The following is a 115,343-nucleotide window of genomic DNA, read 5'->3' on the forward strand; positions in this document are numbered from 1 at the left end:
TCAGTAAGTGAAGTTCTTATTTGGGCAGCCAAACAAAATTTTTCTTCTTTTCAAAAGCAAAGTTTTTCTAAACCAAAATTAGAAGATCTAGTTAAAAACTATAATATAATTGAAGTAAAAGGAATCCAACATCCGGCGCTTTTAGATTATTTAAAAAGTAGAAAAGTTGGAAATCAAACCGAATTTTTACAAGAGATTCATTATCGGATGAACAATAAAAGATTTTTCGGAATTGGTTTCAAAAACAATTCAAACGGTTACGAAATTCGTAATAAATATTCAAAAATCTGTCTGGGTAAAAAAGACATCAGTAGCATAGAAAACGGTTCAGATTCAATTCGGGTTTTCGAAGGTTTTTTCGACTTTCTTTCCTTTAAAAATGTAGAAAGCTATTTAGAAAAAAGACCATCCGACTATATCATTTTGAATTCGGTAGCAATGATTTCTAAGATTAAAAATTCATTCGGAAACTATGAAAATATTGAGCTGTATTTTGACAATGATGAAGCCGGAAACAGAGCCGTTGAAATGATTAAAAATGAAAACCAAAACGCAGAAGACTGCCGGGTTCTGTACTCATATTTTAAAGATCTGAATGACTGGCTGATTCACAAAAATCCATCCAATGAAAAACACGCTAGATACATGATAAGATGAATGGAAAATAATACAGGTAAAATACGGTGGGTAATTAGTGCAAAAAGTACCCAAAGTTTACAATAAGCCTAGCCGCTGATTGTAAAATTGGATTTTTTGATTTCTTCCTATCGTCATAAATGGTTATTAATCAATACAAAATTAGCACAATGGAAAAAGACTTTTTAGAAGAGTTTATAATTAACGTTACCAAAGAAAATGATGCAAGAATTGCTCGGGAAGAAAGAAAGAAACACTTTCAGGAATTGGGCAGAAAAGGAGGTTTGAAGAAAAAAGAATCATTCCATCTCAATAAAGTTATTTCATTTCGGGTGACGGAATCTGAATATGAGGATAATCTGAAAAAGGCAATTAAATATAAGCTCAAGTTATCAACCTACGCAAGAATGGTTTATTTAGAAAAAGAACTTAAGATCAATGAATTTCAAGCTGATGAAATTTTATTACAATACGGAAATTATTTCAAAAAAATAACTAATCTTTTACGAAATCGGGAATGGAATGTTTTTGAGAATAAAAAAGAAATTCTTTTAAACATCGAAACTACAATTGATCTAATCCAGCAATACTTGTACTCAAAAGTGAAACAAAGAAATACTGATGAATAATTCTGCGACTACGAGAGCAATCACAAAAATTGCTTTGGAATATAATGGTAATGATAAAGGAACAGCAGAGATGGTGGCTTCGAATTATCTTTTGAGTGAAACAGCAGAAGGACAATTTCATGAAATGAAGACAGTGGCTGAGCGAAATTCTAAGGTAAAGAAATGGGCACTGACCGGTTATATTTCTCAACCAGACGAAATTGGTAGAGAATTAAGTGATGAAGAACTCAGAAAAATTGCAATAGAAGCGCTTACAAAAGTAGGCGTAACAAGAAAAAATCAATATCGGCTGGATATACATAACAGTACAAAACATAAGCATATTCATTTTGTCGTCAACAGAATTGATATTTCGGGAAAGTGTACTGTAAAATCTCATAATATTGGAAAAAGATTTGGAGAAGCTGTAAGAGAAGTTTGTAATGAGAAAGGTTTATTAACCGATATAGAGATTGGGATTCAGAAAAAAGCTCATATGCTGGAAAATTTGATTGAGGCTATTAGGTCAAAAGATAACTTTGCCGATATCATCTCTAAAATGAAACAAAAAGGTTTTGAAGTTCAATTATCTTCAAATGCAAAGGACAGAATTTCGGGAATGCGCATTATGATGACAAAGGATATAAACCATGAAACCCTTCGTCAATACAAAGCTGGCTATAAATTATCCGAAATATCAGGTCAGCTAAAAATTTCTGAGATAAAAAATATATTTGAATTAAAACAAGCTGTTAAAGAGGCACAAAAATATGCTGGTAATCTAAACTGTTTTCGGGAAAATCTTCAAAAAGCAGGGTACACAGTGAAAATTCAATACAAAGGAGAATTTAAAGCCGGTCAAAGAAATGAGATTCAGGATTTATGGATAAATAAAATTGATAATAATCAACAAAAAAACGGATTTTTTTTCAGGAAAAATATAGGGTTTTCTTTGTCTGCAATAGATTCTAATCTTGCTGATTGGGTAAGATCAATAAATCAAAGCAATACAATTTATGATGCAGGTAATCATTTGAATTTAACAGCAAATGAAAGCATGATAGAAATTGCAAATAAATTATTAGATAATCTTCTTAACCCGACTTATGTTTCTCGTGCCGATGAAGAATTTTGGAAAAAGAAGCGAAAATTAAAACGGTAATTAACAAAATATGGAAAATGAGAATAAAGGCTCACACAGTAACGGAATGGAACTGTTAGAAAAGGTAATCAAATCAAATTTAGACAATATAGAACAGAATGTTAAACTAAGATTTGAAATTGACGATCTCAAGACATCGTTGAATGAAGTGCAATTCGGATTGAAAGATAGCAATTTGATATCTGATGAAATCTTAACCTCTTTTAAATTAGAAAATATCAAAAGAAAGGAATTTCTTAACAGTATACCCGTTAAAATAGAAACAGTTCTATCGCAAGAAACGATTGATTATTATGAAGGTTTTCATGAGAAAATAAAAATCATTAAAAGCAGGGATTGTAATTTTAATTTTTGCAGTTTTAATGATGATTGTCTCTGTTAATTTTGCTAATAATTTTTACAGGGAAAGTATTAAATCTAAAAGTGAGATTCGGGAGGAAATAATGAAAGAAATAGCTGATAAAGGACAAAACATCTATGATGAAAATGAGATTAAGATCTTAAATGAAAATACAAGTGTCATGCAAAAATGGATGAAAAAATATCCAAAAGAAGCAGAGAAGTTTCAACGGTTCAAAGATGGTTATGATGCAAGGGAAGACACTATGCCGTAAATTGAATTAGTTGAAATATCCAATACTTTATCTTAAAAATAACTGTCAGATTAAGTATTGACTACTTCAAAATAACAAAGCCACCTATTTGGTGGCTTTGAGGTTTACGTAACTAAGTTTTGTCAATAATATTTGTTTCTATATTATTATTCCTCAACTAACTCTAAGAATAGACTTTGTAAATCTTCGTTTAATTTTTTAGTACTATTCTCTGTTGTTAATAAAAACTCATCATTAATACCATCTGCATAAGTTGATCCATCCAATATCCCTAATGTATGCGATAATGTATTAATTTCAACGATCTTCAGGAAATTTAAAAATACTTCTTTTTGTTCCTTAGAGAAATCTATATATATTGGAATTATAGCTTTCCATACTGGATCTGTAGCCTGCGTTGTTGTTTCTAACAGGTTTTTGTACAAACTTAAATTTTCTTCAATAATATCTCTATTAAAGATTTCAACTAATTTTTCTGATGTAATGCTCATGATACTTTTCTTAAATAATCTGCTAACAAATCTTCGACATTCTCATCTTCAATATCATAATATGTATCATCCAATTTTCTAAATGATTCATTTAAAATATCCTCATTGAAAAGCCTTTTGAGAGTCTTATTTAATAACTGTTTGCGAAATTCATCATCACTAATTGTATCGTCTTTGACAAGATTAAAGGCTTTTTCCAATAGATTTGATTTCTTAAATGCTCCTATTTCAATTAAGGCATCAATGGTCTCTTTTGCAAATTGTCCATATCCATTTACAAAGTATTGGTCAAATCCTCCATTAAATATTTGGTTTTCTAAAATCACTGTCAAATAGGTTGTTTGCAAATGTAAAGGTAGATTAACAATATAACTATACCAATATGGTATATCACTTACAAACCATTCATCTTTAATACCTTTAGTTGATTGTAAATAGAATTTTTCTATTAGTTTCTTTTTGTTCATCGTAATACGCTTTAAATTAACTCTTTAAATGATTTATCAAATAATCAACAAGTAATTGTTCTAAATCTTCATCAAGATTATCGTATTCATCATCCAATTTTTCTAATAAATGCCAAAGTTCATCATCGAAATCAGTAATTTTATCCAATTTTCTATTGAAAATTTTTGTTCTAAACTCATCTATGCTATATTTTTCACTATTGACGACTTCTACCGCTTTCTCTAATATTTTAGATGCTTGATAAGCTTTGATAAGCTTTAAATATTCAATAGTTAAATAGGCAAATTGTCCATATGAATTAAAAAAATATTGATGCAAACCTCCATTAAAAACCTGTTGATGAAAAATGAGTATTGTATAAGTAACCTGTAAATTCTGGGGTAAATTAATAACATAATTATACCACAAATCCTTATCATTTAGTATCTTACTATTTAACCCTTTTACTGAATCTGCATAATATTTGCTTGTTATTTCTTCGTTTTTCATATTTATATTCTATTTTTTTGTTTTATAAATGCTCTTTCGTACATTGACTAATTCAATTGAATTCATACAATAAATTTTTGGATATACAGAAGTTTGATGTAGAAAAACTAATAATAAAAAGGCTGTCCAGAATTCTGTACAGCCTCTCTTTAAAATTATTGTATTTTGTCTAATTCCTCTTCAATATCTCTCTTAAACTCCTCAAGGTTTACAACAAATCCTGATTTTCCATTAATTAGGAAATACATTTACAAGATAATTTTCTGAAGCAATAATTTCAAATAAATCATTGTACAAATATTCCAAATTAAGCTTTAATGGTTTGCAATCTAGCCACCCTTCTTCCAAATTTGAAAGTATAAAGTCCTTTGTTGTCCAAAATGATATAAAATTTTTAATTAGAGATACAATTTTATACTAGTGAAATGCATAATAACTTTAGTTAAAAAAACATCAATCAATCTCATCTTTTATTATTTTAACATTATCATTTTCCATTAAAAATCTATATCCAAATGGTAGAGCCAGATATTTCAAAATATCAGGTCTTGCAAAAGCAACATGATAATAGTGGACAGTCGTTAGAGATTCAATATTATCATCATAATCGTCAGTAATTAACCACCATCCAGACATATGTTCAGGGGAATCGTAGCGTATTCCTTCAACATCTTTACCTTCATAAACGCCTTTTGAGATTACAATCTGTTGGTTGAAGTTAGGAAATAATGGAATTAGCTTATACTGAAAACATATTTCTGATTGATTTTTTATAATAGAAATTGCTACATCGCACCCTTCATTTAGATTCTCACCATTATTATTAATTTCATATAAATTATAATATTTTGAATCGTTAATTTTAAATTGTAAATACCAAGAATAATAGCCTATGCTTTGATTATCTAAAATCGTAGGTTTATTATCAACAATATAATCAATTAGATATTTAATTACTTCAATGTATTCTAACTCTTCAAAGTAACCTATAATTACTCTAATTTCTCTTTCAATAATTGATACCAATCCTTCTGTGTGGATATAAACACTATCAGATTTAATGGCAACATTTCTATATACTATCATTTATTTAAATTTGTTTAAGGTATTTGACCATTTCTCTTCATTCCTGAAATAATTCCTCCTTGGCTTGCACTACAATATTTACAATGTGGATAGAGGATTTGCAAAGAACCATCAGGAGCAATAGCATTGGGTGGTTGATGATCTAAAATGAAATTACCTGATTTGGTTCCAGCTTTCTTTTGACCACAAGTATGACAACCAAGTGTCCCACCTTGTTCATTAATAATTTTTCTTTCTTCAGAAGAGTAAAACAATACTAACACTTTTTCATGAACATTTGATAAAGCATAATCTCTGTTTTCATCAATAATTGTCTACAGTTTATCAAAATCGTATTTTTATAAAATACTGATATCTTTTAAATGGTTCTAACTTTAAGATATTTTTTTTTAAGATTCATTGTTTAATGTAATTTAGAGATTAGTGCATTTTTAAAATGCACTAATCTAAATTTATCTTAATAGGGAAGAGTCGAAACATCTTCATTAATCGGTTTTCCATCCGCATCAAATAGAGTATATAAACGCATCAATTCAGCTGATAACATCTCTTGAAAAGACTCCCATTGAGTTTTAGAAGTTGCATCATCTGGTGAACCGCAATGAACAATATTTGTATCTTTATCTATATATAGTAGTGAACCATCCCATTGATACCCACCAATAAAAAAATAACTTTCTTTTGCGTTTGTAGGTCTTTCGTATATATTTGGAGTAATAATAGAAAACGGTTGCCTTGAATTTGCTTTTGGATCTCTAGTCAATTGCCTTCTCAACCCATCTAAACTTAGTGTTGATGACAAAAAATTACCCCCGTTACTATAATTCGTAAGAAAATCTTTGTAATCTTTCGGAATACTTGTACCTAATTCTTTTTCAAGTACAACAATTTCTTCTTCTTGAATCTTTGGATATATAATATTTAACCAAGCTTTTGGTCCATTAAATGGCGCCCTCCCTATCATCATAGCTCCATCACTCGAGCTTTCCAATCCTAAATTTGAAAATTTATATATAAGCTCATTAATTTTATTGTACATAACTAATTTAACAGTATTTTAATATGGAAGTGTTGATTGATCCTCATCTATTTCTCTTCCTTTTTCATCAAAGAAAGTATACAAACGTTTTAATTCGGAAACTAACATTTCTTCGAAGGATTTCCACTGAACCTTTGATTTAGCATCATATCTTTCACAACAGTGCACTATATCAGTATCTTTATCTATATACAAACGTGAGCCATCCCACTGATAGCTTCCTATAAAAAAATAACTATCTTTTGCGTTACTGGGGCGTTCATATAAATTTGCCGAAATTGGAGAAAAAGGCTGTCTGGAATTTACCTTAGGATCACGAGTCAGTTCTCTTCTGAATCCGTATAAACTTAATGTTGCAGTTAAAACCATCAAACCATTACTAAACTTGTTCAAAAACTTCTTATACTCTTGAGGTATTTCTGTATTTAATTGCTCTTCAAGGCTTTCTATTTCTTTATTTTCTAGTGTTGGAAAAATTTCATTGATCCAAGCATCACTACCAAGATGCGGTGCTTTACCAATTAAAATTGCACCATCACTTGAGTTTCCTATACCCAAATTTTGAAATTTATAAATGAGTTCTCTTATTTCTTTGTACATAAAATTAGTTTTTAAGAGTACTTAGAGATTATCCAGTTTTTTTTTATATTTATGAGCCTGTTTAAATTTATAGTCTATTTTTATAATTAATTCAGCCCCTTTAGCTTAAAAACTTAATAAAAATCAATTTATTGATTTCTTAATTATAATTCAGTTTAACTAGCTTAAATTTTTAATGTTAAATTTATGTGTAAACAGAGTTTATTCTAATTTAGAAACTAAAGAAAAAGCTATAAACTTTTATTTAGAAATTTTTAAACAGGCTCTATAAATTAAGATTTTTCAAAAACAGCATTAATTCTATATGCATCTGAAGCTAATAATTTAATTCTATTCTTGTTCGTGGCTTCTTCACTTTGGCTCAAGACTATTTCTGCCGATTTAAACCAAACATCAGGTATATTATCAATTTGTTTTTCTAACGTAAACCTAAAATCAAAATCACTTAAACGATGATCTCTATTTTTAATCAAATCAATTACATTAGTTGCTAATTCATATAAAATAGAGACATCCGAACTTTCATATATATCTTTTATTAATTCTGGTGTAATAAATTTAATTTCAGCTTCTTGTATCGCATCAATAAATTTTGAATGTGTATTTGGCGAATATATATTCCACCAAATATCTTTTACCCCAGGTTCGTAATCAACCCCTAGAAATCTATTTTTATCATTTTCATTGAGAAGAAAGCCTATCCTATTAAAAGATTCTTGCGGAATATCTCCCCAAATACAAGACCAACAGGTTGTTTTTGATAGGTAAAGACTAGCAGTAAAAATATCCTTTTCATACCTTGAAGTTTCAAGACCAAGGGTAAGAAATAGATTAGGATTAATCTTTTTCACAAATAATGCTGTAGCCCCTAAAAAACTATCTTTAAAATATATATAATCTTGTTCTTTTAAGCTGTTTTCAAATTCAGTTATTAATTTCCTTTTTAAACTCATTTTATCTTCTTTTTGGTCCTATATATGTTGATGAACCAGGTAAATATTTAGGATCTTTTGGATCATAAAGGATTGTTTCAGAACGTTCACCATTATTATTTAATAAATTTTCTCTTCTTTTAGCAGATTTTATTCCTGATTTAGTATTGGGTTTAATAATTATATTTGTTCCATCTGGTCTAACGCCATCTTTTCTTACAACCTTACCATTTCGTAGAACTTTTGTTACTTCCGTACGTGCCCCTTCAGTCCTTAATACTTTCTGAATTTGACGATGTGCTTCTTGCCCAACTTTAGCAGACGACTGTAATTTAGAAATTTGAGATTTAATTTCCTCCACACCCCTTAAAGCTGGAGCTTTTCCTCCCTGAGACATCAACATTCCTTCGGGTCCTCCGGCAGCAGCTAGCGCAATGGTTCCTAAGTCGAATGCTCCGTTTACAGCTTTCTCCTTAAGACTTTCTTTAGGAACTCCTGTAACAAGTGTTAAAGAACCATCGGTATCAACTATATACTTATTCCTCACCTTATCTCCGGAAACTAAATTATAGGCTCTTCCATAATTATTTGCGACAGCAGCACGAACACTGTTTATACCACCGGCAATCATTTCTCCAAACTCCCACGGATCGTCTGGTAAGCTTACTTCATTTACTTTTTTAGCTTCCAGTCCTTCCAGCTCTCTTGCATCAATAACCCTGTTTTCAGAAAAATTGTAATGTGACTGGTAAACATATTTCTCACTTAATGGATCGACATTAAAGAATCTGCCGACATCCGGCATATAGTTTCTCCATTTGTAAGCATAAAATCCGGTTTCCTGCAACTCCTGCCCCTGCATTTTGAAGTTTTTGTAAGATCCTCCTCCAAAATATGCATTCCCAGTTTTCAGGTGATTCATCCCGAATGGGTAGTAATCATTGCTATCTACAATCTCAAGAACTCCTGCGCTGTTTCTTGCGTAAGAAAGCCTTACATTTCCCTGTAAATCTTTATACTGGTAAATATATTGATTTTTTACATAATCATAAAATCCTTCTGCTGTCGGGAAGAATTGTAAGTCGGGAGTCTTTATGGTAAGCAGTGTACTGGTACCTGTAGGATCAACCAAGCTAAAAGCCTGCGGCTCAAAAGCTCTTGAAGCCATCATCATTTCCGTACTTCCGCCACCGCCTGTATTTCCGCCTGTTGTACTGAAATACTGGAAACCGTCCAGATAATCTGTTGTTTCCTTAGTGATAGTCGTTCCTGTAATTCCTACCGAAGTTTTCGTAGTTTCTTTTCTTACCTTGCTTCCATCTGCACTATATTTTGTGGCAATGTCGGTGGTTAGCTGTCCCAGATTAATCGTTAACGAGTTAGGTAGATTCAGATAATTATAACCGATGGCTGTAATGCTTTTATCGATCATATTTTTCATGTTTCCGTTCACATCATACCCAATGGTATTTCCCGCTGTTCCTTCATATCCGGTAGAGTTTCCGCTGATGTCTTTAATTTTGGTTGCCCTGTTTCCGGTGTAGTCGTAGGTAAGGTTATCAATTACCGTCGCCGTACTGCTTCCGTTTTCCATCACCGAAGTCCTGTAAAGGCTGGAAATATTCCCATTCAGGTCATACACCAGAGATTCCATATTTTCCTTGCTGTAAGGATTCTGCGGATTCTGGTAAAACCCAGCCGTTAACCTGTCTAACCTGTCATACGCGTACCCGTATCTTTTCGGTGTTGTTGATGGATTTGCACCAATAGATTCTACGGCTCTCCAGTCTACTTCGGCAATATTTCCGTTGTATTTCGGAACTACATTTTTCCCGGGGAACTGTGAAGAATCCGGATTCTGGATTCCCTCACGATTGGTATATTTTATTTTGTAGGAAAATAATTTTCCGCCAAGATCGGCAGCTGCCATCTGGTTCTTATTGATATCGGTAAGCCAGCCACGGATATTGTAATTATAATCAATACTCTGTAGAGGCGCAGAACCCGAAGTAGAGCCTAATTTCTTATTTACAATCTGCGAGAGGTCATTATAGGTATTTTCCGCAAGCAGTTCTTCCGGATTGCTGTCTACCTGATGAAAATGTTTCAGAAGCCTGTTCTGGTCATCATATACAAATCTTTCCATAACCGCTACTCCGGTTTCGCCCTGCTTTCTGAGGTGGAAGGTATTTGTTTTTAATGGAACACCTGTAAAATCCAGTTCTGTCTCCGTGTTGGTATATCCTCCGAGATGGTTGGTGCTTTTGGTGGCGATAACCCTGCCAAAAGAATCGTAATAGCTGTAGGTTTTCGTCCAGTTGTTGTCTTCAATATTTTTCACATAAGAAGCCGTGAGAACTCCGTTGGTAGAAGCATCATTATTGGCATCCAGTGTCTGGGGCAGGGTATACTGTCCTAAAATAGTCTGAGGAACAGGAGGAGCTTCAGGCGGGTAAGTATCATAATAATTAACCGAAAGCAGGGTCATGCTTCCCGTTGGGAAAGCCTGTTTGCTGTAATACACATCCAGTCCCTGCAAATTGAAAGATGTAGTCGTTCTTTTTTCGTTATTATACGCATTCGCCGTCATATTGTTCAATGCGCTTTGCATTGCCTGCCTTGTAGCGGTGTTGGAGAAGAAACCGGTATAAACCACTCTTCCGGATTCATCATATTTGGTGAAAAGCCAGCCTTTGCTTCCGAAATTATTGGTGGTTGTTCTTAAAATACCATCCTGAGCCAAGATGACCCTATCTTGCTTATCATAAACTAAAAATTCCCATTCTCTGCCCGGTAATCTTTTCTCCACGAGCCTATCTTTTCCGTCATAACGATATTGGTAGCAGAGTTCGTTTAAAATCGCATCCGTAATGAGGTTATTATTATCTTCGATCTGTTTTACCGCCTTCGGTGTGATGATGAAAGCCTGCTGGTTATACTCATTAAAAACATAATAGGTATCGATGTTTTGCGAACCGTCGTTCTTACGGATCAAAACTATCTGTCCTCTTCCGTTCTGAAACTGAATAACAGAATTCCCGTCTTCATCGGTTACCGTATTTTTATACAGTGTTCCTGCCGGATAAAATCCCGAATTGGCAGAAGAAAGCGATACTGAAGAAACCGTATTGGAAATACCACTCACCGTATTGGTTGAAGTGTTTGTTACAAAAGCTTTAACTTCGTTTCCGGTATTGGTTTCATATTTATATTTCTTTGTTTTTCCCGAACTCATTTTCCATTCCTCTCCCGGATTCGCTTCCTGCAATACCCTGTCTAAAGGGGAGTTTTCAATTTCCTTCTCCGTAAAAGCATTGGAAACGCCGTAATAGGAATTGGCAGCGGTTTCATCGTTAATCCCGGTGTGGATAGAAGAGTTCTGGGTGGTGGCAGGAACGGGCAATATGTTTTTTGCCTGTCTTCCGAAGCCGTCATACGTTACCGGCATGACCAGATCTTTTCCGGTAGCAGTGGCTTTTACATTAATAATCTGTTTGGGTCTTCCCAGACCATCAAAATAGGTAATGGTTTCCGATTTTTTTGTACAATCCTGATTCAGACAGCCTATAGACTGTACATAATTTTCATTGGATTGTGCAAAAGACATCCCTGCGAGCAATATGCCTAACAAGGATAATCCTTTTAAGATTAAATATTTTTTCATTTCTGTGATTATTGTTTGTAATGATAATTATTCTTTTTGAGCGTCTTTATAAGTTCAGCTCCTGAAGCATTTTTCCCTTTGATATTTCCTTCCTTCAGCCTTCCTGCTGCATCATATACATATATTTCCCTGATACCTGAAACGGGCGTAATGCTGGTTACCCCGATCAGCGGATCATATGTATAGGTTGTTATTTTCTTTCCTGAAAGAGCCGATAATTTTCTGAAATCATTCAGCGCATTTAAAAGAAGACCTTCCTTGTTTGGATCAGAAGCATCATCATTGGAAGCAGAAACAATGGCGTTGGTTGAAACGGTAGCCGTAAGCTGGTCATAGGTGATTCCTTCAATAGTGGCGATTGCTTCGGTCTGATTATAACCCCATATAATAGTTACAGGAGTTCCATCTTTTTCGGTATACTGAACGATATTTCCCTTATCATCATATTTATCATAGGTTACATCCGTGGACATCGTGTTATTCAGTTTATCATACGACTTCTCAGACAATGGCAATACCAGATTTCCGGTCTGTGGTGTAGAAAGAGCTGTCGGATACACCGTTTCTGTTTTGCCCAAAGTTTTGGTAACCCCGCCAACGGTTTGGATCGTCGTGGTTTCCAATGGAATGCCGATCATGTTTTTAGAGATCATCAGCTGGTTGTTTTTTTCGTGGGCGTAGGAGTAAGTGGTATTTTGAATAATCCCTTCCGGGGTACTGTTTTTAGATCCAATGATATTAATAACAGGACTTAAAGAGAGGTCTTGCGTAAATGTATTTGTTGTTTTTGATACAAGAGCAGAACTTCCAACATAATCAGTACGTTCCACTTCATAATTTTGAACATCAGCTGATTCTCCGAAAAAGATTTCTGGAGAAATGGAGTAAACAAATTGTTGAGGACCGTTACTAGGATTTATTAATAAATTTTTTCTGATTTCTAAATTCGCTCCAAAAAAAGCAACTTCAGGGTTGAGACCCGATGTATTGAATCCAAAATTATTATTTTTCCGCGTATCAAAATTATATTTGTTTTTTACCTGCTGCAGAAGATTGCTGTTATTATCAAAAATTTTCTTGCCAAGTAATAATCCATTTTTCCAGCTATTGTAAATATCAGGAAGATCTGTTTGAATAAATGAATAATTACCTTCAAAAGTATTTGAAAATTCATATTCTATACTTCCTTTTCCATTCTGCGTTTCTTTTACATAGGTATATCCCACAATATTGTCCGCTCCGAAGAAGTTTTTTACATTTCCGTTATTGCTTATCTGGTAGTAAAAGTAAGGAAAGACAGGAGGATTGTAGATGTTAGAGTTATTGGATAAGAAGTCCAGATTAAAGATAATCTTTTTTAAATATTGCACAGGACTTTCCAATATCCCTGAACTGATTGTTGTATTTGTTAACGGATCATTTTTCTCATATTTATAATCAATTTTCTTAATCAGGTTATTATTCTCATCCCTGTCCTCTATAGATGCAATACGAAGTCCGCCGACTTTTGCCTCTTCAATAGAAGTATTTTTCTTATCATAGGTATAGGTAACTGCAAAAGAACAGCTGCAATCTCCTAGTCTGTTAAGCTTTAATGTAATAGGCATGCCCGGCATGTTAGGAAGAGTCTTGGTAGTATGGTAAGATGTTGACAATGGGGATTCGGGACTATTGTATGTTGCGGTACCCGTGCAGGAATTTTCTGTTATCACATCATGATCCTGAGGGACGTTATTAAGGCATGTATTTCCATAGGTTAATTTAAACTTTAAATTACTGAAATTATATACAGGATCATTAGCAGGAGGTAAATTAACTGTTGTCTGCATGTATCCTAATGGTGAAACAGATGGATTATTTTCGTAAATAAAAATGTCTTCCTGCCTGTTTTCTATTTCCTCCCTAACTGTTTGGATGGAGTTATTTTGATAAGTAAATGTCTTTTTCCCTCCGGTTGGGTATTTTATGGATTTTAAAACTCCTATTTTAGCATATTCGTTAGAATTTTTGTCTCTTCCATACGGATAGTTATAGGTCTTTGTCCCGTCTATATTGATTAAAACATTTTCAGGCAAAGCGTTTCCGGAAGAAAGATCATCGCTTTTAAGACTGTTTGGCAGATTTCTGATATTACTCTCATTCAACAAAGAATTGATATATCCCCAGTGGTCATCTGACGAACTTCCTCTGATTGGAAACGGAATCGTTTCGTCATATTCAAATGCATACGAATTAGCCTGTAATACATTTTGAACCCCGGTCAGCTTTAATCTGTATTTTTCAGGAATTTCATCAGGATAATTAGAAACAAAATAAGAATAATCAAACTGATATTTCTCAATATCTCTTCCCGCTTTGTTTTTAATATTAATTTCTCTTAATGCAATTCCGTTAACAATATCTTTCCTATAGAGTGCTCCGCCAATAGAATATCCCGCATCGTCATTATAGATAAAATTAACCTCTCCCTCCGGAAATTTAATTTTGGTAATAAGCTTATCAATATGATTTGTAGTATATATTTCCTTTTTATAAGGTGGAACTTCTACCTGTGGGACAGCGCCGCTTGCTGAAGCCTGTATATATGTTTTAAAATAATCCGATTCAACAATATTCTGTTCTGAATAATTGTAGTTTTTATTGTATTCAAAATTTACTTCCTGCCCATCAGTATTAACTATTTTTATCACATAATAGCTGTTAATTCCAGAGGAAGGCAATCCGTCAGGAGAGTTTGTCAGGGTTGCAGAAAAACTTTTGAAATAATATTGCACCCCTTTATCATCAGTGATCAGGAAATTTGAAGCATCAAGTTTCTGAATTTTATTCCTGTCATTTGGAATAGGAATCCCCATATTATTTTTAATAATAAATGATCCGCTGAAATCAGCCAGTGAATATTTATAAATGTCAGGTTTACTGTCTATTCTTCCATCTAAAATTCCCTGAATCAAATCATTATTCTGAAGTGTACTTTCAGGTGTATAACCCGTATAATTACTAATGTTTAATGTGCTTATATTTTGTAATTCACTAAAATTTTTAAAGTATATCGGAAAATTATCATCTTCCAGACCTTTCACACTTTTAAATATGTTCCCCGGAATATTCAGACTCCATCCAAGCCCGATTGTTCCTGCTTGTTCATTGAGTTTTATTCCCCCTGTATTATAGGAAATATTTATAGGAATGTTGACACTGCCAAGTCCTATTGAATAAATAGGCAAAGAGACATTTGCTTTACCTCTGTATAAATCCATAGGAATATCAGCAACTTTACTCAACTGATATGCATTCGCAGAAACGGGAGGCAAAATATTTGTGTTTCTTTGAGGTGTTGCAGTATACTGCCCATAAATAAAATGGCTATTAATAATCGCTAATAGCGCGATACTAACTTTTATTCTCTTCATTTGTCTTATTTTTTAATCAATTTGGCATTCGCCGTTTTATCATTAGTCTTCACCACCACCAGATACGCCCCCTGAATCAAAGGCTGGGTATTGATCTTGGTGATCTTGTTTTTCGTTTTTACCGTTTCAAGCTTTCTTCCGCCCATATCGTATACCGCGATCTCAGCTTCAAATGCTCCTTCTCTCAAGCCCTCAAACCCAAGCTCCACATATACATAATCCGTTACCGGGTTCGGGTAGATCTTAATATCCTGTTTTTCGATCAGCTGGTCAACCTGTCTGTCGCCCAGCTTCACGATCTTCCAGTTTTCTTTTCCCAGTTCCTCTGCGCTTGTTCCTGCGAGTATGATTGATCCGTCACGGTTCAGCTTAATATCAGATAACCGTTCCTCTTTTTTTCGGGATTCTCCCTTTACGTGCTTTCTCCACTGCTCATTTCCGTTCTGGTCGAGATACAGCATCCAGAAAGTCTCGTCATCATTTTCAATCCTTCCTTCCGCCTGTGTGTAACCGCCCAATAGAATTCCTTTAGACTTCCCATCTCCATCTTCCTGCTTCCCGGCAATAACGCTCATCCCCATCAGAACATCCCTGTTTTTGAAGTTATAAGATTTCTGCCACTGCTCATTTCCGTTTAAATCAATAGCCACCAACCATAAATCGGTTCCTTTTTCAATACCAACGGACTTATTTCCCGATCTTTCCGATCTGGATTCCCCACCGATCAGGTAGCCTGTTGAAGTCAGTGCCAGTGTTCTTAGATGATCGTCGCCTTTTCCTCCGAAATTCTTTTCCCATTCCACTTTTCCGTCTTTCGAAAGTTTCACGATCCAGTAATCGCCTTCGCCAAAATTGTTGCTTGTTTTTGGCTGATAGTTGATGGTTTTACTACTTCCAGCCTCTGCCTTCCCGCTTCCTGCCAAAGCCCCGCTTCTGGAATAGATCCCTAATAAGGCACCTCCATCTTTAGTGGGAATCATTTTTTCCACTTCGTCTACCCCTTTGCCTCCAAATACCAATTGGGATAATTCCTTCCCGTTTTTATCTAACCGTACCACCAGAACATCTTTCGAGCCGTAGCCTTTCGGTGAGTTCTGCACATTGCCAACGACAAAGAACCCCATATCGGTGGTCTGGATCACCGCCCGCGCTTCTTCATCCGCGGCACTGCCTATGGTTTTCTGCCATAGTTCATCGCCAAATTCGTTGATGCGGATCAGCCAGAAATCCGATCCGCCTTTGGAATCGTCTTTTTTATCCAGTCCTTTTCCGCTATAGGAAATTCCGGCAAGAAGAAATCCTCCTTCCTGAGTGTTAACCGTTGCTGAAAGAAAATCATGGTTTTTCCCTGAGAAATATTTTTCCCAGACCTCTTCGCCCTGCTGGTTCAGCTTAACCAGATGGAAATCGTAGCCGTTGTTCTGCTGCGAGGAGGCAGAAGGCAGACCGGAGGTTGTAGGAGAGCTGCCGCCTGTGATCTTTTGGCTGTTACCCCGAATGCTGCTTCCGGTAATTAAATACTGCTGATCGATGGTCGTGGTGACCTGTGAGAGAAAGTCCTGCGTAGAAGACCGGATGTCTTTCTGCCAGACTACTTCCTGAGCGGAAGAAAAACCACCCAAGAGTACGCATAGTAGAAATGCGCCTACATAATTTTTTTTCATTGTAAATATCAAATTTTAAGTTACTAATATATTTTTAATTGTGAGTTGTTCGCAATCCGTAAAAACCCCATATTTTGAGTATGGATTTAGCCAAATTATTCTAGCTTGATCGATTGTTTATTTCCATTTTGCTTGTTTTAAATATTATTTTTTTGTTCCTGGCAGCAAAAATAAATTCGCAGAACGACAGAAGGTGTCGTATTTTATTGAAATGTATTTCAACTGCAAAAAAATCTTTAGGTGTAATAATAAAGAAAGGCGCAGAGTTGAAGCCAATCAGTAACAGAGGCACTCGGATGCCCTACAACCAGATGTGACTTACAACCCGCGCCATATAGATGCACGGGCGTAAGCCTATCATTTTCAGGTTGTATAGAAGATTCCGAGTTTTCTGTTACCTTAATGATAGAAACTTACGCTTGTTTCGTTAAAATTATGTTTCAAATGTAAGTAATATTTCTTAAAATGAAATCACCGTATTTTTACGGTAATTTTTGGTTTTAAGTTTAGCCAAACCAATAAAAGTCAAAATAATATTTAAAATTTATATTTGTGATAGTAATATTACTTAAATCTAAAATCAAGCTAGTGATTTGGAAAAAATAAATGGCTTTTTAATATTTTTTTATTATAAAATTCTGCGAAATTAGGCATAATTACTCCTTAAATTGACCTCTAGAATTTCAAAAATGATTTCATAATAAAAAAAGAAGTTTTGAAGATCAAACTTATAATAGTACAATATCCGTATATTTTATAGGAAAACTATTCTCAGTGTAGGTTCTAAGAATATTTTGAGAATAAGAAATTAAAAATAATATTTTTATGCTAACTGATTTTTTATTTGGCAATAAAGAATAATAGTAAATTATATGAAATTAACTATTTTTGTACATAACTTCCGATAATATAAATTATATAGAAGTAAATAAATGACACCAGAACAAAAAGCAAGAGAAATTATCAATCGTATGCTTAATGAATCTGGGTGGGAAATTGTCAAAAGAGACCATTACTCACCCAATATTTCTGCTGTGGCAATCGAAGAAGGGATTTTAAAAGGAAGTCTTGAAGCCGATTATCTTCTATTTATTAATGGTAAAGCTATAGGTATTCTTGAAGCAAAAAAAGAAGAATGTCGGCTATCTAATATTGTGATGAAGCAAGCTGAAATATATACTAAAAGGTTGCCTGCTTGGTGTTCTTACTGGTATCAGCCGTTGCCCATCATTTATTTATCAAACGGTAAGGAAATATTATTTAGAAATATTAATAATCTTGATGAAGATTATCTGACAGTCCCTCGTATCCATTCGCCAAAAGAGATTGTAAAAATGCTTGGAATTGAAGATGAGTATGCAGGTCTGCCTTCACTCCAAAAAAAGGGACTAAGAGACTGTCAATATGAAGCAATTACTGAATTGGAATCAAGTTTCAGATTAGGTCAAGCCCGTGCGTTAATGGTACTTGCAACAGGGGCAGGAAAAACTTTTACGGCTTGTATGGCTGCTTACAGACTACTTTCTTATACGCCGATTAAGAGGGTTTTGTTTCTTGTTGACAGAAACAATTTAGGCAGACAGGCAGAAGGAGAATTTGGCACATTCCGGCTTACAGAAACAGGAGAACCATTTAATACGATTTTTACAACAGAGCGATTAAAATCTGCTAAAATCCCCAAAGATGCAAATGTCGTTATTTCAACCATTCAAAGACTTTTTGCGCTACTTGCAGGGCAGGAATTAAATGATAACGATGATGATGAATCATATAATGAAGATGGAAAAGAAATACAAATAGGTGCAAACTTAAATCTTCCTCCTGACTTTTTTGATTTAATCATTATTGATGAATGCCACCGTTCAATTTATGGAAATTGGCGACAAGTTTTGGAATATTTTAAATCAGCAAAGATGGTTGGTCTTACCGCTACACCAGCTCCCGAAACAAAAGCGTTTTTCAATAGCAATATCATTGTAAATTATACCCTTGAAAAATCTATTGCTGATGGAATCAATGTTGATTATCGTGTGTTCCGTATTAAAACTCAAGCTACAGAAAATGGAGGGGCTGTAAAAGAAGGAGAAAATATAACTCAGATAACAAAATATTCCGGTAAAGTAGAAGATATAAGAACTTCAGAAGAAAAAACATATACTTCTACAGAGCTCAATCGTAGTATTGTTAATCCTTCGCAAATTAAACTTATTTTAGAAACTTATCGTGATTCTATATATGATGAGCTGTATCCTGATAGAGAGCCTCAATTAGAGTATATTCCTAAAACTCTGATTTTTGCTTTGAATGATGCTCACGCAACCAATATAGTCCGAATTGCGAAAGATATATTTCCTAACCAATCTGAAAATTTTATACAAAAAATCACCTATTCTGCAGGAGACAGCAATCAGTTGATAAGAAGTTTTAGAAATGACAAAGATTTCCGAATTGCTGTTACCGTGACATTGGTAGCGACAGGAACGGATGTGAAACCGTTGGAAGTTGTTATGTTTATGCGGGATGTAGAATCGGATGCACTTTATACACAGATGAAAGGTCGTGGTGTAAGAACCATAGGAGACGAACAACTTCGCAATGTAACTCCCAACGCAGTCAGTAAAGACCTTTTCTTTTTGGTAGATGCAGTCGGAGTAACAGAACACGAAATGCAGGTTACTCGTCCTGGTGCAGATATACCGCCGCCCAATATGTCTTTAAGAATATTATTAGAGCGTATTACGCACGGAGATTTGTCGGATGATAATTTAAGACTCTTGGCAAGTCGTTTATCACGAATCAATATTAAATCAGATGATAAACAACGCCAAAAATTCACAGATTTAGCAAGAATCGAGATGAAAGATTTGGCAGTACAAATATTTAATGCTTTAGAAGAAGGAATATTAGAGCCTTTTATTGAGGTTAATAATCCTAATCTTACTCGAAAAGGTCTTGTTAGTCCTCTTACGCATAATCCGAAAGCAAGACAATATCTGTTAGAATTGAATGCAGGATTTATATCCATTTTGCAACCAGGAGAAGATAATTTAATTGAAAAAGGATTTTCAATTGAAGAAGCTCAGAAGACCACCCAGGCATTTGAAGATTATGTTAATTCTCATAAAGACGAGATTGAAGCTTTACGTATCATTTACAATAATACCAATGAGCCGATTACTTATAAAATGTTGAAGGAGCTACGAGAAAAACTAATTCACACTAGCAACAAATTTAATCCTATTCTACTATGGAATACCTATTCCGTCTTAGACCCAGCTCACGTTGTCTCATTTCGTTCGAAAGATGAAAAAGATGCGCTAACGAATATTATTCAATTGGTGCGTTTTGCTTTTAAACAAAGCCCGGATTTACGTTCTTTATCATCAATGGCTGCAAGTCGCTTTGAGCTTTGGTGCGGGCAAAACCAACGACCATTGACGGACACTCAAAAAGAGATTATCCGTAATGTTGTCAATTATATTGTAGCCAATGGAAGTTGCAATATGAACGATATTAAAGAGGAAGATAAGCCTTTAGTTGCTCAAATGGTAAGAGATTTTGGTACTGCAGATTCTGTAAATACTGCAATCATCTCACTTTCACAATTCATACTAAAAGCTGCTTAAAATAAAATTATTAATGGCAAAAAAAACAGTTGCGACCGAGCAGTCGCTTACGAAAAAAGTCTGGAATTTAGCTACCATTCTTTCATCACAAGGTGTTGGCTTCACCGATTATATTACACAGTTAACTTATCTTTTATTTCTTAAGATGGACAACGAAAATGTTGAAATTTTCGGAGAGGAATCTGCTATTCCAGATGGTTACCGCTGGAATGATTTAACTGAACTGGATGGACTTGATTTAATCGACCATTACGAGAAAACCTTAAAATTATTGAGTCAGGAAGACAACCTGATAGGAACAATTTATACAAAAGCCCAAAATAAAATTGATAAACCAGTATATCTCAAAAAAGTCATAACACTTATTGATGAAGAGAATTGGTTGTCGATGGATGGAGATGTTAAAGGTGCGATTTATGAAAGTATTCTTGAGAAAAACGGACAAGACAAGAAAAGTGGTGCTGGGCAATACTTTACTCCACGACCACTAATTAATACAATGGTTGAAGTTACTCGTCCGCAAATTGGAGAAACGGTCTGCGATCCTGCTTGTGGTACTGGTGGTTTTCTTCTTGCTGCTTACGATTATATGAAAGAGCAGTCGCAAGATAAAGAAAAACGGGCTTTCCTGAGGGATAAAGCATTGCACGGAAACGACAATACACCTCTTGTTGTTACCCTCGCTTCAATGAATTTATATCTGCACGGAATTGGCACGGAACGAAGTCCGATAGAATGCTGTGATTCATTAGAAAAAGAACCGGATACATTAGTAGATGTAGTACTTGCTAATCCTCCATTCGGGAATAGACCTGCTGGTTCTACAGATATTGCTGCTATGCGAACCGATTTGTATGTTTCCACGAGCAATAACCAGCTGAATTTTATGCAACAAATTATGCTGATGCTCAAAAATGGCGGAAGAGCAGCAGTGGTATTGCCGGATAACGTATTGTTTGAAGGCGGCGCAGGGGAAACGATTCGAAAAAAATTACTTACTGAATTTAATCTTCATACCATTCTTCGCTTACCTACAGGTATTTTTTATGCCAATGGTGTCAAAGCAAATGTATTGTTTTTTTCAAAAGGGAATAAAACCAATGAAACGTGGTATTACGATTACCGCACCAATGTAAAACATACATTGGCAACCAATCCTATGCGCCGTCAGCATTTAGATGATTTTATAAAATGCTACAATGCTGAAAATATTAATAGAAGAATAGAAACTTATTCCAAAGAAAATCCATCCGGTCGCTGGCGGAAATTTACTTCAGCAGAATTATTAGTAAGAGACAAAACCAGCCTAGATATAACTTGGATTAAAACAGGAGAAGATACTGTAGATATGTCGCTTGCCGAATTGTTGTTACAAATTGAAGAGAAAAGTTCCAATATATCAAGAGCGGTAACTTCATTAAAAGAAATAATCGGCAAAATAGAGGAATAATGGATACGAAGAAATTAAGACAAAAAATCCTCGATTTAGCGATACGTGGAAAATTAGTTCCTCAGGACCCAAATGATGAACCTGCTTCTGTACTTATTGAAAAAATACGCGCAGAAAAAGAACAGTTAATCAAAGAAAAAAAGATTAAGCGAGATAAGAACGAATCATACATTTACTGTTCCGATAAATCATATTACGAGAAGTTCGCAGACGGAACCGTGAAATGCATTGATGACCATATACCGTTTGAGATACCGGAGAGTTGGGAGTGGTGTAGGTTGGGAAGTGTAGTTTCTTTAATTTCTGGACAAGATTTTCCACCAGATAAATACAATTCTAATGAAGACGGAATACCTTATATAATTGGTGCAAGCAATATTTTTGACGGTAAATTACAAATCAATCGTTGGACTACAACCCCAAGTGTTTTTGCAGGTAAAGGTGATTTACTGTTAGTATGTAAAGGTGCAGGTGTGGGAAAAATGTGTTTATGTGATTTACCAAAAGCACATATTGCAAGGCAAATTCAATCTATTAGAGTATATAATAATCACATAAGCATAGAATATATTAAACAAGTTCTTGATTGTAGGATCGAAGATATAACATCTAAAGCAAATGGTCTAATACCTGGATTAAATAGAGAATTAATTCTTAATTTTTTTATACCAATTCCTCCTGTCGATGAACAAAAAAAAATAAATCAAAATATTATATCGTCTTTTGAGTTGATTAATAGTATCAACAGAAATAAACTTGATTTGTCTAAAATCATTAATCAAGCCAAATCAAAAATCCTAGACCTTGCCATCCGTGGCAAACTCGTCCCGCAAGACCCAAACGATGAGCCAGCTTCCGTACTGCTTGAGCGTATAAAAGCAGAGCATCCTGAAAGCAAAAAGAAGGCTAAATACACAAGGGATAACTCACATTATCCCTTTGAGATCCCAAAATCTTGGGAATGGTCAACCATTGGAGAGATATCACAACATAACACAGGTAAAACTCTGCATAAAGGTCGGAATTCTGGTACTCCATATCAATACATTACTACTTCAAATCTTTATTGGGATTCTTTTGTATTAGACAATCTGAAAGAAATGCCTTTTGAAGAGAGAGAGTTAGATAAATTTTCTGCGATTAAAGGAGATCTCTTAATTTGCGAAGGTGGAGATGGTGGACGTTCTGCTATATGGACTGAAGAGTACGCTATTTGTTTTCAAAATCATATTCATAGAGTTAGACCATTTTGTGATATAAAATCAAAGTATATCTATTTTTTTATGCTTTATTCTTCATTAAAAGGAAGTATTAATGATTACAAAAAAGGAATAGGAATTCAAAGCCTATCAAGTAGCTCATTAGCTTCTATTAGGTTGTCATTACCTCCAATAGAAGAACAAAAACGAATCGTTAAAAAAATTGAAGACATTTTCGCTTCACTTAATGAAATAGCAAATTCAATTAAAGCGTAAGCCTAAAAACTTACGCCTTAAATTTTATTGTTACCAATTCACAATTTTGTCAACAATGGCTTGTTGTTCACTTGCGGTACGGCGAAGATAAATTCTGGTCGTTTCTATGCTTTCGTGTCCCATAAGGTCAGCAAGCAGTGCTATGTCATTAAATCTATCTAAAAAGTTTTTGGCAAATCGATGGCGAAAAGAATGTGGATATACTACATTTACATTCAAACCATATTTTGAAGCAAAATGTTTCAACTGTTGAGATATTCCACGGGTTGTAATTCTTTCTCCAAAACGATTGAGAAATATATATCCGGATTTTATACTTTTTGTTTCTAACCATTTGATAGCTTCTGCACGAAGATTTTTAGGTATATATAAACGTCGGATTTTCCCTCCTTTTGTGTACATATCAAGATGTCCTATTTGAACGTGTTCTGCTTTTATCTGCAACAATTCACTGACCCGAGCTCCGGTTGCAGTTAAAAACCAAACAACAAAATACCACTCAATGTTTCCATCAGCTTTTAACTTTGTTTTGAAAAACTTGTAATCTGCATCACTAATGACGTTTTCGAGAAAATTTTTCTGTTGAACCTTAACAAATTTGAGCTTCAACCTATCTTTTTTGATAAATTCTAAATACTTGTTCATTGCTTGCAAACGCAGATTCACTGTTTGTGGTTTAAAATGTTCGATTAGAAATCCTTTGTAAGCCAAAAGGTTTTCTTTGTTTACTGCCCCATATTGGGTAAGAAAGTGATTTACCGTCCATACGTACGACGTAATTGTGTTTTCTGCCAAGTCATTTTTACTTAGTGATTTTTTAAAGTCTGTTACCATTATTCTATTAATTTTTTAAAATAAGACAACAAATTTATCTTGGCTATCTCACATTATCAGAACTTGCCTCAAGGATGGACAGAATGCACATTAGAAAGTATCGGCTCTTGGTCTTCTGGAGCAACTCCAAATCGCTCAAATAAAATGTATTATAAAAACGGAACGATTAGTTGGTTGAAAACTGGCGACCTAAATGATAGCTATATTGATTATATACCAGAGAAGATAACCGACTTAGCCCTTAAAGAATGCTCAGTTAGGTTAAATCCAAAAAATAGCGTATTGATTGCAATGTATGGCGCAACTATTGGGAAGATTGGTATTCTAAATATACCAGCTGCTACAAATCAAGCTTGTTGTACCTGCATGACATATTCAGGTATTTATAATAAATTTCTTTTTTATCTTTTGATGGCTAAGAAGAAAATTTTGCAAATGAAGGCAGAAGGCGGGGCACAACCCAATATTTCAAAGGAGAAAATTACTAATTTTCCTATTCTATTACCTCCAAGTCAAGAACAAATTCGAATAGTCCAAGCCATTGAAAACTTATTTCAACGATTAGATAACATAGCAGCAGAATTATAATTCTGCTGCTATGTTATCTAGTACCTCAAAAAGTTGATCAATCTTTGAAACAATTTCATTCTGTTCTTTTAAAGAACAGATAGGAACATAGGTATTACGAATATTTTCTAAATGTAAATTTGGAACACCTATACCTTTAAGGTTTGCTTTGAATTGTTCTTGAACAAATAAAGATGACATAATATGTCGCAAATAGTATGGGTTGATTTTATTTTGGAAAGTACGAAGTAATGCCAAACTCACATATATGTCAAAAATATAATCACAATCAACAACTGCTGAAAAACCTGTTGTCCCATTTTTAGCAAGTAGGATATCGCCTTTCTGAGGAGCCAATCGTGCATATAATTGTTTGTGAAGAAACTCTGGAATGTACATTACATTTTCCCAATCAATTTTACCTGAGGTTACATTTTTTGATGATAGAAAAATATAACCTTCATCAGAATACGTTGGTGTTTGATGTGTCCCATCTGTTATGATGGAACAAATATCTACTAACTTGCACCAACTCCAATTTTCAGGTATCTCAAAGGGCAAGTTCTGATAATGTGAGTTATCCCTTGTGTATTTAGCCTTCTTTTTGCTTTCAGGATGCTCCGATTTTATGCGTTCAAGCAGTACGGAAGCTGGCTCATCGTTTGGATCCTGAGGAACAAGTTTGCCACGAATGGCAAGGTCGAGGATTTTGGATTTTGTTTTTTGTATATAAGAAGATAAATGACTCTCATCATTCACAATGCCATCAACAATCAAAAATAATTTTGATATACTTGAGAGAATTTTAGATATTTCTTCTAGGGGTGGAAGTGCAATAAGATAATCTCCTATAATATCTTTTCCGACACGTTGCTGTCCTACGGCTCCAGAAAAATTTGAATTAATTCTCTATTTAATCTTCAATTTGCACCATTTGCTTTAGATGTTATATCTTATCCCATTTGAAATAAAGTTTTCCGTCTTTGATACGTATAAGGCATATTCTGAAATAATAGGAAAAATAATGGGGCGAAATATGTGTAATTCTGTAGTTCCTGCACCATAATTATTATACAAGTTTTTAAATACTACAGATTTTCTATTTTCAAAACAAGGTGTAATTTTAGCTATACCCAGATCATTGTTTTGAAAATGTGTAAATCCTAATCTTATGTCTCTCCATTGTCGTCTATCAAATTTAACTTCATTTGCATATCCATCCTTTATATAGGCCATAGGAACAAAAGAAACTTCAACATCTTCTTCTATTGTGTTTTTGGGATTAATTTGGAAAAGATTTCTCCATCTACACCACTCCCAACTCTCCGGTATCTCAAACGGTATATGGTCATCAATGCATTTCACGGTTCCGTCTGCGAACTTCTCGTAATATGATTTATGGATTGTAATCTTAAAATATAAGTAATTGATTTAGAGGAATTTAATATTGTTTCACTTTTTAATAATTAAAAATATTTAAATGCTGGATAATTATATAAATATCATTATAGCAAAAAATATTAAATTTATAAAGTGACTTAAAAAGTAATCAAATGTTACAATACTTAGTACGTACTCTTTTATGTACTTCTTTTGTACACCTTAATCTTTATAATACCTTCTAAATAAAGTTGTTTCTACTTTCTGCATCGGCAAGTAGTTTCGCAAACTAAAATTAATCAAAATAAATCATGTAATATCATTGATTATTAGGGTGTTATAATATAACATAGCAGTGGCAATTGCATGTAGTTTGATCTATTTTGTCATTATTTATCCCTCAAAGTTGTAATATTTTATTTTTTGTAACGTGCCGGGAAAACTTTTATTCTATAACAAAGGGTATCGAGGTTCAGTATTTATTCCTTTTAATTACCAATAACATCGATTAGACTTGATTATTGCTTTAAATTATTGGCTTTGTTATAAATTTCGCTGTTACTCTCCTTAAGGAAATTTAAATAAGTAGTTTACTCTTATATATATTATTGTTCAGAATTTTAAAAACTTTTTATGGTCTGTCAAAGCAATTTTATCAAGCTTACTTTATCCAGAGGGTGAATTTATTTGAAGATAACCCTGATCTCTGAAACGAAGACGTGATCTTCGTAAAAAAATTATAGTATCCGTCATGATAAATCCTTAAGTTTATGATGATAAATTACATGACACATGACTGTAAAAATCAAATTTAAAAAATCTGAGATTTTGGCAAACATCCTGTTAAACCTTGCCGGGCTTTGTATAGGCGGTATTATTATATTTCATAACAATACTTTAATATCCGGAAAGAATTTGATTATTAAAATCATTGTATTTGCAGGAATCACGGCACTTATTTTTAATCTCTGGATATACGTTCATCGTTATGTAAAAAGTTTAAACAATGTATCTGCATTTGAAATTGATGAGCTTGGAATCTACAATAATATATCCAAGCATACCTTTATAAACTGGAATGAAATCTCATGTTGTAGAATGAAAACAGTTCAAATGTCAAGTGGGAGACATTCTAAAATCCTGATCCATACTTACAATCCGTCACTTTCCATGACCATCAATACTGACTTATTGGATATTGATAAGAATAAATTACTGGATATCCTTAATCAAAAAAATGACCTCAATAAATCATTTTATTCTTAACATCAATTTCAAATGAGAAATCCCTGATTACATTGAAAGCCCTTTGCCATATTTTACCTGCTTTTATATTGAGCTGTTTCCTAAGCTGCAAGGAAGATCATGCTCAAAATCTTAGGAGCAGAACAAGTTTTCCGGAAATTAAGGAAATCAGAGTAAATCAGGGCCAGATATTTCTCACCTTTTTAGATTCTCTGGTGAAACTTTCTGACACAGCATTTAATGAAACAGGTATTAAGTCTGTAAATAAGAAATATGTAAATCAATTGCCGTTGGTAATGTATGATCCGATCAGAGAGGAAAACAGGCAGGATATCATCATGCAGTATTACAAAAATAATGAGACATCTTCTGAAGTGGAATCGGGAATTGTAATACTCATTCCCCCAAAAATTACAGATTCTTTGGTAATTGCAGATTTTACACATTATTTTGGGGATCTTACAGATGAAAAACCCCTTATAGGAATTACGGAACAGCCTCTTCCCGTACGTATAAAGATTTCTTCAGACAGAGAAATTAAGTTAACCTTTAAAAATAATGCCAACAGAGACGGGGCAGGCGTTACCAGGGTTGAGATCTTAAATTACCGATAATTAATTCTGAATTATGGAAGATCTACACCATATTAAAAATGTTTCTTATTAACGTTCTGTTTATTTGCAATTATCAGGGCATTGTCGATAATTTTTTTCAGACTCCCATACTGATCAATATGAGAAATATGCAGTTCTAAAAATGGCATCTCCATATTGTACATTTTATAATCTTTCATGTAAATTTTCATCCGCTCTGAGCTGTATTTGCCTATATGGCGATAGAATTCAAAATACTGAATATGACGAAAGTAAATAAATCCGAATTCAGCTGTCCATATTCCATTTTTAGAAATTCTCAACGCCAGTTTCCTCTTTTTTAAACTGTTATATAAGAAGGATAAACTTATAATCATGATAAAGATTCCATAAAATATATAGGCATTAAATATAAAATAGAGAGCAAGCAAAAAAAGTAAAGATCCAAGAACAGCTAAACCAACGGGCTTGCTTGTATAAAAATCATGATGAAATTCTTCCTGGTAAATTGCTAATTTCTTTGAAATTTTGCCTTCGTAATTACGTCTGAAAACCATATATTTTTTATTTTTTATCATTTCTTTATTTTTTAAGTGCTGATAGGGATACTGATCATTCACTACAGATTATGATGCAGACGTTTTTAGGAAGTCAAGCTTGTTATGCTTAAAGTCTTTATTTTCAGGTGTTTTACCTGTGCAATGACAGAATCTCTCTTTACTTTTTTCAGACTGATGTATGTCGATTCATTTTTATTGATAAGCAACCCCTCAATTCGGTTTCGTTTTTCTCTAAATGTAGGGAGTCGGGTTAAAGTATATTCATAGGTGAAAAAATACTTTTGGCTAAAACAAAACAGTGGAATTAAAACAGTTCCGATAAGTGTAATTTTTCTGATCATTTTACATGGATATTTAATTTAAAAAGATACAAACTTAGAAGAAAACATGCTGTCAAAATTTCTCATTCATTTCAAAACGCAGTTCAGGCATCTAATCTATAAGCTGAGCCATTGGAAATCATTTAAGCTATTAAACAACCGTTGGATAGTATGAATGAAAAAGAATAAGATCACCTTTCTGAATGATAATTAATATATGGTTTTAATAAACAATATATATAATGATCGGCCTGATAGCGAATTACAAAAAAATCCAGGATTTTTGAGGCTGATACATTAAATTTCAGTGGGATTATAATGTTTCGGTAAGCTGCTGCTTGAGCTTATTCTTTTCGTCTGAGAAAAATCAGATCAAGGTGCATGAAGAGGGGAAATTTATTTGCTATTTTATGTAACTATACTGCCATTAAAATTGTCATTAAAAGAATAAACCATTAAATAATTTGTCTGAATAAGCCAATAGAAGGGTATCGTTGTTCTTGAACGTAGCCCTTCAAAAGAAAAGTTTGATGCAGTGAACTTTTCCATTGTATTATCTCACAAAGCAAAGAGGAATTGGTATGATGTTGCAAAAATAGATCAGATAATGGTAAATAAAATATCAATAACTTTATGACTGCAGGAAATAGCTTGTCGCACACTGAAACCTTAAATTAAAATGAAATCAATTTTTAAATTAACTTTAATCATCTTAACGGCAACTTTATTTGGCAACAACGTTTTTGCCCAATCCGATCATAAGGTAACGGGAAAATCAACAATTGACAGCCTGATCGGGAATAAAATGAAAACAACAGGCATCGTCGGTCTGTCAGCCTCCATCATTGTCGATAAGAAAGTGGTCTGGACAAACGGTTACGGGTATGCAGACCGGGAAAACCATATACCTTTTACGCCGTCAACGGTTATGAATATTGCTTCAATAAGTAAAACCTTTACCGGATTCTGCATCATGAAGGCGGTGGAACAGGGAAGAGTTTCACTTGATGAAGATATCAACCGCTATCTGCCCTTTAAGGTGGTGAATCCCAATTTTCCGGATGAAAAAATAACCCTGAGACAACTGGCTACCCATACTTCAAGCTTGGCAGACAGATATCCGTTCTACACAGACAGCACGTATTATAAACCCGGGCATAAAGCAGAGCCATTGGGCGAATTTCTGAGAAACTACTTTGTACCTGGCGGTAAACATTACTCCATGGACAATTTTTTAAAGGTGAAGCCGGGAACGCATCGTGATTATTCTAACATCGCCTCCGGTCTGGCAGGATATATCGTCGAACTAAGAACCGGCATGAAACTAAATAATTATGCAAAAAAGTATATTTTCAACCCATTAAACATGGAAAATACCGGCTGGGCGCTGAGTGAGGTTGATGTGAGGAAGCATGCTAAATTATATGAGAAAAAAGAGGGGAGTATCGTCCAAATTCCTTTATATGAAGGAATAACGTATCCTGACGGTGGTGTGAGGACCTCTGTCCGGGAACTGTCTAAATTTTTTATAACCTTGTTAAACGACGGCTCCTATGGAAAGAAGAGGATTCTGAAAAAGGAATTGGCGGAAGAAATGCTCCGGTTTCAATACACGGAAAAGAATAAACCGGATAATGTCAATATCAGTAAGCTCAACTCCGGAATTTTTTGGGCGACCAAACTGGGCGGAACAAGAATTGGGCACAACGGTTCGGATCCCGGCGTCAGAACGTTTATGCTTTCGGATGTAAATAAAGAAGTAGGGGTGATTGTATTTTTCAATACCTCTTTAGAGGAAAAGGATGAAGATCAGTTTTTTGAAATATATGAAGCGCTTTATAAATACGGATTAGAATTAAAGAAAAACTCCAATTAAAATATTTGCAATCCGTATTTGAAGGTTACCTTACTGTGCATGAGGATAAATAGAATACCTTAAGTGCTGGTCCTATTGCTCCACCCATTCCCGGAAAGCAGCCGTAGTGTTCTGGCTGGTTTTAAGATAAATTTTATGTCCTGTTACCTTTACCGCCAGTATATTTTTGTTGTAACGCTGTATACTTTCAATACAGATCTTCTGAACAATTTCACTTCGGTTGATCCGGAAAAAATCTTTCGGTTTTAGCTGACTTTCCAATTCCTTCAGCGTAGATACTGATAAAAGATGTCTTTTTCCTGTTTTATCGTGGGCGAAAACTGTACCTTCCTCAGCCTCAAAAAATGCAATATTTACGGTTTCCAGAAAATAGATCCCCTGAATGCTGCTGATGCTGAAGCGTTTTTTATATGGTTCGCCGGATAAATTCTGTCTGATCAGCTCTGCCAGGTCATCCAGTGAAGTCTGTTCTTTGGGACGGGATTTCGTAAGCAGGAGATACTTATCCCAGGCTTTCCGGAAATGTTCTTTGGAAAAGGGTTTCAGCAAATAAGCAATTCCGTTGCTGTCGAAGGCATCCATCCAGAACTGGTCATAGGCGGTGGTAAAAATGATGGGACAGCTCACGGGAACCTCGTTATATATTTCAAAGGCATTTCCGTCCAGCAGCTCGATATCTGAGAAAATGAGGTCAGGCTGATGAGCTTTCAGAAATGTTATGGCAGACTGCACGGTATCTAATTCCGCGATAATTTCCGTATCGAGATTCAATCCGTCAATAAACCGTTTCAGTTTTTTCCTCGCCGGAATTTCATCTTCTATAATGACGATCTTTATCATATGCTAAGTGAATGGATTATGGGAATTCGTATAGAGAACCTATCGGCTGAACGGTTGACTTCGAGAGGCTTCTGCGTCAAAATCCGGTACTGTTCCTCCAGGTTTTTCAGCGCCCGGCCCGATACCGGTTTGGCATTCCTTTTTAAACGGATATTGTTAAAGGCCTGAATAGATTCATCAATTCGGATGGTGATTTCCACAGGATCGTCTTCCGTACCCAGATTGTGCTGTATTGCATTTTCGATCAGGAGCTGCAGGGTCAAAGGAACAATAAAACCATTGCTGTCTTTTACATCAAGGTTGAGCCGATAGGCTTTTCCGTAACGGTATTGGAACAGGTTAAAATACTGCCTGGCAAAAGCGGCTTCTTCATTCAGGCTTACCAGTTCTTTTTCGGAAACCTTTAAGACATAGCGATAGATTTCTGCAAATTCGTTCAGGAAGTCAGATGCTTTTTCTTTATCCTCTTCAATAAACTGATCCAGGATATTAAGGTTATTAAAAAGGAAATGCGGGTTCAGCTGGTTCTTTAACTGGTTAATTTTGCTTTTGGCCAGTGCATCATTATAAATCATCAACTTTTCATACTGTTTCCTGCTGTGATGATGATAATAATACGCAAGGAAAAAACCTCCGTAAATTATACCGTCCAGCAAATCAGAAAACAGCGAATAAGTAAAAGCGTCCTTGTTGAAATTTCTTTCTACAGTATCGAAAATAAGAGCCAACAGCAAGCCTATGATTTTCATGGATATCATATATGTCAGGAGGGATGCTATAAATATTTTCAGCAGTATCATGGTGTTTAATACGTTCGAAACCTGCCATTTTTTAATGAAGTAAAGAATTACCCAAAACAGGAGACCTGCATTCAGCAGTGTAGCGAGAGCAGCTTCCGGCGTAAAAATGTAAGCATCGATTTCCCTCCGGACTATCATGCGGATGTATATCGACTGTACATAAGCAAAGACCAGAATAAACAACAGAAAATATCTGTTTTGATATGCTTTTTTGAGAATACTAATCATTTTTTCAAGACTACAATTTACAAAAAATAGCCCTGTGTATTTGCAGGACCATTTTCAATTTTATCTCTTCTCAGGAAATGAGGCTACAACTTTACCGCTGTCATCATAAAAATCCAGTTTTGCCTGATTGTTTTTATCGACGTAGAACATGGCTTTCGGCGCTCCTTTATCATCAAACAGGAAAAGTCCGTTGTTCAGGCTTCTCGATTTTCCCAGCATTACGCGGGGAACTCCTCCGATCAGGCCTTTGGCCTCATACTCCTGGTACTTGCGCTTTGCTGCTGAAGGATTTTTTTTGCCGATCTCCTCCAGTTCTTTCATGATTTCCATGGTTTTTACCTGAGATTCCTTGGCCGGACGGTCATTGAAAGCCAGCGTGCTGCCGACAAACCGGTCGTCTCCTTTCCCGACATCCTGAGTCAGCAATTGCATCACCTGGTCGCCGTCGTATTGGTCATACGTCAGCGAAAGTCCTGATTCGTGGCCGTTTTTTGTTTTCTTTCCATCATAGATAAAACCTCCGCACTCGATGCCCTCTTCATTAAAGAACAGCATGCCCGAGCGTTTTTTCCGGTCTTCATTTACAGGAAGCCCGTTGATTTTACTTTTGCCGTTCGGGAACCGGTCCACATTGGTAATGACCATTTTTACAGTGCCGTCTTTCTCTACAATATTGATCCTTTCCACATCAATTTCACTGAATTTCTGATGTCCGTCCGGTGTAAAGGCTGACGAGAAAATAAAGATTATCCCAAATGCAGACAGGGCTGCAAAAGTTCTTAAAAATACCAGTTCTCTATTCATTGTCTTTTGATTTTAAAGTTTAATGAAGCAAAGGTATTTTGCGAATAAGGTTCCGGGAAGAACAAATCTTTAAACTCGGGAATAATTCAAACGAATGCAGGAAAATAACAGTTTACTATTTTCTGCAGCTAAGCCATTTTAAGTCCACCCGCTTTCAGCATCAACTGGTGAAGATCTGTATTTTTGATGAAGGGTGAAAGGAATTCTCTTCCGGGACCATAGGCAGTAACTTCCACATAATCTCCCGAATGGTCCATGCTGATCCAGCCGACATTATTGTGTTTCTGCTGGATTTCCGAATACGCTTTATAAGGTAACTTTTTGTAGTTATACAATCCGGATTCCTGTTTCTCCAGTCCCATATAAAAGTTGAGGAGATGCTTGCCTTCTTCATCAGTCAGCCGGATCTTATTGGTCTCATAAATCCAGTCTTTGATCTGTTGCAGATTAAAATCGGGCTTAACGGCATTCAAAATATACTCATTAGAATATGTATAGTTGGAAATGCTGTTGAACCTGGCAGTGGCATCGGCTCCGTAGATCGTTCCCGGATTGGCATTGCCGTGATCGGTGGTAATGATAACAAGGGTTTTCTGATCTTTTTCGGCGAAATCGATCGCCACTTTCACCGCTTCATCAAACGCCAGCTGATCGTGGATGATGGCTGCAACATCATTGGCGTGGGCAGCCCAATCTACTTTGCCGCCTTCGATCTGTAGCACAAACCCTTCAGGATGATCTTTCATCTGGTTGATGGCTGTTTTAGCCATATCCGCAAGGGCAGGGCTGTTCTGCAAATCGGGGAGATTCTTCCGGTCAATTGTATAAGGCAATGCGCCCGTAGTGAAAACACCTAAAATCTTGCCGGATTTTTTGACATTTTTTAAATCATTCTTCGTTTTAAGGATCTGATAGCCTTTCTGCCGGTAAGCTTCATACACATCTTTGCGATCCGATCTTTTATCGGGATTAAAAAATTCATCGCCTCCGCCCATCAGTACGTCCAGTCCGAGCTGGTGATACATTTCTGCAATTTCGGGCTCAGCGTTTCTGCTGTCGGAGTTGACACAGAAACCCGCCGGGGTAGCATGGGTAATGGTTACCGTTGTTACACAGCCTGCTTTTTTTCCTGATTTCTTAAACTTCTGCCATATCGGGACATAGCGTTCTCCGTCTGCACCGACGTTGAGAACCCCGTTCTTAACCCGCACCCCGCCGCCGAAGGCAGAGCTCGCAGCGGCTGAATCCGTTACGATCGAACTGGCAGAGGCCGTATCCATTAAGGCACGGCTTACCTGTCCTGTATGATAAAGATCCATCCAGTGGCTGGTTGTACCGAGGATATTCCTGGAATAAAGATCCGCCATCGTTAAGGTTCCCAGGCTCATCCCGTCACTCACCATAAAGATGATGTTTTTAGCTTTTTTTGGATCTGAAGAAACCATTACCGGATTTCCGGCAAAAAGATCGGCAGGGCTTACAGCGAGAGCTCCGGTTAAAAGTGTAGAACCTTTTAAAAATGTACGTCTGTCCATAGCGAAATCATATTCGGTAAAGGTATAATGAATATATTTTTATCGAAACAATGTTGCGTTAATTAATTGTGAATTTTAAGCCTAAATATTTTGTGGGAAAGGATCTTTAAAATATCTTTTTTCTTGCACCCATTTCGATTCAAATCTATTGACGAGACAGGCCTCCAAATCTTTTTGTATTTGGTCTTGGTTGAGGTTTTGTCCTATAAAAACCAGTTCATTGATCCGGTCTCCCCAGTCTTTATCCCATCTTTCTTCAATGAAATCCTGATTTTCCAGGAATGCGGAATACTGCACCCGGTAATGAAGCGGCATACTGGACCACCATACGCCGGCTTTTTCCAACCGGAACGAACCGCCGGCCTGTGAAAAGTTGAGTGCGTCGTCCGGCCTGGAGGCCAGCCAGAATAACCCTTTCGCCCTTAATGCTCCCTGAGGATAATGGGCATTGAGATATTCCCACAGCCGTAGCGGGTGAAAAGGCCTGCGGTCCCTGAACACAAATGAGCCGATCCCATATTCTTCAGTCTCCGGAGTATGACTGTCAGCCGCCAATTCTTTCTGCCATCCCGCGGAATGCTGCGCTTTCTCAAAATCAAATAATCTGGTATTTACAAGTTCACCGGGATTCACTTTGCTGAATTCCGACTGAATAATCTTTGCTTCGGGATTCAGCTTTTTTAACGCTGCTTTCAGAAATCCTACGGTGTCGGCATCAACGAGGTCGGTCTTATTGAGGATGATGACGTTGGCAAACTCGATCTGATCGATCAGAAGATTGACTATTGTTCTTTGATCCCCTTTTATATCGGTTAATTCCCGGTCGGTAAGCAATTCATTCGTTCCGAAATCCTTTTCAAAATTATAACAGTCTACTACCGTAACCATGGTGTCGATATAGCTGAACCTTGATAAATCGATCCCGCTTTCTTCATCAATATAGGAAAACGTCTGTGCAACGGGAACCGGTTCGCTGATCCCGCTGCTTTCGATGAGCAGATAATCAAAACGTTTTTCATTTGCCAGGCGTTCCACCTCAACCATCAGATCTTCTCTCAGCGTACAGCAGATACAGCCGTTGCTCATCTCCACAAGCTTCTCTTCGGTTCTGGATAATGTGTTTTCATTGGCTACGAGTCTTGCATCGACGTTCACTTCACTCATATCATTGACGATCAAAGCTACTTTTAGCCCTTCTTTATTATGAAGAATATGGTTAAGCAGTGTGGTTTTTCCGGCCCCTAAAAAGCCGCTCAGAACGGTTACGGGTAGTTTGTGGTTCATAATGTTGGGATTAATGTTTATGGTTATTGAAGTTGATAAGGTGCGCGGCAATCAGACCCGCCGCACCGAAGTAAATAAGCGGTAAGTGGATTTCAAAAATCATATCCGAAAAAACGGAAATTGAGATCAGCATGATGGACAGGGCAAATAATACTTTCAGCCATTGGTTAGCCGTTTTTTTTGAGATCCGGTAAACCACAACAGCACCAATCAGCAGGAATGCCAGATCTACGAACGGATTATGCGAAATTCCCAGGGGAACAATCAGTAATAACGGAAATACAACACAGTGAATCAAACAAAGTACAGCGGCTGATATTCCGACAGCATCTAAAATTTTTGATTTCATAAAATACAATTTAAGTTCTTAGGATAACTCTGCTGCAAAAGTAGAAATAACATTTTATTAATGCAACTTAATTGCATTAATAAATAAAACAAATCAGAATCCCGATGGATTTAAATTGATTCCCAATACCATATCTGGCATATTATTAGATTGTGAATTTAAATCTTTAGGAGTTGTAGTTGATTCATACAATTCATTTAGATGAAGGATGACATCAACTATAAATAAATCATATGAAACACAACATTTTTAAATGGACGCTTGCCATGAGCACTTTAGTCCTGACTTTTTCATGCTCCAAGAAGAGCGATGCCAAAGAATCCCAAAACATGACTACCGGTGATTCAGCAAAAACAACCGCGATCAAGCCTACGGGCACGGCGCCGGAATGGGGTAAAACCATGAAGCCTGAAATGCTCGCGGTTATCGAAAAACTGGGCAGTTACGGAGATAAACCTATTGAAACCCTGACGGCTCAGGAGGCCCGTAAAAATCACACACCTACTGATGCGGTGATGGATTTGGTAAAAGAGAACAACATTACCGTTCCGGCACCCAAAGTAGATACTACCGGTACCAATATTGACGTAACCGGCGGAAAAATTCATCTGCGGATGTACACTCCGAAAACAGGAAACGGACCTTTTCCGGTGATTGTTTATTACCACGGTGGTGGATTTGTAATTGCTGATCTTGACGTTTACAATGCGTCTGCACAAGGGTTAGCAGAACAAACCGGAGCTATCGTCGTTTCTGTTGCTTATCGTCAGGCACCGGAACATAAATTCCCGACCGCTCACAACGATGCTTTTGCCGCTTACGAGTGGGTGGTGAAAAATGCAGCCGGCTTCAAGGGTGATCCTAAGAAAATCGCGGTTGCCGGAGAAAGTGCCGGAGGGAATTTGGCCGCTAATGTTTCTATCATGGCCCGTGATAAAAAGATCATGCTGCCATTGCATCAGATTTTAGTGTATCCGATCGCGCAATCAGATATGAACACCGAGTCTTACGTAAAATATGCCAATGCAAAACCTTTGAATAAAGCAATGATGGCATGGTTTACAAAAAATTACGTAAATAGCATGGATGAAGCAAAAGATCCCAGAATTTCTCTGGTGAATGCCAATCTTAAAGGCCTGCTGCCTCCGACAACGATTATTACTGCAGAAATCGACCCGCTGAATCAGGACGGAAAAATGCTTGCTGAAAAGCTTTCCGCTGCCGGTGTTACAGTAGACAGTAAAGACTATACGGGGGTGACCCACGAATTTTTCGGGATGGCGATCATCGTTCCTGAAGCTAAGCAGGCACAGGCCTATGCCGTTGAAAAATTAAAAGCCGCTTTTAAATAGAAATATAATTCATAGCTTTTTAATCTCCCGTAAGGTACATCTTTCGGGAGATTTATTTTGCATAAAACTGTACCGGATTTTTGATGAAAAATTACAAAAAAAAAATTTCCATTTCTCATAGCCTATACTTGTTTTGAGTTTAATTACTCATTTGTTTATGATAAAATACAATAGTTTGATTCGTTTTGAAATTCAATCAGGAGAGGTGTATTATGATAATTTACTTGATTCTTTTGTATTTTATTGGTCAGTAAACAGATTATTCAGACTAAAATTTTGCCGTTAAACTGTTTAATAAAAATAATCGGATCCCACCCAACATACGCTGGTTTAACAAAAATAAGTCAGCATTCATCAATATTATTTAATTAATTTGAAACCAAATTATTTTTTAAATATTTATGTTTATTGTTGTTTTTTTTAATATAATATGCGTAATTTTATTGCTGTTCTAATGCCTTTGTAGATATAAATCTACAGGATAATTTATTGTTTTAATAATATAGTATCTAAATTTGTAAATATATTTTAACAATAAAAATCTTTTTTATTCCTACTTGTTTTTCATATGTAATGCAAATAAATATTCAATGGAATTTTTCTCAATTAGTTTTGAAGAGTTCCATAGGATTGTAAGATTTAAATATGGTAAAGGTAATGCTGAAGTAAGAGAAAAAATGAAGCGGAAACTTTTACATTTTATAAAATTACTCCTTTAATCAGGGATTCCCAGGTAGGAATTACTTTGTTTTTGGATGGCTGTGCAGTTTTATAGATGGGAAATGTGATGAATAACCTTTGAAAATCATGTCAATATGTAATGGAAAGATTTGTTGTACCATATAATCGGGGAAAATTTTATTTTTATCAAAGGGCTTGGCAATCTCAGTTTAAACACAATGAAGGCATTGTTATAAATAAGAGGTTTGAGCATTTGAAATATCCGGAAATAGAGGTAAACCGAAGCACTTTAAAATTAGATAAAAACACAATGATAACAAATTTTAAAAAAATACATATCGGAAAAATGATCCGGCGCCGCGTGTGGGAAAAAGAAATGGAATCATCACGTATCTGCCGGTTATTCGGCTGTACGGAAGAAGAAATCATGGAAATGTACGAAGCAGAAAACCTTTATCCAGATGTCATCATGAAATGGTGTAAGCTTCTGGACTATGATTTTTTCAGAATCTACACCCAGCATCTTATCCTGTATGCTCCTATGGTGAGGGAGAAATATGGAAAACCTAACGGCAGCCCTTCGGTTCCATGTTTTAGGAAGAATATCTACACCCGGGAAATCATCGATTTTATTCTGGATCTTCTTGAAAAGGAAAAGAAAACGAAACAACAGATTATGGATGAATACAATATTCCGAAAACCACGCTGTATAAATGGATACAGAAATATAACAATTGAAATTATAAGAATAAAGGGTAAAATCCGCAATTGTACAGAACACTATAATTACATCAATATACACCAAATCACATCATTTATTTTTTTATTGACTATTACTTATGAGCCGCCCAAATTATAAAAAGATTTATACGGATATTATTACCATGAAGTATCCCGACAAGATGGAGGACTGTCGCAGTATACTTTCCAAATCTACCCTGAGCACGATGGATATTATTAATCTACAAAAGACGCTTTTCGGTTCGGAGAATATTTCTGCCGGCCAGCTCAACCAACTTCACAAATCATATGACCGGCCTACGATTTTAAGTATTCTGAAATATCAGAAAGAGCACAGGCTGAACAATAGCCAGGTAGCTGAACATTTCGATCTGAGCAGGAACACTGTGGCCAAATGGAAAAAAATGTTTGACAAAGACGAAAGATCCGAACTCTAGAATCAATAGGATGGTTCACAATATGAAGTCTTTGCCTGAATCTTCAACGGTGTACTCTTTCTAATTTAGTTTTCTCACTACTTAAAAATTACTTTTCAGATTTTATTGTGCTGACACTATGGGTCAATAGCTTTCAATAAGAGTCTTATACCGGTCATATGCTACATTTCCCATTTTTTCTCTAATATAGTCCGTCTCAGTGATGTTTCTTTTCTTCTGAATGAACCGGATAAATGAAAACGTCTTTTGGCATTCTTCAAAGCCTTTCAGCTGCATCGTATTTCTTGCATGATCATCCGTCATTTCATTCAGCCATTCTTCGTAGTGGTCCGTTGAAACATTTAATTGAAGATCATAATACAGGTAAACAGCATTACTGTAAGAAATCCGTAGGGTATGGTATTCTTTATTTTCTTCAGAAAGATATTTTATAAAAAATTCCTGTTGTGTATGGTGTAAAGGGTGTTTTGGATTGATCATGGTAGTTTAGTTTTTACTTGTTTATTATGTATTTGATTTATTTCTTACTTCATGAGTAAAGTTTTGCGAAAATATTGATTCTATAAATGAAAACTGACTAATATTAATAGATAAAATTATATACCGTAATTATTTAATTCTAATAGATAAAACGACACAAATGATCATTTAACTCTAATATTATGATATGCTTTTTCACATTAAAATATAAGAAGACTCGATTGTGGAATCTATCTTTGTAAATAGTACGATTAATTTAGGGTCGGATCATTAAAAGAGCAACTTTGTTCTATGTTTTAAAAAGGATTAAAAATTTGCTGATTTTTCACTTCTTCTCCGGTGGATAACAAATGATAAACTCCTAGTAGCCATACATTATTCATGCCGAATGTCGTTTTTAGATCCAGATCCCTAATATTTCAATAAAATATCATGAAACTTATTATTTAATTTGAAATCATAATACAGTAAAATTAGTGTAGATTTATCGTAAACTTTAATCAGGAAATGATACAGCTGCCGAAGGGACAATTTTACGGTGAAACCAATTTTAAAAGAAACGTGAATTCGCTAACGCTTACGGATACCGTCTATATCCATGATTTTGTAGACTGGCACTATCATGAGACGCCTTATTTTACTTTTCTGTTAGAGGGTGGTCTGATCGAAGGCTATAAAAAGGACAGGAAGAATTTCACGGCAGGGAATATTTTATTCCATAACTGGGATGAGTGCCATTATAACCATAAGCCTACTAAAACCGCCAGGGGATTTCATCTTGAAATAGAACCGGAATTTTTAAAAAATTATAAGGTCTCTCTACTTAACCGTCAGGGAAATCACACGCTGCAGAATCCATTGCTGACGATTTTATTTTACCGGTTGTTAACCGAAAGTAAATCCAAAGACCCGCTGAGCGAAATGGTTATTGAATCTTCGGTACTCGAAATTGTATCGGTTTTAAATAATGAAACGGTGCTTGACGAAAAGCATATACCGCGATGGGTAAACCAGGTAAAGGAAATCCTGCATGAAAATGACAGTGCTGCATTAAATCTCAAAGAGATTGCCAATATTCTGACCATTCACCCAGTTCATTTGTCCAGGAGTTTCAAAAAATACTTTCACTGTACTTTGGGAGAATATATAAGGAGAATAAAAATCGAGAAGGCAGCACTCGGTGTCCTCAACAGCGATCAGTCGTTGACTGCCATTGCCCATGAATGCGGGTTTGCCGACCAAAGTCATTTTATCAAAATGTTTAAAAACTATCTGCGGATGAATCCGTCTCTTTTTAAGAAAATACAAAAAGCTAAATGTTAATCTGATCCTATTTTTTCTGAAAGGTTTACAGGAACTTTGTCCGGTCTATAAATTAATTTCTTGTGAAAAATATAATCCTGATTGCCTGCTTATCGTTTATCTCTATTCTGAATGCGCACAGCCGAAATCTTTCATTAAAACAGGATTCGGATAGCCTGTATGCTGCAAATGTTGGAAAGATTCTGTTTCTTCCGTCTTTTAAAAATCTCAATCAGATCACAAAGAATGATGTTATAAGCCGGTATACTTTTACTCCCAAAAGTGATCTTTCTTTTATTGCATTTTTTGAGAAGCCGCTTACAGCGTACACTTCCTCGCTAAGTCTTGATGTAAAAAGGGATTCTCTGTTTAAGATCTCAAATTATCAGTTTGCTGTATGGGTGGACGATAAAGAAATATACCGAAGCAATCTTCTACCAGGAGCACCTCAGCGGAAGGTACAGGATACGGCACTGATTCTTAACAGGCCGTTGATTGACAATAAAAACGGGCAGGGTTCCTGGAGCGAATCCTTCTGGAACCGGTTTATGAATAACGGCGGGGAAAATGCACTGCAGGACGGCCTTCATCATCTGCGTCTGGAAATCCGTCCGTATGTAAACAGGCAGAATCAGATAAAAACCGGTCCGGTGATGGCAAGCGGCGAACTGATCTTACAGGTATCCCGGCATCCTGTAATCGATATCCGTCACATTGCATTGAATGCGCCCAAGCCTTACGACGGATTCCCGGTGTCTTCAAAAAAGTTTGACACAGCAAAAATAAAACAGCTGAAAGGGCTGATCGATGAGGGAATATTCAAACGGATCAACAGTATTGTGGTTATTAACGGAGGGAAACTTCAGATTGAAGAATATTTTAACGGCGAAGACCGAAATACCCTCCATGATCCCAGATCAGTTGGAAAATCTTTTGTTTCTACCCTGATGGGAATAGCTATCGGGAACAAAATCATTGAAAACGAAGATCAGAAGCTCAGCACTTTTTACGATTTTAAAAACAATCAGTATGCTAATGACAAGGGTGAGGCGACAATTAAAGAACTTTTAACGATGTCCTCCGGATTTAACGGCAACGACGATGATCCTGAATCTCCCGGAAATGAGGAAAAAATGTATCCGATAAATAACTGGACGGAATTTGTACTGAACCTGCCATACGATCCTGCTTTAAAGAACAGATGGCATTATTTTACGGCTGGTACGGTCCTGCTCGGTGATCTCCTGAACCGGTCAGTTCCCGGAGGATTGGAAAAGTTTGCAGATGAAAAACTCTTCAGTTCGTTAAATATTAAAAATTACCGCTGGGAATATACCCCGCAACAGGTTCCCAACACGGCCGGCGGAATCCGGATGAACGCGCTGGATTTTGCAAAATACGGGCAGCTCTACAAAAACAACGGCCTTTGGAATAAAAAACGGATCATTCCCGAATCCTGGGTTAAAAAAACGCTGACCCGGCAGGTAATGATTCCGGAGAGAAAAGAGGAATACTACAGCTACCTTTTCTGGAATAAAAAATTTAACGCAAAGGGTAGGGGAGTGGAAGCTTTTTACTGTGCAGGAAACGGAGGCAATTATATCATCATCCTTAAAGATCTTCCTGTTGTCGTGGTTATCACAGCAAGCGCATACGGCCAGACCTATGCCCATACCCAGGTTACAGAAATCATAGAAAACTATATTCTCCCAGCTATTCTTTAATAGAAAAGTTTTCAAACTATGGCATCGCAGAATCAACACAAATAAGAAATTCATTCTATCATTCTGCGATATTTTACCTTGAGGAAATTTAACTTGCAGTGCTTATTTTATTGATCCTTTCACAGTGTTTGATAAGTTTCTATTAGATTTAAATTCACGAATAAATACAATAGCAAAATTAAAAATAACATTGGATTAAAATACACCTGTTAAAACATGTGCTCTAAGCAAAGTAGAGAATAAGTAATCACCTTAAAACACAAAAATAAAATTTTCTTTTTTTCACTATTATTTCTTTAAATATCTTTTATCAGGGAGGAACTGAAACTTTCCTTCGCAGAGTACTTTTGATATTGGGAAATGTTAGGAAATTTTAACAAATTATATTAAAAATGAAAGGAGAAAAGACTATAATACTCTACTGACGGGGAAATTTTCACTGCTGTAACCCATTGAAAATATAAATTTTATAAAAATATTTTTTTCCAATATGATTATAATCATATCTGTTATTTTTTTATATATTTGTTAAAACATAATCACATTAATTAAAAAAAATTAAATGAAAAAAGTTCTATTGTTTCCATTATTGGGATGTATTTTCATCGTAAAGTCCCAAGTAGGGATAAATACAAATACGCCCTCAAGTACACTGGATTTCGGAGGATCATTGGAAGGAAACTACCGTGAAATCACTGCCAATACTTCTTTATCCGCGACAGATTACCATGTATCATTTGGAGGAACTTCCGCAACGACCTTAAATTTACCTCAAATGTCTACTGCAGACGGCTCTGCATCGGATTTCCGGGGCCGGAAATATTTCGTAAAGAACAACAGCTCTGCTTCCAATCTTACGTTAGCGGCTGCTTCCGGTCAGACTATACGGATCGGGGGAAATAATGCAACTAACAATTCGTATATTTTATCTCCCGGTGTACTGGGTATCTTTACCGCCAATGCGACCAACGGCTGGGATCTTGATCTTGCGGTAAATACCATTCCCGATACAAGCTGGAAGATTACAGACAATGCTTTCAACGGTACCTTAAATTCAGCACAGGCGATCGCCGGTAATAATTATCAGGTTATCACGGGAAGCAGTGTAACGGTTACTGTACCCGGCGGGTATAACGAATCTATTGTTACACTCAATTTTGACGGGTGGGGCCATACTTTCTATTCAGGAGTATCGATGGGTTCACTGAGATTTCAGATCGCTCAGAGCGGTACCTCTTCCAATGTGTATACTTCAACCACAATGACTTCCTGGACAGCACCGGTTAATTCAGGGGGCTATTACAGATTTACTTTTCCGGCAGCCTATTCTATTTCTAATTTAGTTCCGGGGACATATACTTTCAATTTGCAGGTTATTAGAGAAGGCGAAGTAGGGGCCGCACCAAATGAAGTTGTTGTTTGGGGAATCCAGAGCAGAGCGGAAGTATACAGTAAGAATTAATTCATATTATCCAATAGAGTCAATTGCATACATGAACTGAATTACAAATCCAATTATTAAAATATATCTAAATGAGAAAAAAAATACTTTTATTGCCAATTTTAGGGATTATTTGCACAGCCAATGCGCAAGTCGGAATAAATACCAATACCCCTTCAAGCACACTTGATTTCAGAGGGTCTTTGGAGGGAAATTATCGTGAAGTTACCGCTGATGCTACTTTATCGGCTACAGATTACCATGTATCGTTTGCAGGAACTGCCACAGCAACCCTGGGCTTACCTCAGATGTCTACGGCAGATGGCTCTTCATCGGATTTCCGGGGCCGGAAATATTTTGTAAAGAACAACAGTTCTACCTCCAATCTTACTTTAGCGGCTGCTTCCGGACAGACCATGCGGATCGGAGGAAGTAATACGGCCAACAATACCTATATTTTATCTCCCGGCGTACTGGGAATCTTTACCGCCAATGCAACCAACGGCTGGGATCTTGATCTGGCGGTAAATACCATTCCGGATACAAGCTGGAAGATTACCAACAACGCTTTTAACGGCACTCTCAATTCAGTACAAGCTATATCTACCGGCAATACGTATCAGACAGTGGATGGGACCAGCTTAACGGTTACTGTTCCTACAGGGTATAATCAATCCATTGTCATGCTTAATTTTAACGGATGGGGAGATGTTGATCCGGGAGGCGTATCGATGGGGTCGCTGAGATTTCAGATTGCTCAGACCGGAACAGCCACCGCAACGTATACCTCTACTACAATGACATCATGGTCGTTTCCTGTGACCGGAGCAAGGACAAGATATACTTTTCCTGCGGCTTACTCTATTTCTAATTTAGCCCCGGGAACGTATACCTTCAATTTGCAGGTTGTAAGAGAAGGGGAAACGGGCACCGCTCCCAACGCAGTGAATGTGTGGGGCGTTCAGAGTACAGCGAAGGTGTATAATAGAAATTAAGGTAAGTTTCAGTTTTGTAGTGTATGTTTATACGAAAAGCAGAACAGTATATTGAGGCCGTTTAACCAATCGTTGAAACGGCCTTTTTATTATATTTAATTATGATAATCGAATAAATATTCAGTTCCGATAAACGGAAAGACTTTGTGAGATCGTCATCATCTCTCATTTGTAATATGCCCTATTTAAATTTAAATGGAAGAATTTGCTTTCATCCCGGAAATAATCCGTTTTCTGTGGGTAATTCCCCATTCTGCTATGGTGTTGGTAAGCTGTTTTAGCGTTTCTCCGTATTCCGTGATCTGATATTCTACAGCGACAGGAGCGGTATTTAAAACAGTACGCGTAATCAGCTCGTTTATTTCGAGGTCTTTCAGTTCACGGCTCAGCATTTTGCCGGAAATACCTTTCACATCTCTCAGAAGTTCGGAATAGCGCATGGGCTGATAACATAAACATGCAATAATGGACATTTTCCATTTTCCGTTTAAAATTTCCATCGTATCGTGAATGGCCAGTAATTTCTGGCTGCAGTCTTTTATTAAATCAAATTCTTGTTTCATCGTATTTCACTTGGTTACTCTAATGTCACTATAACTTTTTGTCACCAGGTTACAAAAGTACACATTGAAACTTTAACTTTGCCAATTCAATAGGTAAATAATCAAAAAATGGAATTAATCAAGAATCTAAACTGGCGTTATGCCGTTAAGAAATACACGGATGAACTGGTAAGTGAAGAGAAAATAGACCGTATTATCGAAGCGGTTAACCTCACTGCTTCATCATGTGGAATACAGCCTTATCGGATTTATGTAATATCAAATCCGGAGATCAGGGAAAAGTTGGGAGAAGGATCCTTCAATACACAGATACGATCTTCTTCCCACCTGTTGGTTTTTGCAGGATTCAATGAGATCACCGCGGATTATATCGCAGATTATATTGCAATGGTTGAGCAGGAGCGAAATTTGGAAAAAGGGTCTTTAAACATGCTGAGAGACACGATCACAGAATATTTTTCACCGCAGAGCAGAGAGCAGAATATCATTTGGTCGGATAAACAAGCGTACATCGGCCTGGGCACTGCCCTGATCGCCGCTGCAGAGCTTAAAGTGGACGCCACCCCTATGGAAGGCTTTGATCCGAAATTATTCGATGAAGTTCTAGGGCTGTCTGAAAAGAATCTGCATGCTTCCGTAATTGTTTCTTTAGGCTACAGGGATATTGCTAACGATTATCTTGCGATGGCACCGAAAGTCCGCCTGCCGATTGATGAATTTTCTACGAGAATAAATTAGAAGATCAGACATAAGCTCTTTGCTTAACTTGTTGTTAGATAGAAATAAAAAAGATACGGATCTTAGATCCGTATCTTTTTAGCATTTAATAAATAAGACCATAATCACAATGGTGTCTTTCCAAAAAATTATTTCTTTTTTTTAAAACCGATCTTCCTTTGGAATAGATTTATCGAGCCTGATTAGATATGGACTTTTCAAAAGAAGCAGGATTGAAACTTTTCTATCATTGTTTATTCTGATATCCCAGTTATCAGGAAAGAAAACTCATAACGGAGTCTCTTTCTCGGCATGCTTTCAATGTAGGTTCCGTTTTACTTAAAACTTTAAAGCAATACTGGCCAGATATCGTATCGGAGCTTGTGGTGTCAATCTTATCGACCATGCTCTTTCGCTGGTGATATTGTCAATCTTCAGACCAAGCCTGTATTTCGGACGGTCGTAGAAAATGCTGGCATCAAACATTTTGTATGAAGGGATAATTACTTTTGCCGTCTGGGTATTCGTCTGGTAGGACATGCTTCCGATATTTCCTCCGAAACCAGCCGCAAGACCACTTAATTTTCCTTTTACAAATGCATAGCTTACCCAGAAGTTGTACATATTCTGAGGTCCTGAAGCGGCAGGGCGCAGGTTTAAAACCGAAGCATCGGCTTCCGTAAACTTACTGTCGTTGTATGCATAACCTACAATAATACTAAGGCCCGCCACAGGATTGGCTGTGATGTCCACTTCAACCCCTTTGCTGTACTGCGAACCGTCCTGGATTGAGAAATTGGCATCATCAGGATCCGTTCTCAGAACATGGTCTACATTGATGTCATAGTAACTTACCGTTCCGACAAGCCTGTGACTGAACAGGTCTGCTTTAGCCCCGAACTCCAGTTGATTTCCTCTCTGAGGAACAAAATTATTTCCGTTCTTGTCAACACCGCTGATGTTGAAGAATCCGTTCATATAATTCCCGAAAAGCGATACCTTATCCTTTACGATTTCATAAACCAGTCCTGATTTGTGAGACAACGCTGTCTGTGTATATGGCCCGGCCTGTAGCCCGCTGACACTGAGCCCACCGGTGGTCTGGCCTGTCAGGATGTTGTAAACCCCGTTGTAATGGAAGTTATCGACTCTCAAGCTTCCCATTACTTTCAAACGGTCGGTAATATCGAATACATCGGAAATGTAGGCTGCATAGGTGTTATCGCTGCTTTTTTCTTTTCGCGGTGTGCCGGTATTGGTAAGGTTATCCAGCATATCCCGTGTCACTCTGTACGTGCTTGGCGTATTCACAAAATCAACTACCGGTGCGTTGACGGTGGTTCTGTCGAAACTGTTGAAATTGTTGTAATAATCCAGGCCGAAAACCATTCTGTTTCTGAATTTTCCGATATAAAAATCCCCGATAAAATTCTGCTGAAGATTTGTTGCAATAAAATTGGTATTTCCTACAATCACACTTGGCTGTAAAGTAGTATCCGAACGTCCGTTCAGAGCGGTAATGTAGCCATTGATGGTTGATTTCGCTCTTGAAAATATGGTTTGAGAAGTCCAGTCGGATGAGATCTTATAATTCAGTTGCCCGAAAATGTTCATCATTTGGGTAGAATAGGTGATGTCATCTCCCAGAAACGTTCTGTTGTAAGGAAAATTCATGTCGGCAATAGACTTGATTTTATTGCTTTTCGTATAAGGATTAAACCGTACGACCGAAGTTCCTTTGGCAAGCCCGAATTCAACATCCAATAATAAAGATAACCGGTCGTTGATCTGATAGGAGAAGCTTGGGGCAAGTGCTAAACTGTTTGTAAAACCCGTATCCTGGAAGCTTTTTTCGAATGTTGTCGCTCCGTTCAGCCTGAACAAAGCCGTTTTGTCTGCATTGATCGGGGTATTGGCATCAAAAGTAAGCCGGTTGAAATTCCAGCTTCCTCCCGTATAGCTTACCTCGCCTCCTTTCCCGTTATACGGTTTTTTGGTAACCCTGTTGTATAACCCGCCATAGCTGCTTGAAACCTGGGTTCCGAAAAGGGTAGTGGAAGGACCTTTAATCGCTTCGATTCTTTCTAAATTGGTATTATCTAAAAATGAAAATGCAGCTCCGGCAACCCCGTTTCTTGCATTGGGCTCGGTATCGAAACCGCGGGAACGGAATGTTACCCTTCCCTGGTTGGCAATCATCGGAATTCCGGCTCCGGGAATATTTTTCGAAACACTTCCCAAGTCCACTGCCATCTGCTGAGTGATCAGCTCTTTGGGAACCTTATTGTAGACCTGTGGGTTTTCAAGATACTTTATCGGCAGTTTTGCAACGTACGGACTTTCTTTTCTTGTGATCTTTGGCGTGCTCCCGACGATTCTTACCTCCTGTAAAACCTGAATATTTTCTTTGGAAAGCTGATAATTAACCGGGGTATCTTCATCCTGCTTTACTTCCACGGGAATCTGTTGCTCCTTAAGACCGAGCATCTGGATTTTAACGGTGTAACTGCCCGGGGCGATCTGTGAAAATTTGAAATTACCGTGAATATCGGTAGTGGTTATTTTATCCTGCCCCAGCAATGAAACCGAAACAAGCTCGACGGGTTCGTTATCGATAGAGGTAATGGTTCCCGAGATAGAACCGGTATTGGTCTGTGCAATAAAAAGGGAAAAGCACAAAACAGAAAGTAAAAAGAATAAACGTTTCAGCATGATTTATAATTATAGGCTCCTTCTTCTGCATGATCAGGAAGGAGAGATGAGACTTCGCTAAGATTCCGGGAATATTTTGTGACGGTAATTATCCTTAAGTAGAATTGTAATTTTTGTTGGATTTAATAATTACCTTTTTCATTAAACTTATTTAGACCAAATATTAATAAGGTGCAAATGTAATTAAAAAACTATTTTAATGATCAATATTTTTGAAAAAACGGAAATAAAATTTCAGAGATAAAAAACGGTGAGCCTTAACTTTAAAGAAGGAAATGCTTTCTGAAATATTTTTTCTATCATTGACTAAAGTTGAGCAGGTAAGGAAAGCGGGTATTGGAGCGGGTATTTGATTGATTACCTTATCCGCGATGAATAATAATCTGTTCCGAGGCTTAGATTTTTAGCTTACTGCTGTTTCTGGATGTTCATTCCTAAAAAAGAAAAATACGGCTGACGTTACTGTGAAAATAGATAAATCCTCAAAGATACTTGGATCATTATAAGGTAAAACGGTGAAGCGTCTTCACAATTATGTTTTTTTGGTACCAGTCATTATAGACCAGCTCCAGCGATGCTGCCTGCATTTCGCCAAAGTCGGTTTCCCGGTACTTTTGCAGTGCGGCTGCAAATTTATCGGCAGATTTTAGTGCTTTCCTGAAGCGGATTGAAGTAAGGTGAGCAGTGGAAAGTTTATATCTCAAATCGATGCTCTGCTGGAGATTAGTAAAGCCAAAATTCTTTCTTATCCGGTCTCTCAACGTTTCAAGACCGTTATCCACTGGAAATCCCTGGATCATTATCGCTTCCTGAGTGGCTGTTATCCCATGAAAATGTAGCCTCATCTCCGGAATGTCCTTCATACTTTCCGAAATCACCTGTACATAATCCGGTATGGATACGTCCTCAAGATTAAAACCGTCGTAACAGGAAATTATAGAGAGCGCTGTGATATGCAGATCCGCAGCAGGCTGGTAATACTGTTCTTCATCAATGCTTTTCATTTCCTGCTGAAACCGGCTGATTTTATCTTTAATTTCATCATTCGGCCTTATCAGCAGGGTCAGTCCGCGACGGTTGTCTCCTGGATGATCAATCATCTGGTCCGGCAGGAGATCGCCCCTGCCGATTTTACCGATCGATTGGTGAAACAGACGATCATACAGCTGTGATAACGCATTATGCTTGTTCATGGAGAAATGACAGTCTTTGTTTACCCTTACAAATGTACGTTCTTATTGTTTTCAAGGGAAAAAATTCAAGGAATATTTACAAAGGCAGCATAGACAAAGATTTATGAATTTTGATTCCGGCTGATCCAATTTGTCATTCTAAAAATATTTAAACTTCTATAAATTTATTTTTCAAAATTAAATTGTGCGATCATCGTTTTAATTAAATAAATTGCCGATGTTAAAACAGCGGCTAACGTTTATACTAAATTTAAAAGAGACAGCCTTTGCTGGATTTTTAAAATAACAACAATAAAATAAATTAGAAATACTTCCTGACCTCCTATGAAATCGGCAAAAATTATTCTCTTATCCGTTGTTATGCTTCTTCCGTTTATGGCTTTCCGGTCTGTTTCCAAAACTGTCATCCGGGATGATTTTAAAAAGTTTTATGATCAATATGGCGTTGAAGGATCATTTATCATGTACGATCAAAAGAATGACCGATATACCATTTACAATCAGGAGCAGATGAATACCCCGTTTACCCCGGCTTCTACATTTAAAATAGGGAATTCTCTGGTCGCACTGGAAACCGGAGTTGTAAAAGATGAAAATGTTGTCTTCAAATGGGACGGAGAAAAGCGGCCGCTTGACGTGTGGAATAAAGATACGGACATGAAAGATGCCTTCAAAAACTCAACCGTCTGGTATTATCAGGAGCTGGCGAGACGTATCGGTGAAGACCGGATGAAAAAATGGCTGAAAAAAGCCCGTTACGGCAATGCTGACATTACGGGAGGGATTGATGCTTTCTGGCTGTCGGGAAATCTCCGGATTACACCGCGTGAACAGATTGATTTCCTGCGCAGGCTCCATGATAACCAGCTTCCTTTTTCAGAACGTTCGATGAATATCGTAAAAGAGATCATGATCGTAAGCGATACACTGAACACAGTAACCCGGGCAAAACCCGGTGCCGGAAAACAGGGACAGCAATATGTGGGTTGGTATGTATGATATATCACCACCCCCGACAATGTATATTATTTTTCCAATTGTATCCAGACTGTCGAAAAAAGCAGGATTTCGGAAAAGCTAGGTTTGAAATACTGAATAATATTCTTGATGAATTGAAAGTCTGTAAAAAGAAATAATAATTCCGATTAATACGCTGACATGCTGTTTTTTGCCCTAAACTGAGTGGGCGACAGATGCATCTGTTTTTTGAAAAATGAACTGAAGTGGGAAGGTCCTTCAAATCCAAGACTGTAAGCAATCTCTGAAATGGACCAGGAGCTGTGCCGGAGCATAATTTTGGACTCTTTTAAGATTCTTTCGCTGATCAGTTGTGAAGTTGTTTTAAACAGGGTCTCCTTTACCGATTTGTTCAGGTGATTAACGTGTACAGACATTTGGTCGGCAAAATCCGATGCAGACCGCAGCCTGATTCCTTCAATCGTATTTCTTATAGGGAACTGTTTTTCCAGCAGTTCCATAAATAATGAGGCAATTCTGCCGGGAGCATTTGCCTTTTCTGCCAAGATATGGGTAGAAGGCCTCAGCTTTAAAGCGGTAAAGATAAGCTGAAAGATGAGGTTTTTCAGTACATCATGCTTAAAACTGAAGTCTGAGGAAAGTTCTTGCTGCATTTGCAGGAATATACCTTCGAGCAGTACTTTCTCATCTTTGTTCAATTCAAAAACAGGATAGCCTTCTAGCTGGAAGAACGGGTATTTTTTGATGTTGCCGGAGCCTTCGGTATAGGATTCTGTAAAAATACAGCTGTATCCCGTCTGTTGATCGGAAAGGGTTTCCCAGTTATAAGGAATAAAAGGGTTGGCAAAAAGAAGCCCGTGTTCCTTTATCTCAAAGCTTTTGTCGGCATAATGTATTTTGCTTTGGCCGGAGACAAGGCAGATCTTGAAATAATTCTTTCGCCCGAAAGCAACAACATCAGGGTTTTCCGAAAGATTCCGCTTTCCGATAGGCATTACATTGAAATGCTCTTTCTCATCCAGCAGATCGGAAGTTTTCAGATAAGGGTGTCTGGCATAAAATTCTTCAAGGGTTTCAGGCATTGTCATGGAAAAATCTTTCAAGAGATCATCTAAATTTTTAAGCATAACAAATGTACTATAAATGAATGGTATACGCTAAATGATAAGAAAAAAACAGCTATCATCCATAAGGATCATAGCTGTTTTCAAATTAATTATTTACAAAATTGCTCAAAGGTGCATTAATAGCTTCCATAGCAACAAGCGGATTCCAGAAGTCGACATATTTTAAAATTTTGCCTTCGTCATCGGTCGTCACCACCGAGATGTAGCGCTGATTGTAAGGTTTCCCCGTATGTACCGCTTTACCCTGGCTCGAAAATTCGGCGATAACCAGGTTCGGATTCTCGGTAGCATGGAAATAGAGGTTTTCAAACACCACTTTAAAATGTTTCGGGAAATTCTGCATGTATTCAAAAAGCGCTGTCTTTCCTTCGATCATTTTAGGAAAATCTGCCGGGCCGTAAGGAAATTCTAGAATACCGTTTTCTGTAAAGAGGTCAACCCATTTTTCAATCTGTCCGGATGAAAGAAGTTCCAGGTGGTCTTTAAATGTTTTTTGAGCTGCATTTCGGATTCTTTCAATTGTACTCATAATTTTAAAAATGATTTAATGTTTACTTTAATATTCAATACAAAAGTATTCATGCAGACAGCCTCAGCAGTATAAAAAATCAAACGGTATTTGTCAAAAATCAATCAATCGGTAAACGATAGAATAGTGATTACTTTAAATAAAATAAGGTTAGATGGTGGCAAGATTAAATAGGGCTTGTCAAAAACTTTGAATCTTGCAATATTTTTAAATTATTCCTATTTATCAAAGAGGAGTTATCTATGATACGTTTGCAATTTTGATTGAGGTAAAATCCTTCAGGATTATTCCCGTCTTTTTAATAATATATTCGTAATGACCCATCATTAAAGCAATTTTATATGCCGATCTGCAATTTTATGGTACGCTTTTCAACAAAGTAGGGGCGTGATCTATTTCCTATTTTTGTATTTTCGTGAATTGAAATTAACAGTGAGAATGAAGGACCAAGTACCACCCTTGAATTTTGAACAGATGATCGGCGTACTTTCTTTTATCAACACCGCTACGGCAGTGCATGTTGGTGAAGATGCCAGGATTGAATTTGCAAATCAGGCCATGCTAACCGTTTGGGGCCGCGGGCCGGAAGTAATCGGAAAAAGTCTGGAAGAGGCTATGCCCGAGCTTTCCGGACAGCCTTTTATCGAAATGTTTGCAAAGGTATGGCGGGAAGGCATTACCATTTCGGGAAGCGATACTCCTGCTGAAATTCTTGTTAACGGAGTACTGGATACCTATTATTTTGATTTTGAATACCGCGCCGTAAAGGATGAAAGCGGCCGGGTAATCGCCATACTGCATACCGCGACCGATGTTACGGAGCGTTACCTCAACAGGCGCGAACTGCAGGAGGCCGGCGAGAATAAAGCATTGCTTTTGCGCGAGCAATCACTCAACGAGCAGCTTGCCGTCGTAAATGAAGAATTAAGTGCAACCAATGAGGAGCTTCATACAAGCCGGGAAGAGCTTTCCCGGATGAATGTCGAGCTGGAAGTGATGGTGGAAGACCGTGTAAAGGCCCTGATCGAAAGTGAAGAGCGTTTCAGGTCTATGGCCGATAACACCGATGTACTGATCGCCGTACGCGACGAGACCGGGCAGCTGATTTATTTTAATAAAGCGTGGTCACAACTCACCGGAAGGACGGCAGAGCAACTACTCAGCAAAGGATGGTATGATCTGCTTCATCCCGCTGACAAAGAGCAATTCATCCATACCCACCAGCAGGCCTTTGCTCAGAGGATTTCCTACAGCGCCGAAATGCGGATGCTTGGATCCGACGGGTCTTATCATTGGCTGCTGAAAAAGGGGACCCCGAGATTTCTTTCCGACGGAAACTTTGCCGGATACATTAGCTCCTGTGTAGACATTACCCAGCAAAAACTAAGTGAGCAGCAGCTGAAGTCTATCAATGAAGAGTTAGCGGCTTCCAATGAAGAGCTGGCTGCTCTTAATGAGGAACTTGCAGCGACCAATGAAGAACTGGCAGAATCCAATGATGAGCTGTTGTTGAGTGAAGCACGTTTCCGAAACCTGATCAGACAGGCGCCGGTTGCGATATGCGTGATCCGTGCCGAAGATCTTATCGTTACGGAGGTTAACGACGGATATTTAAAATTGGTGGGAAAATCCCGGGAGCAGCTGGAAAAGCGTTTCATCTGGGAAGGAGTGGCCGAAGCAGCCGAAGCATATTCACCGGTGATGCATCAGGTGATTACTTCCGGAACCGCCTTTCACGGAATAGAGCACGAGCTCATTTTGAACCGCAATGGCAGGGATGAAATCATGTTTATCGATTTTGTTTACGAACCGGTAACCGATTTGAAGGGGACTGTTACTTCCATCATGGTCGTAGGCAACGACGTGACCGATAAAGTGATGGCAAGAAGACAGATCGAAGATATCGAGGAACGTAACCGTCTGGCCATTGAGGCAGCGGAGATCGGAACTTATGAACTGAATTACGAAAGCCATTTGGTCATCGGTTCCAAACGTTTTGATCAGATCTTCGGTATTACCAGCCCGGCTTCAAGAGCGGAAATCCTTGCTACTTATCACCCTTTGGACGCCCATCTTAGCGATCAGGCGCACAGTATCGCCCGAAAAACCGGAAAGCTTTTTTATGAAACCCGTATTCTGAACGCAGACGGTTCTGTAAAATGGATCCGCCTACAGGGAAATGTTCATTACGACAGCGAAGGCAACCTGAAAAAGCTGTTGGGAACCGTGATGGACATTACCGCTTTGAAACAGCTTCAGCAACAGAAAGACGATTTTATTTCCATTGCCAGCCACGAGCTTAAAACACCGCTTACCAGCCTGAAAGCCTCTTTACAGCTTTTGGATCGGATGAAAGCAAGCCCGACGCCTTTGCTGCCGCGGTTAATTGAGCAGTGCAACAGAAGTATGGACCGGATTTCTGAGCTTGTTGAAGAACTGCTTAATGTTACCCGAATCAATGAAGGCAAGGTTATTTTAAACAAAAAAACGTTTAATCTGGCTCATATGGTAGACGAGTGCTGTGCCCATGTTCTGCAGTTAGGAACCCATGATCTGGTGGTAGAAGGAGAAAGAAATCTGGAAATCACAGCAGATGAGAACCGGATACAGCAGGTGGTTACAAACTTCATTAATAATGCCATCAAATACGCGCCTCAAAGCAAACAGATATTCCTAAAGATCGAACATGCTGCTGATTCCGTGAAGGTTTCCGTCCGGGATACCGGTCCGGGCATTCCGGCTGATAAGCTGCCACACCTGTTTGAACGTTATTACAGGGTAGATCCGAGAGGCATACAGGTTTCAGGACTGGGGTTAGGACTGTACATCAGTGCGGATATTATTGAGCGTCATGGCGGCAAGATCGGTGTGGAAAGTACGGAAGGTGTGGGAAGCACATTCTGGTTTACGTTGCCTGATCAGGCTGAACACGCTAAATAGCCGTTTTAGTATTTCAAAAACTTTAAATATAGAAATTTAAAAAAGGAGATGGCTTATTAAATTATAAGCCTATCCGCCGTAGTAAATGGAAGTTTCTGAAGATTTCTGTCAGAGGACGGAATATGTATTTATTTAAATTTATGCATTTAAAGCGAAACCTCAGCCGATTTAAAACATTTGAAGCAAAAAAAAGAGAAATCATTTCGGCAGCTGAAGGAAAAAGGTGCTTCCTTTTCCTCTGCCCTCGCTTTCCGCCCAGACCCTTCCGTTGTGCATTTCTGCCAGTATTTTAACCGAATACAGACCAAATCCGTGCGAACGTTCATTGGCGGTGGGTACAGAGGAAAGATTGGAAAATTTTGTAAACAGGAGATCGATTTCGGATCGAAGAATTCCCTGTCCTTTATCTTTTACACTGAAAATCACTGAATCTCCATACTCTCTGCATGCCACACTGATCTCTGAACCGGAAGGTGAATATTTCGATGCATTGCTTACGTAATTGGTCAGGATATCGATCAACCGGTGCCGGTCAGCTTTAATGCTGCTAATTGTAGAAACATCAACAGTAATATGCTGCTGCTTATTGCTCAGGATCTGTCCCAGATTCGTGCATATCTCATGTATAACTTCCTTAGGGTTGATGGAGGTGATCTCAAGCTCAATATATTTTTCTTCCGATGCCGCACTGCTCAGCATTTTGCTCAGGTTCTGTTCGGTAGATCTCGTATTCTCTACAATGGTATTGGCAAGCCGGTAGATGAGGTCTCCTTCCGTAGTTTTTCTCTGGATCTGCTGTGCCGAGATCACAATAGAGGTAAGCGGATTGAGAATGTTGTGAACCATGTGGTGCAAACGGTCATTCGCTATTTTGGCGATCCTGCGTTTTGCTTTCATCGATTCCAGTTTATCCAGAACCACATCGGCAAGTTTTTGCAGTACGGAACGCTGTAATTCGGACACTTCTTCCCTCGGTTTGCTGTCGATAACGCAGACCGTTCCGATATTGTATCCGTCTTCAGTCCTTATCGGGGCACTGGCGTAGAAGCGGATGCCTCCATCACATGAAATATAAGGATTCTGCCTGAGATCATCATAGAGATGGGTATCGTTAATGATTGATAATTCATTCTCATGGATGGCAATTGAGCAGAGGCTGTCTTCACGCAGCACCTGGTTGGTGGGGAAACTGCTCAGATTCGATTTAAAGAAAACCCTGTCGGAATCCACAAAGTTCACAAAAGCTCCCGGTGCATCAAAAAGTTCTGCGGCAATGGAAGTAATATTGTCAAACGTTCCGTCGGTGCTTGTATCTACAATACAATACTGATGAAGCCTTTCAATCCTTTCCTGTTCATTTTCGGGAATAAGCGATGGTTTTGAAAAGTATTTTTTCATTATTTATGGATTTCTTCAAAAGTATTAAATTTTATAATATAATTCAGAGATAAAATAAAATAATTTGTACCATGAAGGGATTATTAGAAGTCTTGTAACAATGATAAAGGATTATCAGTAAATTATCATGATTCTTATTAACAGTAGAAGGCTGAACGATTGATCTTTCAGGGATTCAATGAAAGCAGGCCACTATTTGCAAAACATCAATAGGATCCGCCAAAATATTAAGAGGAGGGATGGCAACCATGATGGCTCTGTCAACTTTTAAGTAGCTGAATTATAAATCCTGTATTAGTAAAAAAATCTAAAATATAATGATCCGGGCGATTTATTTAATTAAATAGAAAGCACGGATCATTTACGATTTATTTAAAAGCAGTTTATAAGAACCGCTAGAATAAGGCATTCAGAACTTTTCTGCTCTGTTCCATTCCCACACCGAAAACCACATGGGAGCCGAATTCCCAGACCCACCAAGAAGCGGGCATTTCAGAAACTTTTGCCTGCAGGCCAAGCATCGGCACGGTAGAACCGTGGGTCAATGCCCAGACCGCCACTCCTGCCGCAACACCTTCTCCCATTTTAAAACGTCTGTTTCTGCTCACTAGAAGCACATAGCTGATACCGATCACTGTGCCTAACGCATAATGAATAATTTTCATACTTAGCAATGTATCATCTTCCGATAGTACTTTATGGGTCGTATTGTAATAAACCTCTTTAGACAAAACGGCAGGAGGCATATTCTGCGGATGACCTGTAACATCTGCACCCCGTAAGCGCAGCTGATAAGGTTCCGGCGGAAACAGTTTTTCACCCAGCTTCTGCAATGGCGGTTCGGCAATCGATTTAATGAGAGAGGCAATAAGGCCTACGGCAATTCCTTTTAAAATATTTTGCGTTAAAGTATTCATAAGCTGAAAATATAATGATGATATTGGTGTTTAAATTATTGTTGTGATTTACTGCTCGTGATGCAGAATGACGTATTTCCAAGGATCCATCGTCAGGATCATAGTTTCCGGAACTTTCTGCTGATCTCCGGTAAAAAGGTTGGTATAGATTCCCGTATCGAAAGAAGTATCGAACTGTACGGTTACCGGCTTGTTGCTGAGGTTCATAAAGGCAAGCACTTTATCCCCTTCTTTTTCCCGTACAAAAGAAATGACCTGATCCATCCTGTCATTCACGATTCTTACCATTTCGCCGCCATACTTGCCATTCCAAAGCGCCTTGTTTTTATGTTTAAGACTGAAAAGAGTAGTGTACAGCGCTTCGTTTTCAGAATACTTCCAGTCGATAGGGTCTTTTTCAAAAAATTCCAGGGAGCGGTCCAGGCCTGCTTCCTGACCACTGTAAACAAGCGGCATTCCATCCATCATTACTGTGAAAACCGTCGCGATATTCAGCGCATCTCTGAAATTAGTATACTGATCGCCCTCCCAGGAATTTTTATCATGGTTGTCGATAAAGTTCAGGCGGATTCCTTCTTTCGGAAAAATAGATACATGCTCGGCAATATAGGCTTCCGTAAGGATTTTTACACTTCTTTCATTCAGGGCGAGCTGATGGAGGATATTCCATAAGGTCCAGTTGTAGGTAGCGTCGAATGCTTTCCGGTGGAGTTCACGGTCCTCAGCTTCGGCAAGCATAAAAACCGGTTTGATGGCGTCGAGCTCTTCCCTTGCATTTTCCCAGAAATCGATTGGGACAAAGCTGGCAATATCACAGCGGTATCCGTCGATATCATATTCCCGGATCCAGAATTTCAGGGCCTCCGTCATGTATTTACGCAATTCGGAATGGCTGTAGTCCAGTTCGATAATATCGTCATAATCTCTCCATCGTGTTGACTGAAAAGTATCTTTCCTTGATTTACGGTACCATTCGGGATGATCTTCGACTATCGTGTTGTCCCAACTTGTATGGTTGGCTACCCAATCGATGATTACATACATCCCCGCTTCATGGATCGCCTGTATGAGGTTTCGGAAATCTTCTTCGGTGCCGAATTCAGGATTAATTCCGAAATAATCCTTTACAGAATAATAACTCCCGAGGTATCCTTTCCGGTGAAGCTTACCGATAGGATGCACCGGCATCAGCCAGATAATATCGATTCCCATCTTTTTCAGTCTCGGAAGTTCTCTTTCAACAGCTCTGAATGAACCCTCCTCTGAAAACTGCCGGATATTAAGTTCATAAACTGTTGCATTCTTTGCCCATTCGGGAAGGATAATTTCTACATACTGTTCCGGCTGGTACCGGGAGTCGGTGTGCTGTTCCATAATTATATTGATAAAGAAGCTTGTGTGATATCATATTTGAAAGAAATAAACGTACCATAGTGAAAGGCCTGGCTGTTTAATTCTCTAAATCATAATCATTTCAAAGTTTATTTTTGGTAAAAACTAAAGATGGGGTATATAAATATTCTCCATTTTTACACTAAGGTTTAATTTTTGTAAATGATAAAGAGCGGCATTTTGCCGCTTGACATCAAAATCACTAAAAAATAATATATGATACCAAAAAAAATACATTATTGCTGGTTTGGAGGCCACGCAAAACACGAGCTTGCAGAACACTGTATCGAATCCTGGAAGAAGATCCATCCCGATTATGAACTGGTTGAATGGAACGAGAGCAATGCGCCCCTGGAAGATAACAATTATGTAAAAGAAGCATTCGAACAGAAAAAATGGGCTTTCGTATCAGATTATGTAAGATCCAAAGTAATGTTTGAGCACGGCGGAATTTATATGGATACCGATATGGAGCTGAAACTTCCGCTGGATGAATTTCTTAATGAAAAGGCGGTTTGCGGTTTTGAAGTTAAAGGTGTTCCTTATTCTGCATTCTGGATGGCTGAACCGAAGCATAAGCTTGCAGAGGATTTCGTAGCTTATTATGATGCTCAGGACGGCTTCGAGGAACGGATCAATACCGATATCTTTTCCGAAATGCTTGAGAAGGAGTATGGAGCAGACCGTTACAGCGATACCATCCAGAAACTGAAGCATGACGTAACGCTTTACCCGTCCGTTTATTTCTCACAGGATCTGCCGAAAAATTATGTGAGCCATCATTTCAACGGTTCCTGGTTCGGGGGTGACGAAGAAAATACGCACAAAAAAATGGTAAATACTTACGGGCTTCTGGAACGGCTGATCAATCAGCCGGATGCGGCAAAATCCATAGAGAGTATCATCAATAAACATAAAATTATTGATATCAATAAAGTACTTGACCTCTTCCCTGAAGAAAGCATCCGTGAATATCTTGAAGCGGCTGAAACCAATGATGCGGGAACACAGCAGTACGGAAGTATCTAAATTAACAATTAAATACTTAAATTAAAAAAAACTCCGGAGCAGAAAGCTTCGGAGTTTTGTATATAAGGACTTCCTGTTAAATAGTTATCAGTTCACATCATAATAATATCTGTAACCACAGAAATATTTTTCGGCGATTCCAGAGCTGACAGTTCCTGCCTAAATTCATTCAATGCTTCGAGGCTTTCATTGTGGATTTCCCGTTCGAGGTTTTCCGGATCCGGGATGTCCCACAACCCGCTGTGATGCCAGATCCCGGGAAAATCCCAGTCAGGACGGTCAAGAATCGGGTAAATGCAGCAGCCGTATAAGGGAATCCCATTTTTGATCATGGAGATACATTCCTCGCCAATCATTTTCAGCCAGGTATATCGTTTGTCTTCCGGGATGCTGGTTTCAGCAATAATAATGGGTCTTCCGTAGCGGATATAAACCTCATCAACCAAGGTGTTCAGACTTTTCCATAAAGGATTAGGCGGATCTGCATCCCATCACGGAATAGACTGTTGATCATGGATCGTCCACTGATTGTTGGAATAAAAATTCACCCCGATCATATCCAGGTATTCCGGTTTTCCCCGAAGTTCAGGACATAGGACTCCGGTTAATATATCCAGTACCTGAAACTGCTCCTGATGTTTTTGATGGGCTTTCAGTACTAAAACAGGATCCGAAAGATCTGCAGCCGAAATATGAATCAGCGGTTCTGTCGGTAAAATCTGTACGGTAGGGTCCACGGCTTTCATCATTTCAATTCCTTCAATATAAGCTTTCATCAGCATATACTTTACTTCCCAACCCTGTCCTACAGTATACGGACTCGTTCCTTTCACTTCTCCGCCCAGCCAGGACAGGAAGCTCACTTCATTAATTGGGGTCACGATAAGTGCACCGTCCGGAACCAGACTCCGGTATTTAATTACAAAAGCACGGCACAGATGGGCAAAACGTCTGGCAAACATAGGGTGGAGCGGTGTCAGGTCATCCGGAAACCCGAAATGGCAGATGTCCCAGACCACCTGGATCTGATGCCTTTCTGCTTGCATGATGATATCTTCCACCTGCCGCCAGTCGTATTCAAAGGGCTTTTTTTCAACGTTACTCCAGCGAATCCCTTCTCTTACGGTTGTGATCTCTATTTCGCGCAGGTTTTCGTAATCTTCGCTGATCAGCTGGTCATGACCTGTCAGTTCAATAAGGTCGACTCTTTCCCCGAATGCATTCTGATGGTCTGCACATTCAAAACCTGCCATCAGAAAGCTTTGGAAAGGATTACCGGGATCAAACGGACTGAACCTGTATTTCATGCTCGCTTTCTTTTAAAATTTTACGGAATAATGCCAGGGACTGGGCAACCACCTGATCCATATTATAGTATTTATATGTTCCCAGACGCCCGGTAAAATAAACATCAGGCATTTCATCTGCCAGCTTCTTATACTGGTTGTAGATTTCCTGATTTTCTTTTCTCGGAATAGGGTAATAGGGATCACCCTCACCGGTCGGATACTCATACACAATGGTGGTCTTGCGATGCACCTGTCCTGTAAGGTGCTTAAATTCTGTAATTCTTGTATAAAGATTAGAGGTCGGATAATTTACGGTGCCTGTGTCCTGGTACTGATTCTGGTCTAATGTCTCAAACCGGAAATCGATGGAACGGTACGGCAGTTTCCCGAACCTGAAATCAAAATAACTGTCGATCGGTCCTGTATAGATCAACTTTTTATGCGGAATCATCCCTACAATATCCCTGAAATTGGTGTTCAGCATAATATGGATATTCGGATGGGAAAGCATTTTTTTAAACATCTCCGTGTATCCGTTCTTGGGCATCGCCTGAAAAGTATCGGTAAAATACCGGTCGTCACTGTTGGTCCGTGTCGGTACCCTTGCCGTTACCGAAGCGTCCAGTTCCGAAGGATCAAGATCCCATTGTTTTCTGGTGTAGCCACGGAAAAACTTTTCGTACAATTCTTTTCCTACTGCATTGATGACCACATCTTCAGAAGTGAGAACCGGTTTCCGAACTTCCGCTTTTGAAGCCAGAAAATCCATCACTTCCGATGAAGTGAGGTTTTTCCCGTATAGCTTATTGATGGTCGTCAGGTTGATCGGAATCGGGACCAGCTGTCCGTCTACACTTCCTAAAACCCGGTGTTCATAGGGTCTCCAGTCGGTAAATCGTGAAAGGTACCGGAATACTTCTTCGGAATTGGTATGAAAGATGTGCGGACCATATTGATGGATCAATATGCCTTCTTCGTTGTAATAATCATAAGCATTTCCGCCAATATGATCGCGTTTGTCGACAATAAGTACCTTTTTCCCCTGGCTGGCCAGGCGTTCGGCGAGTACGGATCCGGCAAATCCGCAGCCGGTGATCAGATAATCATACATAAATTCCATTGGTTTTTTTAACGGTATCAATTAAGAGGCTCATTTTTCGGAAAGTGTTGTCCCAGGAGTCATCCGCTAGAAATTCATCTACTTTCATTAGCCATTGCTTACGGGAATCTTTCTGAAGCTCTTCTTCTCCGAAAGCAATAAAGGTATCGGCGTTATCTGCGATATACACCAGGTTCTCATCACCGTATGGCCTTACCACATCCTTGATCGGTGTAGAAATCACCGGGATCCCTGCCGAAAGATATTCCGGCGTCTTGGTAGGGCTGATGAATTCCGTTGATTCATTGATGGCAAACAAAACCAGGGCAATATCCCAATGACTGATGTACTGGGGAAGCTCGTCGTATTTTTTAGGACCCAGATAATGGATATTTTCCGCCTTTGGAAGTTCCGCCGGATCAATCTTCACCACCGGTCCGATAATTACAAAATGCCAGTCGGGTTTTCGGGAAGAAACTTCCTTCAGGAGTTCAATATCAAACCTTTCGTCAATTACTCCGAAAAAACCGAACCTCGGATGAGGAATATGGCTCTGATCGGGACTGTCGTCTGTTTTTCTCCGGGCTTTTCCAAAATGAACTTTATCGATGCTGCTCGGGAAAGGGTGGATGTTGTGATGTCTGTCTTTTTTAGCCTGATAAAGCGTATGTCCTCCGGTAAACACCACATCTGCTTTTTTGAAGAGTGCTTCTTCATAAGCCAGCAGCTGCGGAGGGGCAAAACGGAAGGCCGACAGCTCATCCATAGAATCGTAAATGGTAACTTTAGGAGTAAGGTGTGCGGTATACTCCAGAGCCATTGGTGTATAATACCAGCACAGGTAATCCTGGATATGCTGATCTTTAAGAAATTTGTTGATGATCCTGGTCATTCGTCCTTTATAATCATCCTGATGATTTTCGATATGAATACTGACGATGGAAATGCCGTCCTGCTCTGTAATCTCGTAGGAATCGGGTCCGGTGTGAGGTTCTTCAAAATAAAAGACATTATAGTTTCTGGCAAACCGGGTCAATAAATGTTGAGGGCGCTGGAATACAAAATTCCACCGCAGATGGCTGAAGCATAAAATATTTTGCATAAGGTATTTATATTACTATTCATAAAGCTAGTGCTTAAAGAACAGGAAGATCATGACTGCCGTCATAAACTTTGAGGCATAATTCTTTTATCTATAAGAGCCCTGTGGTATTTATTTCTTCTGAAAAGCTGTTTGATGTACTAATAAAATAACAATAAAAATGTTCTCCGGCGCTGATCGGTGTCATAAGATCTTTTCCCATTATTTTTTAAGTTTGAAAAAACGGGGGTTCCACAGGTATTACGGCAGAACCGGTAACGCGGAAATATTTTAAACTTATATTTAAAAATTTCCAAAACTTATTTGCTGTGACCCCTTATTAAGAAAGCAAGAATTAAAAAAATCACAAAATATATTATTATGAAACCATTAATCGGATACCACTGTTCCCTGGAAAGATTTACGCCGCAGGAACATCTTAACAATGCTAAAACGGCGTTGGAGCATGGCTTTAAGGGCATTACCTGTTCAGATCATTTTTATCCGTGGAGTGAAAGGCAGGGGGCTTCCATTGCCTCCTGGCCTTGGCTCGGAAGTGCCATGAATGCGGTAGAGCTGCCGTTTGGTGTGGTGACTTCGCCTACAGATCGATGTAATCCCGTACTTATTGCCCAATACATTGCCACATTGGCCTCGATGTATCCCGGCAGGTTTTGGGCAGCTTTCGGAAGCGGACAGCTGCTGAATGAGCACATCAGCAATCATCATTGGCCGGTAAAAAGCGAGAGAAACAAAAGGCTGAAGGAAGCCATTACCATTATCAGAAGCCTGCTGAAAGGTGAAACGGTAACGTTTGAAGGCAAGTTTTTCCAGGTGTACAATACTAAATTATATACTTTACCGTCCGTTCAGCCCAAAATCCTGGTTGCCGCGTTATCCAATGAATCGGCTCATGAACTCGCCGGATGCGCGGACGGCATCATCACTGTAATAAAACCCGTGGAAGATCAGAAGGAATTTATTTATGCCTATGAGCAGGGCGGGGGAGACCGGAATGAAATGCATTTGCAGGCCATTATGTCCTATCATCCGGATCAGCAGCAGGCGGAATATGAAGCCTGGTACAACTGGCGCCACGCCGTTCTCGGCGGAAACCTGCAGTCTGAAATAAGAACTCCCGAAGACTTCGACAGTGCGGTAGAAAGTATTACGGTAGAGCAGACCAATAAGATCATCCGCGCATCTTCGGATCCGAAAGAACATCTGGAATGGCTGAAAGAAGACATGAGCCACGGCTTTTCGCAGATCTATATCCAGGATGTATCTAATGATCAGGCTGAAACCATCAAAATGTATGGGAAATTGCTGACCCAGCTTTCATGATTTTGAGATAAGAAATCAGTTATTGTCCCGGTCGGTTCTCTTCAGTTCCCTTTCCACCTCATCAATTTCTGGCAGGGGCAGATCGTAGTGTTCGTCTATGTACTGAAGGATAATGCCATCCGTTTTGCTGTTTACCTTTCGGATGAAAAGATGATTGCCGGCGACAAGGGATTTAATGAAATCATTTGTGTAGCGGGCATTTTTGAAAAAGCTTTTTTCGATATTTGCCCGTTTGTCGTCGTTTACAATAATGTCTTTAAACTCTGTGTTCATGAGGACCGTCTGGAAAAAAGATTCTGCAGGCAAAAGGGTGTGGAGGTAATAGTCTTCGAAATCCATTACCCTTTTGTTATTAGTAAGGAAAATACAGGTATCCCGGGTGAGAATGAACCATTTTTCTCCAATGTACGGGGTAACACCCTCCATGAAATCCCTCTTGTACACCATGGAAGAAATTTTATGGGTAAGCTCGGTAAAATGGTTCTGGATCCGCTGCATGGTATCGGGCCTGTAAAATTTCTGGTCGTAATAGAAAAGGTAGTTTCTTCCGTTGTTGACGGTGAGGAACCGGCGGATGATATTCTGAGATCTTAGCGGATAGTCTTCGCCGCTTAAATTGACGAAATAATCCCAGTCTGGGCTTACGTTCAGCAGATATTCCATCGCATTGAGCTCAGCCTGGATGATGCTAAAACCTCCGGGAACTATATTCATGCTCTCCAGAAGGTATGCATTGGGAAACTGTACGAGGTACAGCTGGATTTCTTCGGTAAACGAAGCCTTGGCTTTCCGGTCTATATGGATCAGGTAAAATTGGTCGCGCGTATAAATCTTCTCAAACATGGCCTTAAAAACATTAGGCTTGTGGTGTATCATAATGAAGTAAGCGATCCGTATCTGTTGGGAAGGAGAAGTTTTTGCAGGCTGAGCCTGCGTCTGCGGAGCAGTGGAGTGAGTTTGCATAAGCTGAAATTTAAAATTATCCGCAGTTTGCAAACAATTTGGTTTATGTGCGTAAGCTACGAATAAATTTTTGAAAATCAGTGAATTATATTTGCCGCTTTCCGGATTTTTTCGTGTACATTTGCAGGGTATTCATAAAACAGGTTCCTGCCTTCGCTGTACTGATTTAATTTAAATTACATTTTTATCCTTCAGTTTTGCTTTTTCAGCTGCCCGATTATTAATCTGACTTCGATTATAAGAGCCGGTATAGCATCCCTTTTATTTTAGAAATGAAATGTTATTGCAGTCTATTCAGTATCCTTATTTAAAATTATTGAAGAAACCAGGCAAATAAAATGGTAAACGGATAAAGCATCTTTATTTATCAACCCTACGATACCTATTCAGATTCCGGAAACGGGTTTGTTTACAAAATACCGGGCAACCGGCCGATTATGATCAGTTTCAAAAACTTACATTTAATCAATCCGATTATCCGTGCGGTTACGGAAGCGGGATATTCAAAGCCTACTGAATTACAGAGTTTTGCAGTCCCCCATATTCTGGCAGGCCATGATGTAGTGGCATGTTCGGATTCCGGCACCGGAAAAACAGGCGCTTTTGTAATGCCTATTCTTCAGCTGTTGCAGAAGAACCCACAGGAACACAGGAAAATAAGGGTATTGATCCTTAGCCCGGAAAGAGAACATGTAATACAGGTTGAGGATAACTTAAGCATATACAGTAAATACCTTCCGCTTTCCCAGCTTTCCGTTTTTGGCGGAACTTCTACCGGAGGCCATCTTTCTGCTTTAAGAAAAAGAGTGGATCTGCTGGTGGCAACCCCAGAAAGGCTATTGGAACTTGCTGTACAGCGGTATATCGACCTTTCTAAAATTGAAATACTGGTACTGGATGAAGCCGACCGGATTTTTGAAATGGGAGGGGCCGATGAAGTGAAAAAAATTCTGAAACTGATTCCCCACAAAAGACAGACGCTGTTTTTTTCAGCGGCAATGCCCGAAAGTGTAAGGAAATTTGCAGAAACGGTTCTCCGCAAACCGGTAGAAGTTACGGTAGGTCATTATCAGGAGGAAAAAACAGACCGACGGTATGTTTCTTAGAAACAGGATCCCGGAAAATAAGATCAACAGATCTCTAAAGTGTAGAGATCACGATAATATATAATTTTAACAATCATTACCATGCAACAAGGCACAGTAAAATTTTTCAACGAAGCAAAGGGCTTCGGATTCATTGCTCCGGCAGACGGAAGCAAAGATATATTTGTACATTCTTCAGGACTGAATACAAACTCAATCCGTGAAAACGACCAAGTCGTTTTTGATATACAAAAAGGAGACAGAGGCTTAAACGCAATCAACGTAAAGCTGGCATAAGCCGGTCTTATGATAAAACTTACATAACGTTCCGTGTAATATCAGCTGAATCTCATACTAATTCATATAATTTCAGTTGGCTGAATATATTGCCGGAAAATAGGATGTAAGCAATTACTTATTATTTTGTTATGTTCATCTGCCTCTCGCGTTTTGCGGGAGGTTTTTTATCGGTATAAGGAATTAAATAGAATTATGTTCTTATGTAATGAATAATAATGATAAATTCGTTAAAAAAATAGAAATGGTTATTATCAATAATTTTGATGAATATAAACAGCTGGAAGGGCAGATGGTCGGAACCTCTTCATGGCACGTTATCGATCAGGAGCAGATCAACCGATTTGCCGATGCTACCCTCGATCACCAGTGGATTCATGTAGATGAAAAAAGAGCGGAACAGGAAGGGCCTTATCATTCTACCATCGCGCACGGCTATTTAACGCTGTCTCTGATTCCTTACCTGTGGAAGCAGATTGCCGAAGTAAGAAATGTAAAAATGGAAATCAATTACGGAATTGAAAACTTCAGGTTTGGTGTTCCGGTAATGGTAAATGATAAAGTCTGCTTACAGGCCACCATAAAATCCGTTAATAATCTCAGAGGAACTGTCAAAGTAATTGTTGAAGCCAAACTTCTGATACAGGATCAGTCTAAGCCGGCTTATACGGGTGACGTCATTTTTCTCTATCATTTCTAAAAAACGAAATACGGGAAACCCGGTCGTATGAGGAGATCCGGAAATTAATTTAAAACACGACTTTCTTTATGAATGAAAAAAAATATATACGGCTGTGGACGGTATTAGTTCCGGTATCGGCCTGGCTCTTTTATTCGGGAAGTGCTGTCTTTTCATCAGGTTATTATTCCGCTATTCTTGCGATACTGCTTCTGGGAAGCGTTCTGGCTGCTGTTTATCACTCGGAAGTTATTGCCGAGCGATTGGGCGAACCGTTCGGGACTCTGCTTCTGGCATTTGCCATTACGGTAATAGAAGTCGGGCTTGTGATTTCAATCATGATGGGAGCAAAAGGTCTTGAAACCATTACCCTCGCCCGCGATACGGTTTTTGCCGCTGTAATGCTTATCCTTACCGGGATTGTCGGAAGCTGCATCATCATCGGATCGCTGCGTTACAGGGAGCAGGTTTTTACTCTGCAGGGCGTAAGTACCGCTTTGATCACTCTTACCGCAGTGGTGGTTTTTGTTCTTATTCTTCCCAATTTTACGGTAAGCCACAGCGGAGGCGAATACACTTCGTTTCAGCTGCTTTTTATCGCCCTGATTTCTTTATCGCTTTATCTGGGTTTCACAATGGTTCAGACGATCAGGCACCGCAGTTTTTTTATCTCCCCACAAAATAAGCTTTTAGCGGATGAACAGCCGCAGGAGCATACCGGAAAAACTTCAGCCGGACAGATGTATCTCAGTATTTTCATGCTGGTTCTATGTCTGGGTATTGTCGTATTACTGGCCAAACTGCTTTCAAAAGATGTGGAACATATAGTCCTCGCAGCAGGAGCTCCGAAATCGATCGTCGGGGTTATCATTGCAGGGATTGTTCTTCTTCCTGAAGGCCTGGCTGCTTTCAGGGCGGCCAGAAACGATCAGATCCAGACCTCACTAAATCTTGCTTTCGGCTCAGCGCTGGCAAGTATCGGACTGAGTATTCCCGCTATTGCCATTATATCCGTGATTACCGGGATAAGGATGACCTTGGGAATCGATGTGAAGTCTACCATCCTTTTGGGGCTTTCGCTTTTCATCATTACGGTGTCTCTTGCGACAGGTAAAACGAATATTATGCAGGGAGTCGTGCTTATAGGAATATTCTTAATTTATCTTTTTATTACCATCGTACCATAAAAAGGGTTGTATTTGTTATTAATTGCCGATATTTAAAAACAGAAATTTAAACCAGGCAGTTTCATCAGACCAACCTTATGATCACAACGGCTATTTTTACGGAAAGGCTTCGGCTGAAAATACTTACGGGTAATGACCATTTATTTATTCTCGAACTTGTTAATACACCCGGCTGGCTCCAGTTTATCGGAGACCGGAATATCAAAACGGAGGAACAGTCGAAGGCCTACATTCAGAAGGTTACCGAAAGTCCTCAGATCCATTACTGGACGGTTACTCCCGCACAGGAGAACAGGGCAATCGGCATTATCACTTTGGTAAAAAGGGAATATCTGGAACATTTCGACATCGGTTTTGCTTTTTTGCCGGATTTTGAAGGGAAAGGTTATGCCGCTGAAGCAACCCGGGCCGTGATGTACTCGGTTCCGGAAATTTCGAAGGATGATAAGATCCTGGCGATTACCACTGAAGAAAATAGTCGGTCTGTAAAGCTGTTGGAAAAACTGAAGTTCTGCTTCGAAAGTGTAATAGAGGCAGGTGGTAAAACCTTATGGCAATATGCTCTGAGCAAGGATCATCTGCTGATCGGAAAATCTGTCCATGACTTTTACCGGATATTTTCAAATACTATTCAACAGCCGGAATTTGACCGGATCTATGAGCTCTGTTCACCATTCGCAAGCATTATCAAAAAGTCCGGTGACAGTGCGGAAATCTATGACCTGAAATCATTTATCGGTCCAAGGAAAAAGAATTTAACCGACGGGACGTTAACGGAATTCAGCGAATGGGAAACTGCCGAAGAAACGAGGGTAGTGGGCAATATCGCCCAGCGCTATTCAACATACCGGAAAAAAGGGATGCTTCAAGGGAAATACTTTGAGGCGTCCGGCCATAAAATGTTTCAGCTGATGAAAGAAAACGGAAGCTGGAAAATCGTGCATGTGATCTGGGAAGATGAAGGGTAGAATATAAAGATAATAGGCTGGAAGAGGGAAGCAGGGTGCTGGAAGTTTTTCGTCAAAATTATGGCTGGAAGTTTTGAATATGCCATCATCTTTTATCTTACGAATGAATTTATTTAAATCTTAATATTTTTTTAGATTCTTATTTCTGAAAATCAATGAATTGCTGTTGAGTTGAAATTATACTACTTCGGTAGCATAAAATTGATTTGGAGGAATTTGTATGGCTTGGTTCTTGAAAGGGTAAAGGTAAATTTACATAGTATGAGCAATCGAATCGGAATTATTGCCGGAAGTCTCCGTAAGGCTTCCTATTCAAAAAAACTGGCCCAGGCCGTTGTTGATCTACAACCGGAAGGTTTTGCATTTGAAATCGTCTCCATTGACAACCTCCCCATCTACAACCAAGATTTTGACGATTTTAATGAAGTACCAGAAGCATACACAGCATTCAGAAATAAGCTGAAAGACATCAAAGGTTTTATCTTCATCACCCCTGAATACAATCGTTCCATCCCGGGTGTCCTTAAGAACGCTGTTGATGTCGGGTCCAGACCATCCGGAGAAAGTGTGTGGGACAATAAGCCGGCAGCCGTTTTCAGCAGTTCGCCGGGAAATATTTCCGCGTTTGGGGCCAATCATCATTTAAGACAATGTTTTGTTTATCTCAACCTTCCTACCATGCAGCAGCCGGAAGTCTACATCGCCAACGTCGCCGAATGGTTTGACGATAACGGAAAAATTAAAAGCGAAGATAGCAAGAAGTTCCTGAAATCGGCCGTTGATGCGTATGCGGAGTGGTTTAATAAACTCCAAGGCGATCAATAACCTAAAACTGAAAGGAAAATCATATTGTCAGGCTGGGAGAGGGAAGTCGGATGCCGGAAGTTTTTCTTATTGCCTCATTGCCAGTTTCTGATAAGCCTCGTCTTTTATGCTACCTTAAAAGAGAGCTTTCACTGCTCTATTAAAAAGAAAATAAAATTAAACCACAACTTCTTATGTTGTGGTTTAATCATTTTGACGATTGTAATGGTAAATGCTTTCTAAAAAGAGCATATATCTTCCGGGTGGAAATTCTCCAAAGGAAAACAGATAGAGTATATCATCTTTTATAAGATAATGAACTTCTAATCCCTCTTCAGATCTATATTTTTCCATGAAACTGTTTTTTACATTAAAATTATTTTCTCTGACGATGGTATCAAAAATTTCACCAGCTAATTCTTTTTTTAAATCTCTTAAGGGATTGTTGTAAAAATCAATTAATCTGATTTTCTGATTTTCAATTTCAAAAATTTCTTTCAGGCATTCTTGTTCATCGCCGTCAAATAATTTTTGTCTGGTTATTTCGTTTTTTCTGATCATTATTAAATAATTTTTTCATCCTCTCTTTTCAAACCAATGCTAATCTTTTACTAGTCGTCATTCTTCACTTTTTCAATATCTTCTATAGCCCGTTTTGCAACAGAGTTTACATAATCATGATTATATAAAGCATCGATCTTTTTCCAGGTATCCAATAAAGTTTTGTCGTTCATGGAGTATAGAGAATCAATAGCAGGTATGAACACAAAATAGTCGTCATCATTAAGAATTAAATAGATGAGTGCTTTCTGAGATTCTCTGCTCGGATAATTCCTTAATTGCTCTGCAATTATTTGTCTTGGCCCTCTGGACTTTTTTTCCTGATATACTTCATTTATTAGTGTTTTAAAAATCTGAGGACTATTGTATTCCTCAAGAGCTTTAAAAGCATGTTTTCTTACAGATTCCTCATCATTTTTTGCCTTTTCAATAATATAGGATATTGCTTTTTCGTTATTTATTTCACCGAGGTTACATACAGCAGTCTCTCTAACCTCTTTAGAATGGTGATTTAAAAAGGGTAGAATTAATTCCAATGCGTTATCAGGATTTAAATCCCCCAGATCATCCAGAGCTTTTTCTATGATTTCAGGGTCTTTGCTTTTAGATTTACTAATATATTGTTTAATTCTTCTGTCATTTAATTATTTAATTTATTCCTCAGGCATTCGCCTTTTGACTAATATTTCTCTGCATTGCCTTTATAAATTCCACATTAATATCTTCTGTAAAGAGTCTATAATTGCTGCCTTTTAAATTGGTGCTTTAAGATTCGAAATAAGAATACCGTATATTATTTTCGCTAAAAAAAATGTCCAGTTCTTCCCAATTTCTAAAGTCATATACATCATCTTTTGAATATGAAGACTCATCATACTGTAACCCTTCAGGGCATTCTTCCCAAGTCAAAATGATTTGTTGATTGTAGAACCAAACTTTTATTACACCGGTATTTTCATTTATTTCATTTTTTTTATAAATATAATGGCAGGTCTGACCTGATTGAATTTTGGATATAAATTTTTCTCTATTCATTTTCTTTATTTTATGCTAAATAGTCTTTTAGCTTTTTCATTAGGAACAATATTTATAATGATCTTTTTCCATTAGGAAGTTTAATATTAATATGTTTCATTTTTGAATGTTTATTTTCTGGCCCATGCCCCTATATTCTTTTTTATAATTATCGCAAATAAAAGAAGTATAATATATTGCTCGGTTATGAAGTAGTTTATTTTTTTTCTAAATTTTGTATGTCATTATTCTTCATGAATTGATACAAGAGTGACAAATAATTATATATTTCACTATTGGAAAATTTTAAATCTTTAAAAATGGGTGAAATGTTTTTAAAATCATAGTTGGGATTATTCATTGCCGATTCCAATGAACTGAATTGGCTTTTTCTTTCTTCTAAACTATAGTTATTACAAAAAAGTGCAACATCCTGTTGATCATATTTAATATCTTTAATATTTGAAGTAGTAATTAGCCTATAAATTATAATAATTAGATCTTTTTTCATAATTTTAATTTTAGAAACCGGTAATATTAATTTTATCAGTATTAATTCCTTTTGCTTTTAATTCAGTTATAACTTGTGAGTTCAATTTTTTTGTTGGCTGATAATGACCACTTTTATTACTTGTTTCCACAACGATACCATCTCTAACTACAAGCTCTCCTGCACCAGCAATAGGTTTTCCACCACCTAAACTCGAATGTTGAAATCTAACCCACGTCCTGAGTTTTAGAAGCAAAAAATTTTCTATTTCATCCATAACAAAAATAGATTTCTCTTCATCACTATGTATCGAACCAGCATCAGAAGTATCATATAGTTTATCATTTATATCTACAATTTCTTCATCTTCAACAAAAGTTCATATTGTTTTTTTGTGATTCTGTTAAATATTATACTTTTCCCCATCCTTCTCCTAATTCCTCTCCAATATAATGCTCAAGAAGTTCTGTTGTTTCATATTTTAGCTCTGTTTGCAGATTGCTTCGTCCAGTAATTTTTTTAATTTTGCGAGATCATTATCAGCCATTACTTTTTCAAGCTTAGCAACCAGTTTATCATCCTTGGCTAATATCCTCGCTTCTTCGAAAGTCTATTTAAATAAAACTAATTCTTCAGGATTTAATCCTATATCGCTTACCAGTTTGGCCAGTTTAAGTTCGGCTACAAAGCTGTCAAATGTAACAATTCCTCTACTAAATAAAATGAGGTTGTCCGAAAAGTTTGGACAACCTCTTTTAAATAGTAATATTTTATTTTTCCTTTTATTACAGGATGAGTCCTCTTTTTTTGCGTCAAGGTCTTCTGCTATTTCGGTTAACATTAGACAGGTTTTTATTATTTTATTAATAGTTTGTAAGTTATTAATAATTAATTTTTAACAGTAAAAAAAAAGAATCCGTCTCACTTGTTAGTTGTGAGATTGACTCTTGTTTTTTTTAGATGTGGTTATTCAAGTATTGAATAAGTGTGTTTAACATAAACTCTTCAAAGTTGAAAACTGCGGAGGGAAGAGTTTTATCTAAATACTTTTACGTTTGTAGATATTAAGAAAAATATTCTTCATCTCTGATTTTCCATTTTTCTATATCTTCTATGGAAATCGCAGGCTCTACAATAATATATTTGTTGAGATAGCGTCCCTCAAAAAAAGTTTTACCTCTTGGTTGTATCAGACTTTTTCTTAGAATTCTTTTTATGATACTTTGTTTATCGGGATCAGTAATATCTTCTTGCGAAAACTCATTGGTCATTTCTTCTGAGAAAGCCCTGATCATTTCATAGTATTCTGTGTATGGTTCCAATGGTTCATCAGGATCAAAATATCTACGGGTAGATACATGATAAGAATAAAAAGGGCGAATGATATAATCTGTCCCTACTTCTAATAATTGAGGCATGAAGACATGCTCTTTTATTTTATGATGTTCATCAATATACTGTAATAAAGCCTCATATAATTGAACATATACTGGGAGGAGTTCAGGGGTAAGTTTGCCATCTAGGAATCTTATTATTTTATCAATACTGCCTTGTATATCAAGATGAGAATATAATGTGCCAAATTCGCTACTCAACATTCTGTCGAGTACTTCTGTTTTATTTAGTTCTTCAAAGTTTTTCATTTTATTTATAGCATATCGATTATTAATATTTTTTTATTTTTCAGTGACCAATGTATGTTAGCTGAATTTTTGTTGATTTTTTTCAAAATATCTTTTGCAATTTCTGTTTGTTCTTTTGATAATAATTCTATTGCGTTTTGTTTCGCTTTCATTACTAATGGATCCGAAAGTACTTCCGTAATCTTTACAGAGCTCTCATCAAAACCTCTAACAATCCAATCAGATCCTCGTTCCGTTACTTCCACTACTTCAATATATTGCCTTAATAAGGGGTTGGAGTCTACTATATTTTTAGCCTCTTCTAACAAGCGTATAGATCTCGGCATAACATCTAATCTATTTTCAAACCATCTTTTCAAGGTCTTGTTTTCTATGGAATGTATCTCAAATAATTGTCCTTCGCTGCCTCTAAAATTACGATCGAAAGTTAAATCATAATCTCCTTTGGAATTTTTAAGTTTTTCTGCAAATTCTATATTTGTGTATGGTGAAAACTCATCCCAATTTCCAGGAAGTCTTTTACCGATTTTATCCAAAAACTCTATTTTTAAAGCATCTTTTATTTTCTGTATTTCTGTCGCTTCTTCAAAAGCTTTCCTAAGCAAAGATAATTCTTCAGGTGATAAATTTTCTATTTCTTTGATCATTTTTATTTTTTGTATCTGCAGCAAAAATTTTTCAAAGGTTAGTGTACCCTTTTGTATATATTGGCGGGCAAGTTGTATTAGCCGTGGTAGATTTTTAGGGCTTATTCCTATATTTATTGTGAAAAGATCTTTTTTAGTCCTATCTAATGATACTTTTATTTCAGCTTTGAGTTCTGTTTGTTTTACAGTGTTTTGTTGTATTTTGTTTTCAAGGGCTCCAATTTTTGCTAAATCTTTTTCTAATGCTTTTATTACTTTCTCCTGAGTTTGAGGATTTAATTTTGCTTCATCAAGTATTTTTCTGGTTTGAACAATATCACTAGTTTCTTCGAAAATTCTGCCTGCTTTTACCAGTATCTTTGATATTTTCGCAACAGCAGCAGCGTCTAAAACTGAACCAACCACTGAAATAATCAGCCAAACGGCACTTGGTTCATCTTCAGAAATATTTACATGATAAGCCGCCAATTGGGTGCGGTATGCTTCAATTTCTTCATACGTCAGGTAAGCGCTTAAAGCAAAATTTCCAGCAGCTAGGAGTACTGCGACCGTCCCTGTACCGAATGTAAGTAATCCTAATGCAACTGCCAAAACTCCTATTAATAGTCCTTCTACAAGATGTTTGGTATTTTCTGCGCTTTGTTTATCGCCTATTATTAAATCAAAAATACTGTCTTTGGTTATTCCTTGTTGCTCTTTCGATTTTTCAAGTAAACTTGCATAGCCGTAAATAGAGATGCCTTGATTGGTACGTAAATCTGTTATGATTTTTGTAATATTTATTTCCTGATCGCTGATATATTTTTCAAGGAAATCACGAAGCTGTTGTTTAGTCTCTATGTGTGCAAAATTTTCTTTATCGAATCCATTATCTTCAACAAGAGGAATTACAGATGATAATCCTTTAATTGCTTCATTACCTTCCGCTTTTTTATTTGCAGCACGGACCTCCATTTTTGCTCTAAAACTTTTATCCTCCGAATTTGAAAACTTATCAAAAAAGATAGGTCTGGTTTTTTCTGATTCCTCATAAGCCTTCTTGGCTTTTGAAGCTTTTATTTTTTCCAATAATTTCGTTAAGAAAGCATCGTCAAATAATTTGCTTTTCCCTTCAAAAAGAACATGCTTATATTTCATCAGTGCATCTTCTGCAATGTGAACTGTTTTTTTGCGGAAAGAAAGCTCATATCTTTCTAAATAATTTTTAAATTCAGGAATACCTCCATTAAATCCATTAGCAATTAAATCGTTAGTAAGTTTTTTCTTTGCCGGCTCATACTCCTTACTTTCATTAACTACAGGAATACCTGCACTAGACGTATTTGTAATGGTTGGAGATAATTTAGTAAAATCTATATATTGTATATACAATTCCTCCAAACCATATAACTTGGTTTTTACACTTTCTAATTCATCCTGTTCTTTATTTTTTGTATTCCTTTCTTCAATGTAGTTTCTAAGCGATGCTTCAAGAACTTTTAAATCCGTCGTTTCCTGCGAAACTTTACTTTGATAATCAGCTATTTCTACATCTGATAGCTGCCTCAGCAGATCAAGGATGCGCATGCTTTGAATACTGTTTGCAGTGCTTAAGGTGTCTTTTATAAATTGTTTTTTAGCTGAAGACAGCGTTTCTGCTCCTTTTTCTTCGTCTTTTCTGTTTATTATAAATTTTTTAATGGATTTTCTTAATTCACTCGGGCTCGATTTTGCAGGACCCTCTTTGTAATAGATCTTTGCCCATTGTTCATCCGTAATTCCCAGTTGCTTTTTTAGGGTAGCAATGCTTACTGTACAGTATGTTTCTTTTCCTATATAATTTTTATAAGAATAGGTACCAATATCCCATTTACGGTCTACAATCTTCCCGAAAATTTCAATATCTAAAAATTCAAAAAATTCCTGATTGCTTTTGATGCTCATCGGAACAATTCCGACACTTAATTTTATCGTCCCATCCGGCGGGTCAGCAGCTGGAAGTAGGGTTATCTGTTTTTTCTGAGAGGTTGTTTCAGTCTTCTTATCATCTTCCCGATCCCCCGATTTCCCCAGGACCTCATCCATTTTCAGCAAAGTCCCCGAATCCAGGGTTCCGGATGCTTTAATACCGTGATCGCTCTGAAAGCGCATGAGCTCGGTCCGGGTTTTATTCCAGAAGAGTGAGCCGCTTTCGGGAGCTTTGTACCCCAATTTATTGAGTGCTTGATGAAGGGCGGATACGTGCAGCCCGTTTTCGGAAAACTGCATTCTGGATAAGCCTCTTTCTATTTTGTTGAAGGCCCTGTTTTTAAACGGGGCATAGGTTATTTGGGTAACTTCGGTATTGGTGAGGGAAATTCTGGCATCCTGGTTGGTAATCGGCTCGTATTTCTTCTCCTCCTCTTCATGGAAGTTTTCTGCTTCGAACCGTTTGGCCCTGGGCGCAAAAGTTTTATGGTGTCTGCTCATATTTTTTAAGTGTTGGTGATGGTTATTGTTTTTACCCTGAATTTCTTACAAACGGACTGAGACGGGACTGGTTTTTCCCGAAAGCCTTTTCATTTTCGATCATCAGATAAGGGCTCAGTAAAGAATGGGTAATGATGGTTTCGTTAAGGTCGTGCAATGCAATGGCAGCATTTTTCATGATGTTGCGGATATTGGCGCCGGTGTAGGAATATTCTTTGGTGATATGTTTCAGAAGGTCATCACTTTCAAAGGTTACATTTTTCGGCAGGTAATGCTTCCAGAGGTTTTCCCGGGTTGTTTCCGAAGGCCTGATCACGTTGATGGAAACATCGATACGCCGTTTGAAAGCATCATCCATATTGTTTTCAAAATTGGAGGCGAGAATGGTTAATCCGTCAAATTTTTCAATCCGCTGAAGCAGATAGGAAACTTCCTGGTTGGCATACCGGTCGTGAGCATCTTTCACATCGGAACGTTTTCCAAACAGGGCATCCGCTTCGTCGAAAAACAGCATACAGTTTTTGCCCTGAAGGCGGTTGAACAGCACTTCAAGATTTTTCTCCGTTTCCCCGATGTATTTGCTGACCACCTGAGACAGGTCCACATGGTACATATCAATACCATACGTATTGGCCAGAATTCCGGCCAGCATGGTTTTCCCTGTTCCCGGTGCGCCGTAAAACAGCGCGATAAAACCCGGTTTAAAGCTGTGTTCCTTACCTTTTCCTTGGAAAAAGCCGTTTTCCAGGGCTTTAATATAATGCCCGATCGGCTTTATCTGCTCCCGGACCGTATGTTCAAGAATAATATCATCCATCGTCAGATCCGACTGGTAAAGCTTTCCGGGAAAATAAGAACCGTGATCCAGCTGTGGTTTCTTTCCGGAAAGGAAATAATTTAAATAAGCCGTATCCAGCTCAATTTTTCCGTGGATAAACTCTGTTGAGGAGCGGTTGTACACAATATCGTTTTGCAGGAGAACACTGCCCGTGATCAGTTGTTCACTGTAATATGACCATAAGGAAAGATCTTTACCGGCAAGCAGGAAAAGAGCGGTCTGGAATGTAGGCTTGAAACTCCTGCTTACCTTATTATATTCACCGCCTGCCTCAATTGCAAAAGCATTACTGCTTTCTTCGATCTGAACAAAGGTCTTCAGGATGGATGGATAATGAGAAGAAGCGATACCCAATGCTAAAATAACACGGTCTATCGCGGTAAGCTGATGGGTCTGCACCGTAATCGAATAGGGTGATCCGTCATCCGCTTTTGGAGGTTCTGGTATTTTATGGTCAGTGCCTGCCTCTGTTATTTCTTCCGAAAACAATTCTCTGCACCGGATATCAATAAGCTGCTGCAGCCATTTCATTTCGTCATTCAAAGCAGTATGGTTGATGCCGGATTGAAAGAGAAAGTCCGTTTTTTCTGTTTTTTCACGTCCTTTTGCTTTTATCGGAGATTCTTGCTGATGTTTTTCCATCAAAGAAATGGGAGATTTCATAATTTTATTTTGAATTGATATTATTGGAGTAAATAAGCAGGTATCTTGAATAAGTAACAATGAATGATTGTTTTCGGGATTACCATTATTGGAGATTCCGGTAAAACAAACCTTTAACCATTGCTACCAGTTCACATACATAAACTTTTCCTTCCAGGGCAGCTTCACCAGGCCGATGCCCCAGGCCAGCTTATCCAGCAGGATATCCTGGGTTTTCCGCTCTACGGTGAGGGTATAATCATAGTCGGTGACGGCCAGTTTGCCTGGACGCTGGAAAAACTCGTTCTGTAATAATTCAATGGAAGAATTCTTCATCGGGCTCCAGTTGTGGCAGATGCTTTCAATAACGATTTTCGCCTCGATCTTATGTTTTCGCGACAGCTTAACATGCCGGTTGATGGTTTGGTGAAGCGGAATATTACACAGGAATTTCTCAAAAACCATGTCGTATTCAGGAGCGTTTGTCTTTCCGGTAGCAATATAGTGCAGCAGATGAGCACCCAACTCGGGATCAAGCAGTTGCTGGTTTTTCGGATCCAGGAGGCCGCAGTGCTGAAAAAAGGTTTTGATAAACGGATGGATCAGGATAAGCCCGGCATGTTGAATATATTGCCCTTCGTCAGGTATTGCTTCTTCATTTGCTATCGGATTTTTCTGATGAATTGTTTCTAAAAAAGATTTTGCATGTTCCGGAACATCCGGCTGTTGACCTTCCAAGCTTCTATTAATTCCGTTTTCAATATCTTCTTTTTTAATAGAGGGAAATATTTTAGGAATAGCTGCCTTAAACCGGGGGCTGTTTCTCTCCTGTAATTCCGGGAAGGTTCCTGTCTTTACGGTTTGCTCTAAAACATATTCTCGGAGACTGCTTTGTGAAACATTTGCGGCATATTTTGACAATACATCCAATATCAGTCGCCAGATAATCATCCGGTCCGGAAAAGTAAACTTCGAGATAGAAATGATCATATCGTCCTTGAGGCTTATTTCCAATTTCCTGTTCTTGACAATCTCCCGGCACAATTGTACAAGCTGAAGATCCGAAAGCTGATGGATCATCCGGTCCTGGATATATTGCTTACCCAAAACAGGGATTATATATTTCGGGAAACTGTCAGCTGCAATAAGGGTTTCAAATACCGCAGGCTCCAGAAAACGGATGCCCTTTTTACCCGGATTCCACCAGGGCATCGATCCGTGTTCGAGAAAATAAAGAAAGGTCTGGATCATCTTTTCCTGATTTCCTACCAGATAAGCTTCAACACTATTTTCTGTTTCTTGTTCCGAACTTAAAAGCGGACTGGTAACCCCAGCCAGTTCTTCCTTGAAATACCGGACAATCATATCTTTTAATTCCGCGTTCAAAGAACTGTTTTTTATCTCCAGATTCAGTTCCAGTTTAGGAATCTGCAAGGTCTGCCCTGAGAATTTGTGTTCCAGGGCTTCAATGTGCTTTTCTATTTCCGGAAAAACGTCAATAGACAAAAAGCTGCTGATATCTTCTTTGATACCATAGGCTTTTTCTTTGTTGTTCACGGTAATTTCAACAAAAACTTTCTGAATGATATGATCCTGATTCACATGAAATAGATTTGATTATACAATGGCAAATATGGCAGACTTTTAATTGAACTCTCCACCCCAGAATCCGGCAGGGCAAAGGCTGGATCTCGATTTCTGCTTGGCACTCAGTCTGCATCCGCAACCACGGATAAAGCCTTCTTTCGGAGCATTCAGTACCTCCATCGTTTGGGGGTTGATCCATTTCTGGGTATCGCAGTTGTTGCCGTTTTTCAGAGGGCAGGCATTGCAGATTTCCTCTCTTACGGCAAAGACATATTCCTCGTTTTGATCCGCCAGTCCCAGTTTTGAGCGAAGTTCGTTGAAATGGCCGCCGATGATCTCATTGCGCTGGCCGAAAATTTTTTTAATATTCATTGGATTAGGTTTTAAATTGATGGGGTCAAAATTAGAAGAAGAAAATCCGTTTTACGAATGATCAGGCGTCTCTGTTCAGTCTTTGCAGTAAGAGAAATTTAGAACCTGCGCGAATCAGCTGAAATAAGAATTTCTGAAGATTGGGGGTATTATGAAGAAGCAGATCCAAAATTAAATCTGCGAAGTCTTTTCAAATAAAGATCTTATCCAGTCCTTTAAAAAATAAAAAGAGCCGGGTAAGGGAATAGGGTTTTGGATATTTAAATAGTAACGATAAAACTTCCGGTCTGTGGCTTCTTTTTCCGTCTGATTAAACACATTTAACTTCGGTCGGGTAACAATAAAATTAAACCCGATCAGCCTGCCTGAATCTACTGCATCCCATACTGTGCTCGTGCTTTTTTATTTTTAATATTTTATGGGGATAAATTAGAATGTTGATTATCAGATTTTTGATTTGGTGTTTTGGTTTTGTTTTAAAGAAAAATAAAAATCTCATTTACTGCAAAGACAGGTTTGGGCCCCTGAAATATTTGTCTTTTGACGAAGGGGAATTGTATGTTTGCACCATAATACTAAAGAACAAAAATTATGATAAACAAAGTATTGAACGTTTTAAAAGACAAGCTGAATAGTGCGGCTGTTATAGCGGATACTGTGGTTGTTGCAGATGTTGCAAAACATGATGACGGCACTTCAGGACTCAGCGATAAGGTAATCATTACCCTGCTAAATGTTCAGGAAGAATCTACCTTGAAAAATGCTCCGAGATACAATAAGACAAGAACAGGTACAACGCCGCCTGTATATCAAATGAAGATGGAAAGCGATCCTGCCTACGTCAATCTGTACGTGATGATCTCGGCCAACAGAACGTCTTATGAAGGTGCTTTAGTAAGTATTTCGAAAGTGATTGAAGTTATTCAGGCCAGTAATGTATCCCAATATGTAGATCCGGGAAATGACCGAAGTAAAGATTTCAGCTTCAGGGCCGAAATGCATTCGGTTCCCTTTGAGCAGCTGAGTTACGTCTGGGGGCTGTTGGGTGGCAAAGTAATGCCTTCTGTCCTGTACAAAATAAGTGTCATCAAAATTGCGGCTGTAGATTCTGTTGATGTTGCATTGATAGACGAGGTTGATGTAAAAAGTATTGCCGTTGATCAGCAGTAAAAATAAAAACGAATAACCCTTTAATTTAAATTTTAAAACATGCCAAATCCAACTACTCCGGGCGTTTCTATCCAGGAAAACGCAAGGCTCCCATATTCGGTTTCGTTAGCAGAATCAGCTGTACCGGCCTTTATCGGGTATACCGAGCTACAGCCTGCCAACTATACCAAACCCCTTAAAATCAGCTCCCTTTTAGAATACGAACAATACTTTGGGAAAACAAAAAAAGAAAAGATCCGTCTGAAGGACACGAAAGAAGGAGTAATCCTTGTCGTACCGCAGGTACAGTTCCAGATGTATTATGCCCTTCAGATGTATTTCGCCAATGGCGGCGGGCCGTGCTATATTGTTTCGGCCGGAACATACAGTTCCGCTTCTTCAGGAGTACAGAGATCTGCTTTGGAAACGGGATTGAATATGATCAGTACAATAGAACAACCGATCCTTATTGTTTTTCCTGATGCCGTTTTGCTGGCTGACCAAAACGATTTTTATGAACTTTATAACCAGGCCATCGCTATTGCCGGTGATGAGACCAAAAACAGATTTGCCTTATTGGATACCTACTACGGAAATTCCGTTACGAAATCCGATAACAAGAATACGGTAGAACAGTTCAGAAGCAATATAAATCCGACTGCTGCTAATGCTTCACACGCGGCTGTTTATTTTCCGCATCTGGAAACGGTATTGAATTATGCTTTTGATGAAACTCAGACGCCGATAACGCATACAGGCCTGCAGGAGCCGGGACAGAGCAGCACCATTTTCTATGCAAATGAAATTACCGCTATAGACCGGTTAAAAAGCCTGGCAGTCGACGAAATCTCAAGCGGATCCGAAAATGCTTTTGTACTCGCCGATTTACTGGATCAGGCCATCGCCATTGCAGAAAAGGTAAAGGAAACCGCTGATGTAAAAACGGAGTTGGCAGCCAAAATCAATAATGCCAAAGATCTTTCAGGCGACCTGTATGATGGAATTATCTATGATTTTGATGAAAACACGCCGCTTTTGAACGGAGAATTTGAGGCTTTGAAAACAGCCATTCTCAATGCAAAAGACGAAAAAGGAGACGCAGACGGCATCCTTCTTAAAGATCTGGAATCCTCTCATTCCGCATTGTTCAGTCAGGTAAAAGAAGCCATCCGGTCTTTAAAAGTGGTTTTGCCTCCATCTTCAGCAATTGCCGGTGTATATGGAAGAGTAGACCGTACAAAGGGACCGTGGAAAGCTCCCGCAAACGTAAGCCTTAATTATGTAACTGCCCCTACGGAGAAAATTTCGGATCAGGAACAATCGGATCTCAACATCCATACTTCCGGGAAATCCATCAACGCAATCCGTATGTTTACAGGAAAAGGAAATCTGGTCTGGGGCGCGAGAACGCTCTCCGGAAAAGACAAAAGAGAGGATGGAAAGGACAATGAATGGAAATACATCCAGGTTCGCCGTTACTATGATATGATCCGGTATGCGCTGAGCAAAGTGCTTAGGGAAAACTTCATCAACGAGCCCAATATTTCCTTCACATGGCTTCATGCCAAAACAACGGTAGAAAATTTTCTGAACCAGCAGTGGAAAGAAGGTGCTTTAGCCGGCAGCACTCCGGAAGAAGCCTATCATGTGGAAGTAAAAGGCGATGAAACCAAACCGAAAAGCATGAATGTAACCGTAAAAGTCGCTTTGGTACGCCCGGCAGAATTCATTGTCCTGAATTTCTCCCATCAGTTACAACAATCTTAAAAAACAAATCCGTTTCGGATACCCATTCGAAGTGCGCTTCGAAGAATAATTAATATTAACTTTAAATTTTAACAAATGAATTACAAAACCCCTGGAGTCTATGTGGAGGAGCAGACCAAATTTCCGCCTTCCGTAGCACAAGTTGAAACGGCAATTCCTGCTTTTGTCGGATATACAGCAAAAGGGCCTGCGAAACCGACGAGAATTTCTTCGTTGCTGGAGTATGAAAATCTTTTCGGAAAAGCCAGTCAGGAAAACTTCGCTGTAGATTTCAAAGACGGTGTTGCTGCTGCAACTCAGATAAACGTCAGCGATTATAAAATGTATTACGCCATGCAGATGTATTTTGCCAATGGCGGCGGACCCTGCTACATTGTTTCTGTAGGAAATTATACAGATCCGGTAATTACGGATTCTAATAATACGGATAAAACTCTGTCGAAAGGACTTGAATTATTGAAGAAAGAAGACGAGCCTACACTGATCGTTTTCCCGGATCTTCAGAGTATGGTTACTAATGCTGATGACGTTACTGCTGCCAATGCTTTAGAGACGGTTGCATTAAATAATAAAACCGTAGCTACCGATGCTCAGGCTGCTGCCCAGGCTGTATCCGCTGCTGTTACAGGTGCCGATGCGGGGGCTGCTGCCAACGCTGCGGTTGCAAAAGCCAACACGTATACGGTTACCGAAACCAGTACAGTTTCGCAGATTGCTTCCAGACAAGCAGCTCAGGCTGTTGCGGCGGCCGCCCAGACGGCAGCCGGTATTGCAAATGCTACAGCTGCTACCGTAAAAACGGCAGCTCAGGCAGCGGCGTCTGTTTATGACAAATATGTTACCACTGCTGCAAAAAAAGTTACTGCGGCTACCGCTGCTAAAAGTGCGGCTACAATCAGATTATCTTCTAATGCTATCGGGCAGGCTTACTCGGTATACAACAGCGCTTTAAGCCAGGCAGAGTCCATGAAAGACCGGTTTGTCATTCTGGATGTCTTAGGAGACGAAGCTACTTTCAGGGAAAGAGTATTCGGATCCGGTTTGAAATACGGTGCAGCCTATTACCCGAAATTAAAAACGGTTTTAAGCTTTGAAATCGATGAGGCTGAAGTGTTGGCAACCGGTGCATTCGGTATTGCAAGTTTAGCAGTATTAAAATCAACCAATTCAGATTTGTATAATCAGGCTAAAAATGCTATTGCCGCAAAACAGGTGATCATGGCCCCGTCATCAGCCATCGCCGGTATTTATGCCAAAGTAGACAGCACCTCCGGAGTATTTAAAGCACCGGCTAATGTTGGACTTAATTATGTAATCGCGCCAACGGAAAAAATTTCCCAGGAAAGACAGGATGGCCTTAATGTAGATGCCACCGCCGGAAAATCCATCAATGCGATCAGGACTTTTACAGGAAAAGGAACATTGGTTTGGGGGGCAAGAACGCTGGACGGCAACAGCAACGAGTGGAGATATGTATCGGTAAGACGTTTCTTCAATATGGTGGAAGAATCCGTAAAGAAATCCACCGAGCGTTTCGTTTTCGAGCCTAACACAGCCAACACTTGGGTTCGTGTACAGACCATGATCGAAAATTTCCTCAACCAGCAATGGAGAGAAGGTGCTTTGGCCGGAAGCAAGCCTGAAGATGCTTATTACGTAAGCGTAGGCCTGAACAAAACCATGTCTGCACAGGATATCCTGGAAGGAAGAATGATTATCGAGGTCGGAATGGCTGCGGTACGTCCGGCAGAATTTATCGTGCTTCGCTTCTCTCACAAATTGCAGGAAGCTTAAGCTTTAAACTTAAAATAAATCAACCCAAATTAAATTAAAAAATATGAGTACATACCCATTAGTAAAGTTTTCCTTTGAAGTAGACTGGGGCGGAACAAAAGTAGGGTTCCAGGAAGTATCCGGCCTTAATATCGAAACCGATGTGATCGAATACCGACACGGCGCCAGCCCGGATTTCAGCAAGATCAAAATGACCGGTCTTCAGAAGTTCAGCAACATCAGTTTAAAAAGAGGAACCTTTAAATCGGACAACGAGTATTATGCATGGTTCAAAACCATGAAATCGAATACGGTAGAGCGCAGATCCATCACCATTTCCCTTCTGGACGAAAACGGAGAGCCTGCAGTAACCTGGAAAGTGAAAAATGCGTTCCCTGTAAAATTGCAGTCGACGGATCTTAAAGCCGAAGGTAATGAAGTGGCCATCGAAACCCTGGAAATCGCACACGAAGGTTTAACCATTGAAAATAACGGAAATTAATTTTAAAATTTTTAACAAATGAATTACAAAACACCTGGAGTTTATGTGGAAGAAATCACAAAATTCCCACCCTCTGTAGCGCAAGTAGAAACTGCTATCCCTGCTTTTATCGGGTATACAGATAAAGGGCCAAAAAATGAGCCGACAAGAATTACTTCAATGCTGGAATACGAAGCAATTTTCGGAAAAGCAAAGAACGAAGTATTTTCTGTTTCAATTGACGATACTGTTGTTACTGTTAATGGGACTATCAGCGCTTTCAAAATGTACTATGCGATGCAGATGTACTTTGCCAATGGTGGCGGAGCATGTTATATCGTATCGGTAGGTGCTTTCACTACGAAAGATGGAAGTAATAATATCATCACCAATACCGTAAAGTTGAGTGAATTGAAATCAGGGCTAGATACACTGGAAAAAGAAGATGAACCTACGCTGATTGTTTTCCCTGATGTAGAAGATTTACCAACCGCAGATGCTTACACGCTTTACAATAAAGCCTTGGATCAGGCAGAAGAAATGAAAGACCGCTTTGTGATCATGGATGTTGTTGGAGGCAAAGATTCTTTCAGAACAGGAATTACAGCAACCGGTTTAAAGTATGGAGCCGCTTATTATCCAAATCTCGAAACGATTTTAAGTTACAGCTTTGAAGACAAAGATGTTAAGGTAAATCTTTTAAAAGAAAAAAACGCAGACGGAGTTGTTGTTCAGGTAACATTCAATCAGGGCCAGGATAATTTGGAATGGCTGAAATCGAATAAATCAGGAGCGTATAACCTTGCTAAAAAAGCAATTGAATCTAAAGCGGTTGTAATGGCCCCGTCATCAGCCATCGCAGGTGTTTATGCCAAAGTAGACAGCACTGCCGGAGTATTCAAAGCACCTGCTAATGTTGGACTTAATTATGTAGTAGCACCAACGGAAAAAATTTCTCCTGATGATCTGGATAATCTTAACGTAGATGCAACCTCCGGAAAATCCATCAATGCGATCAGGGCTTTTGCCGGGAAAGGAACATTGGTTTGGGGGGCAAGAACCCTGGATGGCAACAGCAACGAGTGGAGATATGTATCGGTAAGACGTTTCTTCAATATGGTGGAAGAATCCGTAAAGAAGGCCACCGAGCGTTTCGTTTTCGAGCCTAACACAGCCAACACTTGGGTACGCGTACAGGCGATGATCGAAAATTTCCTTAACGAACAGTGGAAAGACGGAGCTTTGGCCGGAAGCAAGCCTGAAGATGCTTATTACGTAAGCGTAGGCCTGAACAAAACCATGTCTGCACAGGATATCCTGGAAGGAAGAATGATTATCGAGGTCGGAATGGCTGCGGTACGTCCGGCAGAATTTATCGTGCTTCGCTTCTCTCACAAATTGCAGGAAGCCTAAGCTTTAAACTTAAAATAAATCAACCCAAATTAAATTAAAAAATATGAGTACATACCCATTAGTAAAGTTTTCCTTTGAAGTAGACTGGGGCGGAACAAAAGTAGGATTCCAGGAAGTATCCGGCCTTAATATCGAAACGGATGTGATCGAATACCGACACGGCGCCAGCCCGGATTTCAGCAAGATCAAAATGACCGGTCTTCAGAAGTTCAGCAACATCAGTTTAAAAAGAGGAACCTTTAAATCGGACAACGAGTATTATGCATGGTTCAAAACCATGAAATCCAATACGGTAGAGCGCAGATCCATTACCATTTCCCTTCTGGACGAAAACGGAGAGCCTGCAGTAACCTGGAAAGTGAAAAATGCATTCCCTGTGAAACTGCAGTCGACGGATCTTAAAGCCGAAGGTAATGAAGTGGCCATCGAAACCCTGGAAATCGCACACGAAGGTTTAACCATTGAAAATAACTAATCATGGCTGTTTTATATCCTCCAACCAGTTTCTCTTTTATCGTTAACGGGATTTCGACCACAGAGGGTATTGACTCCAGATTTCAATCCATATCCGGATTATCGACCGATATTACCACGGAAGAATATGCCGAAGGAGGCGAAAACAGGTTCGCCCATCAGCTTCCTTTACGCCCCAAATACCCTAATTTAGTTCTTAAACGCGGATTACTCGTAAGTTCAGGATTGATAAGCTGGTGCAGAAATGCGATGGAAAACTTCGAGTTCGAACCCAGGGATCTTATTGTTTCCCTTTCCGGAGGACTTCAGTCTACCGCACCATTAATGGTCTGGAACGTCGTAGGAGCCTATCCTGTACGGTGGGAAGTCTCGGAATTCAATGCAGAAGAAAGCAAACTGGCTGTTGAAACCATAGAGCTGAAATACAGATATTTCACAATACCTTCATCGTTAGCAAGCCTGGGCTTGTAATTTCTACATCAAATCCGGGCACGGAAAAGCGTGTTTCAGAAGATTTTTTACCCAATTTTTTTGATAAAACAAACAGATGCGTCGCAAGGCCGGGTCTGAGCACCCTTCACGTGCCTGGATTTTTAAAATAAGATATGTTAAATCATTGGTTGTTAATATTTTATTTATTGATAGCCAATTAAAAACAAAACGAAATGCCAATAGAAATAAAAGAGCTTCACATTAAAATAAATGTGGACGAGAAAGCCGCTGCGACATCCACCGCAGCCAGCGTAGACGAAGTGCAGATCATGCGGGCGGTCAGCGAAAGTGTAGAACAGGCCGTCAATATAGAACAACGTAAAAAAGAAAGATAATGGGACAGTTTGCAAAAGTTAAAATAGGGACTTACGAGAATAACGGATATGAAAATTTGATTGATAGTGATGCTTTCGTTGCCCTAATTAATCCGACGGGGTTTTCATTCACCAGAAAAATTGAATACAATACGACCCAGGAACCGGGAGCTAGTGGCACCAATTCAAAATATGTTAAAACACCTGCTCAATCTCTACAGCTGGAGTTTTTATTTGACGGTACCGGTGTAACGGAAGAAAACTCTGGTAATAAACTGATTAACGTTATAAAGAAGAAAAAGTTTAAGCATGATACGGTTACAGAGCAATTGAATAGGTTTTATGCAGCGACGGGAGATTTCAGAGGACCGATTCATAAGCCTTACAATGTTATCATTATCTGGGGAAAATTTGAATTTAAAGGAGCTCTTACTGAATTTACCGTTGATTATAAGATGTTCAATAAGGATGGAACACCATTAAGAGCCATAGGCAAAGCAACTTTTGTTGAAGGAATCAGCCCGGAACTCATAGCGCAGAAAGAAAAAAAGACCTCCCCGGACCTTACCCACAAACGGATAATAAAGGACGGTGACACTTTGCCTTTGATGACTAAAAGGATTTACGGAGATTCCAAGTATTACCTCGAAGTAGCCAAAGTAAACAACCTGATCAATTTCAGACAATTGGTGCCGGGTGATGAACTTTACTTTCCACCGATAGAAAAAATATCATAATATGAACAACAGCGGATACATACAAACAGCAAAAAACCCGGACCTGATCACCTTCAAGGTAATGTCCGGAGGTACCGAACTGCCGGGTAAGTATGGGATTACCCATATTGTTGTGGAAAAAGAAATCAACAGGATTCCTTATGCCCGCATTACCATCCTGGACGGAAGCGTGCCGGAACAGGATTTTAAGCTGAGCAATGAAGACCTGCTGGTGCCCGGAAAAGAAATCGAGATCACTGCCGGATATCATTCCGAAGAAGAAACCATCTTTAAAGGAGTTGTTGTAAAACATAACATAAAAGTAAGAAACGGCTCCTCTTACCTGATCGTGGAATGCAGGGATAAAGCCGTAAAAATGACGCTGGGAAGAAAAAGCAAGTATTTCTACGACAGCAAAGACAGCGATATCATGGAACAACTGATTGGCAACAGCGGGTTGAAAGCTGAGGTGGAAGCAACTGCAAATTCACACAAGGAACTGGTACAGTACCGGGCTTCCGACTGGGATTTCATGCTGACAAGGGCTCAGGCCAATGGAAAACTCTGCTTTGTCGAAGACGGAACGGTAAAAATAGCCAAACCGGATTTCAGTAAGAAAGAAGTGGAAACCGTAGTTTACGGATCTTCTGTCCATGAATTCGACGGAGAAATCGACGCCAGGGATCAGTTCAGTAAAATTACCGCCAAAACATGGAGCTATACCGATCAGGAACTTACCGAAGTGGAGGCCCAGGATCCGGCCATCAGCCTCAATGGAAATCTTTCACCGGGCGATCTGGCCAAAGTTTTCGCAATCGAAGACCTGCAGCTTAAGCATGGCGGGAATCTTACCCAGGGCGAACTTCAGGAATGGGGCGATGCCAAAGCAACCTTCCAGCAGCTGGCCAAAACAAGAGGAAGAGTGAAGTTCCAGGGAATTCCCTCCGTACTGCCCGGCGTTACATTAACGTTACAGGGCGTAGGAAACCGGTTCAACGGGAAAATATACGTAAGCGGGGTGCGTCACGAGATTGCCGATGGAAACTGGCTTGTAGATGCCCAGTTCGGGCTTTCTCCCACCTGGTTTTCGGAAACCTATGATATCAGCGAAATGCCGGGGTCAGGAATCATCCCGTCGATCAGCGGACTGCATATCGGAGTTGTGTCACAGCTCGAATCCGACCCGGATGGGGAAGACCGGATTTTGGTACAGATCCCGATCATCAATAACGAAGAAGAAGGAATCTGGGCGAGAATAGCCACTCTTGATGCAGGGGAGAACCGAGGATCTTTTTTCAGACCCGAAATCGGTGATGAGGTCATTATCGGATTCATCAATGACGACCCGAATGATGCCGTAATACTCGGAATGCTGAACAGCAGTGCCAAACCGGCTCCGCTTACAGCTTCTGACGATAACAACGAAAAAGGATTCGTTACCCGAAGCGAAATGAAAATGATTTTCAACGACGACAAAATCTCCTATACACTGGAAACACCGAAAGGTAAAAAACTGATCCTGAACGAAGATGAGGATGTCATAAAGATCGAAGACGAACATTCGAATATTCTTACGCTAAACAAAGACGGGATCAGCATGGAAAGCGGGAAAGACATTAAGATCAAAGCCAAAGGTGATGTTAAAATTGAAGGAGTCAATGTCAGTGTCAAAGCTTCTGCACAGTTTAAGGCAGAAGGAAGCTCAGGCTCGGAGCTTAAATCCGGAGCGGTAACCGTAGTAAAAGGATCGCAAGTTAAAATAAATTAATCAATATGAAACCGGCAGCAAGAATTACAGATATGCATACCTGCCCGATGGTAACGGGAAATGTTCCGCATGTAGGCGGACCTATTATCCCTGCGGGGGAACCCACGGTACTGATCGGAGGAAAGCCTGCCGCCAGAGTAGGAGACAAGGCCGTATGTACAGGCCCGCTGGATACCATCGCTTCCGGATCTTCCAGCGTTCTCATCGGCGGAAAACAGGCAGCAAGAATGGGGGACTCAACGGCGCATGGAGGCGTTATTACCGCGGGAGAAGCAACTGTTTTAATAGGCGGATAAAAAGCAAGGCCTCTCTGAGCAATCACCATTAAAATATAACCTGAAAACCAACATATAAAAACATCCGCAGCAAAAAGGCAGGACCACCGGAAACTCCAGGTTAAAAATGAAGGATGTTACAACCAAATAAAACAAATAACGTATGAATATAAATGCAGATTTTTTAGGAATAGGCTGGAGCTTTCCGCCTGAGTTTAATGAGACGGAAGGAATACTGGAGATGACCACCGATGTGGAAGACATCAATAACAGTCTTATTATCTTATTGTCCACACGTCCCGGAGAACGGGTAATGTTCCCGGATTACGGATGCGACCTGCAGGAAATGCTTTTCAAACCGCTGGACCTCACCCTTATTACCCAGATGAAGGGAATCGTAGAGCGGGCTATCTTATATCATGAACCCAGGATCAATATTTTGGATATCGATATCGATACCCAGGAGGAGCTTCAGGGAGAAGTGCTGATAAAGATTGACTACGAAGTAAGAAACACCAACACAAGAAGCAATATTGTTTTTCCTTTCTACAAAGGGGAAGCTACTGAAATATAAATTAGGCCGGGATGTCTGTAGCCATGTTGAATACAAGCAAACATTACATTAAAGTATTGCATCTGACCATCGAAATATAAATTTAAACTAATGAAAAAAACAGATACATTTTCGCATTACCGCGAAGGAAAATCACAAATGCAGCGCTTTTTAGCAGAATTGGATCCTGGCAATCTCGAATTGCATGATTTCGACCTGTTTGATTGGCTGTTATTCGCTAATAATTTTGCCAGGCATGTAAATTATTTTCACAAAGATGATCCTGCGACCCCTAGAGGAAACTGGGGAAACTTCTTCCTGGGAGATGATGATTATACAGTTCCGCGCAGGGAAAGCGTAGAATACAAACAAATGAAAAAGCAGGTTACAGATCTTATTTCCCGGTTTGAGCAGGACAGCAACCTTACTCCCCACCTGACACTCTTCGTTTGCTTTTTGAAGTTGCTGGACTTTTCCAAAAAAGCTTTTAATAATCTTACAAAAAGACATCTGGATTTTTACTATAACGAAATCCTCCAGATTGATAAAAACGACGCCAAAGCCGATAAAGTCTACGTCATCTTCGAACTGGCCAAGAAAGCTATTCAGGAAAGGATTCCGGAAGGAACTCTACTGGACGGCGATAAAGATGCCGACGGGAAAAAACGGATTTACAAAACCGAAGAGGAGCTTATTGCCAATCAGGCAAAAGTAGCAGAGATCAAAAGTTTCCTGAACGACGTTGAAAAACGCGAGCTGAAAATGGCTCCGGCAGCAGATACGGCAGACGGCCTTGGCGAAAAGCTGCCCGAAGACAGCAGCTATTGGTGGCCGTTCGGATATAATTCCGACGAAACGGCCTCCGAAAAATCCATTTACAAAGAACTTCCGAAAGCCAGGCTGGGCTTTTCCGTAGCTTCTTCCTTATTCGACCTGAAAGAAGGCGAAAGAACCGTTACGGTTGCTGTAACATTCAATAAAAATTCGGCACAGAAACTTCAGAACCTTTCCAGAGAAGATCTTGAAAATAACATGAGTGTGCTTTGCAGCGGTGAAAAAGAATGGATGTCGGGCATCGTTCTGAAGTGCCTTAAAAACGAAGGAGACCGCCTGGAACTTTCGTTTACCTTATCCAAAGATGATCCTGCAGTGGTACCGTATAACAGACAGGTGCTTGCAGAAACATTTCAGACTGGATTGCCTGTCGTAAGATTTATAATTGAAGGACAAAAGTACTACGACGTTTACGAAGCCCTTTCGGAAAAACTGGTAAAGAACATCGAAGTATCGGTTGATGTAAAAGGTATCAAATCGGTACAGATAGAAAATGACAACGGAGCCTTAAATTCCGACAAGCCGTACTATCCGTTCACCGCACAACCCGTTAAAGGATCTAATTTTTACATTAAATATCCTGAAATGTTCTCTAAAAAATGGCAGAAGGCAGACATTACCATCAACTGGAAGAATGCACCGGATTCCATCAAAGATTTATACAACGGATACATTATCCAGCCCAACCAGAACATCAGCCTGAAGGATTTTGAGGCTTCAAAAAGTCCTTCGATCGTAGATGCCGATGCTTATTTCAAAGCAGATATTGCCTTATTGGACAGGGAAAACTGGTTCAGCACCGCTCATGATGTTACCCTGTTTGATAAAGCGGACGGCGTTTACAAAACGAAGTTTTCCGTCAGCAGCATCAACGGTGAGCCGGGAACTTCCGAAGCTTTGCGCGTAACGTTGAAACAATCGTCACTTCAGGATGTATATCCTAAGCTGTATACCCTTGCATTGTCAAGTAATCCGAATGAAAAAAAGCTTATTCCCAACGAACCGTATATCCCGTTCGCCGAAGATATCGAGCTCAGTTACAGTGCCTATGAAAGTGCCTATTCTTATCTGAGCAGGGATAAGGAGGGCCAGGCTTCAAAAAATGCAGGCATGCAGGTGTATCATGAAGACGTTTTCGGGCAGTACGAAAAAGAAGTTGAAACCGCCAGCCTGGTGCCGGTACACGAAAGTGGAGGCGAATTATACATCGGTCTGGAAGCCATGCCGCAAACAACGGTTTCCTTACTGATCCAGATGCTGGAAGGAAGCGAAAATCCTCTGGTTGATACTTTTGAAGAAAAAGAGTTTATCCGGTGGCACATCCTTTCGGGAAATACATGGATGGATCTATCGGATTATATGCTGAAAAATGAAACCCGGAAATTCCTGGAATCCGGTATTGTCAAGTTTAAAATACCAAAAGACCTTAATACCGGGCACACCAGGTTTACCAACGGGCTGGTCTGGATCAGGGCCCAATCGAAAAGAAGCTATGATGCGGTATGTAAAATTCAGGGGATCTATACGCAGGCGGTTCTTGCCGCATTCGAAAATCAGGACAATGAGCTTTCTCATTTGAATAATGGCCTGGAGGCGAATACCATCACCAAATTAATCACCAGGGTTCCTCAGGTAAAATCGGTGAGCCAGCCGTATAATTCTTTCGACGGTAAATACAAAGAAACCGATGCCGAATATTACAGAAGGGTAAGCGAAAGACTGAGACATAAAAACAGGGCCGTTACCCAGTGGGATTATGAGCACCTGGTTTTACAGGAATTCCCGGAAGTATTTAAGGTAAAATGCCTAAACCATACTTCTGAAACATCTTATCTGGCGCCGGGCTACGTTACCCTCATGGTCGTGCCGAATATTAAAAATAAAAATGCTTTTGATATTTATCAGCCAAGAGTCAGCAGGGCCAGCCTCAACAGGATCCAGAACTATATCCAGGAGCTCAGCGCCATGCAGGTTCAGACCCAGGTCATCAATCCTAATTATAAAGAAGCAAGAGTGGAAACCCGGGTGAAGTTCTTTGAGCAGTACGACGAATCTTTCTATACCAGACAGCTGGACGAAGATATTAAAAAGTACATCTCACCCTGGGCCTTTACGGAATCCAAAGATATCGATTTTAATATCAAGCTGAATGTAAACCAGCTCATCAGCTATCTGGAACAGCTGTATTACGTGGATTATATCGACGAAATAAAAATATTTGTAAATAATACTTTACAGAAACAGTCTTTAATTGAAGTAGATCCCAAATCCATTCTGGTTTCAGCCAAGCAGCACAAAGTATCTATTGCGGATCAGGTATGTATGTAAGAACAATAAGAAGAAAATATAATTATGTCAGAAAATAAGCACATCAGTATACCCAAAAATGTAGAAACCGGAGATCAGACCGATTTTCATTTTCTGCGCAGGACAGGTATCGAATACATAGAAAAATTGGGAGGAAAGCTCTGGACCGATTACAACTCTCATGATCCCGGGATTACCACGCTGGAAGTTTTAAGCTATGCCATCACGGATCTCGGCATGAGAATGAACCTGAACACGGGAGATCTTCTGGCTTCGAAAGATCCTGATAAAGACATCCATTCCCAGTTTCTGAAGGCTACGGAAATCTTACCTTCAAGACCTTTAACTGAGCTCGATTACAGAAAGCTGTTTATCGATATCAGCCTGGAGCCGGACTTTAAAAGACCGATCCTGAACTGCTGGCTGGTTCCCAGAACTGAAAAGATTTATGTGGACTGTAAAACCGGAACCCTGGACTTCAACCCGATCGGGGAAAAGACCCGCGACTTTAATGTAAAAGGTCTTTACGATCTGTATGTAGACTATTCCGACGATCTCGATACCGAAGACAACCGATGCAAAAGGGCTAATGTCAATTATGAGATACTGGACCGCTATCATGCCAACAGAGGGCTTTGCGAAGACCTGGTGGAAATTAAGGAAGTCCAGACCCAAAAGGTGGCCGTATGCGCCAGAATCGGACTTATAAACAAAGCCGATGAAGAGCTTGTACACGCTAAAGTCCTAAGGACCATCAATCATTATCTGGCGCCTGAAGTTCAGTTTTACTCCCTGAAACAGATGCTTGATAAAGGACAGGCAACGGATGAAATTTTCGACGGCCCGCTGCTGGAAAACGGGTTTATCGATACGGAAGAACTGAAAAACAGCCAGCTGAGAAAAGAAGTCCGCCTTTCCGACATCATCAGCGAAATCATGAAAGTCGACGGGGTAAAAGAAATCCACGAAATCTCCATTGCAGGCTGCGACAATGTTATTAGTCAGAACAACGACTGGCTGATCTGCATAGAAAACGGCAGCAAGCCCGAACTCTGTGAATTGAGCTCGTTCAGCTACAGTAAAGGTTCCCTTCCGCTCAATATCAATGATAAAAAAGTACAGGAGTATTTAAAAATACTAAAAAATGAAGAGGAAGTCCTTCGTGACGATGCAAGACAAAACAAAGAATTGCCTTTACCGGACGGAACTTCCTATGATATTGGAAACTATGCTTCCATTTTAAATGAATTTCCGGATACCTATGGAGTAGGGATCTCAGGAATCATCGGAGACAAAACACCGGAGCGGGAGGCACTGGCCAAACAGATGAAGGCTTATCTCTTGTTTTTTGATCAGATCCTGGCCGGATATTTTAAGCATCTCGAAAAAGTAAAAGAAGTATTAAGCATTAACGGCAGTTTAAAAAGGACCTATTTCACACAGGCACTTAAAAACATCAAAGGTTTTGATGAATTGGTATCCGGTTATGCTTCCGGTAATGACGACCAACTTACGGATTCCCTTTATGAAGAACTGGACAACAGTGTTGAAAGACGGAACGAGGTGCTGGACCACCTGATTGCCCGTTTTGCCGAAACATTCAGCGATTACACCTTCGTAATGAAATCATTGTACGGAAAATCCACCGACGAAATTGTCCTGAGCAATAAAGAGAATTTCTTAAAAGAGTATAAGTCTTTAAGTAAAGACCGCGGGCTGGGCTACAATTATACCTTAGCTTCCGATGAGGAGGTTTGGAATACCGGTAACATTTCCGGCGTACAGAAAAGGATCGCCCGTTTACTGGGAATTAAGAATTATACCCAGCGGAATATATCCCAATCCCCTGTTTCGATTATTAAAGGAGCAGGCAGCAGCGGAAAAGCGACCTATAACTGGAAAATAAAAGATGCCGATGGTAATATTATTCTGTCATCGGTGAATATCTACGAGATCGAATATGCGGCTACCAAAAACCTGAACGAAGCGATTTATCAGGCCATCCAGATCGATGAGGAAGACTTTGAAGCAGCCTGGAAAAAATTTGAAGCAGATCCGAATGTCAATTTGATCGGAAATATAAAAATACGATTATCAGCAGGAGGTAATTATTATTTCGACATTTTAGATGAAGCCGGAAACGTAATTGCCAATCATAAAAAGACCAACCCTTATTCAGGTATAAAGGAATTGAAAACAGGAATTCTGGCGACCATCAGCTATTTTAAGTATGAATTTACCGAAGAGGGTATTTTCCTGGTCGAGCATTTATTGCTGAAACCGGTCCTTAAGAATTATAAAATGATGGGAGGGATCGGCTGTATGTCGATCGGCAAGACCTTTAAAGTAATGTATGATCTCGAGGTAACCGGATCATCATTCATGTCTTCCTGTGAAGAAGATTGCGAAACAGATGTTTTCGATCCTTACTCTTACCGGGTGAGTGTCGTGCTTCCGGGATTTGCCTACCGTTTCCAGGATCCTGATTTCAGACGGTATGCGGAAACGGTGATCCGCCAGGAAATTCCGGCCCATATATTAGCAAAAATCTGCTGGGTAGGAGACCGGATGAGTGAAGTGCAGACGGCTCAAAGCGATTTGTCCGAATTTGAGACTGCTTTCAGGAAATATCTTACCGATAAATCCAGAAATAATCTTCCGGATTTAGGAAGCAGCACCAGGGATCTCCTGGCTGCTCTTGCCAGACTGAACAATATCTACAGGCCGGGAAGGCTTTTAGACTGCGCCATGGATGATAACGACAGCCTGGACGGAAAAATAATTTTAGGACAATCTAACATATAAAAATCGATACATAATGAATGCTAAATTAAATAATATAACCACCCAGTACAGAAAATTCAACGAAAACCAGGCGTTGACGGAAGGGCAGTTAAATGAATTTATAGACTATTTTGAAGACCAGGATAGAATGTCGAGAACCCGTCTGAGCGGGGTAGGGATCGCATGTGGTTTTAAAGCAAGTTTTATAGATCCGAATAACTCACAGAACAGCAGTTCTGAGACCAATGATAACGATGCTGTAGGAGCCATCGTTATTACTCAGGGAGCCGGAGTTACTACGGATGGAGACCTGATTACCCTGCGTCAGAAAGGGAAAAGCCCTTCAGAAGTTACCATCAATTTCAATACTAAAAATTACAAATATTACAGACACTATAATGATGTTGCACAATATGGTCATTTCAAGATCAATGGTCAACAAATACCGTTGATGGAACTGATTACCCAGAACGAATATAATGAGCTGATTGATGTAAGAAAGGTTAAAAGTATACAGGAAATAACTAATCTGAATGACCACGTAGTTATCCTTTATCTGGAAAGTTATTCCAACGAAGAAACACCTTGTCAGGATGCTGATTGCGACAATACCGGAGCTGAACAAGTGTCGAACCTGAAGGTTTTACTGGCAGATGCAAAGATTGTTGCAGAACTTCTCGCCAAAGGGGATGCGAAAGACAGCATTTATAAGGTTCATAATGGCTATCAGGATCTTTTCGATAATTTACCGGCTATTGAAGCCAAAAGAGTGATTCTGAATTCCGGCATAACGACGGCAGGAAATTTAAAGACTGTATTTCAGGACGCTATCGGTGAAGTGGGGGCATTCTGTAACGGCTTCAATGCCATCGCGGAAACCTTTAATGTAAGTCCCGATCTGCGGGGCGATGCACTGACAAAAAAAATAAAAGAAGTCTTAAAACCCAACACTTCCAGTCTGGAAGATTACCAATACCGGTATGATTTGCTGAAAGATCTTATCGATACGTATAATGAAATAAAAGACCTGATTTTACATTTAAATGTAGAATGCTGTCCGGACATTGCTGCATTCCCTAAACACCTGATGCTGGGAACTGTGGGAGCAACCCCCGAACTGGGAGCACGAACGCCGTACCGCCATGCTTTCTACCATTCTCCGGTTACCACCAATGCAGATGAAAACTACGAAAGAGTCATCATGCTTGCCAACCGTTTTGTGCAGAAAGTAAAAGCCTTCCGGCCATACGCAGGACCCGTTAAAATTACCCCTTCTCATCTCAATGTGAGATTAGGCGAAAAAGCTATTCCTTATTACTACAATGTCGATCAGTCATTACTGGCTAAATGGAATTTCGAAAAAACGAAAACAGATACGGAAACTTATAACTTAAGTTATCATACAGGCCATCTGGCAACAGCAGACTTTGTTCAAAATCCGTTGAATTATACGATTGATGATAATGATTTCCTAAGGATTGAAGGCCATTTAGGATTGCCTTTTGAAACAGCAGTACAGAACATTAATGATCTTAAAAAAGAATACGGATTGGCTTTTGATGTTGGAGTACTGCTCCTGCAGAAAGGAGGAAGAGGAAATGGTGATACGGAAACCAAAAAAGTATCCATCGAAGAGCTCAGAAAACAATTGGTATCAATTTCCAGCGCCATCAGCAATGAAACCGGTGATGCAAAAAGTACACTGCTAAACCTTTCTAAATTAGACAGCCAGCTGAGATTACTCAATAAGGTAGATTTTCCATCTGGTTCAGGGTCGGGTGATGACGTTACTGTTGTAAAACAGGACGCTAAAAAAGACAAAATTTCCACCGAGCTTTTAAGTGATTTCTTGGAGCGTAAATCCGGTCTGGAACATCTGGCAGGGGTAGAACGCGGTGGGACATTCGTTCTGATCGCCGAATCGGAAACAAACAACCAGGTGCTTGCTGATTTTTCACTGCCTTATTTATGCTGCTCTAAGAAAGATCCTGTATTCCTTACTTTACCGGCAAGCAAGCTTTGCCAGAGAGATAAGGCAATCGCCATGACCGTCGTTCCGCCGGATGGTGAAGTTAAAGCAATGGTGAACGGTACTCAGATACCGGCCATTACTCAATCTGCCGGACAGAGCTATTTCGATCCGGGATTGGTAACTTCAAATTATTTCGGACAGACCATTACCTTTACCGTTAATGATGAGCCTGTGGAAGCACAAATGATCGTGTATGCGCAGCCAAATATAACGTTAACAATTTCTGATACGGTTTATAATTATGCAAGTAATGAAGCTACGGTTTACTTCAAGGTGGAAAATAACGGTTCAGGTTCTATAGCGGCTTACCAATGGAATTACGGTGATAACCAAACCGATGCATTAGTGCCTAATTCCAGCGGCCTGGTTGCCCATGTATTCCCGATCGTACCAAATGAAAATACGACTTATCATACAAATCTTAATGTGATTGCTGAAAACTCAGGATGCAGTACACAGGTTACAATAGATGTCGAATTAAGCGGTTTACAGCTCGTTTCGTGCAGTGATAATTTTAATTACAGCGGAAGTGTCGGAACTTTTGAATACAATATCGATTTTGGAACGGATACGGGAATGGCAGGTATTAATTATAATGCTTACAGTGTACCCGACAGATTCATCATCGAATGGAATGGTCAGAAATATGACAGTGGTTTCGTAGGTTCGAGCAGTTTAAACGGCAGCCTGATCAGTGCAGGTGTTAATCCGGCAGATATAAAAACTGCCAATCCATCGAACGGGGCAGGTTCATTAAAATTCAATAAAACTTCTGCTTTACCAAGATATGCAAAGGTTACCGTTCTGGCACCATTAGGAAGCACAGCATGGAACGTTTCAGGTATTTGTCCCAGTAAATAGAAGTGAAATAATTTTCCGGGCAGAAAAAGCTGTCCGGGGAGTTTAAAAATACCTTACTAAATCATTAAAATTAGCAATAATGAACAATCAATTAAGTAATATATCAACGCAATACCGTAAGTTCAGCAAAGGACAGTACATTGAAGAAACTCAGTTTAATGAATTTCTGGATTTTTTCGAAGATCAGGACCGTCTGTCGAGGGTAATGCTGCAGGGAGTTGGTATTGTATGCGGTTTTAAACCTGAGCTCGTTTACAAAGACCGTTCTCTGAACGGGATACAGCTTTCCCAGGGAGCAGCTGTTACGACCGATGGTGATCTGCTTACCCTCAACAATACAAGTGAAGTAAGTAAAGATTTATATGTAAGTGATTTAAAAACCATTGACATACAGAATAAAAATTACACCCATTTTAAGAAATATGATAATTTTAAAATAAAATATCCTGCATTTTACGATGCAAACAGCAAACAAATCGAACTTTGGGAACTGGCAACAGCTCAGGAGGCAAATTCTGATTTTCAGCCTGTAAGTAACCTTTCCGGCATAGAAGACAAATATCTTTTACTATATCTGGAAGATTATGAAAAAGAGGTCAAGCCATGCCGCGGTGTGGATTGTGATAATCACGGAATCCTGCAGATCCGTAATCTTAAAGTATTGGTAACGACAAAACAGGGAATCGCTCGAATCCTCGAAAACGATAAGATGCAGCCGCATCCATTGTTTATTGATGGGATCATGGAAGACCTGAAACAGGAAAGGGTTATCATAGAGCGGCTTATTCTGCAAAAAGGGATTGATGCAGATTTCGCCTCTGCGGATCTGAAGAATCTTTATTCCGATGTTCTGATGAGAAGCAACTACGGCGAGAGTATTTTCAAAAAAGTAAATGCGGTATCCACATTGCTTGGAATTGAGTCTGTTGATCATCAGTATTTTAAAGAGATATTGGTAGCGTGTATTGCTCAAAAAGCAGGCTTTCAATACGCTTATGATGTGATAAAAGATGTAACGGATACCTGCTCCGAAATTATTAAGCTGCTTCCTGAATCTTTTACCAGGTGTATTCCGGATCTGGTTTCTTTTCCGAAACACATTATGCTTGGAAAGACCGTGGCATCCGTTAGCCTGGATCCTTTAAGACACCGGTTCTACAATTCACCTGTTTTGGATGATGAAAAAGCAGCCAAAAAAATAAATGCTTTGATTAAACGCTTTAAGCAACAGGTGCAAAACTTCAGATATTCGGATGACTTTGAAACTTCTGCAGCAATTAAAATTATCCCATCGCAATCATTAAATCCACTGGGAAATAAAGCAATTCCGTTCTATTATAATGTAACTCCGGAATTTCTGAAAGCCTGGAATTTCGATAAAACAGCCAACCGCTCATCATTATATAATCTGGGATATCATTCAGGCTTTTTGTCGCTTGATACCCATGTGCAGGAACCGTTGGATTTTAATATAGACAGAAATTCGTTTTATAATATCGAAGGCCATCAGGGGATGGACCCTCAGGAAGCCTTTGACCGGATTATGCAGATCAGGAATCAGCAGCAGCTGGGATTTGATGTGATGCTGTTGTCCTTTATGGAATTGAAAAACAACAAAGACCTGTATAAAGCCTACTTCAACGAGTATGTGGATAAACATTCCGGATTGGAACACAGGCGTGGCGTTGAGCGGGGAGGAACCTTCATAATGATATACGAGCAGGTGGGAAGAGATTCGGTGGTTATCGCAGATTTTTCACTTCCGTATCAGTGCTGTACCCCAAAGATCGAGTTAAAATTAAGTTTACCGAAAACAACGGTCTGCTCAGATTCCGGTCTTCTTCCATTTACGGTTTCTCCTGCTAACGGAGAAGTAAAAGCGGTGGTAGGTACAAACCTGAATGGTGGAGTGAAATGGGAGAACGGCAGCTATGTTTTCGATCCGTCTTCCGTAAGTGAGTCACTTTACAATACCGATATCAGCTTTACCGTAAACGGGAAACCTACCGACTGCAGCATTAAAGTGATTCCGCAGCCTCAGGTGAATGTATCGGTGAGCGCTGTCGATTATCCGGTAAACGGTTCATCTGCAACAACAGTTCATTTTACGTTTTCCGGAACCGGCTTTGCAAACTACCAGTACGATTGGGATTTCTGGGATAACGGAGGTTTTATTCCGTTGCAGCCGGACGCCAACGGAACCATGAGCTATACCATGTATAATCTGGATCCGAAACAAATTCCGGTTATCAAAGTGAAGGTAAGCAATAAGGAATGCGTTCAGGTAATAATGATCAGAGACTGGTATAAGGGGCCTGTTGAAGAGAATAGAGCCCCTATTGCAATAGCAGATGCATCAAATACGGATATACAATTGCCAACAAATTCAGTAGAATTAAAAGGTTCTTCCAGCTATGATTCTGATGGAACTATAGTTTCCTACTTATGGAAACAGATTGGCACTACTCCGGCAAATGCAAATATAGCTAATCCAAATACTGCTGATACAGCCGTTGCAGGATTGGTGGAAGGAATCTACACATTCCAACTGACGGTAAAAGATAATAAGGGAGCCACAGCGTCGGATGAAGTTACAGTTACTGTAAATAAGGCAGCCGACCTTATTCCGTCATTGACTGAAATTGGTAATTCTACAACAGGTTCAGGATCAAGTGGGTCAAGAACTCAAACTTTTAAAGTAGGTCAAAATGTATCGGCAGGCAATAGATTCGAGACAGGAGTTTACAGTGTTGTTCTTACAGTAATAGCCACAGCTTCTGATACTCCAAGTACGATTGCCTCAAAAATGAAAGAACTGATAAATAGTACCAGCAGGGAGCAATGGAATGCATTTGCAACTGCGCCGACAGGAGCAACAGGATTTCCTCCTAAAGCATCATCATCAGGTGATGTTCTGGAAATAATCCTTAATTATCAGAACCAATTTTTTGGTAATGCATCAGTTAGCTAATGAGAGGACAGTAAAAACTGTATTTAAATCAGAATTAATAATGAATAAAAATCCTCAATTATTTGAGGATTTTTATTCATCAGAAAACAGCAGCTTGGTTTACCTTCTGTTGTTTTTCCGTCTTGTACTGATAATATTGAATAATTTCGCGACATCGTTCAGGTGGATCTCAAAATCATCATAATATTCATTCAGGGAATGTAGGGTAATAATGCCTTTTTCCACATCATGTTTGATGATCCGCTTAACCAGGATGCCTTTCTCTTTGTGGACGATCACAAAATCCCATTTGTCATAGTGCAGCTTGCTCATCCAGTAATCCTGACGGATGTTCCTGCATAAAATAATGTCGCCTTCCAGATAGCTTTCATAGGAGCCGTCGTCCATACTGTCCCCTTTTACTTCAAAGCACATATACTCGCCGCGGTGTTCTACATCATCGGTAAAGGGAATCACCGGCAGACTTTCCATATATTCTTCGTCGGCAAACCCGTTCAGGTAACCGGCCTGTGCGTACTGATTGGCCAGCGGGACATACATTACCTTCAGATCCGAAAACACCACAGGAGAGGCACTGCTTTTCGCTTTGCTCTCTTGTTCTTCCAGCAGGTTTTTTACAAAATAAGCCGTCGTTTCCGGTATTTTCCGTTCGCCTTTTTCCCAATATTGGACTGCTCTTGTACCGACTCCGATCGCTTCAGCTATTTCCGACTGCTTCATCTTAAGCTGCTTCCTGATCTGTTTGAATTCTAAATGGGTCATTTTGATAGATTTATCGTTATTTACAAAAAAAGACGCAAAATATTTACTTTTTTATTTTTTAAATACGAACATTGTTCGTATATTTGTCTCGTTGTTATGAAATAACAGCACAAATATACAAAATTTATTATATAGTTTGTTATGTTTTGATGATTAATCCCTTTATAAATCCTTAAAGGACAACGAAAATCAAAAGTGTAAACTGATTTTAACATCCGATATATTTGCGGCAGTAATTTAAATTTTTGTTTTAAACGGCGCCTTTAGAACAGAAGGGTAATATAAAAAAAGTAAAAAGTGCGGATTTTAAATCTCTGTTGAAACTATTGTTCGTATTTGAAGAAAAGACTGATAGAAAATCGTCTGCTCAAATACTAAAAAGCAGCTGGCCTTTATGCTTCACTTATTACAAAGAAACGTAATGAATTGCTGGATGGTGAATAATGGAGATCCATTTCGTTAATAGCCGCAATTCAGTAAAGTTCAGAAAAAGCGGGCCGACAATTTTTTGTCAGAAACTCCTGATGCCGGCTTTTGAGAATCAGATAAATTTATCTCATCAGACATCTACCGGAGGCTGGACCATCAGCCTTTGCAGATCTTTTACGGACTTATTTTAATAATAAAACCATAAAAAGAAGCCGGATGACTGATTAAAAAAATAGCTTTTAACCTTAAAGAAAATGAAACGAAGTAAAGAATTAACAGAAAAAAGAAAAGATTTTGTCAACGATTATGTAAAACGCAATCAGGACAAACAGATGAAAGTCATCGTGACGGAACTTACGGAAATGTTGTTTTTATCGGAAAGGACAATCTATAATATCATTGTCCAGGATTAAGAAAAGTACTGTATGATATAGTATTTAATATAATAAAAATCGCTTTCAAGGCCGGAATTCAATAAACCAAATCCGGAAATGATATAATTTAATACCGAAAACTTTCCGGCTATTGAAGCGATATTACACATTATATTTCCGTTCCTCATATGACTTGCCTGTAAACGAAACGCCTTTGCTGCCTTTAAAGCAATTTGCCGCTGTAATAATCAGCGTTAGGCCTTCTAAGAGCATCAATATTTCTTTCTTTAACCGGCCAAAAGCCGTTTCGTTTATTTCCGGAAAATATCAACGCACAATGGGCAGAATAGACCGTCAGGTAATTGCGCTGTTCCATCAGGGAAACTATCCCGTACCAAATAATTAAAGATTGTAACCCGACATCTTTCCCAAATTTAAATTTGCCGTTATCTTACAGAGGTAATTCCCGTTTTTCTTTTGGTCTATTGCTGTTAGGTAAAAGACTTTAAAAATCTCCTGCTCCTTAGAACAGGAACATCGATCCGACTGGGTAAGAACAATAACCACCATATCCATTTTATAACCATGAAAAAGAAAAAAAACAAAAAAAATAAAGAAAAACCGCAAAAACCCCGTAAAGATATCAGTGAACTGATCGACGAGCTTGCCTATATCAATGAAGGTGAAAATATCCTGAACAGCAAAAAATTTTTAGACGAACTGTACATGCTGGAGCATGATGATCTCTGAAAATGATGAAGAATTTTTTTAACAGATATATAGGAAAGAATGAGTTTGGATAGTATAAAAGCCCTGTTAATCGGAACTGCCATCGCATTTTCCGGAGGACTATTAAGGGTATTGATCTCGATACAGAATAAAGAGAAGAAACAGCTCTGGGAACACTTCGTCACTTTAGCCATCGTGATGATCGTTGGTTTCACGATGAGCTATGTCATGAGCAGAGCCGACCTTCACGACAAATGGTATTCCACAGGCATACTGTTTGTGCTGGGTTATGGATACGATAAATTCCTGAAGATGATTACCACCAATCTTCCGGAATGGATCGAAAGAGCAATAAACCTTTACATCGAAGGCCGCTATGGCGTTAAGACGACCAGGCCGGCCGCGGGAGAGGAAGAGAAAAAAGATGATCCCGTTTAAAATAAAATTAATAATAAAAATCATGAATATCATCAGTCACAGTTTCCCCGAAAACCAATATTACCGGGAAGTTACCGCAAAGAAAGGAATCGTACTGCATCATACGGTGTCGGGAGATTCGGTAGAAGGAGACATCAACTGGTGGAAATCCACTGCCGAACGGGTGGCGACGCCGATCATCATCGCCAGGGACGGTGGAATTCATCAGTTGTTTTCATCTAAATACTGGGCGCATCACCTCGGAATTAAAAAAGCGCATTTTGCGCAATTCGGGCTTTCGGAAATGAATACCCAGAGGAATAAAGAGTTTATCGGCGTCGAGCTCGACAGCTGGGGAGGCCTGAATTTTAAAGATTCAAAATATTACTCGTTCTCCGGCAAGGAAGTCGCTGCAAAGAATGTAGTGAAATATGAAAAAGAATTCAGGGGTTACCGGTTTTATGAGAAGTATACCGATGCCCAGATCGCTTCCCTGAAAGAACTTCTGGTCTACTGGGGAAAGCAGTACGGCATCTCGCTGAAATACAAAGGAGATGTCATGTTTGAATTCAATAAAAGGGCGTTGGGCGGAGAAAGCGGCATCTGGGCACACGTCTCCTTCAGACCCGATAAATCGGATGTCCACCCGCAGCCGGAGCTGATCCGGATGCTGGAATCGCTGATATGACGTTAACTCGAATAGAATCAGGTTAAAAGGCTGGAAGAAGGAAGAGGGATGCTGGAAGTTTTTTCGGTTAACATCCTCTGAGTAGTTTTATATAATCAAATGATCCTGTTTGCATTGTGTGAAGGATAAACTTCTTTTAGAATTCCTGATCAGCTTCCTGATTTTTTAGTTTTTTACTTTGTTAAATTATTGAAAACAAATTAAATAATAAAAAGCTGACATCAATATAAAAACATCCGTGGAAATGCTCTGCTGCAACTACAGAATCATGTAGGCAAAAAGCTGGCAGTTCCTGCGGAAAAGTACGAAATTTAACCTTGAAAACTAAACATGAGAACAGAACCCGAAACGGTCAGGCACGCGTGTTTCTCATCACTAAGCCGATACCGCTTCGGGTTTATTTTTTAACCTTTAGAAGAATCCTCTACACAAACGGCCCGGTTTTCCGGATCCCGGAGGCAGCCTTGCAAAGCACGGGATCTGGAAGTGCTTTATACGCCTTTAATAAAATTTCAATTAAAAACATCAAGTCATGAAAGCAGCACAACCTTTAGATAAAGACAGCAATACCCGGAAGGGCCAAAGCAGAAAGCAGAAGCCGCATGAGCCGGTGGTCATTCCTCTGCATGATCCCAATATTGTCAGTACACAGCTATCACGGTCACAAACCTCGTTCCTGTTAGCAGGTCAGGCAAATCCCGACAGCAGTCGGCTGAATCGGAAAGGAGCGGTTACAGCCGTTCATAATACACAGACCCTTTATGGGCAGGGATCAGAAATTATGTATGTCAAACTCCAGGAAAGTCTTGCCCAAACAGGGGATATCAATCATCCCGATACCCAAAAAGCTGAGAAAAAATATATAATGACTCTGAGCATCAATGAGATGTGGAATTATCATAACCTAAAATCCGGAATCTATATGCCGAAAAATTTACAAAAACAAACTGCTTTTCATGAGGGAGATCAAAAACAACAACAAATATACCCATTTTCAAATCCAGTACTACCTGCAAAAGATATAAAGAAAGGTGAAACTCCCAAAATAAAAAACTCTATTTCTAACATTGCCACAAAATCAAATACTCCCTTTTTTTACGAAACGGACGGGCATTATTCTACCGTGTATTTAGTTTCATTAATGTTAGGAATGAATCCTGCTAAAGCAAAAGAGCTAGCAACTGCAACAGAAGCTCCTGATACTACGATACATAATGAAATAAAATTTGAGTTAAATGACACTTGGGGATATTTTGACGGTTCCCAACAGAATTTACACTCATTAACCGGTGGTTTTCACGGAATTGAAGAGTTTTTTACAGCAATAAAATTTTTGTATGCACCAAAAGAAAATACTAAGTTACAAGGAGAAATGCTGCACAGGTTTGGAGATACTTATGCTCATTCGAAGATAGGTAATTTAAAACCATCGGATATGAAAGATAATATAGATTTGAAAAATGCAGATGATACCACAGTTAAAAAATATATTGAATCTTGGAAACAAATTGGCTCAGAAACTACGCTAGGAAGCGAAGTGCAACCATGGATAAAGTTTTTTAACTACTATTTAGAAAAAGATGGTTTTGAATTCTTAGATAATGAAAAAAAGCAAAAAGAGATTTTCAAAGGAAAAACTTTAAAAGAAACCTTGAAAGATCTATATTTTACTAATAAATCTAGTAGTTTTGAGATGTATGGAAAGAATGGTTTTACTGGTGAACATTTCTTAACAGATAAAGGTTATCCGGATCAGATCTATTTAAGACCAGAATGGTACTATATTTATGTTCAAAATTTATCTTGGTTAATATCAACAAAATACGGATTGGATAACTCTAAACTTGATTTGAAAGTTTTTGATAAAATGATAACATTTCTTAAAAAGTATTCAGATAAAAAGCCATCTCTGAAAGGGATTATAGACTATGAAATAGCTAAAAAATTAAATAAAAAAACATTTTATGTTCCAGTATTTTATGCATCCGGAGATAGATTTTTAGCGGCATTAGATGCTAATGTCTTGACAAATTATTTACAAGTTGCAGAGAATGTTGTAAGTACTACAAAAAATTACTTAATAGAACAAGGTATTTCTGCAAATGATATAAATGTTGAAGAGATCAAAGAGTTTCAAAGCAATGGGCCTGAAGACATGCCAATTAACATTGTGGTAGCTTATAAAATAACAATAAACTAAAGCCATATCAATATTTACATAAAATTTAAGTAGTTTATAAATAGATTAAATTAATGATTATATAAAATAAAGTCATGAAATTCATTAAATGTTAAGTTGTAATAGCTTTATTTTACTTAGGGTTTTAATAGGAAAAGGGATTAAGTGTAATCGATAATTGGCCAATATATTATAATAATAAAAGGATAAAGATATTCTTTTTACAAAATATTAATCCAAAGGTTGCTGAAAAACAAAAAATCCTTACTTTTGAAGGACAAGGTTAGACAATTGAAAAATATTTTATAAATAAACCCACAAATCAAGTCGTGACTTAATAAATAGAGAATTATGAATTTAAATTTATATCAAGTTATTTTTTTGTTAGTATTATTTTTGGGAATATTAATCATATGGTATAAGTATAAAAAAATATATCTTATTAATTATATTTTAGGATTTGTGATCGTTCATGTATGTACAGATTTTTACTTGAAAAACGGCATCTTCAGCAAGGGTAGCCCTCGTGCTAAAGAAGAAGTAATACTTTATTTGGCAAACTATATTTTTTATAATATCCTTTTCTTCTCATCTTTTTTTCTTCTCCTCTTTAAAAAAGAAAAATGGAAGCAAAATTATTTCATAATTCCGGCAATTGTTTATACTATTATACTACTTACTTTCATAGTTTTTACAGATTTTCCATCCATTATCGGGACGAGTTTATTTCTTGCCTTTTTCCCCCTGTATATGTTTTCGTATTATTTAAAATTCTTGAAAAATAATTTAACGATTAAATAATTTTAGAATTACCATTTGAGATATAATGCGCTTTGTAAAAATTGCCGCAGATTTATAGATTCCGTACTCTAAGTAAATTCAAAAAACAGAAACGAACGGATTTATTCATAAACAGGTTAATCCGGAATAATGTATCATCAGAAAAATGGTTTTATTTGGATGATTTATGCAAAATCAGGAACAAAAGTAAATAGAGGATCTAAGTACTAGATATTTTTACGAACAGATCTTGCACCATTTAGTAATTTTCAAGATTTGATTGATGGTAATATACCTTATGAATAGTCTTATAATTTCAGAAATCCAAGCGTATCCATAAACTATAATATCTTATAATCGTGTAAAAAATAAAATTATGTATAAATTAAGAGTTCGTCTCACGACTAGTGAAATAGGCTTTTTTTTATAATTTTTCTCGACCTTCCCGTCGGAGAATGGTTTTCATACAGGCTATTTTCAATCCAAATCATTTAATTGCGATATTAACTAACTCTCAACTTTTTCTAAATATTTAGAATACACATTCAATTAAAGAAATCTTTCATTTGCCAGACCTGACTTTCACTTAAATGCTGCAACTATGGAATCCATTGCCTTAAAAGCGAGGTAATCTCCTTAAAAAATATGACTTTTGAACCGGGTAACCTATAAATATAAATAAGGAAAATAAAACACTGAATACACTTAATGATTATCGCTAAATGCCACTTCCGATTATCTGTATTCTGTAAAAATCTCGTACCGAGTTTGTTTTTTCATATCCCATAGGTTGATAAATGCAATTGTTCAAATTGTGCTTTATACGTCATTAAAATAAATTTCAATTAAAAACATCCAATCCATGAAAGCATCAAAACCTTTAGATAAAGGCAGCAGTAATCCTCACGGCCCGGGAAAGAAACAGAAACCCGAAAAGCCGGTGGTTATCCCCCTGCCGGTCACCGAAGTTGCCAATTTACAAACCCAGAACCCGGAAAGTACCGCCGTAACGGCCGGATCGGCCAACCCTTATTCCAACAGGATGAACCTGAACGGAACCATTGCCCCGGTGCACGGTTCACAGACCATTTACGATCAGGGAGCCGAAATTATGTACGGCAGGTTCCAGGAAAGCCTGGCAGAAACCGGAGATATCAACCATCCCGAGACCAAAAAGCTGGAGAAAGGCTATATGTCCACCTTAAGCATCAGCCAGGTTCAGGATTACCACAACCAAAAAAACGGGACGTACCTGCCGAAGACTTTGGAAGAACAGGCGGCGGCTTACCAGGCGGGTAAAAGCAGCTCCGAAGTGGAAGTTCCGGCAGCTTCCGGATCAGATGCTCCGGTCGAAATCAATCCTGTAGCGGATATCGCAGCGGAATCCGGTATGGATGAAGGATTTGCCCTGCCTGAGATACAGGAAGATGCCGTAAGGACAACACCGACGAGTTCCAACAATGACCCGAATTTTAACCAGACCATCGGTTTGGTTAAGACTACGGCAAAAGCAAAACGGGCTCACGCAACGAAAGAAAAAGCGGAAACCCATGCCAATGCCGCTGCTGCCGTACCGGCCGGTGAACGGAAATCGAAAGCAAAAGGCCGGCAGGTAGAACAGCTGGATCAGCAGAAGACAGGTTCTTTCAGCGCATCCGGTTTCAAGGTAAAATTAAGGGACAAAATCAAGGGCATCAATTTGCCGGTAAAACAGGGAGAAGCGGAAAACTTTAAGAAGCGGAACAACATCAACGCCGTCAACGGATTGATTAAACACGATGTCATGGTTTCCAAAAACAGCGTTACGGGAGGTATTGAAACGGTTGCCAGGCAACAGCCCGATGAGACGAAAGTTGCACTGCGTACGGCAACAGCGTTGCCTGATCCGAAAATAGGTTCCAAAGCCAGTATCAGAGCAACGGAGGCCATGCCGCCTAATCGGGGCGACTCCGAATTAAGCCAGCCCATTGCTAAAAGCTATAAATCCGTTGAGCAGCAGTTTGCCAAGAATCACATAACCGATGAACAGCTCGCCAAATCGAATGAGCCGGACTTCATCAATGCCCTGAATGCCAAAAAAGCGGCCAAGGCCCATACAGAGCAGGCACCCGGAGAATTTAAAAATGCTGAAAGCAAAAAACTGGAGGCGTCCAAACGTGAAGCTCAGGGCAAAACCAACAGCACGATGGACGGGATGCACCAGATCAGGAAAGGATTGCTGGACAGCGTAACGAACAAACAGCACAAAGCCGGTGAGAAAAATACGGCTAAACACCAGGAGGTAGTCGATAAGCTGAATGCCATTTATGCAGAGACGAAAAAAACGGTAGACGGGCAACTGGGTGATCTGGAAACCAAAGTCGTCCAGTTATTTGACGATGGTGCCAAAAAAGCCAAAGATGCTTTTGAAATGGAAGTCACTCAAAAACTGGAAGCATACAAAGCCAGACGCTATGGCGAATGGTATGATGTCCGCGGCTACGGCAACCGGATCGAAGATGCCTGGAATAAAAAACTGCCGGACGAGGTAGACAAGTATTATAAACAGGGCAAGGATCATTTTATGACCGCAATGGACGGCGTGATCACGAAAATTGCAGAACTGGTCACCACCCGGCTGAATGCCGCCAAAGCTTCCATTACTGCCGGACGACAGAAAGTGGTTTCCTTTATTAAAAACCTTCCGGCGGATGTAAGAAAAGCCGTTAAAGGGGATATCGATGCCATCCAGGGGCAGTTTAGGGAGCTTGAGAATTCCATCAGTGATAAAGAATCCTCACTCATCGATTCTCTGGCAAGCAAGTATAACAACGCCCTGAAGGAAGTGGACGAGCTGATTGTCGATATCAAAAAACGCAACCGCGGATTCCTGGCAACGGTAGAGGATGCCACGGTGGGCGTAGCGAAAACAATTATGGAAATCCGGAAAACGCTTACCGAATTATTATCCGGAGCCGTAAGTGCCGTCATGGCAATCGTCGCGGACCCGATCGGATTTTTATCGAATCTGATTGCCGGGGTTTCACAGGGAATCACCAATTTCGGAACCAACATCTGGACCCACCTGAAAAACGGTTTCTTCGGATGGCTGACCGGGGCAATGAAGAATATTTCTTTCACCCTGCCGGAAGACCTGTTCTCGTTAAAAGGGATTTTCTCCATGAGCTCCCAGATCCTTGGCCTGACGTGGAACGATATCAGAAGCATCGGTTCCTCAGTGGTGGGAGAACCGGTCATGAAAGTTCTTGAAACCGGTTCCGAGAAAGGACTGGAAGCCGTGCAGGTGGTCCGCAAAGAAGGGGTTGCCGGTCTTTGGGAACATGTCAAGGACCAGTTTGCCGATATCAAAGCCACGGTAATGGATACCATTATGGACATCATTAAAACGCAGGCCATCCAGGCGGGGATCAAGTTTATCATGAGCCTGCTGACTCCGGCCGGCGCATTTGTAAAAGCAGCGATGATGATTATCGATCTGGTGAAATTTTTTGTCCGGAAGGCGGCGCAGATCATGGAACTGGTCAAAGCCTTTACCGACGGTATCAAAGCCATTGCCAGCGGAAACGTAGGCTCGGTAGCGAAAGCCATCGAAAATGCACTGGGAAGAGCGATCCCTGTCGTGATCGGATTCTTAGCCTCCCTGGCAGGTCTCGGCGGACTGGCCGATAAAGTAGTCGGCGTAATACAGAAAATTCGTCAGCG

99 protein-coding genes (2 of these 99 only partly in view) are annotated in these 115,343 nt (G+C 38.9%); 52 read left to right on the plus strand and 47 right to left on the minus strand.

The window, feature by feature from the left end; genetic code table 11:
- The 5 genes from QE422_RS08425 to QE422_RS08445 all read left to right on the plus strand — a co-directional run.
- Window positions 1-657 carry the 3' portion of a toprim domain-containing protein gene (locus QE422_RS08425; protein ID WP_307456719.1) on the plus strand. Its footprint begins 222 nt before the window's first position, so 657 of the gene's 879 nt are visible here — the last part of the coding sequence; the start codon falls outside the window, past its left edge; the stop codon is at window positions 655-657.
- Window positions 658-806: 149 nt separating this feature from the next.
- Window positions 807-1,265: a special sigma factor gene (locus QE422_RS08430; RefSeq protein WP_087711545.1), complete on the plus strand. Its 459-nt coding sequence runs from the start codon at window positions 807-809 to the stop codon at window positions 1,263-1,265.
- Window positions 1,258-2,406: a relaxase/mobilization nuclease domain-containing protein gene (locus QE422_RS08435; protein ID WP_307456725.1), complete on the plus strand. Its 1,149-nt coding sequence runs from the start codon at window positions 1,258-1,260 to the stop codon at window positions 2,404-2,406. Before QE422_RS08430 ends, QE422_RS08435 begins: the two co-directional genes overlap by 8 nt.
- Window positions 2,407-2,416: 10 nt before the next feature.
- Window positions 2,417-2,788, plus strand: coding sequence for a hypothetical protein (locus QE422_RS08440; protein ID WP_307456727.1), 372 nt, complete (start codon window positions 2,417-2,419; stop codon window positions 2,786-2,788).
- Between the two features lie 61 nt (window positions 2,789-2,849).
- Window positions 2,850-3,020: a hypothetical protein gene (locus QE422_RS08445; protein WP_307456729.1), complete on the plus strand. Its 171-nt coding sequence runs from the start codon at window positions 2,850-2,852 to the stop codon at window positions 3,018-3,020.
- Window positions 3,021-3,166: 146 nt separating this feature from the next.
- On the opposite strand, the gene QE422_RS08450 is transcribed toward QE422_RS08445, so the two are convergent.
- The 11 genes from QE422_RS08450 to QE422_RS08500 form a co-directional block, all read right to left on the minus strand.
- On the minus strand, window positions 3,167-3,511 hold the full coding sequence (locus QE422_RS08450) for a hypothetical protein (protein WP_307456732.1): 345 nt from the start codon (window positions 3,509-3,511) through the stop codon (window positions 3,167-3,169).
- On the minus strand, window positions 3,508-3,978 hold the full coding sequence (locus QE422_RS08455) for a DUF4375 domain-containing protein (protein ID WP_307456735.1): 471 nt from the start codon (window positions 3,976-3,978) through the stop codon (window positions 3,508-3,510). Before QE422_RS08455 ends, QE422_RS08450 begins: the two co-directional genes overlap by 4 nt.
- A 16-nt stretch (window positions 3,979-3,994) precedes the next feature.
- The gene (locus QE422_RS08460) at window positions 3,995-4,468 is read right to left on the minus strand and encodes a DUF4375 domain-containing protein (protein WP_307456738.1); all 474 of its coding nucleotides are present in this window, start codon (window positions 4,466-4,468) and stop codon (window positions 3,995-3,997) included.
- 453 nt (window positions 4,469-4,921) lie between these two features.
- Window positions 4,922-5,554, minus strand: a complete 633-nt coding sequence (locus tag QE422_RS08465) for a hypothetical protein (RefSeq protein WP_307456740.1) — start codon at window positions 5,552-5,554, stop codon at window positions 4,922-4,924.
- Between the two features lie 14 nt (window positions 5,555-5,568).
- Window positions 5,569-5,817, minus strand: a complete 249-nt coding sequence (locus tag QE422_RS08470; RefSeq protein WP_307456742.1) for a hypothetical protein — start codon at window positions 5,815-5,817, stop codon at window positions 5,569-5,571.
- A 194-nt stretch (window positions 5,818-6,011) separates the two neighbouring features.
- Complete coding sequence (locus tag QE422_RS08475) at window positions 6,012-6,593, minus strand: SMI1/KNR4 family protein (protein WP_307456745.1); 582 nt, start codon at window positions 6,591-6,593, stop codon at window positions 6,012-6,014.
- Between the two features lie 18 nt (window positions 6,594-6,611).
- Window positions 6,612-7,193: an SMI1/KNR4 family protein gene (locus QE422_RS08480; protein WP_307456748.1), complete on the minus strand. Its 582-nt coding sequence runs from the start codon at window positions 7,191-7,193 to the stop codon at window positions 6,612-6,614.
- A 272-nt stretch (window positions 7,194-7,465) separates the two neighbouring features.
- Window positions 7,466-8,146, minus strand: coding sequence for a hypothetical protein (locus tag QE422_RS08485; RefSeq protein WP_307456750.1), 681 nt, complete (start codon window positions 8,144-8,146; stop codon window positions 7,466-7,468).
- 1 nt (window position 8,147) lies between these two features.
- Window positions 8,148-11,789, minus strand: a complete 3,642-nt coding sequence (locus QE422_RS08490; protein ID WP_307456753.1) for a DUF6443 domain-containing protein — start codon at window positions 11,787-11,789, stop codon at window positions 8,148-8,150.
- Between the two features lie 8 nt (window positions 11,790-11,797).
- Complete coding sequence (locus QE422_RS08495; protein ID WP_307456756.1) at window positions 11,798-15,202, minus strand: hypothetical protein; 3,405 nt, start codon at window positions 15,200-15,202, stop codon at window positions 11,798-11,800.
- Window positions 15,203-15,207: 5 nt separating this feature from the next.
- Window positions 15,208-16,866, minus strand: coding sequence for a T9SS type A sorting domain-containing protein (locus QE422_RS08500; RefSeq protein WP_307456758.1), 1,659 nt, complete (start codon window positions 16,864-16,866; stop codon window positions 15,208-15,210).
- Between the two features lie 932 nt (window positions 16,867-17,798).
- Here QE422_RS08500 and QE422_RS08505 point away from each other — a divergent pair.
- From QE422_RS08505 to QE422_RS08515, 3 genes are read left to right on the plus strand one after another with little or no spacing between them, the layout of a single operon-like run.
- Window positions 17,799-20,492 carry a DEAD/DEAH box helicase family protein gene (locus tag QE422_RS08505; RefSeq protein ID WP_307456761.1) on the plus strand — a complete coding sequence of 898 codons (2,694 nt, stop codon included), beginning with the start codon at window positions 17,799-17,801 and terminating at the stop codon, window positions 20,490-20,492.
- Between the two features lie 13 nt (window positions 20,493-20,505).
- Complete coding sequence (locus QE422_RS08510) at window positions 20,506-21,942, plus strand: class I SAM-dependent DNA methyltransferase (protein ID WP_307456765.1); 1,437 nt, start codon at window positions 20,506-20,508, stop codon at window positions 21,940-21,942.
- The gene (locus QE422_RS08515; RefSeq protein ID WP_307456767.1) at window positions 21,942-23,417 is read left to right on the plus strand and encodes a restriction endonuclease subunit S; all 1,476 of its coding nucleotides are present in this window, start codon (window positions 21,942-21,944) and stop codon (window positions 23,415-23,417) included. The genes QE422_RS08510 and QE422_RS08515 overlap by 1 nt, the downstream gene beginning before the upstream one ends.
- Before the next feature lie 30 nt (window positions 23,418-23,447).
- On the opposite strand, the gene QE422_RS08520 is transcribed toward QE422_RS08515, so the two are convergent.
- The gene (locus tag QE422_RS08520) at window positions 23,448-24,251 is read right to left on the minus strand and encodes a tyrosine-type recombinase/integrase (protein ID WP_072955118.1); all 804 of its coding nucleotides are present in this window, start codon (window positions 24,249-24,251) and stop codon (window positions 23,448-23,450) included.
- A 39-nt stretch (window positions 24,252-24,290) separates the two neighbouring features.
- Between QE422_RS08520 and QE422_RS08525 the strand changes: the two genes are divergently transcribed.
- Complete coding sequence (locus QE422_RS08525; protein ID WP_307456769.1) at window positions 24,291-24,839, plus strand: restriction endonuclease subunit S; 549 nt, start codon at window positions 24,291-24,293, stop codon at window positions 24,837-24,839.
- Here QE422_RS08525 and QE422_RS08530 read toward each other — a convergent pair.
- Together QE422_RS08530 and QE422_RS08535 are read right to left on the minus strand one after the other, a co-directional pair.
- The gene (locus QE422_RS08530; protein ID WP_307456772.1) at window positions 24,834-25,595 is read right to left on the minus strand and encodes a restriction endonuclease subunit S; all 762 of its coding nucleotides are present in this window, start codon (window positions 25,593-25,595) and stop codon (window positions 24,834-24,836) included. The genes QE422_RS08525 and QE422_RS08530 overlap by 6 nt on opposite strands.
- A 162-nt stretch (window positions 25,596-25,757) precedes the next feature.
- On the minus strand, window positions 25,758-26,183 hold the full coding sequence (locus tag QE422_RS08535) for a hypothetical protein (protein WP_307456775.1): 426 nt from the start codon (window positions 26,181-26,183) through the stop codon (window positions 25,758-25,760).
- 807 nt (window positions 26,184-26,990) lie between these two features.
- On the opposite strand from QE422_RS08535, the gene QE422_RS08540 reads away from it, so the two are divergent.
- Both QE422_RS08540 and QE422_RS08545 read left to right on the plus strand, forming a co-directional pair.
- The gene (locus tag QE422_RS08540; RefSeq protein WP_307456778.1) at window positions 26,991-27,464 is read left to right on the plus strand and encodes a hypothetical protein; all 474 of its coding nucleotides are present in this window, start codon (window positions 26,991-26,993) and stop codon (window positions 27,462-27,464) included.
- Window positions 27,465-27,658: 194 nt separating this feature from the next.
- On the plus strand, window positions 27,659-28,057 hold the full coding sequence (locus QE422_RS08545; RefSeq protein ID WP_307456780.1) for a hypothetical protein: 399 nt from the start codon (window positions 27,659-27,661) through the stop codon (window positions 28,055-28,057).
- A 32-nt stretch (window positions 28,058-28,089) separates the two neighbouring features.
- On the opposite strand, the gene QE422_RS08550 is transcribed toward QE422_RS08545, so the two are convergent.
- Complete coding sequence (locus QE422_RS08550) at window positions 28,090-28,614, minus strand: hypothetical protein (protein WP_307456784.1); 525 nt, start codon at window positions 28,612-28,614, stop codon at window positions 28,090-28,092.
- A 981-nt stretch (window positions 28,615-29,595) separates the two neighbouring features.
- Here QE422_RS08550 and QE422_RS08555 point away from each other — a divergent pair.
- Entirely contained in the window at window positions 29,596-30,792 is a 1,197-nt protein-coding gene (locus QE422_RS08555; protein WP_307456787.1) for a serine hydrolase, read from the plus strand.
- 72 nt (window positions 30,793-30,864) lie between these two features.
- Here QE422_RS08555 and QE422_RS08560 read toward each other — a convergent pair whose 3' ends face one another.
- The 6 genes from QE422_RS08560 to QE422_RS08585 all read right to left on the minus strand — a co-directional run bounded on the left by QE422_RS08560 (window position 30,865) and on the right by QE422_RS08585 (window position 36,632).
- Window positions 30,865-31,632: a LytTR family DNA-binding domain-containing protein gene (locus QE422_RS08560; protein WP_307456790.1), complete on the minus strand. Its 768-nt coding sequence runs from the start codon at window positions 31,630-31,632 to the stop codon at window positions 30,865-30,867.
- Window positions 31,629-32,660, minus strand: a complete 1,032-nt coding sequence (locus tag QE422_RS08565) for a sensor histidine kinase (protein WP_307456793.1) — start codon at window positions 32,658-32,660, stop codon at window positions 31,629-31,631. Before QE422_RS08565 ends, QE422_RS08560 begins: the two co-directional genes overlap by 4 nt.
- A gap of 60 nt (window positions 32,661-32,720) precedes the next feature.
- Window positions 32,721-33,464 (minus strand): hypothetical protein, encoded by a 744-nt coding sequence (locus QE422_RS08570; RefSeq protein WP_307456796.1) that lies wholly within the window; start codon window positions 33,462-33,464, stop codon window positions 32,721-32,723.
- 128 nt (window positions 33,465-33,592) lie between these two features.
- Window positions 33,593-34,999 carry an alkaline phosphatase gene (locus QE422_RS08575; protein ID WP_307456798.1) on the minus strand — a complete coding sequence of 469 codons (1,407 nt, stop codon included), beginning with the start codon at window positions 34,997-34,999 and terminating at the stop codon, window positions 33,593-33,595.
- An 81-nt stretch (window positions 35,000-35,080) separates the two neighbouring features.
- Complete coding sequence (locus tag QE422_RS08580) at window positions 35,081-36,283, minus strand: GTP-binding protein (protein ID WP_307456801.1); 1,203 nt, start codon at window positions 36,281-36,283, stop codon at window positions 35,081-35,083.
- A 10-nt stretch (window positions 36,284-36,293) separates the two neighbouring features.
- Window positions 36,294-36,632, minus strand: a complete 339-nt coding sequence (locus tag QE422_RS08585) for a MerC domain-containing protein (protein ID WP_307456804.1) — start codon at window positions 36,630-36,632, stop codon at window positions 36,294-36,296.
- 233 nt (window positions 36,633-36,865) lie between these two features.
- Here QE422_RS08585 and QE422_RS08590 point away from each other — a divergent pair, with 233 nt between their 5' ends.
- From QE422_RS08590 to QE422_RS08600, 3 genes are all read left to right on the plus strand, one after another.
- Complete coding sequence (locus QE422_RS08590; RefSeq protein WP_307456807.1) at window positions 36,866-37,984, plus strand: alpha/beta hydrolase; 1,119 nt, start codon at window positions 36,866-36,868, stop codon at window positions 37,982-37,984.
- Between the two features lie 1,057 nt (window positions 37,985-39,041).
- Complete coding sequence (locus QE422_RS08595; protein ID WP_307456809.1) at window positions 39,042-39,404, plus strand: helix-turn-helix domain-containing protein; 363 nt, start codon at window positions 39,042-39,044, stop codon at window positions 39,402-39,404.
- Window positions 39,405-39,505: 101 nt separating this feature from the next.
- Window positions 39,506-39,844: a helix-turn-helix domain-containing protein gene (locus tag QE422_RS08600; RefSeq protein WP_307456812.1), complete on the plus strand. Its 339-nt coding sequence runs from the start codon at window positions 39,506-39,508 to the stop codon at window positions 39,842-39,844.
- A 123-nt stretch (window positions 39,845-39,967) separates the two neighbouring features.
- On the opposite strand, the gene QE422_RS08605 is transcribed toward QE422_RS08600, so the two are convergent.
- Window positions 39,968-40,324, minus strand: coding sequence for a hypothetical protein (locus tag QE422_RS08605; protein WP_307456816.1), 357 nt, complete (start codon window positions 40,322-40,324; stop codon window positions 39,968-39,970).
- 507 nt (window positions 40,325-40,831) lie between these two features.
- Between QE422_RS08605 and QE422_RS08610 the strand changes: the two genes are divergently transcribed.
- From QE422_RS08610 to QE422_RS08625, 4 genes are all read left to right on the plus strand, one after another.
- On the plus strand, window positions 40,832-41,647 hold the full coding sequence (locus QE422_RS08610; protein WP_307456818.1) for a helix-turn-helix transcriptional regulator: 816 nt from the start codon (window positions 40,832-40,834) through the stop codon (window positions 41,645-41,647).
- Window positions 41,648-41,709: 62 nt separating this feature from the next.
- A complete protein-coding gene (locus QE422_RS08615) occupies window positions 41,710-43,350 on the plus strand; it encodes a serine hydrolase (RefSeq protein WP_307456821.1) in 1,641 nt (546 codons plus the stop codon).
- Between the two features lie 562 nt (window positions 43,351-43,912).
- Window positions 43,913-44,812 (plus strand): hypothetical protein, encoded by a 900-nt coding sequence (locus QE422_RS08620; protein WP_307456824.1) that lies wholly within the window; start codon window positions 43,913-43,915, stop codon window positions 44,810-44,812.
- Between the two features lie 71 nt (window positions 44,813-44,883).
- Window positions 44,884-45,786 (plus strand): hypothetical protein, encoded by a 903-nt coding sequence (locus QE422_RS08625; protein WP_307456827.1) that lies wholly within the window; start codon window positions 44,884-44,886, stop codon window positions 45,784-45,786.
- 191 nt (window positions 45,787-45,977) lie between these two features.
- Here QE422_RS08625 and QE422_RS08630 read toward each other — a convergent pair whose 3' ends face one another.
- The gene (locus tag QE422_RS08630) at window positions 45,978-46,349 is read right to left on the minus strand and encodes a helix-turn-helix domain-containing protein (RefSeq protein WP_307456830.1); all 372 of its coding nucleotides are present in this window, start codon (window positions 46,347-46,349) and stop codon (window positions 45,978-45,980) included.
- A gap of 108 nt (window positions 46,350-46,457) precedes the next feature.
- Between QE422_RS08630 and QE422_RS08635 the strand changes: the two genes are divergently transcribed.
- Window positions 46,458-47,087 carry a nitroreductase family protein gene (locus QE422_RS08635; protein ID WP_307456833.1) on the plus strand — a complete coding sequence of 210 codons (630 nt, stop codon included), beginning with the start codon at window positions 46,458-46,460 and terminating at the stop codon, window positions 47,085-47,087.
- 318 nt (window positions 47,088-47,405) lie between these two features.
- On the opposite strand, the gene QE422_RS08640 is transcribed toward QE422_RS08635, so the two are convergent.
- Together QE422_RS08640 and QE422_RS08645 are read right to left on the minus strand one after the other, a co-directional pair.
- The gene (locus tag QE422_RS08640; protein WP_307456835.1) at window positions 47,406-49,778 is read right to left on the minus strand and encodes a TonB-dependent receptor; all 2,373 of its coding nucleotides are present in this window, start codon (window positions 49,776-49,778) and stop codon (window positions 47,406-47,408) included.
- Between the two features lie 500 nt (window positions 49,779-50,278).
- Window positions 50,279-50,971 carry a 2'-5' RNA ligase family protein gene (locus tag QE422_RS08645; protein WP_307456837.1) on the minus strand — a complete coding sequence of 231 codons (693 nt, stop codon included), beginning with the start codon at window positions 50,969-50,971 and terminating at the stop codon, window positions 50,279-50,281.
- Window positions 50,972-51,295: 324 nt separating this feature from the next.
- Here QE422_RS08645 and QE422_RS08650 point away from each other — a divergent pair, with 324 nt between their 5' ends.
- On the plus strand, window positions 51,296-51,970 hold the full coding sequence (locus tag QE422_RS08650) for a penicillin-binding transpeptidase domain-containing protein (protein ID WP_307456840.1): 675 nt from the start codon (window positions 51,296-51,298) through the stop codon (window positions 51,968-51,970).
- 146 nt (window positions 51,971-52,116) lie between these two features.
- Here the strand turns inward: QE422_RS08650 and QE422_RS08655 are convergent, their stop codons facing one another.
- Window positions 52,117-53,076, minus strand: a complete 960-nt coding sequence (locus QE422_RS08655) for an AraC family transcriptional regulator (RefSeq protein WP_307456843.1) — start codon at window positions 53,074-53,076, stop codon at window positions 52,117-52,119.
- Between the two features lie 85 nt (window positions 53,077-53,161).
- The gene (locus QE422_RS08660; protein ID WP_307456845.1) at window positions 53,162-53,605 is read right to left on the minus strand and encodes a nuclear transport factor 2 family protein; all 444 of its coding nucleotides are present in this window, start codon (window positions 53,603-53,605) and stop codon (window positions 53,162-53,164) included.
- 438 nt (window positions 53,606-54,043) lie between these two features.
- On the opposite strand from QE422_RS08660, the gene QE422_RS08665 reads away from it, so the two are divergent.
- Entirely contained in the window at window positions 54,044-56,545 is a 2,502-nt protein-coding gene (locus QE422_RS08665) for a PAS domain S-box protein (RefSeq protein WP_307456846.1), read from the plus strand.
- Window positions 56,546-56,743: 198 nt separating this feature from the next.
- Here QE422_RS08665 and QE422_RS08670 read toward each other — a convergent pair whose 3' ends face one another.
- From QE422_RS08670 to QE422_RS08680, 3 genes are all read right to left on the minus strand, one after another.
- Window positions 56,744-57,943: a GAF domain-containing sensor histidine kinase gene (locus QE422_RS08670; RefSeq protein ID WP_307456848.1), complete on the minus strand. Its 1,200-nt coding sequence runs from the start codon at window positions 57,941-57,943 to the stop codon at window positions 56,744-56,746.
- A gap of 395 nt (window positions 57,944-58,338) precedes the next feature.
- A complete protein-coding gene (locus QE422_RS08675) occupies window positions 58,339-58,860 on the minus strand; it encodes a DUF1440 domain-containing protein (RefSeq protein ID WP_307456852.1) in 522 nt (173 codons plus the stop codon).
- A 48-nt stretch (window positions 58,861-58,908) separates the two neighbouring features.
- On the minus strand, window positions 58,909-60,234 hold the full coding sequence (locus QE422_RS08680) for an alpha-amylase family glycosyl hydrolase (protein ID WP_307456854.1): 1,326 nt from the start codon (window positions 60,232-60,234) through the stop codon (window positions 58,909-58,911).
- A 234-nt stretch (window positions 60,235-60,468) separates the two neighbouring features.
- Between QE422_RS08680 and QE422_RS08685 the strand changes: the two genes are divergently transcribed.
- Window positions 60,469-61,281, plus strand: a complete 813-nt coding sequence (locus QE422_RS08685; RefSeq protein ID WP_307456858.1) for a glycosyltransferase family 32 protein — start codon at window positions 60,469-60,471, stop codon at window positions 61,279-61,281.
- 92 nt (window positions 61,282-61,373) lie between these two features.
- Here the strand turns inward: QE422_RS08685 and QE422_RS08690 are convergent, their stop codons facing one another.
- From QE422_RS08690 to QE422_RS08705, 4 genes are read right to left on the minus strand one after another with little or no spacing between them, the layout of a single operon-like run.
- Complete coding sequence (locus QE422_RS08690; RefSeq protein WP_307456860.1) at window positions 61,374-61,727, minus strand: hypothetical protein; 354 nt, start codon at window positions 61,725-61,727, stop codon at window positions 61,374-61,376.
- Between the two features lie 45 nt (window positions 61,728-61,772).
- Window positions 61,773-62,588, minus strand: coding sequence for a hypothetical protein (locus QE422_RS08695; RefSeq protein WP_307456862.1), 816 nt, complete (start codon window positions 62,586-62,588; stop codon window positions 61,773-61,775).
- A complete protein-coding gene (gene glf / locus QE422_RS08700; RefSeq protein ID WP_307456866.1) occupies window positions 62,563-63,690 on the minus strand; it encodes a UDP-galactopyranose mutase in 1,128 nt (375 codons plus the stop codon). The genes QE422_RS08695 and glf overlap by 26 nt, the downstream gene beginning before the upstream one ends.
- On the minus strand, window positions 63,674-64,771 hold the full coding sequence (locus tag QE422_RS08705) for a glycosyltransferase family 1 protein (protein ID WP_307456869.1): 1,098 nt from the start codon (window positions 64,769-64,771) through the stop codon (window positions 63,674-63,676). The genes glf and QE422_RS08705 overlap by 17 nt, the downstream gene beginning before the upstream one ends.
- 360 nt (window positions 64,772-65,131) lie before the next feature.
- Between QE422_RS08705 and QE422_RS08710 the strand changes: the two genes are divergently transcribed.
- Window positions 65,132-66,094, plus strand: coding sequence for a TIGR03557 family F420-dependent LLM class oxidoreductase (locus QE422_RS08710; RefSeq protein ID WP_307456871.1), 963 nt, complete (start codon window positions 65,132-65,134; stop codon window positions 66,092-66,094).
- Between the two features lie 15 nt (window positions 66,095-66,109).
- On the opposite strand, the gene QE422_RS08715 is transcribed toward QE422_RS08710, so the two are convergent.
- Window positions 66,110-67,057 carry a beta-1,6-N-acetylglucosaminyltransferase gene (locus QE422_RS08715; RefSeq protein ID WP_307456873.1) on the minus strand — a complete coding sequence of 316 codons (948 nt, stop codon included), beginning with the start codon at window positions 67,055-67,057 and terminating at the stop codon, window positions 66,110-66,112.
- A 437-nt stretch (window positions 67,058-67,494) separates the two neighbouring features.
- Here QE422_RS08715 and QE422_RS08720 point away from each other — a divergent pair, with 437 nt between their 5' ends.
- From QE422_RS08720 to QE422_RS08745, 6 genes are all read left to right on the plus strand, one after another.
- Window positions 67,495-68,163 carry a DEAD/DEAH box helicase gene (locus QE422_RS08720; protein WP_307456877.1) on the plus strand — a complete coding sequence of 223 codons (669 nt, stop codon included), beginning with the start codon at window positions 67,495-67,497 and terminating at the stop codon, window positions 68,161-68,163.
- An 81-nt stretch (window positions 68,164-68,244) separates the two neighbouring features.
- Window positions 68,245-68,439, plus strand: a complete 195-nt coding sequence (locus QE422_RS08725) for a cold-shock protein (protein ID WP_307456880.1) — start codon at window positions 68,245-68,247, stop codon at window positions 68,437-68,439.
- 244 nt (window positions 68,440-68,683) lie between these two features.
- Window positions 68,684-69,139: a MaoC family dehydratase gene (locus QE422_RS08730; protein WP_307456883.1), complete on the plus strand. Its 456-nt coding sequence runs from the start codon at window positions 68,684-68,686 to the stop codon at window positions 69,137-69,139.
- A gap of 68 nt (window positions 69,140-69,207) precedes the next feature.
- A complete protein-coding gene (locus QE422_RS08735) occupies window positions 69,208-70,305 on the plus strand; it encodes a calcium:proton antiporter (protein ID WP_307456885.1) in 1,098 nt (365 codons plus the stop codon).
- A 77-nt stretch (window positions 70,306-70,382) separates the two neighbouring features.
- Entirely contained in the window at window positions 70,383-71,273 is an 891-nt protein-coding gene (locus tag QE422_RS08740; RefSeq protein ID WP_307456888.1) for a GNAT family N-acetyltransferase, read from the plus strand.
- Between the two features lie 261 nt (window positions 71,274-71,534).
- Window positions 71,535-72,098, plus strand: coding sequence for an NADPH-dependent FMN reductase (locus QE422_RS08745; RefSeq protein ID WP_307456891.1), 564 nt, complete (start codon window positions 71,535-71,537; stop codon window positions 72,096-72,098).
- A 183-nt stretch (window positions 72,099-72,281) separates the two neighbouring features.
- On the opposite strand, the gene QE422_RS08750 is transcribed toward QE422_RS08745, so the two are convergent.
- From QE422_RS08750 to QE422_RS08800, 11 genes are all read right to left on the minus strand, one after another.
- Window positions 72,282-72,638, minus strand: coding sequence for a hypothetical protein (locus tag QE422_RS08750; protein WP_307456894.1), 357 nt, complete (start codon window positions 72,636-72,638; stop codon window positions 72,282-72,284).
- A gap of 50 nt (window positions 72,639-72,688) precedes the next feature.
- Complete coding sequence (locus QE422_RS08755) at window positions 72,689-73,267, minus strand: HEAT repeat domain-containing protein (protein WP_307462311.1); 579 nt, start codon at window positions 73,265-73,267, stop codon at window positions 72,689-72,691.
- A gap of 136 nt (window positions 73,268-73,403) precedes the next feature.
- On the minus strand, window positions 73,404-73,673 hold the full coding sequence (locus QE422_RS08760) for a hypothetical protein (RefSeq protein ID WP_307456896.1): 270 nt from the start codon (window positions 73,671-73,673) through the stop codon (window positions 73,404-73,406).
- Window positions 73,674-73,869: 196 nt separating this feature from the next.
- Window positions 73,870-74,163 carry a hypothetical protein gene (locus QE422_RS08765; protein WP_307456898.1) on the minus strand — a complete coding sequence of 98 codons (294 nt, stop codon included), beginning with the start codon at window positions 74,161-74,163 and terminating at the stop codon, window positions 73,870-73,872.
- A 10-nt stretch (window positions 74,164-74,173) separates the two neighbouring features.
- Entirely contained in the window at window positions 74,174-74,419 is a 246-nt protein-coding gene (locus QE422_RS08770) for a hypothetical protein (RefSeq protein WP_307456901.1), read from the minus strand.
- Window positions 74,420-74,752: 333 nt separating this feature from the next.
- Window positions 74,753-74,983 (minus strand): hypothetical protein, encoded by a 231-nt coding sequence (locus QE422_RS08775; RefSeq protein WP_307456904.1) that lies wholly within the window; start codon window positions 74,981-74,983, stop codon window positions 74,753-74,755.
- A gap of 223 nt (window positions 74,984-75,206) precedes the next feature.
- Entirely contained in the window at window positions 75,207-75,785 is a 579-nt protein-coding gene (locus QE422_RS08780) for a hypothetical protein (RefSeq protein WP_307456906.1), read from the minus strand.
- A 5-nt stretch (window positions 75,786-75,790) separates the two neighbouring features.
- Entirely contained in the window at window positions 75,791-78,880 is a 3,090-nt protein-coding gene (locus QE422_RS08785) for a peptidoglycan-binding domain-containing protein (protein ID WP_307456908.1), read from the minus strand.
- Between the two features lie 31 nt (window positions 78,881-78,911).
- Complete coding sequence (locus QE422_RS08790) at window positions 78,912-80,381, minus strand: ATP-binding protein (RefSeq protein WP_307456910.1); 1,470 nt, start codon at window positions 80,379-80,381, stop codon at window positions 78,912-78,914.
- A gap of 123 nt (window positions 80,382-80,504) precedes the next feature.
- The gene (locus QE422_RS08795; protein ID WP_307456912.1) at window positions 80,505-81,962 is read right to left on the minus strand and encodes a contractile injection system tape measure protein; all 1,458 of its coding nucleotides are present in this window, start codon (window positions 81,960-81,962) and stop codon (window positions 80,505-80,507) included.
- Window positions 81,963-82,004: 42 nt separating this feature from the next.
- Entirely contained in the window at window positions 82,005-82,319 is a 315-nt protein-coding gene (locus QE422_RS08800) for a hypothetical protein (protein WP_307456915.1), read from the minus strand.
- 591 nt (window positions 82,320-82,910) lie between these two features.
- On the opposite strand from QE422_RS08800, the gene QE422_RS08805 reads away from it, so the two are divergent.
- The 16 genes from QE422_RS08805 (at window position 82,911) to QE422_RS08880 (ending at window position 105,283) form a co-directional block, all read left to right on the plus strand.
- A complete protein-coding gene (locus tag QE422_RS08805; RefSeq protein WP_307456918.1) occupies window positions 82,911-83,489 on the plus strand; it encodes a DUF4255 domain-containing protein in 579 nt (192 codons plus the stop codon).
- A gap of 39 nt (window positions 83,490-83,528) precedes the next feature.
- The gene (locus QE422_RS08810) at window positions 83,529-85,235 is read left to right on the plus strand and encodes a phage tail sheath C-terminal domain-containing protein (RefSeq protein WP_307456920.1); all 1,707 of its coding nucleotides are present in this window, start codon (window positions 83,529-83,531) and stop codon (window positions 85,233-85,235) included.
- Window positions 85,236-85,310: 75 nt separating this feature from the next.
- Entirely contained in the window at window positions 85,311-87,029 is a 1,719-nt protein-coding gene (locus QE422_RS08815) for a phage tail sheath C-terminal domain-containing protein (protein WP_307456923.1), read from the plus strand.
- A gap of 43 nt (window positions 87,030-87,072) precedes the next feature.
- Window positions 87,073-87,510 (plus strand): phage tail protein, encoded by a 438-nt coding sequence (locus QE422_RS08820; protein ID WP_307456926.1) that lies wholly within the window; start codon window positions 87,073-87,075, stop codon window positions 87,508-87,510.
- 18 nt (window positions 87,511-87,528) lie between these two features.
- On the plus strand, window positions 87,529-88,902 hold the full coding sequence (locus QE422_RS08825) for a phage tail sheath C-terminal domain-containing protein (protein ID WP_307456928.1): 1,374 nt from the start codon (window positions 87,529-87,531) through the stop codon (window positions 88,900-88,902).
- A 43-nt stretch (window positions 88,903-88,945) separates the two neighbouring features.
- Window positions 88,946-89,377: a phage tail protein gene (locus QE422_RS08830; protein WP_294222138.1), complete on the plus strand. Its 432-nt coding sequence runs from the start codon at window positions 88,946-88,948 to the stop codon at window positions 89,375-89,377.
- A gap of 2 nt (window positions 89,378-89,379) precedes the next feature.
- Window positions 89,380-89,847 (plus strand): phage tail protein, encoded by a 468-nt coding sequence (locus QE422_RS08835; protein ID WP_294222135.1) that lies wholly within the window; start codon window positions 89,380-89,382, stop codon window positions 89,845-89,847.
- Between the two features lie 194 nt (window positions 89,848-90,041).
- A complete protein-coding gene (locus QE422_RS08840; protein ID WP_294222133.1) occupies window positions 90,042-90,203 on the plus strand; it encodes a DUF5908 family protein in 162 nt (53 codons plus the stop codon).
- Window positions 90,203-90,919, plus strand: a complete 717-nt coding sequence (locus QE422_RS08845) for a LysM peptidoglycan-binding domain-containing protein (RefSeq protein WP_307456933.1) — start codon at window positions 90,203-90,205, stop codon at window positions 90,917-90,919. Before QE422_RS08840 ends, QE422_RS08845 begins: the two co-directional genes overlap by 1 nt.
- A 1-nt stretch (window position 90,920) precedes the next feature.
- On the plus strand, window positions 90,921-92,666 hold the full coding sequence (gene vgrG / locus QE422_RS08850) for a type VI secretion system tip protein VgrG (protein ID WP_307456936.1): 1,746 nt from the start codon (window positions 90,921-90,923) through the stop codon (window positions 92,664-92,666).
- A 5-nt stretch (window positions 92,667-92,671) separates the two neighbouring features.
- A complete protein-coding gene (locus QE422_RS08855; protein WP_307456938.1) occupies window positions 92,672-92,962 on the plus strand; it encodes a PAAR domain-containing protein in 291 nt (96 codons plus the stop codon).
- 142 nt (window positions 92,963-93,104) lie between these two features.
- Window positions 93,105-93,515, plus strand: a complete 411-nt coding sequence (locus tag QE422_RS08860; protein WP_307456940.1) for a GPW/gp25 family protein — start codon at window positions 93,105-93,107, stop codon at window positions 93,513-93,515.
- A gap of 90 nt (window positions 93,516-93,605) precedes the next feature.
- Window positions 93,606-96,656 (plus strand): baseplate J/gp47 family protein, encoded by a 3,051-nt coding sequence (locus QE422_RS08865; RefSeq protein ID WP_307456943.1) that lies wholly within the window; start codon window positions 93,606-93,608, stop codon window positions 96,654-96,656.
- Window positions 96,657-96,680: 24 nt separating this feature from the next.
- Window positions 96,681-99,440 carry a hypothetical protein gene (locus QE422_RS08870; RefSeq protein WP_307456946.1) on the plus strand — a complete coding sequence of 920 codons (2,760 nt, stop codon included), beginning with the start codon at window positions 96,681-96,683 and terminating at the stop codon, window positions 99,438-99,440.
- A gap of 13 nt (window positions 99,441-99,453) precedes the next feature.
- Window positions 99,454-102,312 carry a hypothetical protein gene (locus tag QE422_RS08875; RefSeq protein ID WP_307456948.1) on the plus strand — a complete coding sequence of 953 codons (2,859 nt, stop codon included), beginning with the start codon at window positions 99,454-99,456 and terminating at the stop codon, window positions 102,310-102,312.
- Between the two features lie 79 nt (window positions 102,313-102,391).
- Entirely contained in the window at window positions 102,392-105,283 is a 2,892-nt protein-coding gene (locus QE422_RS08880) for a hypothetical protein (RefSeq protein ID WP_307456951.1), read from the plus strand.
- A 99-nt stretch (window positions 105,284-105,382) separates the two neighbouring features.
- On the opposite strand, the gene QE422_RS08885 is transcribed toward QE422_RS08880, so the two are convergent.
- Window positions 105,383-106,045, minus strand: a complete 663-nt coding sequence (locus tag QE422_RS08885) for a S24 family peptidase (RefSeq protein ID WP_307456955.1) — start codon at window positions 106,043-106,045, stop codon at window positions 105,383-105,385.
- Between the two features lie 683 nt (window positions 106,046-106,728).
- Here QE422_RS08885 and QE422_RS08890 point away from each other — a divergent pair.
- The 6 genes from QE422_RS08890 to QE422_RS08915 form a co-directional block, all read left to right on the plus strand.
- The gene (locus QE422_RS08890; protein WP_170234764.1) at window positions 106,729-106,887 is read left to right on the plus strand and encodes a hypothetical protein; all 159 of its coding nucleotides are present in this window, start codon (window positions 106,729-106,731) and stop codon (window positions 106,885-106,887) included.
- Window positions 106,888-107,433: 546 nt separating this feature from the next.
- Entirely contained in the window at window positions 107,434-107,598 is a 165-nt protein-coding gene (locus QE422_RS08895; RefSeq protein WP_307456960.1) for a hypothetical protein, read from the plus strand.
- A gap of 39 nt (window positions 107,599-107,637) precedes the next feature.
- The gene (locus QE422_RS08900) at window positions 107,638-108,015 is read left to right on the plus strand and encodes a hypothetical protein (RefSeq protein ID WP_307456962.1); all 378 of its coding nucleotides are present in this window, start codon (window positions 107,638-107,640) and stop codon (window positions 108,013-108,015) included.
- Window positions 108,016-108,037: 22 nt separating this feature from the next.
- Window positions 108,038-108,682 (plus strand): N-acetylmuramoyl-L-alanine amidase, encoded by a 645-nt coding sequence (locus QE422_RS08905; RefSeq protein ID WP_307456965.1) that lies wholly within the window; start codon window positions 108,038-108,040, stop codon window positions 108,680-108,682.
- Window positions 108,683-109,214: 532 nt separating this feature from the next.
- Window positions 109,215-110,882 carry a hypothetical protein gene (locus tag QE422_RS08910; protein WP_307456968.1) on the plus strand — a complete coding sequence of 556 codons (1,668 nt, stop codon included), beginning with the start codon at window positions 109,215-109,217 and terminating at the stop codon, window positions 110,880-110,882.
- A 1,621-nt stretch (window positions 110,883-112,503) separates the two neighbouring features.
- A protein-coding gene (locus QE422_RS08915) for a hypothetical protein (RefSeq protein ID WP_307456970.1) crosses the window boundary here: on the plus strand, window positions 112,504-115,343 show its 5' portion. 793 nt of this gene lie beyond the right edge of the window; the window shows 2,840 of its 3,633 coding nt (coding positions 1-2,840); its start codon is at window positions 112,504-112,506; its stop codon lies off the right edge, out of view.

The sequence above is a fragment of the Chryseobacterium sp. SORGH_AS_0447 genome (assembly GCF_030818695.1).
In the GTDB taxonomy this organism is placed as follows: domain Bacteria; phylum Bacteroidota; class Bacteroidia; order Flavobacteriales; family Weeksellaceae; genus Chryseobacterium.

What these genes read in the sequence shown, in the direction of transcription:
- QE422_RS08430 (WP_087711545.1), top strand. Translation starts at nt 807, where the DNA reads ATGGAAAAAGACTTTTTAGAAGAGTTTATAATTAACGTTACCAAAGAA.
- QE422_RS08435 (WP_307456725.1), top strand. Translation starts at nt 1,258, where the DNA reads ATGAATAATTCTGCGACTACGAGAGCAATCACAAAAATTGCTTTGGAA.
- QE422_RS08440 (WP_307456727.1), top strand. Translation starts at nt 2,417, where the DNA reads ATGGAAAATGAGAATAAAGGCTCACACAGTAACGGAATGGAACTGTTA.
- QE422_RS08445 (WP_307456729.1), top strand. Translation starts at nt 2,850, where the DNA reads ATGAAAGAAATAGCTGATAAAGGACAAAACATCTATGATGAAAATGAG.
- QE422_RS08450 (WP_307456732.1), bottom strand. Translation starts at nt 3,511, where the DNA reads ATGAGCATTACATCAGAAAAATTAGTTGAAATCTTTAATAGAGATATT.
- QE422_RS08455 (WP_307456735.1), bottom strand. Translation starts at nt 3,978, where the DNA reads ATGAACAAAAAGAAACTAATAGAAAAATTCTATTTACAATCAACTAAA.
- QE422_RS08460 (WP_307456738.1), bottom strand. Translation starts at nt 4,468, where the DNA reads ATGAAAAACGAAGAAATAACAAGCAAATATTATGCAGATTCAGTAAAA.
- QE422_RS08465 (WP_307456740.1), bottom strand. Translation starts at nt 5,554, where the DNA reads ATGATAGTATATAGAAATGTTGCCATTAAATCTGATAGTGTTTATATC.
- QE422_RS08475 (WP_307456745.1), bottom strand. Translation starts at nt 6,593, where the DNA reads ATGTACAATAAAATTAATGAGCTTATATATAAATTTTCAAATTTAGGA.
- QE422_RS08480 (WP_307456748.1), bottom strand. Translation starts at nt 7,193, where the DNA reads ATGTACAAAGAAATAAGAGAACTCATTTATAAATTTCAAAATTTGGGT.
- QE422_RS08485 (WP_307456750.1), bottom strand. Translation starts at nt 8,146, where the DNA reads ATGAGTTTAAAAAGGAAATTAATAACTGAATTTGAAAACAGCTTAAAA.
- QE422_RS08490 (WP_307456753.1), bottom strand. Translation starts at nt 11,789, where the DNA reads ATGAAAAAATATTTAATCTTAAAAGGATTATCCTTGTTAGGCATATTG.
- QE422_RS08495 (WP_307456756.1), bottom strand. Translation starts at nt 15,202, where the DNA reads ATGAAGAGAATAAAAGTTAGTATCGCGCTATTAGCGATTATTAATAGC.
- QE422_RS08500 (WP_307456758.1), bottom strand. Translation starts at nt 16,866, where the DNA reads ATGAAAAAAAATTATGTAGGCGCATTTCTACTATGCGTACTCTTGGGT.
- QE422_RS08505 (WP_307456761.1), top strand. Translation starts at nt 17,799, where the DNA reads ATGACACCAGAACAAAAAGCAAGAGAAATTATCAATCGTATGCTTAAT.
- QE422_RS08510 (WP_307456765.1), top strand. Translation starts at nt 20,506, where the DNA reads ATGGCAAAAAAAACAGTTGCGACCGAGCAGTCGCTTACGAAAAAAGTC.
- QE422_RS08515 (WP_307456767.1), top strand. Translation starts at nt 21,942, where the DNA reads ATGGATACGAAGAAATTAAGACAAAAAATCCTCGATTTAGCGATACGT.
- QE422_RS08520 (WP_072955118.1), bottom strand. Translation starts at nt 24,251, where the DNA reads ATGGTAACAGACTTTAAAAAATCACTAAGTAAAAATGACTTGGCAGAA.
- QE422_RS08540 (WP_307456778.1), top strand. Translation starts at nt 26,991, where the DNA reads ATGACTGTAAAAATCAAATTTAAAAAATCTGAGATTTTGGCAAACATC.
- QE422_RS08550 (WP_307456784.1), bottom strand. Translation starts at nt 28,614, where the DNA reads ATGATAAAAAATAAAAAATATATGGTTTTCAGACGTAATTACGAAGGC.
- QE422_RS08555 (WP_307456787.1), top strand. Translation starts at nt 29,596, where the DNA reads ATGAAATCAATTTTTAAATTAACTTTAATCATCTTAACGGCAACTTTA.
- QE422_RS08560 (WP_307456790.1), bottom strand. Translation starts at nt 31,632, where the DNA reads ATGATAAAGATCGTCATTATAGAAGATGAAATTCCGGCGAGGAAAAAA.
- QE422_RS08565 (WP_307456793.1), bottom strand. Translation starts at nt 32,660, where the DNA reads ATGATTAGTATTCTCAAAAAAGCATATCAAAACAGATATTTTCTGTTG.
- QE422_RS08570 (WP_307456796.1), bottom strand. Translation starts at nt 33,464, where the DNA reads ATGAATAGAGAACTGGTATTTTTAAGAACTTTTGCAGCCCTGTCTGCA.
- QE422_RS08575 (WP_307456798.1), bottom strand. Translation starts at nt 34,999, where the DNA reads ATGGACAGACGTACATTTTTAAAAGGTTCTACACTTTTAACCGGAGCT.
- QE422_RS08580 (WP_307456801.1), bottom strand. Translation starts at nt 36,283, where the DNA reads ATGAACCACAAACTACCCGTAACCGTTCTGAGCGGCTTTTTAGGGGCC.
- QE422_RS08585 (WP_307456804.1), bottom strand. Translation starts at nt 36,632, where the DNA reads ATGAAATCAAAAATTTTAGATGCTGTCGGAATATCAGCCGCTGTACTT.
- QE422_RS08590 (WP_307456807.1), top strand. Translation starts at nt 36,866, where the DNA reads ATGAAACACAACATTTTTAAATGGACGCTTGCCATGAGCACTTTAGTC.
- QE422_RS08595 (WP_307456809.1), top strand. Translation starts at nt 39,042, where the DNA reads ATGGAATCATCACGTATCTGCCGGTTATTCGGCTGTACGGAAGAAGAA.
- QE422_RS08600 (WP_307456812.1), top strand. Translation starts at nt 39,506, where the DNA reads ATGAGCCGCCCAAATTATAAAAAGATTTATACGGATATTATTACCATG.
- QE422_RS08605 (WP_307456816.1), bottom strand. Translation starts at nt 40,324, where the DNA reads ATGATCAATCCAAAACACCCTTTACACCATACACAACAGGAATTTTTT.
- QE422_RS08610 (WP_307456818.1), top strand. Translation starts at nt 40,832, where the DNA reads ATGATACAGCTGCCGAAGGGACAATTTTACGGTGAAACCAATTTTAAA.
- QE422_RS08620 (WP_307456824.1), top strand. Translation starts at nt 43,913, where the DNA reads ATGAAAAAAGTTCTATTGTTTCCATTATTGGGATGTATTTTCATCGTA.
- QE422_RS08625 (WP_307456827.1), top strand. Translation starts at nt 44,884, where the DNA reads ATGAGAAAAAAAATACTTTTATTGCCAATTTTAGGGATTATTTGCACA.
- QE422_RS08630 (WP_307456830.1), bottom strand. Translation starts at nt 46,349, where the DNA reads ATGAAACAAGAATTTGATTTAATAAAAGACTGCAGCCAGAAATTACTG.
- QE422_RS08635 (WP_307456833.1), top strand. Translation starts at nt 46,458, where the DNA reads ATGGAATTAATCAAGAATCTAAACTGGCGTTATGCCGTTAAGAAATAC.
- QE422_RS08640 (WP_307456835.1), bottom strand. Translation starts at nt 49,778, where the DNA reads ATGCTGAAACGTTTATTCTTTTTACTTTCTGTTTTGTGCTTTTCCCTT.
- QE422_RS08645 (WP_307456837.1), bottom strand. Translation starts at nt 50,971, where the DNA reads ATGAACAAGCATAATGCGTTATCACAGCTGTATGATCGTCTGTTTCAC.
- QE422_RS08650 (WP_307456840.1), top strand. Translation starts at nt 51,296, where the DNA reads ATGAAATCGGCAAAAATTATTCTCTTATCCGTTGTTATGCTTCTTCCG.
- QE422_RS08655 (WP_307456843.1), bottom strand. Translation starts at nt 53,076, where the DNA reads ATGCTTAAAAATTTAGATGATCTCTTGAAAGATTTTTCCATGACAATG.
- QE422_RS08660 (WP_307456845.1), bottom strand. Translation starts at nt 53,605, where the DNA reads ATGAGTACAATTGAAAGAATCCGAAATGCAGCTCAAAAAACATTTAAA.
- QE422_RS08665 (WP_307456846.1), top strand. Translation starts at nt 54,044, where the DNA reads ATGAAGGACCAAGTACCACCCTTGAATTTTGAACAGATGATCGGCGTA.
- QE422_RS08670 (WP_307456848.1), bottom strand. Translation starts at nt 57,943, where the DNA reads ATGAAAAAATACTTTTCAAAACCATCGCTTATTCCCGAAAATGAACAG.
- QE422_RS08675 (WP_307456852.1), bottom strand. Translation starts at nt 58,860, where the DNA reads ATGAATACTTTAACGCAAAATATTTTAAAAGGAATTGCCGTAGGCCTT.
- QE422_RS08680 (WP_307456854.1), bottom strand. Translation starts at nt 60,234, where the DNA reads ATGGAACAGCACACCGACTCCCGGTACCAGCCGGAACAGTATGTAGAA.
- QE422_RS08685 (WP_307456858.1), top strand. Translation starts at nt 60,469, where the DNA reads ATGATACCAAAAAAAATACATTATTGCTGGTTTGGAGGCCACGCAAAA.
- QE422_RS08695 (WP_307456862.1), bottom strand. Translation starts at nt 62,588, where the DNA reads ATGAAATACAGGTTCAGTCCGTTTGATCCCGGTAATCCTTTCCAAAGC.
- glf (WP_307456866.1), bottom strand. Translation starts at nt 63,690, where the DNA reads ATGGAATTTATGTATGATTATCTGATCACCGGCTGCGGATTTGCCGGA.
- QE422_RS08705 (WP_307456869.1), bottom strand. Translation starts at nt 64,771, where the DNA reads ATGCAAAATATTTTATGCTTCAGCCATCTGCGGTGGAATTTTGTATTC.
- QE422_RS08710 (WP_307456871.1), top strand. Translation starts at nt 65,132, where the DNA reads ATGAAACCATTAATCGGATACCACTGTTCCCTGGAAAGATTTACGCCG.
- QE422_RS08715 (WP_307456873.1), bottom strand. Translation starts at nt 67,057, where the DNA reads ATGCAAACTCACTCCACTGCTCCGCAGACGCAGGCTCAGCCTGCAAAA.
- QE422_RS08720 (WP_307456877.1), top strand. Translation starts at nt 67,495, where the DNA reads ATGATCAGTTTCAAAAACTTACATTTAATCAATCCGATTATCCGTGCG.
- QE422_RS08725 (WP_307456880.1), top strand. Translation starts at nt 68,245, where the DNA reads ATGCAACAAGGCACAGTAAAATTTTTCAACGAAGCAAAGGGCTTCGGA.
- QE422_RS08730 (WP_307456883.1), top strand. Translation starts at nt 68,684, where the DNA reads ATGGTTATTATCAATAATTTTGATGAATATAAACAGCTGGAAGGGCAG.
- QE422_RS08735 (WP_307456885.1), top strand. Translation starts at nt 69,208, where the DNA reads ATGAATGAAAAAAAATATATACGGCTGTGGACGGTATTAGTTCCGGTA.
- QE422_RS08740 (WP_307456888.1), top strand. Translation starts at nt 70,383, where the DNA reads ATGATCACAACGGCTATTTTTACGGAAAGGCTTCGGCTGAAAATACTT.
- QE422_RS08745 (WP_307456891.1), top strand. Translation starts at nt 71,535, where the DNA reads ATGAGCAATCGAATCGGAATTATTGCCGGAAGTCTCCGTAAGGCTTCC.
- QE422_RS08750 (WP_307456894.1), bottom strand. Translation starts at nt 72,638, where the DNA reads ATGATCAGAAAAAACGAAATAACCAGACAAAAATTATTTGACGGCGAT.
- QE422_RS08760 (WP_307456896.1), bottom strand. Translation starts at nt 73,673, where the DNA reads ATGAATAGAGAAAAATTTATATCCAAAATTCAATCAGGTCAGACCTGC.
- QE422_RS08765 (WP_307456898.1), bottom strand. Translation starts at nt 74,163, where the DNA reads ATGAAAAAAGATCTAATTATTATAATTTATAGGCTAATTACTACTTCA.
- QE422_RS08770 (WP_307456901.1), bottom strand. Translation starts at nt 74,419, where the DNA reads ATGGATGAAATAGAAAATTTTTTGCTTCTAAAACTCAGGACGTGGGTT.
- QE422_RS08775 (WP_307456904.1), bottom strand. Translation starts at nt 74,983, where the DNA reads ATGTTAACCGAAATAGCAGAAGACCTTGACGCAAAAAAAGAGGACTCA.
- QE422_RS08780 (WP_307456906.1), bottom strand. Translation starts at nt 75,785, where the DNA reads ATGAAAAACTTTGAAGAACTAAATAAAACAGAAGTACTCGACAGAATG.
- QE422_RS08785 (WP_307456908.1), bottom strand. Translation starts at nt 78,880, where the DNA reads ATGAGCAGACACCATAAAACTTTTGCGCCCAGGGCCAAACGGTTCGAA.
- QE422_RS08790 (WP_307456910.1), bottom strand. Translation starts at nt 80,381, where the DNA reads ATGAAATCTCCCATTTCTTTGATGGAAAAACATCAGCAAGAATCTCCG.
- QE422_RS08800 (WP_307456915.1), bottom strand. Translation starts at nt 82,319, where the DNA reads ATGAATATTAAAAAAATTTTCGGCCAGCGCAATGAGATCATCGGCGGC.
- QE422_RS08805 (WP_307456918.1), top strand. Translation starts at nt 82,911, where the DNA reads ATGATAAACAAAGTATTGAACGTTTTAAAAGACAAGCTGAATAGTGCG.
- QE422_RS08810 (WP_307456920.1), top strand. Translation starts at nt 83,529, where the DNA reads ATGCCAAATCCAACTACTCCGGGCGTTTCTATCCAGGAAAACGCAAGG.
- QE422_RS08815 (WP_307456923.1), top strand. Translation starts at nt 85,311, where the DNA reads ATGAATTACAAAACCCCTGGAGTCTATGTGGAGGAGCAGACCAAATTT.
- QE422_RS08820 (WP_307456926.1), top strand. Translation starts at nt 87,073, where the DNA reads ATGAGTACATACCCATTAGTAAAGTTTTCCTTTGAAGTAGACTGGGGC.
- QE422_RS08825 (WP_307456928.1), top strand. Translation starts at nt 87,529, where the DNA reads ATGAATTACAAAACACCTGGAGTTTATGTGGAAGAAATCACAAAATTC.
- QE422_RS08830 (WP_294222138.1), top strand. Translation starts at nt 88,946, where the DNA reads ATGAGTACATACCCATTAGTAAAGTTTTCCTTTGAAGTAGACTGGGGC.
- QE422_RS08835 (WP_294222135.1), top strand. Translation starts at nt 89,380, where the DNA reads ATGGCTGTTTTATATCCTCCAACCAGTTTCTCTTTTATCGTTAACGGG.
- QE422_RS08840 (WP_294222133.1), top strand. Translation starts at nt 90,042, where the DNA reads ATGCCAATAGAAATAAAAGAGCTTCACATTAAAATAAATGTGGACGAG.
- QE422_RS08845 (WP_307456933.1), top strand. Translation starts at nt 90,203, where the DNA reads ATGGGACAGTTTGCAAAAGTTAAAATAGGGACTTACGAGAATAACGGA.
- vgrG (WP_307456936.1), top strand. Translation starts at nt 90,921, where the DNA reads ATGAACAACAGCGGATACATACAAACAGCAAAAAACCCGGACCTGATC.
- QE422_RS08855 (WP_307456938.1), top strand. Translation starts at nt 92,672, where the DNA reads ATGAAACCGGCAGCAAGAATTACAGATATGCATACCTGCCCGATGGTA.
- QE422_RS08860 (WP_307456940.1), top strand. Translation starts at nt 93,105, where the DNA reads ATGAATATAAATGCAGATTTTTTAGGAATAGGCTGGAGCTTTCCGCCT.
- QE422_RS08865 (WP_307456943.1), top strand. Translation starts at nt 93,606, where the DNA reads ATGAAAAAAACAGATACATTTTCGCATTACCGCGAAGGAAAATCACAA.
- QE422_RS08870 (WP_307456946.1), top strand. Translation starts at nt 96,681, where the DNA reads ATGTCAGAAAATAAGCACATCAGTATACCCAAAAATGTAGAAACCGGA.
- QE422_RS08875 (WP_307456948.1), top strand. Translation starts at nt 99,454, where the DNA reads ATGAATGCTAAATTAAATAATATAACCACCCAGTACAGAAAATTCAAC.
- QE422_RS08880 (WP_307456951.1), top strand. Translation starts at nt 102,392, where the DNA reads ATGAACAATCAATTAAGTAATATATCAACGCAATACCGTAAGTTCAGC.
- QE422_RS08885 (WP_307456955.1), bottom strand. Translation starts at nt 106,045, where the DNA reads ATGACCCATTTAGAATTCAAACAGATCAGGAAGCAGCTTAAGATGAAG.
- QE422_RS08890 (WP_170234764.1), top strand. Translation starts at nt 106,729, where the DNA reads ATGAAACGAAGTAAAGAATTAACAGAAAAAAGAAAAGATTTTGTCAAC.
- QE422_RS08895 (WP_307456960.1), top strand. Translation starts at nt 107,434, where the DNA reads ATGAAAAAGAAAAAAAACAAAAAAAATAAAGAAAAACCGCAAAAACCC.
- QE422_RS08900 (WP_307456962.1), top strand. Translation starts at nt 107,638, where the DNA reads ATGAGTTTGGATAGTATAAAAGCCCTGTTAATCGGAACTGCCATCGCA.
- QE422_RS08905 (WP_307456965.1), top strand. Translation starts at nt 108,038, where the DNA reads ATGAATATCATCAGTCACAGTTTCCCCGAAAACCAATATTACCGGGAA.
- QE422_RS08910 (WP_307456968.1), top strand. Translation starts at nt 109,215, where the DNA reads ATGAAAGCAGCACAACCTTTAGATAAAGACAGCAATACCCGGAAGGGC.